The organism is Bradyrhizobium sp. CSA112, assembly GCF_029051645.1.
In the GTDB taxonomy this organism is placed as follows: Bacteria; Pseudomonadota; Alphaproteobacteria; order Rhizobiales; family Xanthobacteraceae; genus Bradyrhizobium.
Genome location: NZ_JAACFS010000033.1, coordinates 1 through 89590 on the forward strand (window position 1 = coordinate 1; position 89590 = coordinate 89590).

At 57.3% G+C, this 89590-nt stretch carries 69 protein-coding genes and 15 pseudogenes; 45 read left to right on the forward strand and 39 right to left on the reverse strand.

Translation table 11 applies throughout. From position 1 onward, the window contains the following. Positions 1-378: 378 nt before the first annotated feature. Positions 379-527 (reverse strand): annotated as a pseudogene (locus GWE18_RS33210) (IS3 family transposase); the annotation flags it as partial. A gap of 341 nt (positions 528-868) precedes the next feature. Between GWE18_RS33210 and GWE18_RS33215 the strand changes: the two are divergent. The 5 genes and pseudogenes from GWE18_RS33215 to GWE18_RS33235 all read left to right on the forward strand — a co-directional run. Further along, entirely contained in the window at positions 869-2746 is a 1878-nt protein-coding gene (locus GWE18_RS33215) for a hypothetical protein (protein WP_275189911.1), read from the forward strand. Next, positions 2743-2840: pseudogene (locus GWE18_RS33220) on the forward strand (glucose-1-phosphate cytidylyltransferase); the annotation flags it as partial. The gene GWE18_RS33215 and the pseudogene GWE18_RS33220, both read left to right, overlap by 4 nt. A gap of 191 nt (positions 2841-3031) precedes the next feature. After that, complete coding sequence (locus GWE18_RS33225) at positions 3032-3178, forward strand: hypothetical protein (protein ID WP_275189912.1); 147 nt, start codon at positions 3032-3034, stop codon at positions 3176-3178. Between the two features lie 1219 nt (positions 3179-4397). Further along, positions 4398-4901: pseudogene (locus GWE18_RS33230) on the forward strand (phosphoenolpyruvate hydrolase family protein); the annotation flags it as partial. 564 nt (positions 4902-5465) lie between these two features. Beyond that, positions 5466-5600, forward strand: a pseudogene (locus GWE18_RS33235) (IS256 family transposase); the annotation flags it as partial. Here the strand turns inward: GWE18_RS33235 and GWE18_RS33240 are convergent. The 6 genes from GWE18_RS33240 to GWE18_RS33265 all read right to left on the reverse strand — a co-directional run bounded on the left by GWE18_RS33240 (position 5594) and on the right by GWE18_RS33265 (position 10745). After that, entirely contained in the window at positions 5594-6193 is a 600-nt protein-coding gene (locus GWE18_RS33240) for a transposase DNA-binding-containing protein (protein WP_275189913.1), read from the reverse strand. The pseudogene GWE18_RS33235 and the gene GWE18_RS33240 overlap by 7 nt on opposite strands. Before the next feature lie 157 nt (positions 6194-6350). Continuing rightward, positions 6351-7421, reverse strand: coding sequence for an NAD(P)-dependent oxidoreductase (locus tag GWE18_RS33245; RefSeq protein WP_275189914.1), 1071 nt, complete (start codon positions 7419-7421; stop codon positions 6351-6353). A gap of 13 nt (positions 7422-7434) precedes the next feature. Further along, positions 7435-8958 carry a GMC family oxidoreductase gene (locus GWE18_RS33250; protein ID WP_275189961.1) on the reverse strand — a complete coding sequence of 508 codons (1524 nt, stop codon included), beginning with the start codon at positions 8956-8958 and terminating at the stop codon, positions 7435-7437. A gap of 2 nt (positions 8959-8960) precedes the next feature. Beyond that, on the reverse strand, positions 8961-9344 hold the full coding sequence (locus GWE18_RS33255) for a hypothetical protein (RefSeq protein ID WP_275189915.1): 384 nt from the start codon (positions 9342-9344) through the stop codon (positions 8961-8963). Position 9345: 1 nt separating this feature from the next. Further along, a complete protein-coding gene (locus GWE18_RS33260) occupies positions 9346-9699 on the reverse strand; it encodes an SMR family transporter (protein WP_275189916.1) in 354 nt (117 codons plus the stop codon). Beyond that, a complete protein-coding gene (locus GWE18_RS33265; RefSeq protein WP_275189917.1) occupies positions 9696-10745 on the reverse strand; it encodes an NAD-dependent epimerase/dehydratase family protein in 1050 nt (349 codons plus the stop codon). Before GWE18_RS33265 ends, GWE18_RS33260 begins: the two co-directional genes overlap by 4 nt. A gap of 587 nt (positions 10746-11332) precedes the next feature. Here GWE18_RS33265 and GWE18_RS33270 point away from each other — a divergent pair. After that, positions 11333-11764: pseudogene (locus GWE18_RS33270) on the forward strand (transposase); the annotation flags it as partial. 202 nt (positions 11765-11966) lie between these two features. On the opposite strand, the gene GWE18_RS33275 reads toward GWE18_RS33270, so the two are convergent. Both GWE18_RS33275 and GWE18_RS33280 read right to left on the reverse strand, forming a co-directional pair. Further along, positions 11967-12191, reverse strand: a complete 225-nt coding sequence (locus GWE18_RS33275) for a hypothetical protein (protein WP_275189918.1) — start codon at positions 12189-12191, stop codon at positions 11967-11969. Continuing rightward, complete coding sequence (locus GWE18_RS33280) at positions 12188-12478, reverse strand: hypothetical protein (RefSeq protein ID WP_275189919.1); 291 nt, start codon at positions 12476-12478, stop codon at positions 12188-12190. The genes GWE18_RS33275 and GWE18_RS33280 overlap by 4 nt, the downstream gene beginning before the upstream one ends. A gap of 198 nt (positions 12479-12676) precedes the next feature. On the opposite strand from GWE18_RS33280, the pseudogene GWE18_RS33285 reads away from it, so the two are divergent. Then, positions 12677-12808, forward strand: a pseudogene (locus GWE18_RS33285) (IS3 family transposase); the annotation flags it as partial. Positions 12809-13319: 511 nt separating this feature from the next. Beyond that, positions 13320-15233, forward strand: coding sequence for a UbiA family prenyltransferase (locus tag GWE18_RS33290; RefSeq protein ID WP_275189920.1), 1914 nt, complete (start codon positions 13320-13322; stop codon positions 15231-15233). Positions 15234-15296: 63 nt separating this feature from the next. Here the strand turns inward: GWE18_RS33290 and GWE18_RS33295 are convergent. Next, a pseudogene (locus GWE18_RS33295) lies at positions 15297-16308 on the reverse strand (transposase). A gap of 133 nt (positions 16309-16441) precedes the next feature. Further along, entirely contained in the window at positions 16442-16576 is a 135-nt protein-coding gene (locus GWE18_RS33300; RefSeq protein ID WP_275189965.1) for a hypothetical protein, read from the reverse strand. A 741-nt stretch (positions 16577-17317) separates the two neighbouring features. On the opposite strand from GWE18_RS33300, the gene GWE18_RS33305 reads away from it, so the two are divergent. Next, complete coding sequence (locus GWE18_RS33305) at positions 17318-17545, forward strand: hypothetical protein (RefSeq protein WP_275189921.1); 228 nt, start codon at positions 17318-17320, stop codon at positions 17543-17545. A 391-nt stretch (positions 17546-17936) separates the two neighbouring features. Here the strand turns inward: GWE18_RS33305 and GWE18_RS33310 are convergent, their stop codons facing one another. After that, positions 17937-18137: a hypothetical protein gene (locus GWE18_RS33310; RefSeq protein WP_275189922.1), complete on the reverse strand. Its 201-nt coding sequence runs from the start codon at positions 18135-18137 to the stop codon at positions 17937-17939. Between the two features lie 14 nt (positions 18138-18151). Beyond that, on the reverse strand, positions 18152-18892 hold the full coding sequence (locus GWE18_RS33315; RefSeq protein ID WP_275189923.1) for a class I SAM-dependent methyltransferase: 741 nt from the start codon (positions 18890-18892) through the stop codon (positions 18152-18154). 1296 nt (positions 18893-20188) lie between these two features. Here GWE18_RS33315 and GWE18_RS33320 point away from each other — a divergent pair. From GWE18_RS33320 to GWE18_RS33335, 4 genes are all read left to right on the forward strand, one after another. Then, complete coding sequence (locus GWE18_RS33320; RefSeq protein WP_275189924.1) at positions 20189-20557, forward strand: hypothetical protein; 369 nt, start codon at positions 20189-20191, stop codon at positions 20555-20557. Positions 20558-20582: 25 nt separating this feature from the next. Then, complete coding sequence (locus GWE18_RS33325; RefSeq protein ID WP_275189925.1) at positions 20583-21368, forward strand: hypothetical protein; 786 nt, start codon at positions 20583-20585, stop codon at positions 21366-21368. Between the two features lie 468 nt (positions 21369-21836). Next, positions 21837-22313 carry a GNAT family N-acetyltransferase gene (locus GWE18_RS33330; RefSeq protein WP_275189926.1) on the forward strand — a complete coding sequence of 159 codons (477 nt, stop codon included), beginning with the start codon at positions 21837-21839 and terminating at the stop codon, positions 22311-22313. A gap of 582 nt (positions 22314-22895) precedes the next feature. Next, complete coding sequence (locus tag GWE18_RS33335) at positions 22896-23684, forward strand: amidohydrolase family protein (protein WP_275189927.1); 789 nt, start codon at positions 22896-22898, stop codon at positions 23682-23684. 912 nt (positions 23685-24596) lie between these two features. Here GWE18_RS33335 and GWE18_RS33340 read toward each other — a convergent pair. Further along, positions 24597-24755 (reverse strand): hypothetical protein, encoded by a 159-nt coding sequence (locus GWE18_RS33340; protein WP_213255477.1) that lies wholly within the window; start codon positions 24753-24755, stop codon positions 24597-24599. Positions 24756-25652: 897 nt separating this feature from the next. Between GWE18_RS33340 and GWE18_RS33345 the strand changes: the two genes are divergently transcribed. Beyond that, the gene (locus GWE18_RS33345) at positions 25653-26381 is read left to right on the forward strand and encodes a LuxR family transcriptional regulator (RefSeq protein ID WP_275189928.1); all 729 of its coding nucleotides are present in this window, start codon (positions 25653-25655) and stop codon (positions 26379-26381) included. Positions 26382-26884: 503 nt separating this feature from the next. On the opposite strand, the gene GWE18_RS33350 is transcribed toward GWE18_RS33345, so the two are convergent. From GWE18_RS33350 to GWE18_RS33365, 4 genes and pseudogenes are all read right to left on the reverse strand, one after another. Beyond that, positions 26885-27793, reverse strand: coding sequence for a LysR family transcriptional regulator (locus tag GWE18_RS33350; protein WP_275189929.1), 909 nt, complete (start codon positions 27791-27793; stop codon positions 26885-26887). Positions 27794-28210: 417 nt separating this feature from the next. Then, positions 28211-29053: an isocitrate lyase/phosphoenolpyruvate mutase family protein gene (locus GWE18_RS33355; protein ID WP_275189930.1), complete on the reverse strand. Its 843-nt coding sequence runs from the start codon at positions 29051-29053 to the stop codon at positions 28211-28213. Between the two features lie 40 nt (positions 29054-29093). Next, a complete protein-coding gene (locus tag GWE18_RS33360; protein ID WP_275189931.1) occupies positions 29094-30293 on the reverse strand; it encodes a pyridoxal phosphate-dependent aminotransferase in 1200 nt (399 codons plus the stop codon). Between the two features lie 1095 nt (positions 30294-31388). Beyond that, positions 31389-31799, reverse strand: a pseudogene (locus tag GWE18_RS33365) (transposase); the annotation flags it as partial. A 1688-nt stretch (positions 31800-33487) separates the two neighbouring features. Here GWE18_RS33365 and GWE18_RS33370 point away from each other — a divergent pair. After that, positions 33488-34252, forward strand: coding sequence for a hypothetical protein (locus GWE18_RS33370; RefSeq protein WP_275189932.1), 765 nt, complete (start codon positions 33488-33490; stop codon positions 34250-34252). A 481-nt stretch (positions 34253-34733) separates the two neighbouring features. On the opposite strand, the pseudogene tnpA reads toward GWE18_RS33370, so the two are convergent. From tnpA to GWE18_RS33390, 4 genes and pseudogenes are all read right to left on the reverse strand, one after another. Further along, positions 34734-35158: pseudogene (gene tnpA, locus GWE18_RS33375) on the reverse strand (IS200/IS605 family transposase). A 158-nt stretch (positions 35159-35316) separates the two neighbouring features. After that, on the reverse strand, positions 35317-36144 hold the full coding sequence (locus tag GWE18_RS33380; RefSeq protein WP_342804314.1) for a LysR family transcriptional regulator: 828 nt from the start codon (positions 36142-36144) through the stop codon (positions 35317-35319). Between the two features lie 354 nt (positions 36145-36498). After that, positions 36499-37398, reverse strand: a complete 900-nt coding sequence (locus tag GWE18_RS33385; RefSeq protein WP_275189933.1) for an isocitrate lyase/phosphoenolpyruvate mutase family protein — start codon at positions 37396-37398, stop codon at positions 36499-36501. Between the two features lie 41 nt (positions 37399-37439). Continuing rightward, positions 37440-38631: pseudogene (locus tag GWE18_RS33390) on the reverse strand (pyridoxal phosphate-dependent aminotransferase). 1184 nt (positions 38632-39815) lie between these two features. Here GWE18_RS33390 and GWE18_RS33395 point away from each other — a divergent pair. From GWE18_RS33395 to GWE18_RS33435, 9 genes are all read left to right on the forward strand, one after another. After that, positions 39816-40994 (forward strand): ABC transporter ATP-binding protein, encoded by a 1179-nt coding sequence (locus GWE18_RS33395; protein WP_275189934.1) that lies wholly within the window; start codon positions 39816-39818, stop codon positions 40992-40994. Beyond that, the gene (locus GWE18_RS33400; RefSeq protein ID WP_275189935.1) at positions 40991-41962 is read left to right on the forward strand and encodes a sugar ABC transporter permease; all 972 of its coding nucleotides are present in this window, start codon (positions 40991-40993) and stop codon (positions 41960-41962) included. The genes GWE18_RS33395 and GWE18_RS33400 overlap by 4 nt, the downstream gene beginning before the upstream one ends. After that, positions 41959-42807, forward strand: coding sequence for a carbohydrate ABC transporter permease (locus tag GWE18_RS33405; protein ID WP_275189936.1), 849 nt, complete (start codon positions 41959-41961; stop codon positions 42805-42807). The genes GWE18_RS33400 and GWE18_RS33405 overlap by 4 nt, the downstream gene beginning before the upstream one ends. A 76-nt stretch (positions 42808-42883) precedes the next feature. Further along, positions 42884-44140 carry an ABC transporter substrate-binding protein gene (locus GWE18_RS33410; RefSeq protein WP_275189937.1) on the forward strand — a complete coding sequence of 419 codons (1257 nt, stop codon included), beginning with the start codon at positions 42884-42886 and terminating at the stop codon, positions 44138-44140. A 146-nt stretch (positions 44141-44286) separates the two neighbouring features. Next, on the forward strand, positions 44287-45384 hold the full coding sequence (locus GWE18_RS33415) for a hypothetical protein (RefSeq protein WP_275189938.1): 1098 nt from the start codon (positions 44287-44289) through the stop codon (positions 45382-45384). A gap of 255 nt (positions 45385-45639) precedes the next feature. Next, the gene (locus GWE18_RS33420) at positions 45640-46794 is read left to right on the forward strand and encodes a PLP-dependent aminotransferase family protein (RefSeq protein ID WP_275189939.1); all 1155 of its coding nucleotides are present in this window, start codon (positions 45640-45642) and stop codon (positions 46792-46794) included. 131 nt (positions 46795-46925) lie between these two features. Beyond that, positions 46926-48410 (forward strand): alkaline phosphatase family protein, encoded by a 1485-nt coding sequence (locus GWE18_RS33425; RefSeq protein WP_275189940.1) that lies wholly within the window; start codon positions 46926-46928, stop codon positions 48408-48410. Positions 48411-48437: 27 nt separating this feature from the next. Beyond that, positions 48438-48632, forward strand: a complete 195-nt coding sequence (locus GWE18_RS33430) for a hypothetical protein (RefSeq protein ID WP_275189941.1) — start codon at positions 48438-48440, stop codon at positions 48630-48632. Position 48633: 1 nt separating this feature from the next. Continuing rightward, positions 48634-49485 (forward strand): phytanoyl-CoA dioxygenase family protein, encoded by an 852-nt coding sequence (locus GWE18_RS33435; RefSeq protein WP_275189962.1) that lies wholly within the window; start codon positions 48634-48636, stop codon positions 49483-49485. A gap of 444 nt (positions 49486-49929) precedes the next feature. Here GWE18_RS33435 and GWE18_RS33440 read toward each other — a convergent pair whose 3' ends face one another. The 9 genes from GWE18_RS33440 to aepX form a co-directional block, all read right to left on the reverse strand. Beyond that, on the reverse strand, positions 49930-50763 hold the full coding sequence (locus GWE18_RS33440; RefSeq protein ID WP_275189942.1) for a class I SAM-dependent methyltransferase: 834 nt from the start codon (positions 50761-50763) through the stop codon (positions 49930-49932). A 236-nt stretch (positions 50764-50999) separates the two neighbouring features. Further along, entirely contained in the window at positions 51000-52037 is a 1038-nt protein-coding gene (locus GWE18_RS33445) for a succinylglutamate desuccinylase/aspartoacylase family protein (RefSeq protein ID WP_275189943.1), read from the reverse strand. A 95-nt stretch (positions 52038-52132) separates the two neighbouring features. Beyond that, the gene (locus tag GWE18_RS33450) at positions 52133-52915 is read right to left on the reverse strand and encodes a class I SAM-dependent methyltransferase (protein ID WP_275189944.1); all 783 of its coding nucleotides are present in this window, start codon (positions 52913-52915) and stop codon (positions 52133-52135) included. Positions 52916-53532: 617 nt separating this feature from the next. Continuing rightward, a complete protein-coding gene (locus tag GWE18_RS33455) occupies positions 53533-54690 on the reverse strand; it encodes a PLP-dependent aminotransferase family protein (RefSeq protein ID WP_275189945.1) in 1158 nt (385 codons plus the stop codon). A 45-nt stretch (positions 54691-54735) separates the two neighbouring features. Next, a complete protein-coding gene (locus GWE18_RS33460; RefSeq protein WP_275189946.1) occupies positions 54736-55347 on the reverse strand; it encodes a CDP-alcohol phosphatidyltransferase family protein in 612 nt (203 codons plus the stop codon). Continuing rightward, positions 55328-55846 carry a hypothetical protein gene (locus tag GWE18_RS33465; RefSeq protein ID WP_275189947.1) on the reverse strand — a complete coding sequence of 173 codons (519 nt, stop codon included), beginning with the start codon at positions 55844-55846 and terminating at the stop codon, positions 55328-55330. The genes GWE18_RS33460 and GWE18_RS33465 overlap by 20 nt, the downstream gene beginning before the upstream one ends. 316 nt (positions 55847-56162) lie before the next feature. Then, the gene (locus tag GWE18_RS33470; RefSeq protein ID WP_275189948.1) at positions 56163-57371 is read right to left on the reverse strand and encodes an aminotransferase class I/II-fold pyridoxal phosphate-dependent enzyme; all 1209 of its coding nucleotides are present in this window, start codon (positions 57369-57371) and stop codon (positions 56163-56165) included. 696 nt (positions 57372-58067) lie between these two features. Further along, positions 58068-58829: a phosphocholine cytidylyltransferase family protein gene (locus tag GWE18_RS33475; protein ID WP_275189949.1), complete on the reverse strand. Its 762-nt coding sequence runs from the start codon at positions 58827-58829 to the stop codon at positions 58068-58070. A 423-nt stretch (positions 58830-59252) separates the two neighbouring features. Continuing rightward, positions 59253-60122 (reverse strand): phosphoenolpyruvate mutase, encoded by an 870-nt coding sequence (aepX, locus tag GWE18_RS33480; RefSeq protein WP_275189963.1) that lies wholly within the window; start codon positions 60120-60122, stop codon positions 59253-59255. 764 nt (positions 60123-60886) lie between these two features. Here aepX and GWE18_RS33485 point away from each other — a divergent pair. The 5 genes and pseudogenes from GWE18_RS33485 to GWE18_RS33505 all read left to right on the forward strand — a co-directional run. Next, positions 60887-61329 (forward strand): annotated as a pseudogene (locus GWE18_RS33485) (nitrogen fixation protein FixA); the annotation flags it as partial. A gap of 31 nt (positions 61330-61360) precedes the next feature. Continuing rightward, positions 61361-61717: pseudogene (locus GWE18_RS33490) on the forward strand (FAD-binding protein); the annotation flags it as partial. 412 nt (positions 61718-62129) lie between these two features. After that, a complete protein-coding gene (locus GWE18_RS33495; RefSeq protein WP_342804315.1) occupies positions 62130-62327 on the forward strand; it encodes a hypothetical protein in 198 nt (65 codons plus the stop codon). 241 nt (positions 62328-62568) lie between these two features. Continuing rightward, positions 62569-63330 (forward strand): LuxR family transcriptional regulator, encoded by a 762-nt coding sequence (locus GWE18_RS33500; protein ID WP_275189950.1) that lies wholly within the window; start codon positions 62569-62571, stop codon positions 63328-63330. Positions 63331-63663: 333 nt separating this feature from the next. Beyond that, the gene (locus GWE18_RS33505; RefSeq protein WP_342804316.1) at positions 63664-64758 is read left to right on the forward strand and encodes a cytochrome-c peroxidase; all 1095 of its coding nucleotides are present in this window, start codon (positions 63664-63666) and stop codon (positions 64756-64758) included. Between the two features lie 832 nt (positions 64759-65590). Here GWE18_RS33505 and GWE18_RS33510 read toward each other — a convergent pair. From GWE18_RS33510 to GWE18_RS33530, 5 genes are all read right to left on the reverse strand, one after another. Beyond that, positions 65591-66283 carry an outer membrane beta-barrel protein gene (locus GWE18_RS33510; RefSeq protein WP_275189951.1) on the reverse strand — a complete coding sequence of 231 codons (693 nt, stop codon included), beginning with the start codon at positions 66281-66283 and terminating at the stop codon, positions 65591-65593. Positions 66284-67170: 887 nt separating this feature from the next. After that, positions 67171-67428, reverse strand: coding sequence for a nucleotidyl transferase AbiEii/AbiGii toxin family protein (locus GWE18_RS33515; protein WP_057903016.1), 258 nt, complete (start codon positions 67426-67428; stop codon positions 67171-67173). Between the two features lie 44 nt (positions 67429-67472). Beyond that, positions 67473-67700 carry a hypothetical protein gene (locus tag GWE18_RS33520; RefSeq protein ID WP_057903017.1) on the reverse strand — a complete coding sequence of 76 codons (228 nt, stop codon included), beginning with the start codon at positions 67698-67700 and terminating at the stop codon, positions 67473-67475. Further along, positions 67697-67945: a nucleotidyl transferase AbiEii/AbiGii toxin family protein gene (locus GWE18_RS33525; protein ID WP_275189952.1), complete on the reverse strand. Its 249-nt coding sequence runs from the start codon at positions 67943-67945 to the stop codon at positions 67697-67699. The genes GWE18_RS33520 and GWE18_RS33525 overlap by 4 nt, the downstream gene beginning before the upstream one ends. Continuing rightward, positions 67935-68360, reverse strand: a complete 426-nt coding sequence (locus GWE18_RS33530) for a hypothetical protein (RefSeq protein WP_275189953.1) — start codon at positions 68358-68360, stop codon at positions 67935-67937. The genes GWE18_RS33525 and GWE18_RS33530 overlap by 11 nt, the downstream gene beginning before the upstream one ends. A gap of 898 nt (positions 68361-69258) precedes the next feature. On the opposite strand from GWE18_RS33530, the gene GWE18_RS33535 reads away from it, so the two are divergent. The 3 genes and pseudogenes from GWE18_RS33535 (at position 69259) to GWE18_RS33545 (ending at position 70297) form a co-directional block, all read left to right on the forward strand. Further along, complete coding sequence (locus GWE18_RS33535; RefSeq protein WP_213257546.1) at positions 69259-69726, forward strand: helix-turn-helix domain-containing protein; 468 nt, start codon at positions 69259-69261, stop codon at positions 69724-69726. Continuing rightward, positions 69698-69964 (forward strand): annotated as a pseudogene (locus GWE18_RS33540) (hypothetical protein); the annotation flags it as partial. The gene GWE18_RS33535 and the pseudogene GWE18_RS33540, both read left to right, overlap by 29 nt. Before the next feature lie 105 nt (positions 69965-70069). After that, complete coding sequence (locus GWE18_RS33545; protein WP_275189966.1) at positions 70070-70297, forward strand: hypothetical protein; 228 nt, start codon at positions 70070-70072, stop codon at positions 70295-70297. Between the two features lie 334 nt (positions 70298-70631). On the opposite strand, the gene GWE18_RS33550 is transcribed toward GWE18_RS33545, so the two are convergent. After that, positions 70632-71147: a MarR family transcriptional regulator gene (locus GWE18_RS33550; protein ID WP_275189964.1), complete on the reverse strand. Its 516-nt coding sequence runs from the start codon at positions 71145-71147 to the stop codon at positions 70632-70634. Positions 71148-71675: 528 nt separating this feature from the next. On the opposite strand from GWE18_RS33550, the gene GWE18_RS33555 reads away from it, so the two are divergent. The 5 genes and pseudogenes from GWE18_RS33555 (at position 71676) to GWE18_RS33580 (ending at position 75844) form a co-directional block, all read left to right on the forward strand. Next, positions 71676-71921 (forward strand): hypothetical protein, encoded by a 246-nt coding sequence (locus tag GWE18_RS33555; RefSeq protein WP_057900968.1) that lies wholly within the window; start codon positions 71676-71678, stop codon positions 71919-71921. 314 nt (positions 71922-72235) lie between these two features. After that, positions 72236-72469, forward strand: coding sequence for a DUF3551 domain-containing protein (locus tag GWE18_RS33560; protein ID WP_213256728.1), 234 nt, complete (start codon positions 72236-72238; stop codon positions 72467-72469). 877 nt (positions 72470-73346) lie between these two features. Then, a pseudogene (locus GWE18_RS33570) lies at positions 73347-73538 on the forward strand (IS5/IS1182 family transposase); the annotation flags it as partial. A gap of 611 nt (positions 73539-74149) precedes the next feature. Continuing rightward, entirely contained in the window at positions 74150-74476 is a 327-nt protein-coding gene (locus GWE18_RS33575) for a PilZ domain-containing protein (RefSeq protein ID WP_082656127.1), read from the forward strand. A gap of 954 nt (positions 74477-75430) precedes the next feature. After that, the gene (locus tag GWE18_RS33580; RefSeq protein ID WP_275189954.1) at positions 75431-75844 is read left to right on the forward strand and encodes a hypothetical protein; all 414 of its coding nucleotides are present in this window, start codon (positions 75431-75433) and stop codon (positions 75842-75844) included. A 579-nt stretch (positions 75845-76423) separates the two neighbouring features. Here the strand turns inward: GWE18_RS33580 and GWE18_RS33585 are convergent. After that, positions 76424-77041 (reverse strand): annotated as a pseudogene (locus tag GWE18_RS33585) (SOS response-associated peptidase family protein). Positions 77042-77215: 174 nt separating this feature from the next. Here GWE18_RS33585 and GWE18_RS33590 point away from each other — a divergent pair. The 8 genes from GWE18_RS33590 to GWE18_RS33630 all read left to right on the forward strand — a co-directional run bounded on the left by GWE18_RS33590 (position 77216) and on the right by GWE18_RS33630 (position 84939). Continuing rightward, entirely contained in the window at positions 77216-79357 is a 2142-nt protein-coding gene (locus GWE18_RS33590; RefSeq protein WP_275189955.1) for a tyrosine-type recombinase/integrase, read from the forward strand. Next, positions 79354-80343 (forward strand): tyrosine-type recombinase/integrase, encoded by a 990-nt coding sequence (locus GWE18_RS33595; protein ID WP_213290882.1) that lies wholly within the window; start codon positions 79354-79356, stop codon positions 80341-80343. The genes GWE18_RS33590 and GWE18_RS33595 overlap by 4 nt, the downstream gene beginning before the upstream one ends. A 316-nt stretch (positions 80344-80659) precedes the next feature. Continuing rightward, entirely contained in the window at positions 80660-80947 is a 288-nt protein-coding gene (locus GWE18_RS33600; protein ID WP_275189956.1) for a hypothetical protein, read from the forward strand. A 1118-nt stretch (positions 80948-82065) separates the two neighbouring features. Beyond that, a complete protein-coding gene (locus GWE18_RS33610; RefSeq protein ID WP_057849677.1) occupies positions 82066-82278 on the forward strand; it encodes a hypothetical protein in 213 nt (70 codons plus the stop codon). Between the two features lie 209 nt (positions 82279-82487). Next, on the forward strand, positions 82488-82952 hold the full coding sequence (locus GWE18_RS33615) for a multiubiquitin domain-containing protein (RefSeq protein ID WP_108522617.1): 465 nt from the start codon (positions 82488-82490) through the stop codon (positions 82950-82952). After that, complete coding sequence (locus GWE18_RS33620) at positions 82912-84108, forward strand: ThiF family adenylyltransferase (RefSeq protein WP_275189957.1); 1197 nt, start codon at positions 82912-82914, stop codon at positions 84106-84108. Before GWE18_RS33615 ends, GWE18_RS33620 begins: the two co-directional genes overlap by 41 nt. Further along, complete coding sequence (locus GWE18_RS33625; RefSeq protein WP_275189958.1) at positions 84105-84533, forward strand: DUF6527 family protein; 429 nt, start codon at positions 84105-84107, stop codon at positions 84531-84533. The genes GWE18_RS33620 and GWE18_RS33625 overlap by 4 nt, the downstream gene beginning before the upstream one ends. 58 nt (positions 84534-84591) lie before the next feature. Further along, entirely contained in the window at positions 84592-84939 is a 348-nt protein-coding gene (locus tag GWE18_RS33630; protein ID WP_275189959.1) for a hypothetical protein, read from the forward strand. 541 nt (positions 84940-85480) lie between these two features. On the opposite strand, the gene GWE18_RS33635 is transcribed toward GWE18_RS33630, so the two are convergent. Next, entirely contained in the window at positions 85481-87043 is a 1563-nt protein-coding gene (locus tag GWE18_RS33635; protein WP_275189960.1) for a Fic family protein, read from the reverse strand. Positions 87044-89590 lie beyond the last annotated feature (2547 nt).

Here is an 89590-nt window from a genome sequence, read left to right on the forward strand (position 1 = left end):
CTCTCTTGGTCTCCCCCGAATCTTCATGCCTGTGCCGGCTTAACTCGATCGAACCGCCGTGGTACGGACCCGTATGCCCGGTGGTGTGGGAGGGGTGGCGTCGCGAGACGTCCCCCTATCCCGATCATTCCCGAAAATGAAATTGCAAGCTTTCGGGCCTTCAGACCCAAAAAGCTTGCAATCTCAAATCTCGCTCTGCTCCAAAAATGGACTCCCGCTCAATGGCTTGGGAGGTTCTTCACGGCCGACTCAATCGCCCCGCCATCGCCCCCGGCCGCCCGTTTCGCAGGGGAGCAAATTACGTGGCGCCACGACCCACTATTCAGGAATATTTCTCGCGAGGCAATGCGCTCTCATCCAGTTTGTTTGTCGCGCTACACCGCCGAGACGACGCACCTGAAGCGCTCCTCGCGGCAAAGCCGACCGAGCTTCTTGTGGTTCATGATAATACCCTGGCATCTGAGCAGGACGTGCAACCGTTGATAGCCCAACCGCCGGCGAATGAACGCCAGCTCGCGCAGCCGAGCATGTGCTGCCGGATAGTCCGATCGATGGCTTCTGACACCGCACCGACGTGCGATTAGCTCACACGCCCGCCGCTCGCTGAGGCCTTCAATGGTAAAATGTCGCGCTGCTGATCCCCTGTTTGCAGCACACATCGGCTGTCTTCCCCCCGGCTTCCTGCTTCCGCAAGTCCCGATGACCTGTTCTTCCGGGAACAGGCTCGGCATCATGTCCATCCCGCTCCAAGGCGATAGCGTCTACCAGTTTTGGGAGGAGATTGCGAGGCCCAAGTCAATTAGAGACTCCTCTAGGCTGATATCTCAATTGGAATGGCCTCATCTAAGAGGCGGGCAGGAAGGGGCCTATGCTAAGAGATGACCACTTTGCGAACGGAAGGACGTCGTCATTCCTGCTGGATCAGATTTTGCTGGTTCTGTCAGCCGTAACCACAGCAATCCTTTTCGCTTGGCTGCTATACTACAGCAGTTACGGTCTCGATCTCAGCTCAGAAGGTTTCTACCTCGCCTTCATCGCGAACCCATTCCCCTACGCTATCAATGTTTCGGCGTCCCTTTTCGGCTTCGTCTATCACTGGCCATATCAGTGGGCGGGCGGCGACATCGCATTGCTTCGCATGGCCAACGTCACGCTTATCATGGCACTGGGCTGGATCCTCAGCTTCCTTGTGATCCGGCGCCTCTGGACAGCGGGCTGGCCGCAGGCGGCGGCGCTATCGGCAGGGATCGCGAGCCTGGCATTATGCCATTTTAGCACTAGTAGCTGGGGGCTCTGGGGACGTACCCCCAGCCACTACGCACTGACCTTTCAATCGCTCTTGACGGTGATGATCGGCTTGCTGCTTGCCGATCGGCCAGGGCGCATCCGCCTGGTCTTGGGGTGGATCCTGGTGGGTGTTGGCAGCTGGTGCTGCTTCATGGCCAGGCCGCCCACCGCTGCGGCCATTGCCCTCGTCGTTATGCTCTATGTCATCGTCTTGCGCCGAAAGTCGCTGCTGCCCATGCTTGGCGCTGCGCTGGTCGCTCTCGTTCTACTGATTATTACCGCCTACTTGATTGACGGCGGCATCACCGGGCTCGTGACCCGTATGGTCAACAACGCTGAGATGGAAAGTCTGAGGGGTGACGGGCACGGGGTATCTCTCATGTTTCGGATCGACTGGCTCGCCACCAGTCGTTCGCAACTCGCTATCGCTGCGTTAGTGGCGATAGTCCTTCTACTCAGCATTCTCATGGGGCCTACGCACAAGTTGCTCTCATCGTTGGCTCTCGCTGCGGTGTTGATCGTAACAATAGCGATTGCGTTGCTGGGGCTTGATGCGATCAGCATCGATCTCTCGACCCTGTTCTTCGTGCCGGCCTTCACATGCCTTGGCGCGATGTTCTATCGTGAGGGATTGGTTCTGCGCACCCAGGGTCCCCCCAGCATCGCTCTAACGCTAACCTTTTTAGTCTTGCCACACTTGTCCGCAGTGGGCTCCAATGTCAATTACTGGATCGTCGGTTCGATGGATGCCTTGTTCTGGATGCTCGCTGTCGTTGCTTTCCTGAGCCCTCTTGCGCAACAGGGACGCAGCGTCGCCATCCTGCTGCCCCTGACGGTGTTGGCACAGCTGCTCACTGCATCAGTCATCAATGCTGGTATCCTCAAGCCGAGCCGTCAGGTGAAAGATCTGCGCGCTTACAACGCTGTCATGCGCATGCCGGGTGGTGGAAAATTGGTGCTTTCGCAATCCTTCCACGACTATCTGGCCACGGCCAGGACCCAGGCCCGTGCGGCCGGCCTTGAAGTCGGTACCCCGGTGGTCTATCTCACCGGCCGCGCGTCCAGCCTGCAGTATGTGCTCGAGACGCGACCGCTCGGTCTACCATATCTGGCCGGAGGATTTCCCGGCAGTAACGCAGCCGCGGTGGAAGCGCTCGGATTTGAGAACTGCGCCGATCTGGCCAAAGCGTGGGTACTGATCGAGCCGGAGGGCTCGTATCATCTTGACCATGCCAGTGTCATGGCATCCTTTGGAGCCGGGCAGGCGAACTACGTCGCCGCCGCTACGTTCGACCCCCCCGTCCTGAACGGGAATTATCCCGATGTCCTTCACCGGGTTTATCCGAATTCTGCGAGGCAGTTTCTGTTGAAGCCCGTACGCCCCGCCGCCCCGGCCGAGCAATCCTGCCGTGAAGCCAGGCGACAAAGGCCGGATCGCCAGAAATGGAGCCAATGGTGAAAGCTGTGATCCTCGTTGGGGCCTTGGAACCCGAATTTCCGAGGAAACCCACCTTCGGCCCAAGCCCGTGATCGAAATCGGCGGCAAGCCGATCTCTGGCACATTGACCTTGCCCCTTGGGCTTAATCCGATTTGAAACCGTTCTGGCCCAGATTAGGACCAGAGGATGAAGCGCAACCGCTTTTTGGAAGAGATGGTGTATTCGGTCCCGATCGCCTGACCTGTTTGCCGCGTAGCGCGTTTTGACTGACGATCATGGACTGATTCGATCCAAGGAGGAAAGTCATGATCTACTTCGGCCTCGATGTTTCGCTGAATTCCATTGCGATATGTACGGTGGACGAGACCGAAAGGCTTACCCAGGAGGGAACGACGTTGGCGGACGCGCCATCGATTGTGCAGTACCTCGAACCATGGGCTGGTCAAATTTGAGAGGGTGGGCCTGGAGGCAGGACCGACCTCAGAATAGCTGACCGCGAAACTAATCGAACTGGGTGAGCCGATGCCAGCCTGGATCTCGACGGGAACGGTCAAGGTAGCGATCGCCGACTGGGCGGTTTGCCTCCGCGCCGCTCACCCGGCTTATATCAGCTGGGGAAGTTCATGGCCAACCAGCTGCGACTGGCAAATAAATAACGTCGTCCGCTTGGGGCAGGGCACGCGAGCGTGCCGCGTACGGGCGGTCTTGTTACAAGGGATTGCGATCTGCGGCCGTTGCGGACGGCGCATGAGGTTGCGTTATTCGGCGCCGAATGGCGACTATCCGGTGTATTGCTGCCGGTCGGATCGGGACCAGGAAGGCAGTGCACTGTGCCAGGAAGTCCGGGCCTTGGCGGTTGATGCTCTGGTCGAGCGGGTGGTTCTCGACGCGTTGATGTCGATCAGATAGCGATCGCACTCGCGGCGGCGGGCGAACTGGAGGAAGAAAGCCGCCAGCTCGAGCGTCAGTGGGCACTTCGCGTGGAGCGCGCCCGCTATGAGGCCGAGTGCTCGGCATATGACGCCGTCGAGCCCGAGAACCGCCGTGTAGCGCGCTCACTTGAGCGGGCCTGGGAAGAGAAGCTGCGTGTCGTCGAGGCGGTCGGTCAGGAGCATGCGCATTGGCGCACGCAAGAGCCTCTTATGATTGGCCCGGCGGAACGCGCCGGGCTGCAAGAGCTCGGCGAGAATCTGCCGCGGATTTGGAACGCGCTACCACGTCCGCGGCCGATCGAAAGCGCATTCTGCGGCTTGTCATTCGCGAAGTCGTCCTTGATCAGAAGCGGACCCGAGGTCGTGTGTGCCTCAAGATCTCTGGCAGACCGGTGCGAGTAGCGAGCATCACGTGCAACGGCGCGTTCACACGTACCGCGACTAGATCGACATTGACCGGTTGTGGCAACGGATTGCCGAGCTAAATGCTGAACATAAAATGGATGGCGAGATCGCCGAAATACTCAATTGGGAAGGCTTTGTCGCGGCCCGAGGCTGCGCCTTCAAAAGAACGTTTGGCTGTTGCTCACCCACTTGGGCATTCCCACCGTCAAAATCAACGGCGTGAGCAAGAATCTGATGCGATCGCCCGACGGCAGTTTCTCGATGCAGGGCGTAACGGCTGAGCTAGGAGGAACTCCTCAAACGGTGTTCGATTATCTCGCGCGCGGATTGCTGGGTTCTTGCTGGAGTCAATGGCACTGATCCATTCGTCGTCATGTCAAGCTTCTTGCGCGAATTGAAGCAGATCGGGTTCGCCGGCGTGCAGAACTTCCCAACCGTCGGCCTGATCGATGGAGTGTTTCGCCAAAACCTCGAAGAGACTGGGATGAGCTATGCGCAGGAAGTCGATATGATTGCCGAGGCCAACAAACTCGATCTGTTGACTACACCATACGTGTTTAGTCCGGAAAATGCGAAAGCAATGGCGGAGGCCGGGGCGGATATCCTCGTGTGCCATATGGGGCTGACCACGGGTGGCGCGATCGGCGCTCGTTCGGTAAAGTCGTTGCAGGATTGCGTGACCCTGATCCACCGGTGCATCGAGGCGTCGCGAGAGATTCGCGACGATATCATCATTCTTTGCCATGGCGGCCCGATTGCCAATCCGGAAGATGTTCGCTTCATTGTCTACGCCTGCCCGCGCTTCCACGGATTCTATTCGCATGCGAGCAGCTGTGATGCGCAATAGTATGGCCCTGCGCGGCGATGCGCCGGACGAGCTCTGCAAATCTGCGGAAGACCTGCCGACGCAAGAACCGTGGCCGCATGCATTCCTGCGCGAGCCCCGCAAGCGGTGCGGCCCGTCATCGAATGTGATGCCGACCTCATGGTCCCTCAGAGAAAGAGATCTAGGAAGCTCTTCAATCCCACGCGGGCGCATAGGCCTTTGTATAGATAGGCAGCCACGTGACGTGCCGAGTGCCTCTTGCCGCAGGCAGTCGGTCCGTTTGTCACGGCGACGCGGCAAGCACCACCGTCGCAACGCCGGCGAGCCGTGAAGCTAAGATGTGGACGCCACATCCTCGCCGCGACGTTGAAAATTATGTTAACCCACGTCGTGTCGCACGTTACGCGATGTTTATAGCTGAGTTGCTACGCATCAACCGGTTTTCACAAGTTAGTCGGATCGAGCGCGCAATAGGTGGTCGTGTCCGAAGCAGCGGTGTCGCTGGGCGGTAGCGAAGCCGCTCACGACGCGCGCCCCCACATAGCGCCGTAGCGAGCGGCTTCGCGGGTGGTCCCGATGATCGACGACATGATGAACCTGCGCGCGCTCGTGGAGAAGATCCCTGATGCCGATCTGTTGCGCGAGATGATTGGCTTGCCGCTCCGACTGATGGAGCTCGAGGTCAAAGGCCTGACCGGGGCAGGTTACGGCAGGTCGGTCGATTGCCGTAAATTCTCCAGCCAGCGGATGCTCTCCTTCTGCTCGATCGGAACCCGTGTCGGATTGATCTTTCGCTTCAGCGCCGTCGTCCCCTTGAACTTCTTGCGCGTCCAGAACTTGATTGCCGCCAGTCCGAGCGGAAGCCCCTCGGTCGTCACGGCGAGACTCGAATGCATCAGGATGCCACACTGCGTGCGCCCTGCCGTCTTGCCCGTAAAGCCAATCAGATCCGGCTTCTCGCGCTTGAAGCTGAATTCTGTCGTGTCATGGAGGACGAGGATCGGTCCCTCCGTCGCCGTTACGCGCCCGCGCGTCGCCTCGAAATGACCGCAAAGAATATCCGCCTCGTTGACCCGTTCGTTGGAGAAGAAGCGATAGGCGGCCTTCGTGTTGGCCCAGTCCTGACAAACCAGCGGGATGCTTTGACCCATGTCGCTCCCGATTTGTGCGAGCAATTTGCAGAACCGGCGGCCAAGCCGCTCATCCTTAAACTCGCATCCCGCAGCTTCCCGATCAACCCACGTCTCGATACCGGTCGTCAATCGCTGAGCACGCGCCGCCGCGCGTTCCTTCACCAAGCCCATCGAGCACCCCACGCCTCCGAATCAGGTGCTCAACAACGAATCACAACAGGTTCAGCCGATTCAAGATTTCGCCCGCGGCGCGTCGTTCAAATCCGATGTCAAATGTGGGTAATTGAAAGCTCAATCGGCCGCTTACGCATTAGAAAGATGAGAAGCCTTAAATCGCCTGCCTGTTCTTTAGGCAGGAGTCGACCGAAAGGCGCATGCCTTCTCGCAAGGCGATGACGGGCGCATAACCGAGCATTTTTCTAGCCTTGGTGATATCGCACGCAATTGTCTTGTTCATTTCAGACAGGACATGGATTTTCTGGTGATAGATGCCGGCATACTGAAGAGTTACATCGACCATCGTTGCGACTACGGCCACAATGCTCGGCAGATGGACCGTGTTAGGCTTGACCGTCATGCCGAAATCTTCGTGCAGGACCTTGCCGACGGTCTCGACAATTTCGTTCATAGTGTACGGCGTCTCGTCCGCAAGCCAGAAAATCTCGCCCGCCGCATTTTTGTGAGCTGCGGCGAGCAGGATGCCCTGCGCCAGATTGTCGGTATAGCCCATCGAGCGGCGGTTCCGTCCAGATCCAACAATGGGAAACTTGCCGTTCTTGATCATCTTGAAAAAGAGGGTTTGCCTTGACGGCTGGTTGGGTCCGTAAAACCAGGGCGCGCGGACGATGACAATTTCTGTCGGGCTGCCAACGGCAATTTCCGCCCGCAGTGCCTTTTCCATCAGCATCTTGGAGCGGCCATATCCCATATATGGGTTATACGGGCTTTCCTCTGTGAATTTGTGATCCGGATGTGGGTTGCAGCCGATCGGCGAATTCGACGACATGACAATCACGCGCCGCACACCGACCTTTTGCGCTGCCGTAAGCAGATTGATCGTGCCTTGCGTGTTGATCGCTTCAAACTGAGCAACGGCTTTGGGATGAATGACCCCCGCCATGTGGATCAATACAGCGCCCTCGGCACCGGCCACGAATGCACGGACAGTTTCCATGTCCCGGACATCGCCTGTCACGATTTCGACGCTCTGTTCACGCAGTTGCGATACGTCTTCTCCCGGAAGCACGAGCGCCCTTACCCGGAAGCCTCCGGTTGCGAGAAGTCGTACTTCCGGCAAACCTCTCGTCAGCGCCGCCGCGATGCGCCCGCCCAGCCAGCCGGCGGCTCCCGTCAGAAGCACGAGGGGGGCATTCAGGGTTACCTGGATTGTCTCTTGCACATTAACCGCCCTCTCAATTTATGTCTCTTGCCGCTGAGCGGGCGCGTTCTTGTGCCGAATGACAGAGTGCTGCTTCCGCAACCCGGAACGCTAGGGCCATGATAGTCATTTGGGGATTGACGCCTGGCGCTTCCGGAATGAGGCTGCCATCGGCTACAAAGAGGTTTTCGACGCTACGCACCCGTCCGTAACTGTCGACGGCGCAAGAATCCTGATGCTCGCCTGGCGGGCAGCTCGAAAACAGGTGTACGGTCATCAGATTCGTTGCCCCTTTGGGCAGAGGCTTGTTCCAGAATTCATATACCTGATCAGGGCTCGTCCACCCTTCATGGCCGGATATGCTCGGGAACACCTTCCGGGCGCCGGCCGCAAACATGGCTCGGCTAAGTCGAGTGAGAACCTGGCTCAGAGCAATCCAGTCCTCAGGGGCGAGCTTGAAACTGACAAGTGGCTCGTTGAAGCCGGGAAGCGGTCTCACTGAGCCCACTCCGCGGGGCCGTATCATGCCGTAATACGAGCCACAAAAACGCCAGTCCCGCATCAGATCGCCGCGATTGGTCCAGTCTTCTGCAAGCGAGAGGCCAAAGACCGCGGGCGTGAATATCGATCCACCAATGCGTTGTTCCGGCATAAATTCGGTAATTGCCGCCAGAGGAAGCCGCGACTGATGTGCATCGACAGGCTCGTTAAACAGCGCCGTTGCCTTGATTGTCGGGTGAAGGCGCAGTGTATCGCCAATGCGTTTACGCGGGCCGGAGTAGCGCAAAAGCGCCGGGGTGTGAATTGCACCTGCGCAAACAAACACCATGCCGGCTTTTACGCGCACTGGCACGGCTTGTCCGCCGGCATCGCGTGACTGGGCGAGCACCTCTGTGACACGGCGTTTTTCAATTCGTATTTTGTCCACACGCGTTTGCGCCAGCAGCCGCATGCCGCAGTCCACCGCCTTTGGCAGAAGGGTCACCGCCATGGACTGCTTGGCGCCGTTCGGGCATACATAAGAACATCGGTTGGCGCCCTTGCAGCCACGTTGTCCCCGTTTCAGCTCCGACACTTTCCAGCCCAGCGCTTCGCCTCCTTGCCGCAGAATGTCAGTCGCACGTCCGAGCGGACCGGGGGTCAGGCTTGCATTTACCGCCGTCTCCGCGCGCTCGTAATATGGCGCCAGTTCATCCGGCGTAAAATTTTCGATCTTGTTGAGCTTGCGCCATTGATCAATGAGATCGCTATCAGTTCGCTGGGTAATAGCGCTGTTGATTTCCGTTCCTCCCCCGACGCAGCGGCCCTCCGCATAGGTAATGGGGGGCCGGCCAATTGCGGCGGTTAGTCCTCCGCTGCGCCAGGCTGCCGAAAATGCCTCTCTCGCGCTAGGAGACGCCGATGATGACGGAATATGCTTACCCTCTTCGAGCATGATCACAGATAAACCGGCAGCTGTCAGCACATCTGCAACGCTGGCACCGCCGCCACCGGAGCCGATAATCACCGCATCCGCTTCCAGTTGCAGTGCGTTGCTCAGATGAAAACTGCCTTTCATGTTCAAGCCTTTTGATTTTGTGTAGTTCGTACGGACAACAGCTTTGCCGCGACGGGCGTCTGCTCATAGAATGCAAGCAGCGTCATCGATCGATAAAGGCGCATGACGGACGTGATGGGACCGGGCGATCTCTGCAGAAGAGTATAAAATCTGTCTGCGCGGAGCGCGCTTGCTAATGGACCGCCCGCGCCGGCTGAAATCAAGAAAATGCAAAGGCTCAGGAAGACCGAAACGCTTCGAACCGCCAAACGAATATGAAACGGGGCGTCTGCAATGGCTCGGCTGACGCTTGCTACGACTTCAGTGACTACGGCCGGTTTTTCTTCCCCGTCGAGCAATGGCCACGTAGGCATCAGTGTTGCGAGGAGCACTCTATCGAATACCATTTTAGTCTCCTCGAGCCAGAAAAATAATGCCGGCCAAGACAAGACCGAGCCCGATCCACTTGTGCAGATGGAACGGTTCTCCAAAAATATAAGATGATGTAACCGCCAGCATTGCAAACCCGGACCCCGCCAAAATCGGATAAGCGACTGACACCTCCATGGAGTCGAGAGCCTTTGCAAATAACACGACGCTGATACCGTAAAATGCCAGTCCGCCTATAAAGCCAATTGAGAGAAACTTATCGGCCAGTCCGGCGTTGGCAGGCAGTGAGGTCCGGCTCCATTTCAGCAATAAATTGCCGATACAGGAATTCAAGCTCGCGGCAAGAACTGGGATCAGAGATTGCGCATTCATCCCGGGATCAGCCGCAAAACGTGGGGAACCAGCGCTAAAACCTGCTGTTTGACAGGCGACTTATGGTGGGACGCTCCGCGTTTGGTTATAGAAGCCTTATTGGCCCGATACCAATCATAGGCATCGATGATCATCTGAGAATTAGAGTACTTCGGCGTATATCCAAGTTCTTTTTGCGCCTTCGAAATATCGAAATACATTGATCGCCCGTACGCCAATGAATGGTAGGGGCCCAAGGGGGAGAGGCCGAGCGCACTTGCCAGATTCGCTGTGATGGTGGTCGGCCACATCGGAATAGATTTGATTCGGCTTTTGGTTCCGGCATGGTCGATTACCGCCTGCAGAAGTTCACGCATTGTGCCAAAGTCGGCGGCACCGATATTGTATTCTGCAAGCCCTTTCATGTCCGATGCTGCAATGCATGCCCATGCCAAATCATCCGGGTGAACGAACTGAAATCTGTTGTTCCCGTCAGCCAAAACTGGAACGTCGAGGCCCCGTTCTATCCAGTCAAACAGGATTTGGAAGATGCCAAGGCGGCCATGTCCGAGAATAGTCCGCGGGCGCACAATCGCCACATCCAGGTTATGGCGTTGCATTGCTTTCTTACAAATGATTTCGCCTGCCAGTTTTGCGCGTCCGTAATCTTCGGCAGGATTGGGTTCTGTCTTCTCTGTGACGGGATTCAATTTCGAGGCGCCATAAACAGCGGTGGAGGAAGTATATATCAGCTTCTCGACTCCTGCCGCAGCCGATTCGTCAGCAATGATCTGTGTGCCGTCCTTGTTGACGGACCAAAACAAGTCTACATCCTTGGCTAAGGGGTTTTGGGCAGCGTTGTGGAATACCTTATTCACGTCGGAGACTGCCTGTTTGACTGCGTTGCGATCCAGAATCGTGCCTTTGAAGAATTTTAAGTTAGGATGACTGAAGCTAGGGAAGTTCAGGTCGAACACACGAACGTGGGTTCCTTGCTCAAGCAACTGTTTGCTGAGCACTTGCCCGAAATATCCCGAGCCGCCGGTAACTAGAGCTGTATTCACCATCTCTGACTACACAAATCTCAAGAAGACTACTGGGAACACGTGTGTTCGCTGAGTCCTTAATTGGACCGCTAAGGGTTAAAGTTATTCGGTTCTAATCCCGGCGACGTGCTGGTGACGTCACTGGGTTATGTGCAGCGGGATCGGGACGTTGTACACGCGATGACATCCTCATCTATGAAATTCCTTTCTTGGTCGCTGGTTACATGATGCTTCGGACTAAGGAGCCAAGAGAGTAGGCGTTCCACGAGCCCGACGCCCTGAGGCGTTCGAAGCGACCGCGGCGGAGACGCGTGTTCTTAAGGCGGAACGGTCGCGATTCGAGCTGACCGGAGTTTCTGCAAGCGACGAGTGAGCGGATCGATCAGGTTTGTTAGTGAGAACTGATAGTGGTTGATGTTGCATGCCGAAATCCCCTCTGGTGATGCTTGGCCAGACCGCGATCATCACCAGTACTTGCCATACGTTTTGCATTTAGATCAATGACTAACCCTGGTAGTTGACCGCGGCGCAAACTCTGTATGTCGTGACCTTCCACTGCGTATTTCCTCGAGATGGAGTTAGAGTCCGGCCCGAAGAAGAACGGACAGATGAAGCGAGCAAGGTTCAGGAAAGAGCAGATTATCGGGATATTGAAGGAGCATGAGGCTGGGGCGAATACGGCCGACCCGGCTCGCAAGCATGGGATCTCCGAAGCGACGACCTACAATTGGAAGGCCAAATTCGCCAGCATGGACGTTTTCGAGGCAAAGCGGCTGAAGGCCTTGGGAGAGGAGAACGCGAAATGAAAAAGCTTTTGGCCGAGCAGATGCTCGAAGCGGCAGCGCTTCGAGAGCTCCTTTCAAAGAATCGTAGGCTCCGCCGTCAAGCGCGCTGCGGTCGCGCATCTGCAGGCCGTCATGCGCCTGTCGGAACGGCGGGCCTGCTCGATCGTGGGCGTGGATCGGCCGATGATCCGCTATCGTCCCAGCCGCCCTCCGGACACAGCTCTGCGCGGCCGGCGGCGAGACCTCGCCAACGAGCGGTCTCCAGGGGAAGGAGAGGGTCGCTCCACCCGCGCGTCCGCGCGCACGCAGCCTTCACTCACTATTGCTAGTCCCAACAGCAACGGTCGTGCCAATGGCATCGGGACGCGCTAAGCGTCTGGCTAAACTCTGAGAAACTCGACAGGGCCGCAAGGCGACAGTGTTTTGAACCTCACGAGCTTTGCGCCGCTGTGAGAAATTAGACACAAAGTTGCGTGCTTCCCACTGCTAGAAGAGCGTGCTTTAGGATCGTGGGTCGCCGAACGAAGCTCACCATTACCTCTCCTCCGTCGGCAAGGTCAGAGGAGAGCGATGATATGGATCGCGCGTCGAAGTAATAAAGGCCGTGGAGCAACAACGCATATTCGTGGTCGCCGACCGTGAAATCGACCAGCGCGAGCCGAGCCTTGGCGTCGCCAATCATGCCGCAGCTCCAGGTAGGCTTGCTACGATGATAAGCGCCAGCGCAATCAGGCCAACGGCGCGATCGGTCAGGATCGAATAGGTCGGCGCGCGGCAGCCTTGGCCGGTGCGGTTGACGAGCCACAGCCGAACCGCGTCGCCCCCGATCGATAACGGTAGCGTCTGGTTGAGAAGAAGCTGCCGATCATGTTGGAATGCCTTGAGGTCGCTTAGGGGCGCATGGCATAGACCAGAAATCTCGCGCCAACGCTGGCCGAGGAAGATCTGGAAGATGGTGAGCGCAATCACAATCCAGAGCGGGTTGGTATGGCACAGCCGCGACTGGATCGCCGCGAAATCACCCGCTCAGCGTGAGGTAAAGCAGCCCGACCGACGACGCCACCCGGGTTATAAAGATCAGAAATCCGCGCATAGCGAACTAGCTCGTGGGAGCCCCAAGAGCGGCGGTTCGCTACCGCCGCCTGTTCGTCCTGCTGCGGCGGGAAGGCGAGCCATCGGCGCGTTGCCCGCGAACTCACGGCAATCATCGAGCGACGCTGCAAGCCGGCAATGATCGTCTCCGACCACGGCACCGAGTTCACCTGCAATGCCACGCTCGCCTGGTGCAAGCATCGATTGGCACGTCATCGCGCCGGCGTTTGCGAAGATCTCAGCGTGATGACCCAGAGCAGTGCCGATTTCGATTAACGTATCGCCGAGCCCACAAAACGCGGGGACATAGCTGTTAACAATGGCACTGCGAGCGCGATGCAAATAGTGTCGCTCATGACCCGGAAGAGTCAATCAACTCTGTCCGAAAACTCGCTGCCGATTTGGCGATGGTCGGATACGCTCGCTTCAATCATTGGAGGCGCCTGCATAGCGCACAGTTGCGCAACAAGGAATAATCCGTATTAGGAAATCGTAAAGGCGGACGCTCCTACCACACCTGAGAGGTGAAGTTTAAAACCCGATGAGTTAACACCGGCGCTCCTTAAGCATTTGCGGTCCGCTATGCGTCTCGGATTTGCGACCTAGAGCTGTCAATCGTCGTGACTTGTTACACGGAGGTAGGGCGTGCCCCCGTTTCTGAGAGAAGATACTTCGCGCACAGGGTGTGCAGCCTTCGGCATCAGCTTTGGAGAGCAACATGGTGCTGCGTGTCGAGTCCCTCGCTCCTCCCATAAAGGTGGAAAGCTGGCTGCGCGGCCAGCCCCTCACGAGCTTCCAACCCGGGAAAGTGTACATCGTCCAGTTTTGGGCAACTTGGTCCCTGCCATGTATGGCGGCGATGCGCCATCTGGTACAGCTCCAAGAGAAATATAAACACAGCGGCCTTGAGATTATCGGAGTTGCAGCTCATGAACGCGCTCGAACGCCGGATGAGGCCCAAACCAAGTTGGATGCGTGGTTGACCAAAAACGTCCCGAATCCGAATTATCGGATCGGGTTCGAGTGCACGGGCGAAATGAACAACCTTTGGATGGAATCTGACTTATCTTGCGGGATTCCTACCTCGTTCGTCGTCAATCGTGACGGCTACATTGTCTTTATCGGTCGTCCGAAGCAACTCGACGACGTCATACCGAAAGTTCTCGACAGCAACTGGCGCACCAGCGATGCTGCTAAAGCTGCCAACGCGGAGTGTCCCAGCGACAAACCGTTGGTAGTAGATCTAGACGGATCTTTGCTGCTGACGGATGTGCTGTACGAGTCCTGTTTAGACGTCTTGCCTCTTGGGTTCCATGCGAATTTTGCGGCGGTCCGGGCTCTGGCCAATGGCAAAGCAGCTGTCAAGCATCATCTTGCCCAGGCTTCTGAACTGGATTATGCGACACTTCCCTACAACCCGCGCGTTATCGATCTAATTCAGGCAGCCAAAGCGCGGGGCAGGAAAGTTTACCTCGCTACCGCAGCCAACGCGAAGCACGCGAAGGCCATCGCAGATTACTTGGGAATCTTCGATGGTTGGTTTGCTTCTGACGCAAAAACGAATTTATCCGGATCTTTGAAGGCCGAGATACTCACAGTTGCCTTCGGTAAGAACGGATTTGACTACGTGGGCAACGGTCCTGCAGATTTTCCGGTGTGGGAGATTGCTGATAAAGCCTACGGTGTCGGTCTTTCCAATGCTGTAAAGAGTCGGCTCGTCGCGCTCAAGGGTAACTACGTCACATTAGATGACGGTAATGTGGGAACGCGACCGTGGTTCAAGGCCCTTCGGGTCCACCAATATGTCAAGAACCTTCTCGTTTTTGTGCCACTGGCGACCTCGCATCAATTTACGTTGGCTAGCATCACCACAGCTGTGATCGCGTTTGTGGCGTTTTGCGGTTGCGCGTCAGCCGTCTACATCCTCAACGATCTACTGGACCTTAGATCTGATCGCGCGCACGCTACCAAGCGTGCTCGCCCCTTTGCGAGTGGCCTTCTCCAACCTCGAACCGGCTTGCTTATGGTTCCGATGTTCCTCCTATTTTCTCTGATGCTGGCAACCACAATTTCACTTGAGTTTGTCTCCGTATTGGCTGGGTATTTTGTGCTAACGAGTGCGTATTCTGTCTATTTGAAGCGCAAGATGCTTTTGGATGTTATTGTGCTGGCAGTGCTGTACACGACGCGCATTATTGCAGGTGGCGTGGCAGCTGAAATTCAAATTTCGCAGTGGCTTTTCATCTTTTCCATGTTCATATTCACATCACTCGCGCTAATCAAACGGTATGTTGAACTGGCGAGGAGGCTCGACCGCGGCCTTCCGGATCGTTCAGATCGTGACTACAGGATCGGCGACCTTGATGTCGTTGCCGCTCTAGTTGCTGCCGCTGGTATGAACGCTGTCACGATCTTTGCACTCTATGTTACATCGTCCGATGTGCAGAGACTTTATCGACATCCGAAGGCACTATGGCTCATCTGTCCCATCCTTATCTATTGGATAGGCAGGGCGCTCATGATGGCGCACCGGGGTCTAATGGACGACGATCCCATTGTCTTTGCGCTGAGAGATCGTATCAGCACAAGTGCCATCGTCTTGATGATTGCCGTGGTTATCATCGCCATTTGACGCTCTCTAGATTTCCCCGGGGGCCGCGTTGCATTGATGCGTTCTGACCCTGCCACTGAACTTTCATCCAGCGGCGGTTAGAGTTTGGGAGTTTTGTACGCCAAGTGGCGCGGGTGGAGCAATGGACGATCGGCGGAGCTGGTCGGAGTTGCGTAGCCGGTCGTCCGTTGCGGAGAGGTGGGCGGCATAGGCCGCGGGGTGTTTCCAGTGACGAGTGGGGGTCGCTGAAGACTGTGGTCGGCGATCCAGGCAGCGATCGTGGCGCGGGCGTCGTCGAGATCGAAGAGCAGGGCTTCGTTGAGCAGCTCATCGCGCATGCTCCACGCGAGCATGGCATTGCAGGTGAACTCGGTGCCGTGGTCGAAGACGATCATTGCCGGCTTGCCGCGTCGTTCGATTGCCGTGAGTTCGCGGGCAACGTGCCGCCCGGAGATCGACGTCTCCGGAATGGCCGCCAGGCACTCTTTGGTCAACGTCGTCGACGATGTTGGGAATGCGGAAGCGCCGGCCGTTGGCAAACTGATCATGGACGAAGTCCAGCGACCAGTGCGCGTTGGGCTTGGCCTCAACCAGAATCGGAGCACGGGTCCCCACAGCCTTGCGGCGGGCTTCGTTGGCGAGGTCTCGCAGCCGGCCGCGCAGAGCCGTGTCCGGAGGGCGGCTGGGACGATAGCGGATCATCGGCCGATCCGCGCCCACGATCGAGCAGGCCCGCCGTTCCGACAGGCGCATGACGGCCTGCAGATGCGCGACCGCAGCGCGCTTGGCGGCGGCCCCTACGATTCTTTGAAAGGAGCTCTCGAAGCGCTGCCGCTTCGAGCATCTGCTCGGCCAAAAGCTTCTTCAGCTTCGCGTTCTCCTCTTCCAACGCCTTCAGGCGCTTTGCCTCGGAACCGTCCATGCCGGCGAATTTGGCCTTCTTGTAGGTCGTCGCTTCGGAGATCCCATGCTTGCGAGCCAGGTCGGCCGTATTCGCCCCAGCCTCATGCTCCTTCAGTATCGCGATAATTTGCTCTTCTGTGAACCTTGCTCGCTTTGTCCGTCCAACGTTCTGCGGGCCGGACTCTAACTCCATCTGGAGGAAATACGCAGTGGCAGGTCAGTTCGGCTCCATAAACTTGCGACAGCGCGCGAGGATAGGAATAGTTGACCGCCAACTAGCAGCTATCGCGTGCCCGTTAAGCGGGATTTGGACTCATCGGCTCGAGCTAGCGAGAAGCGCGCCGCCGGCCAACTTCCTTGTCGGACTGCTCGGCAAATTGCGGCCACAGCACCTTGATGGCGGGCAGCCGCAGCTCGTTGAGCAACACATTGAGAGGACCGGCGTCAACGGTGTTAGCCATGGTTTCTCAGCCATATGCCCAGGAAAAGTGGAGAATTGGCGCAGATACTACAACGAAGAGCGGCCCATGGGACGATCGGCAATCGACCGCCGATTTGCTGCAAAACCACGCCGGCGCAACCAGCCCGCCAGCGTGATAGAAGTGCAAACTCTAGTTCTGGGTGATCCAATTTCGGTCTCGCTGCACGAGGTGATGGACTCTACCAATTGTTGGAGGAGCTTGCGAAGCCCAGATCAGTTAGAAGCTCCTTGAGGCTAATCTCCATTGGAATGGACCTTCTCTACGAGGCTAGCAGGAAGGGGCCTATGCCAAGAGATAACCACTCTGCCAAAGGGAAGGACGTTTGTCAGTCTTCCTGGATCGGACTTTGCTGGTTCTGTCCGCCGTAACCACAGCAATCCTTTTCGCTTGGCTGCTGTATTACAGCAGTTACGGTCTCGCTTCTCAGCGACGAAGGTTTCTACCTCAACTCCATCGCGAACCCATTTCGCTACGCGATCAAATATTTCGGCCTCTCTTTTCGGTTTCGTCTATCACCGGCCATATCAGTGGGCCGGTGGCGACATCGCAGTGCTTCGCATGGCGAACGTCACGCTTACAACGCGCGGGGCTGGATCCTCGACTTCCTTGTAATCCGTGGCCTCTGGACAGTTGGCTGTATGCGGCGGTGCTACCGGCAGGGGATCGCCAGCCTGGCATTATGCAATTTTTACTGGGTGGCTGCTTACCCCCAGCTACTACGTGCTGGCCTTTCAGTCGATTTTGACGGTGATGATCGGCTTGCTGTTAGCCGACAGGCCAGCACGCATCCGCCAGGTCTTCGGGTGGATCCTGGTCGGAGTGGGCGGCTGGTGCTGCTTTATGGCCAAGCCGACCACCGCTGCCGCGATTGCCCTCGTCTATGTCATCGTTTTACGCCGAAAGTCGCTGCTGCCCCACGCTTGGCGCGGCGCTGCGCTCTCGCTTTAACGATCATTACCGCCTATTGATCGACGGCGGCAATCACCGGGCTGCTAACCCCGCATGATCAACAGCACTGAGATGGAAATTGCCGCGTGCCGGCCACGAGCTATCTCTAGTATTTCGGATCGACTGGCTCGAAATCAGTCGCACGCAACTCGCTATCGCTGGGTTAGTGGCGATCGCCCTTCTGCTGAGCATTCTCATGGGATCGACGCACAAGTTGCTCCGATCGCTGGCTCTCGCTGCGGGGTCAATCTTAGCGATGCGCTGCTGGGGACCGATCCGATCAGCACCAAGCCCTCGACCCTGTTCCTGGTGCCGGCCTTCACATGCCTTGGCGCGATGTTCTATCGTGACGGATTTGGTTCTGCGCACGCAGACTCCCACCAGTATAGCTCTAGCGGTAACCGTTTTGGTCCTGCCGCACCTGTTCGCACCGGGCTCCAATCTCAATTACGGATACCTCGGGGCCATGGTGCTGTGCGACCTGATCCTCGATGAACGCGCACACCCCGAGCAGGGCTTCCGGGCGGGCCGATGACGGGCTCGCCAGCACATGGATGATGGCCGCAATCATCGGCAGCGCGACGCGAGTCATCGCCAGCAAATCCGTCAGAGCGCTTTCTTTCTAGCGCTGAGATAGTACTGAGCCCCGAAAGGCAGATTACCCAGTAGCGAATCCATTCTGGTCAGGAATCTGCCAGCGGGCGGGACTGAGAAAATAGTTCGCGTGAAGACATCAGTGAATCCGGCGGCAGTGAACATGCGACGCAACTTCGCGGGCCGCAACAGGACGGCATCCTTGTCAACGTCGCATGTTTTGACGAAGTACTGCATCAGCGGATTGTAGGGATTGTTCTCAAAGACGAGCATTAGTCCACCGGGCGCGGTAACACGATACGCCTCGGCAACGAAGCTCTCCCATTGAAGCGGAGGGACATGGTGCATCACGCCGGTCGTGAAAACCATCGAAAACTGTCCATCGCCGTAGGGCAGTCGGCTGCCGTCGTACGTCGAATAGCGCACAAAAGAGTGCCGCGTCGCCGCCAATTTGACGCTTCGGGCAGACACGTCCACGCCGTGGAGTTCACGAAACCTGCCTTCAAGCCCGGGATGAAACGCACCGACTCCACAGCCCAGATCCAGCACATTCAGGCTTTCGAGATCAGCGAAATACCGCTGAGCCAGACGAAGGATATGTTCGCGCTTCACGTCGATGTAAAACGCGTGCTTTCGCCCTGCGAAGGTGAGGGCTTGATTGACCATCTCCTCGTACGAGTCGGCCCAGCCATCGAAATCTTCCGCAACTTGCCCCTGCGTCACATGGCCGGGCTTCGCAATCTCTCTGTCCATGGTCTACCAAGTCTTCCAGGGGGCTTGACCAGAGTTCCACATCGTTTCCAGCTCCCTCTGATCGTGCAGAGTGTTCATTGGCTTCCAAGAAGCCCCGATGCCGATAGGCGAATGGGTTCGCGATGGAGTTGAGGTAGAAACCTTCGTCGCTAAGATTGAGACCGCAACTGCTGTGGTATAGCAGCCACGCGAAAGGATTGCCGTGATTACGGCGGACCTAGCCACCAAAGTCGATCCAGCAAGACTGACAACGTCCTTCCGTTGGCAAAGTGGTGTCTCTTGACATAAGGTCCTTCCTGCCAGCTTCGTAGAGGAGGGCCCATTCCAATGGATATCAGCCCCAAGGAGCTTCTAGCTGACCTCAGCCTCGCAATCTCCTCCAAGAATTTGTAGAGTCCATCACCTCAGTAATCTCAGGCCGACAAACTGGATCATATTTGGTTAGAGTTTTGTGCTCCGAATCCTCTAGGCTGGGAGGAGCGGGAGAGGATGAGGGCTTCAAAATTCTCGAACGCCCAAGCAGCGCACGATTGCGGACATCTGCGGAAGGCCGGGATCAGACAGGCGAGTTATCTCAACCGGAAAATAGTACGACGGATTGCTGCCGATTGAGAAGCAGCGATAGAAGCAGCTCGAGGAGGAGAACAGCAAGCTGAAGAACTGATGGCTGACCTGTCGCCCGACAGACGCCTAACCAGTATCTCATAGAATGTGACCAGTCGGAAGGTGACGCAAGTTGCCGAACCGTGATGATCGCGAGGCTACCCCATCCCCACACCGACGAGGCCAAGAGCTAGCCAAACATCAACCACTTCAGCGGCTGGTTGAACCACGAACTACATTCTGGCAAATCCAATCAGCAAGACCGCGCCAGGCCCTTTACTCACCGTTTCCTTTAGGACGAGCATCGTAAGCTTCCGACGATGGGATACGCGGTAGCGAAGCAGTTCGGCGGAGGCAGCAGCTCGGGTCGCCGACCTCTTCGGAGGCTGTTGCCAAAGGGCGTCGTTGGTGAGGAGGCGATCGCGCGAGCGGGAGTTGATTCAAGCATTCTTGACATGGTCAATTGCTGGAGGCCCACATCTCCGCGATTAATTCAGGCAGCTAGCAAGAGAGCCGTGCACCGACTGCGGTGAGACGATTGCGTCTCCGTCGGACATAGGGATGCTGCTGGAGGTGTAGTTCTCCGACTTGCGCTGGCGTGCCGCCCGTCTGACCACTCTCACGCGGGAACAGGAGGTGTCCACAGACTCTAGTGGATCAAATCTGACATTTGGTTTCCCAGAAGGATTCCCGATGAACCGATTGCATGCGAATCTGGCGCATGCGAACGGGTATTTCCATCATTGTTACTCCGTCCGACCGCTTCCGTTGGGGGCGCTCGTGCGGGATCGCAAACTGCCGCAGAAGCAGGTCTGGCCGGCCGAGATCGTCTTGTTGAGCGCGAACGGGCTCGGCACCAATGAGAACATCCACCGGACCCGGCAAGTCCAAGACCTGCGTCTGGCGTTGGTAGGGCGCTTCATGCAAGAGGGCTTGGAGGGTCTGCTGCGCGACAAGACACGCCCCTCGCGTATCCCGCCGCTCGGAGCGGACGTTGCGGCACGCGCGGTGGCTCTCACTCAGGCCGATCCGCCAGGAGATCCTCGCGCAAACATTCTGTGATGCTCGGATATTGCGAAAGAGTGCAATGCGTATCGAGGGAGAACGCGCGTTTGCGCAGTTCCGCATCGTGGAGAATCGGATGATCACGCCAGTTCGACGGAAATGGAGCCCGTCAGAATTGTTTGATGATCTGACGCCGGTGATGTTCACCGCCGATCCATCAGTTCTGCGCGCACGTTGGAACAAGTTGTGGCCAGAATTGTATACCGAATATGAGGCGAGGCATCTGAAAAAGGAGTTGTCCATCCGTAACTTGATCGCTACCGAGGAAGCTGCGGCATTCTTTGATGCCTGGGCCGCGGACGAGGAGCGTCACACCGATGGCTTCATCCAAATTATGGAGCTCATTGCTGATGGATCCGAAAAGGATCTTTGGGAGAGATTGGACACTCGACCACATAATTTTAGCGTAATCAATGAATACCTGAAAGAGGAATTCTCTGTCATGGTTATGATCGCCTTTGATGAAATGTGTACCTGCCACGCCTATGCTGCGGATATGGGTTTTTATGCCGGACTTGGGAGCAATCGATTCGTTCGTTGGCTAAGGGAGGTGATTGCCGACGAGGCAGTTCACTCGATGAACGCGGTTAACGTTATCCGCGCCCGCTACTCCGATCGCATCCGCGAAGTCGGCGCAATCCTCGACGGCCTAACCAGCGGTGTCGCCGATGAGTCGGACTATGGCGGCACTTTCGTTCTGGATTACTTCGGCGAGAAGTACACGAAGGAGATGCTAGCCAACTGCCGCGCCACGATCCTGAGAAATGTCGCCAGGCCGCTCAAGAGCGCAGAGAGCGAGAGCGACTGAACCGACGGCGCAGCCGCAGCGGAATTTTCCGGCGGCCGAAGCGCGCAGCCTGCTCCTTCGGCTCCTCATGACAGGCGCCCGCGTAGGGAAACAACAAGCGTCAAATGAATGCGATCGCGCCAGGCGTCGATGCATTGATTGTTTGCCGTTTCGGCGTCCCAGATCTGTTTAGACACACAATTCCGCCAGATGGTCGGATCGGCAATGAGCCTGCCATTGGCCTCCAGCGCATGCCGCAGCTGGCTTTGCTTTATGCCTACACCCCTGAGCTCGTGCGATGCATGCTGAGGATCGGGATGCTGGCCCCCGGATATTGGCCGACATGGTGCCGATTGACCGGGATCTGCTGACTGTAGAGGAGGAGGCGATCAAGGGGACCCGGGTCATGTGGACAATGTTTGGTGGACGGTTTCTGTATTGCGATGGCGACAGCGCACTTGATCTTTCCGGTCCAGACGGGGAGAGCGGATGAAGGCGTGGGTCACCTACCTCGAGATGACGGACCCGTCGACGGTAACGAGGGTTCCGCCGCCTGAGCCATCGCTCTCGATCGCCAGAGGGCGACTCGCGGTGAAAGATTACCTGCAGCTGTTCCGTTTGGTCGGAGACCGCCTTCAATGGGATCTCCGGGCGCAGCTCATCGGCGGGCCGGACCTGATCATCCTCGTGTTGTGCGTCGGCGGCGTTGCCTGTGGTCTATGTGAGTTCCGCCAGCAATCCAACCGCGAACTGGAGCTCCTGCATTTCGGGATCGATGCCCAGCTTGAGGGACGAGGGCTTGGGCGATATTTTCTGTCGGAGTGCCTAAGAACTGCATGGGCTGACCGGCCAGGCCGGATTTGGCTTCACACAGACGAGTTTGACAGCCCGAAGGCGCTGCCCTTGTACCTGTCCGCTGGGTTCTCGCTATTCGCGAAGCGATATGAGGACGTCACGGATTACTGAGCGGAGCTTACAGTGGCGCGTGCGCGTCTGCGCGGGCTGCACCTTGTCGATGATTGACAGCAAAGGGGGAGGAGAGGCCACCGCCAAGCATCTTTCCAGCGGTCTTCCCGTTGCGTCAAATCGCTCAGCGTAAGCGGATTCGTTGCCATAGAAATCGAGTACCGCGTCGGGCGGTTTGTTGCTGGTTTTTCGTCGAGTTCGGTGTCGTCGAGCTCAAAGTGCGCGAGACGATATGGACGTCTTCTTCCGGAGCTGATCAGATCCGAGTAACCAGCGGTCATTCGGCGCCATCGGCACCACCATCGGCGCCCGGGTCACCTCGGCGGGGATTGTCATATCGAACTTGTCGGCTCCATCTGTTTGGAATCCTGCGTAATGGCGCCAAAAAACGCTGAATTTGTGCGACATTTGGTGCCTGCCTGCAGGATTGCAGGAAAACAACGATTAGAATGGGTCGTCCCAGTAAGGAGATGCTGATGAAGGTCGGTGTTCCCAATGCGCCGCGGTCGAGGATCTGCTTGTGCAGGTGAGCTGCGGCCTGGCGGGCGCTCTGCCGGCTGCGCTCTACGGCGAGGGCGCTCCATGAGGATCGACTGCGAGGTCCACGCCTTCCGCCGAGAGAGCCGGCGGCCCGCGCCCGTCATCGACGGCTCCTTGGAACAGCTGGAAGGCGCCGCACGCGACTGCGCGATCACGGGGCTGGTCCTGGTCCAGCCCGCCTTCCTGAACAGCGACCCGACGGAGCTCTTCGCCCAGGCGAGGCAGGCCCGAATGCCGGTGAGGCTGATTCCGCCCCTCGTGCAACCGCTGGCGCCTGAGGTCCTGGAGGAGTGGGGCCGATCAGGCGCCGTGGGTTTGGCGTTAACTTTCGACGATCCCGATCCACTGGCCGAGTCCCTCGAGGCTGCCCTTCAGCTGGGCCTGCACTTGGAGGTGTCCGGCGGCGTCGAAGGACGTGAGCGCCTGGCAGAGCTGCTCCTGGCTGACGGCCATCGCCTGGTGTTCCGAGGCTTCGGACTTGCGGACAGCACCCGCGATCCCGCCTGGGATCCGCGCCTGGAGCGGCTCCTCGCTCTCGCTAAAGGCGCGGAGGCGTGGGTGAAGCTGTCGGGGATCGGACGCGTCCCCGATGGCTGGGCCCAGGCAGCGGCGGGTAGGATGCTGGAGGAGATCGGGCCGGAACAGTTGCTCTGGGGGTCGGAGTGGCCGCACGTGACGGCCGACCACGCCTATGCGCCATCCTATTCGGAGACCTTGGAGTGGCTTAAGGAGCTCGTCCCAGATGAGGACGCCCGAGGGCGGATCCTCGGCGAGACGTCTGCTGCCCTCTACGGCTTTCGGCAACTCGGACCTGTAGACCTGCGGAAATAACGAAATGAGTATCTCCACGGCGGGCCCGTGTTCAGGGCTCCGGTGGCGCCGAAAAACTTCGCTTGAGGAGAGTCGGCTGATCGAGGCGGTCCATCAAGGCTTTCTTAGAACCTACATGGCAGTGCGCGTAGAACCAGTAGAGCGCAACAGGCAGGCCGGCACCGGAGTAGGTTGTGCTATGGATGCAGGAATGCAGACGACGGGTGGAGGTTAGGGGCTGGATGCCATGTCTGATCGATTTCCAGTCTTCGAGGTTTTCTTAAAACAGCGCGGGCGAACGTGGTTATGGTCGGTCTGCACGAGCGAAGGCACGCTGGTAATGACGGGTTCAAGAAGCAGCCGATCCGCTGCCAGCTATGAAGCCAACCGGGCGCTTTTTCTATTGCTGCTGAGCGCGCCGTATCGTTCGCGCCTTTCGGCTCGATCGATCCAAGCTAACCAAGAGGCTCGCCCTCGGCGCTCGCTTCCGCCCAAACTTTAGAGGTACGTGACTTTCGAGAAACGGCCCGCTCATAAGCCGTTCCCGTCCGGAGGCGCTAGATTTAGGAGACCGGCTAGCGTTCGGCACTTGCTAAAGGCTTCCTTCATGACGCTCGGTTTGTTCTCGGTCGAAGCGACGCAGAACCTAACCACAGGAGAGACGATCGGCACGATCGCCTGCGCGCCGAAAAAACACTTCGCTTGAGGGGGAGCCGGCAGATCGAGGCGTGCCCATCAAGGCTTTCTCAGAACCACACGGCAATGCCCGTAGAACCAGTAGCCGCTGGCGGAGATTCACAGTGAGAGGCTCCTGGGAGGACATGCACACCCTTTACCTTAACTGCATTGTGTCTCGACTCGGAGTTAACGCGACCAAGACAGCGCGCCATTTCTGGGGATTGCGTTTTGGTCCTCAGAAATCCGGAACGACTTTCAAGCGAGCTTCTGTAGGCGATGCCCGAGTGCAGTGAGCCTGCTAGCGAACTCGGTCAGTTCGCGAACACCGAATTCACCAAAAACGAACTCATCGAGTGCTTCCTGTTGTGCTGCCAGGCTCGCGAGATGCTTGTAAGTCTTGTCCGTCAGCGACATCTGTACGCGAGCATCGCTTGTGGAGGGCTTGGCCTTTTTTCTCTACCAGCTTTGATTGGTCCGTGACGAATGAAGAGGTCGACGTGCATCAATAGATTAACTTGAACACCGTTTCCTGTCCAAGTCCGCCAAAGGCCATCAGGATCGTCCACTGTCGCCCAGTGATGCCAAGTACATTGGTCCGGAATTGGCGAAGTTCCTCCAGACCACATTGATGGATCTGATCTCCCACGGATTCGCCTGACCACCTTCCGACTCTCAGCAGAGCTACTACACCGACCGCTCTTGCTAGGTTAGGCAAATCCGGCGGAATCGTATGTCAGCGTTTCCATCCTTGGCTTGTTTCCCCTTAGCGCAGATTAAGAATAGGGACAATGCCGCCGGAGGAAGCAGATCAAATCGTTCGTACGTTTCGGACAAGAGTGAAGCGTCACGAATACAGCGACGGAATAAAGACGCCTTCCGTACGTTGTGTACAGACATATTCCTTCGACTTCGGGCTCGGCCGATATCGAATCGGGGCGCTACGATTTCGCGCGTCTTCATCAGGTAACGGCCACTACGTGGCACTCAACGACCTGCAGAGCCGTTCGCACAAATCCATCGCTAAATCAGAACGGTCCATCGCATTAGTTGATCTCTGTCACCGGCTTATTGCTTCCCAACGATACTGGGGCGGCACAAACGAGTTCCGCCTAGGATCAGGGGCATGGCATTTCGAACTAAGTGCGTTGGCGGAGGGTCTTCCTGTGCTCCTCCAGCTCGGCTGCGCGCCCTCGTGGGCGTGTCTTTATCTGCGGGAGCTCGTGTGACCTACGAGGCCGGATGGATCCTTCGCCAAATGCGCGGTGAGGTCATTGGGAAGTACGGCGATTATGTTCAAATGGTAGAGCCGGAATGAGCTCGGTCGAAAGCATCTTCCAGGAATTCATCGATGCGATCCAAACCGCAACCAACGCGGATGAATTCGAGCGTGTCGCAACGCGGCTGACACAGAGGCTGGGCTTTCAGCGATTTGCCTATCTGCGCCTGACCGGCGAGACGCCGATGTTGATCTCGTCCTATCCAAAATCCTGGACCAGCCGGTACTTCCAGCTTGGGTATCAGCAGCTCGATCCTGTGGTGCGCCGCGCGCGTGCCGAGCACGCGCTGTTCAGCTGGGGAGGCGAGGCGTCAGCCCTAGCCGGAAACCGCGAGCAGCGCCGGTTCTTTGATGAAGCGACGACCTTCGGGATTAGATCAGGCATCACTGTGCCGATCAGGGGCGGATTTGGGCGGATGGCCGCATTTACGCTGGCGACGGGCGACCGCGACGTTCACCCGGAGCGGCTCGTGGCCGACTGGAAGGATCTCGTACAACTCGTCGGGTTGTATTTTCATAGTCAGGTCGGCGCCAAACTTGACATACCCTCTACCGGTAAACTCGCGGCAAGTGAACTCACTCAGCGCGAGCACCAATGCCTTGCATGGACCGCGCAGGGAAAAACTGTCGCGGATATCGCGGTGCTGGTCCAGATTGCGCCGCGCACTGTAGTGTTTCATCTTGAGAACGCTCGCCGCAAGCTCGGTGCAGCATCTATTGCCCAATGCGTCGCCGAGGCCTTGCGACGCGGTTTGTTGTCCTAATCATCCACACCCTCTGATTTCGCGCGAGATGCGCAAGAGACCTGGCGCTCGTCGCGCCAACCTGATCTACAGCCCTGTTCGATCTGGATGCTGAGTATCTACATGGATCGCGCACGCTCGTGGTTCCCGACGCGAACGGGGTTGTCGGTGGAACAGCTGACCGTATTCACGGCATGGTCCTTGTTCGCTTGTAGCCACCATGATGCTTGAACATCACCCCTGAACGCTCTCTTACGAGAGAGCGTCGTTAATAGGAATAAGCAAGGGAATGGTCGGGCCTCGAAAAGGCTTGAAGGAGACCAAAATGGTTCCTTGTCATTGAAACGGGTATCGAACGAAAACTTCTCTTCGTTACAGCCAGCTAGGATTTAACAAACCGCTTGATGCGGCTACCGCAATACACCGTGTGAGTAGCGGTGTTCCTTCGCAAAATCTCAAGACCTCTCTTTCAAAACTGGCCCGTGCAATGTCGTTTTAGAGGTGCCGCGATAGTCTCATGCGCGTTAAGCGGCTTCCGGAAGGGCTGCCTTTTTACAAAGGCGGACTAGCCACCGGCAAAAGGCACGAGCGATTTCGGGATTGTCACTGCGGTCGACCGAATAGGCCCGATATTGCATGCCGCTGGGAGTACGTGACCCTGGTATCACCTGTAGAACGCCCCCGCGCACCAGATCGCCGACAATAATTTCGGGCGCTATCAGAAGGCATTTTCCCGTCATGACCGCCGGCAGAGCAAGGTAATTGTGATCATATCGCGCCCCTGACCTTATGTCTTTGGAGGTCAGGTTCATCGCCCGCAACCATGTGGGCAGTATGTCGGGCCTGGATGTGATGTTCAGAACTGGCATTGAGCGAACGACTGAGAGGCTTTTGTTGTGCAGGTGATTTGGAGAGCCCACACAGACGAGTTGCTCGTTGTAGATCTCCCAATCGTCAGCCGGTTCGATGACGGAAAGATCGCGCGTAATCAGGATGTCGAAATCGTCGGAAGATGTCGGTGGAGACAGTGAACTAATCACATCCACAATTACGCCACCCATTTCAGCGGAAAATGCCTGGAGATTAGGAATCAGAAAGGAGTAAGCGAAGGTCGAGAGCGACGTGCGGACAACAAGCCGATTGGCGTCCGGACGGTTCCGCCGGCACATTCTTTTAGCGGTGAAACACACTGTATCTAGCGGTTCGGTGACCGTGTTCGCAAAAAGCCTTCCGAATTCCGTCAATTCGCTTCGCCTACCGCGTCGTTCCATGAGGTCCGTGCCCAGATAGTGTTGCAGCACGGCTAGGTAGCGGCTGACCGAGCTCTGTGTCGTTCCCAATGCGCTAGCCGCGCGCGTTACGCTTCCTTCTCGCGCGATCGTCACGAACACCCGGATCGCGTTGAGTGGCACTTCATTGTCTTCGATGGCCATCTTCTATTCCGGCAACTTCTGGAATGTCCGCCAGTTTTCACGGCAGCCCATCGCCAAAAATGAATGTTCCATCACATTATTCCACGTTGATAGCCGGATTACTGCTTATCAACGGTATATCGCGCGCAAAAACCACGTCCGGCCGAAGCCGATACGGTCGGCGCGATCGCCTTTATAGTTGAGTTGATCTCGGTCGCGTTTTCCTTAGGCGTATCTTAAGCGAGCCGTGGCAGTGGTTGCCACGATCGCTCGATCGCTCTTCTCGCAGTCGGACACCACGCGACTTTCCGGAGGAGAAAAACCCGTTAACTCGAGTGTTCCGATCGACAGCGCGCCAGGCATAGCGCCTGAGCGGAGCTCAGGCCCTGCCTATCGTGTTGAAATCCCGACAATCACGGCGGGGACGGAATGGTGCGTTCAGCAAAGGAAGCGAGCTTCAGCTGCTTTAACCTCGTCCATCTTCTGAAGTCTGAAAATCTCCTCCACCGGAAGAATGTCCTTGTGGACGTTCTGGACGCCACCGTCTGCGATGATCCGGCGGAAGGTCTCTTGGATAGCACTTGCAGCAGCGCGGATGCCGTAGTTGCCGTAGATCATCATGCGGATGTTGCAAAGCGCCTTGACCCGTTCGGCGTCGAGATCCGGGTACGCGTTCGGGACTATCACCAGCGGCACCGATCCGGTCCAGGCGCGCGAAAAGTCTTCAATCTCCAAGGGGTCCTTTTTTTTCGAATGGATCAGGATCATGTCGGCGCCAGCCTCCACATAGGCTTGCGCCCGACGCAGGGCTTCCGCTTCGCCGAGGCCTGCGATCAGGGCCTCGGTGCGGGCGATGACGAGAAAATCGGGGTTCCGTTTTGTCGCACCGGCGGCTTCGATCTTGCCCTGAAACTCCTCAATGCGCAGCAGCTCCTGGCGTCCGCCCGCAACAAGGCTCGTTACCTTAGGAAAGGTCTTATCCTCGATGACGACGGCGCTCGCGCCGGCTCGCTCGTATTCTCTGACGGCATGGATCACATTGATCGCATTGCCGTAGCCCGTATCGATATCGGCAACGATCGGCAGCGTCGTGCGTCCGGCGATCGCCCGCAGCATATCGAGATGCTGTGTCATCGAGATCAGGCTCATGTCCGCAAGGCCGTAAAGCGCCGAGAGCTCAAATCCTGAGGCCCACAGGCCATCGAATCCCGCTTCTTCTGCGAGGATCGCCGAAAGCGGGCTATGGGTGGCCATGATGTGGACGAGGCCGGTCTCGGCCATGCGGGCGCGGAGGCGTTTGGCAGCGGACATCGGAGACCTTTCAGGACAGGGCGGCGCAGGCCGCTATGATGCGGTCGCAGGCGCGGGTGAGGTCCTCGAGCGACGAGGCATAGGAAATGCGGATATAGGGCGCGGCCATGAAGCCGCTGCCGGGCACGACGGCCACGGCGAAATCGTCGAGCAGATACATCGCAAAATCGGTGTCGGTTTCGATGACTTTGCCATCCGGCGTGTGCTTGCCGATAACACCCGCGCAGGAGGGGAAAACGTAGAAGGCGCCGTCTGGCATCCGGCACGTAAGTCCCTCGGCCTTGTTCAGCTTGGCGACAACGAAATCGCGGCGCTGCAGAAAGACGCTCGCGAATTCCTTGATATGGTTCCGGCCGCCGGTTAGCGCCTCGATGGCGGCATATTGCGAAATCGAGCTCGTGTGCGAGGAGGTCTGGCCTTGAATGAGGTTCATGGCCTTGATTAGCGCCAGAGGGCCCGCGCCATAACCGACGCGCCAGCCGGTCATTGCGTCCGCCTTGGACACGCCGTTGACCGTCAGCGTGCGCTCGAAGAGATCCGGCGCGACCGCGGCCATGGTGGCGAAGTCAACATCGTAGGTGAGCTTTTCATAGATGTCGTCGGATAGCACATGGACATGGGCATGGCTGCGCAGCACGGCGGCGAGCGCCAGCAACTCGCCTCGGCTGTAGACCGCGCCAGTCGGATTGGACGGCGAGTTCAGCATCAGCCACTTGGTGCGCGGCGTGATCGCCGCCTCCAGCGCCTCGGGGCGGAGCTTGAATCCATGGAATTCATCGCAGGCAACGAGAACAGGCTTGCCGCCGGCGAGCGCCACCATATCGGGATAAGAGACCCAGCACGGTATCGGGATCACCACCTCGTCGCCCGGATCGAGGCTGGCGAAGAGCGCGTTGAAGACGACCTGCTTTGCGCCGCAGCCCACCGTGATCTGCTCGATACCGTAATCGAGCGCGTGATCGCGACGGAAGCTCTCGCGGATCGCCTCGCGCAGCGGCTTGAGCCCTGCGACCGCTGTGTATTTCGTTCGCCCTTCCCGGATCGCCCGGATGCCGGCTTCGCAGACAGCGGGCGGCGTGTCGAAATCTGGTTCGCCCTGGCTGAGCGTAATCACATCGACGCCGGAATCGCGAAGTTCGGAGGCACGCGCCGTCATGGCCTTGGTTTCAGAGGGTCGGACGACCTTGAGCCGTTCTGCAACAAGAGACAAGATAGAATGCCTGCGAAGTTCGAAGAAAATCTTTGACGGCTTCTAGTCCCTCTCAAACGGGCTAACCAATCCGGCTATCGCTTTTTTGAATGAAATGATCGAAAGTTACGATACCTTACGGTTGCATCGCCGGGCACGGCCTTCTTGCAGACGTGCGTCATCCAACGGCAGAAGGCACGAGCAAGATCCGAAGTACGGCTACGATCGACTGCATAGGCGCGGTACTGCATGCCGCTTGGGACCCGCGTGCGTCCGGCAGCACGGCAAGATAAGGCCCCGGGAATAGGTCTGAGATAAGGACTTGCAGGCAGCCAGCAGGGATTAGCCGGTCGTCACCACCGGACGGGCGAGGTCGTGATGGTCATAGTGCTGGCCGAGCACGCCATCGCCGCTCTTCATGTTCTTGATGTTCTCTTGGTCGCAGCCAAGTGGGAAGCTCGTCCGGTCAGGAGATAACCGTCAGCAGCGGGATAGAAGAAGCGCGGCAAGTCCACGTCCGGCGAGGGATTGCGGGGCACCCACGCGAGACCAGTTGCTCATTCATAGAATCCCAAGGGACCGAAGGATCCGACAGCTCAAGCTCGCGCGTGATCAGCACGTCGAAGCTATCCGCGGTCGAGGGCATGAACCGTGAGCTGCTGACGCACCGCCCACGAATCTCGGATGAGAATGCCTGTAAGTTGGGAACAAACAACGTGCAGCCAAAGATTGTGAGCGAGATGCGCACACGATGCGGTTCACCTTCGTCTCGTCGCCTCCGCCTTAGACGGTGAGCAGGATCGTCCACAGCGGCCCGGCGCATTGATGAAAAAAACGATTGGGCGGTCAATTCGCTGTTGCGACCGCGCTGCTCGATCAGCTTCGAGCCGAGATGGGTGTTCTAGGCCAGCGAAATGCGGCTGACCGAACTTTGGGTCATGCCGAGGCTCTTCGCAGCGCGCGGCACGTTCTGTTCCCGAGCGATCTCCACGAAGGCGCGCACCGCTTTGAGCGACAGCCCTAATAAGCCTCGGTCAGTGTTTTGGTTAGGGGTCTTGGCCGTGTAAAAACGCCGTCCCAGGCAAGTCGGTGAGAAGCCAAGGCGCCCGTTCGGTCTCAGGCCACGATTGCAGCCATCAGCGGCTTGGTCCCGATGATGTTCATGACCCGTGTCAGATTACAGGCCAGGACCGAGAGAGCCATCTCGGCGGCTCTTTTGGAAGCGTCTTGGTAAGGAAGTGTGTCGCCGCCATCCGAGCCTTCATCGTGCCGAACGGATGCTCGACCGTCTCGCGACGCTGGCGCATGGCTTGTTGGTCTGCGTCAAGGCGCTGCTGCACAGCCTCGAGCAGATGCTCATTCTCCGATCGCGTGATGCGCCGCTCTGGCCCGGTCGTACATTGCGATTTGAGCAAACAATTTTAACAGGCCGAGGTCCAGTAGCGCCGCAGCATCTTGCCGTCTTCTTCGTTTGTGTAGCGATACGGCAGTCGCTCCCCCAGCTGGACAGCGATAGGCGTCTTCCTCAATGACTTCCAAGGAAGGTGCGCGCTCCGTTGAAGTGAACGGATGCGCGCGCCAGCGTTTGAGCAATCGCGATCACAGGGGCCTTGCGCGTCACCGCTAGGGCTCTATTAGATAGAGAAGCGCTCTATCAATCCGGCGCGTCATAAGCTCCACGAAGCTTTTCCTGCACGTTGCGCAGCGATCCGGCGCACCATCCGCCTGTTGGCGCTCGTTCCAGCTGGTGGGACGGCCTTGCACCGATGACTCGCGATTGGTAGCGCGATCAGCTCTTCAGCCAAGAAGTCGGATTGGATGGCGGCGCGTTCTCACGCTAATCCATCGCCAAATCAGAACGGTCCATCACATTAGTTGATCTCTGTCACCGGCCTATTGCTTCCCAACGCTACTGCGTCGGCAGAAATGAGTTCGGCAAGGAGAGGGCATGGCATTCCCAACTAAGTGCGTTGACTTATATCGTTACGGCTTTGCGCAGCCTGAATTGACGGCCAGTGTTATTCGTCCTCATCGAATTGCGAGCGCACTGATCGATCGCTTGTGCGAGCCGACCGTGTAGAAGGCCGACGGCGCGCGCCTCATGTCGTTGATGGGCGAACGAAGCACGTCGGCATGAGGCCTCAAGATGCGCATCTCCTCGCGCGCGAGGTCGACTGGTTGCGACGGCAGCCAGGAACAGGCGCCGCGTCGGTCACGCCGATCCGGGAGTTGGCTTGATGGGAACGTGTCTCTCCCTCGTTAGCTGAGCACGACGCGTTACGGACTAACACAGACATCTACGCTTTCTCTTTCCTACGTGAAAAACATAGGGGTCTATGTTTGCGTACTTTGTGGGGACTTCAGTGCTAAAAAAATCGGTTCGATCAATGTCTATCCGAGAAAGCTCTAAACTTGCGCGGCCACAGCCATCCGGTAGGTTGATGGCATCGCGATGGATCGTGACTAGCGCCCTGGTTGGTTGCGTAATTTCGTATTCACCTTCTGTGGCTCGGGCCGATTCCTCTGACGATCTGAGGCAAGAGCTGAAACGTTTGCAGGCTCGCGTTCAATCACTTGAAGCGACTGAGCAAACTGGCTCGCGAAGCGATCGTGCAGCGGCTAAGGCGGCGAGACAGGCACAAAAGGAGGCAGAGGAGGCTCGGGCACGCGCGGAGGAGGCGCGACTGGCGGCTGAAGCTGCTCGTGCGAAGGCGCAAGCAGCGCAGAGTGGAGCAGATCCACTGCAAGGAAGCTTCCCCGGGAGCATGCGAATCCCGGGTACAGGGACATCCTTTAAGATTTCCGGCTATGCAAAGGTTCATGCCTACGGAGATCTCGGACCACGCAACAGATCCGACAACATTGCAGTCGCGTCCATTCCGCTATCGAGGGGGGCGCTCGGCGCTCAAACGCCAGGCGACGTCTCTGTCGGAGCTCGATGGTCTCGAGTGGGTCTTGATGTAAGAACGCCGATTAGCGAAAGCTTTGGAGCTGCTCGTACCTTCTTCGAGGTTGATTTCGCGGGGCAGTCCGACCCTACGAGTCAGACAACTGCATCGAGCTTCAGTACAAGACTTAGGCTAGCGTTTGGAGAATTCGGCCAAACTGATGGTTGGGGTTCCGTAGTTGCAGGGCAAACCTACTCGGTATTCTGCGACGCAACACTTAACCCGCTACGTAGCGTCTCTGATTGGACGACGCCCGGAACGAGCGCCGTGCGCCAAGCAGCCATTCAATACAGCAAGAGCTATGGATCGACGACGTTTAGTGTGGGGTTGGAGAACACGTACAGTGACGTCACAAGTACAACTGGAACGACCTATCCCGATTCTAGTGGTGGCGCGGGCTTTGGCTTGAGTGGGACTCCAGATGGTGCCGCGAGAGTCCTCTGGCGTGGAGAGAGCGCGTTTTTCGCCCTGCGAGGCATGGTTCGGAATATCGAGATCAACAATGAGGCTGCTATTCCTGGTCAACGCTATCGCGCGTCGACTTTGGGCTATGGTATTGGCGCGACCGGTGGGCTGAACCTTTTGGACGGTCGTCTGGCGCTATTTGCGACGGCCAACTATGGACCTGGTATCGGTCGTTATCTCATCACGGTCAGTCAAGGATTTGGTGCCGTAACCAACTTCGGCTTGCCCGGCGTAACTGCTCAGAGGGCTCAAATCGATACCGTAACGGCGACCGCTGGCCTTGTTGGGCTGCAGTACAAGTTCCTTCCAAATCTCCAGGCTAATGCCCTCGTTTCAGTCACTAGCCTGAACTACCCCAGCTATGTGACCCAATTCACGACAACCTCGAGTGCGATCAACACGAACTTGTGGGCCACGAGTGTCAACCTGATCTACAGCCCTGTGCCATTGGTCGACCTGGGTATTGAGTATTTGCATGGATCGCGCGCACTGGTGGTTCCCGACGCGAACGGGGTTGTCGGTGGAACAGCTGACCGTGTTCACGGCATGGTCCTCGTTCGCTTCTAGCCACCATAGTGCTTGAGCATTGCTGGCTGAGCGCAACACAAACGCTCTCTTACGAGAGGGCGCCATTAGCAGGAACAAGCAAGGGATGATGAGGCCTGGAGAGCTTGCGGAGGAGACCAAGAATGGTTTCTCGTCGTCGAAATAAGGGACACAAAACGAAAACTTCTGTTCGTTGCAGCAACTAATGTTCCCGCAGCTTGATGCAGCTACCGCAATACACTCTGTGCGCGAGGAGTAGCGGTCTTCTTATGGCGTCGACTTTCAAGACCTCCGTCACAAAACACGCCGCGTGCAATGCCACTTAGAGGTGCTGCGATGGTCTCATGCGATATTAAGCCGCTTCCGGAAGAGCGGCCTTTTTACAAAGGCGGAGGTAAGTATCCCCCGGCAGAGCCGGGGGCTTTAGGTATTGGGCCGCTCGAAGCGGCAGTCTGGGTCGCTAACGCGACCCTACATTTGTTGGCCACCTGAAGGTGGCCGATCAACGCCACAAATTCATTTGCTCCAAGCGGCTGTCCTCTTGCTCCTGGTTTCTGATGTACTCCCGTATCACCGCTTCGTCCCGACCTACGGTCGAGACGAAGTACCCTCTCGCCCAAAAATGCTGGCCTACAAAATTGCGTTTCTTCTCTCCGTATACACGGGCCAAATGGATCGCACTTTTACCCTTGATAAACCCGACCACCTGCGAGACTGCGGCGGAATCGAAATCATCATGTGAACGTGATCCGGCATCAGATGACCTTCTTCGATCCGGCTTTCCTTTTGTTGTGCCAGCTTGCGAAACACATCCCCGAGGTGCCGCCTCAACTCTCCGTAAAGCGTCTTCCTGCGGCACTTGGGAATGAACACAATATGATATTTGCACTCCCACTTGCTGTGGCTTAGGCTCTCGTACTCGTCCATCGTCAAACTTCCTTTCGTGTGCGTGGTGGCTCACGATCAGAAGTTTCGGCGATGGGCGACTGCCGTAAATGTCAAACTTATGCTGCCTCCCCGGCAGAGCCGGGGGGTCTCCCGGTTATGCTAGCCACCGGCAAAAAGCACGAGCGATTTCGGGATTGTCACTCCGCGACCGCATACGCCCGATATTGCATGCCGCTGGGAGTCCGTGATCCCGGTATCACGTGCAGAAGGCCTCGGCGCACCAGATCGCTGACAATAATTTCGGGCGCGACCAGAAGGCATTTTCCGGTCATGATCGCCGGAAGAGCAAGGTAATTGTGATCATACCGCGCCCCCGACTTTATGTCTTTAGAGGTCAGGTTGATTGCCCTCAGCCAGGTGGGCAGTATGTCGGGCCGGGACGTGATGTTCAGAATCGGCATTGAGCGAACAACTGAGAGGCTCTTGCCACCTGCGTGATTTGGAGAGCCGACGCAGACGAGTTGCTCGTTGTAGAGTTCCCAATCGTCGGCCGGTTCGATGACGGAAAGGTCGCGTGTAATCAAGATGTCGAAATCGTCGGAGGATGTCGGCATAGACAGCGAACTAATCACATCCACGATTACGCCGCCCATTTCAGCAGAGAATGCTTGGAGATTCGGAATCAGAAAGGAGTAGGCGAAGGTCGAGAGAGACGTACGGACCACAAGCCGATTGGCGTCCAGACGATTCCGCCGGCGCATGCTTTTAGCGGTGAAGCACACTGTATCTAGCGGTTCGGCAACTGTGTTCGCAAAAAGCCTTCCGAATTCCGTCAATTCGCATCGCCTGCCGCGTCGCTCCGTGAGGTCCGCGCCGAGATAGTCTTGCAGCACGGCCAGATAGCGGCTGACCGAGCTCTGGGTCGTTCCCAATGCGCTAGCAGCGCGCGTCACGCTTCGTTCTCGCGCGATAGTCACGAACGCCCGGATCGCATTGAGGGGCACTTCATTGTCTTCGCTAGCCATCTTCTATTCCGGCAACTTCGGGAATGTCCGCCAGTTTTCACGGCAGGCCATTGCCAAAGATGAATGTCCCATCACACTATTCCATGTTTTTAGCCGGATTGCTGCTTATCAACGGTATCTCGCGCGCAAAAACAACCTCTGGCCTAGGCCGATACGGTCGGCGCGATCGCCTTAATAGTTAAATTGATTTCGGGCGCGTTCTCCAGAGGCCCATCTTAAGAGCGCCCTGGGAATGGTCGCCACCAATCGCTCGAACGCTCTTCTCGCAGTCGACAACACGCAATTTTCGGGAGGAGAAAGCGTCAAATCAAGTTTTCCGATTAACAGCGCGCGAGGATAGCGCCTGAGCGGAGCTCAGGCGCTATCTATCGTGTTGAAATCCTGATAGTCCCGGCGGTGAAGCGTACGTTCAACAAGGAAGCGAGCTTCAGCTGCTTTAACCTCGTTCATCTTCTGGAGTCTGAAGATCTCCTCCACCGGCAGAATGTCCTTGTGGACGTTCTGGGCGCCGCCGTTGGCGATTATCCGGCGGAAGGTCTCCTGCATGGCAGTTGCAGCAGCGCGGATGCCGTAATTGCCATAGATCATCATTCGGATGTTGCAAGGTGCCTTGACCCGTTCGGCATCGAGATCCGGGTAGGCGTTCGGGACTATCACCAGCGGCACTGATCCGGTCCAAGCGCGCGAAAAGCTTTCAATCTCCAAGGGATCCTTCTTTTTCGAATGGATCAGGATCATGTCGGCGCCAGCCTCCACATAGGCTTGCGCGCGATGCAGGGCTTCCGCTTCGCCGAGGTCTGCGATGAGGGCTTCCGTGCGGGCGATGACCAGAAAATCCGGGTCGCGTCTTGTCGCAACGGCGGCCTCGATCTTACCCCGAAACTCCTCAATGCGCAGCAGTTCCTGGCGGCTGCCGGCCACAACAAGGCTCGTCACTTTCGGAAAGATCTTGTCCTCGATAACAACGGCGCTGGCGCCGGCCCGCTCGTACTCGCCGATGGCATAGATGACATTGATCGCATTGCCATAACCTGTATCGATGTCGGCGATAATCGGCAGCGTCGTGCGTCCGGCGATCGCCCGTAGCATGTCGAGATGCTGTGTCATCGAGATCAGGCTCATATCCGGCAGGCCGTAAAGCGCCGACAGCTCGAAGCCGGAGGCCCACAGGCCGTCGAATCCGGCTTCTTCTGCGAGGATCGCCGACAGCGGGCTATGGGCGGCCATGATGTGGACAAGCTTGGTCTCGGCCATGCGGGCGCGGAGGCGTTTGTCAGGGGACATCGGGAGGTCTTTCAGGACAAGGCCGCGCAGGCGGCGATAATGCGGTCGCAGGCGCGGGTGAGGTCCTCAAGCGAGGAGGCATAGGAAATGCGGATATAGGGCGAGGCCATGAAGCCGCTGCCAGGCACGACGGCCACGGCGAAATCGTCGAGCAGATACATGGCGAAATCAGTATCGGTTTCGATCAGCTTGCCGTCCGGCGTGCGCTTGCCGATAACACCGGCGCAGGAGGGGAAAACGTAGAAGGCACCGTCCGGCACGCGGCACGAAAGCCCCTCGGCTTGGTTCAACTTGGTGACGACGAGGTCCCGGCGCTGCAGAAAAGCGCTCGCGAATTCCTCGATATGGTCCCGACCGCCGGACAGCGCCTCGATGGCGGCGTATTGCGAAATCGAGCTGGTGTGCGAGGAGGTCTGGCCTTGGATTAGGTTCATGGCCTTGATCAGCGCCAGAGGCCCCGCGCCATAACCGACGCGCCATCCGGTCATTGCGTCGGCCTTGGACACACCGTTGACTGTCAGCGTGCGCTGGTAGAGGTCTGGCGCGACCGCGGCCATGGTAGCGAAGTCACTGTTATAGGTGAGCTTTTCATAGATGTCATCGGACAGCACATGGACATGGGCATGGCGGCGCAGCACCACGGCGAGCGCGAGCAACTCGCCTCGGCTGTAGACCGCACCGGTCGGATTGGACGGCGAGTTCAGCATCAGCCACTTGGTGCGCGGCGTGATCGCCGCCTCCAGCCCTTCGGGGCGCAGCTTGAAGCCATGGAATTCATCGCAGGCGACGAGAACCGGTTTGCCGCCGGCGAGCGCCACCATATCGGGATAGGAGACCCAGCACGGCGTGGGGATCACCACCTCCTCCCCCGGATCGAGGCTGGCGAAGAGCGCGTTGAAGACGACCTGCTGTGGCGCCACAGCACCGTGATCTGCTCGATACCGTAATCGAGCCCGTGATCGCGGCCGAAGCTCTTGCGGATTGCCTCGCGCAGCGGCTTGATCCCGGCGATCGCCGTGTATTTCGTCCGCCCCTCGCCCGGATGCCGGCCTCGCGGACAGCGGACGGCGTATCGAAATCCGGTTCGCGCTGGCTGAGGGTGATCACATCGACGCCCTGATCGCGCAGCTCGGCGGCACGCGCCGTCATGGCCTTGGTTTCTGAGGGGCGGACGACGTTGAGGCGTTCTGCAACGAGAGACAAAATAGAATGCCTAGCGAAGCTAGAGGGAAGATTTTCGATGGCTTCTACTTGCTCGCAAAACAGTCTAACCAATCGGGCCATCGCGTTTTTGAACGAAATGATCGAAAGATGCGATATTTGCGATGCATCGCCGGACACGGCCTCCGCAGACTTGCGTCATCCAGCGGCAGAAGCCGCAGGGCTAGAGAGTATTGCGGCTGCGATCGACCTCATAGGCGCGTTACCGCATGCCGCTTGGGACCTCGTGTCCGGGGGTGCGGCGAGGGGCCTCCGGGGAGCGGGTCGGAGACGAAATTATTCAGACGACCAGCAGGCATTTCCGGTCGTCACCACCGGAAGCGTGAGATAGTGATGGTCCTAGCGGGCGCGCCGAGCACTATATCTGCTCTTCATGCTCATGCCGCGTCGCCATTGAGGAGCGCGTCCGGCCAGGAAGTAATGGTCAGCAGCGGGAGAGAGCGTTGCGCGATAAGTCCACGTCCGATGACTTATTGCGGCGCCGCCACGAAGATGAGAATTATTCATCATGGATGTCACAAAAGTCCAAAGGACCCGACAGCACAAGCTCGCGCGTGATCAGCACATCGAAACTGTCCGGGGTCGAGGACAAACCTAGGGAGCTGATGACGTTCTACGCCTCCTCCCATCTCGGACGAGAATGCCCTGAAGGTTTGGAACAGCAACGTGTAGGCAAGGGTTGTGAGAGACATGCGCACGACCAAATCGTTCGCCTCCGACTCGTCGCGCCTCGCATGCGCTGGGCAGTGAACAGGATCGCCTGCAGGCTCGGCAACGCGTCGACGAAGAGCCGACGGAAGTCGGTCAGTTCGCTGTTTCAGACGCGCTACTCGATCAGCTTCGAGCCAAGATAGCTTTCCAGGACAGCGAGATGCGGCTGACCGAACCCTCGGTAATGCGAGGCTCTTCGCCGCACGCGTCACGCTCTGTTCGCAAGCGATCTCCACGAAAACGCGCGCATAGCATTCAGCGATAGCTCTTTTCCGGAGCGCCATGCATCATTCATCGCATATTGCGCGGTTTGCATCGAACTATTCGATGAATGTCATCCGGCTGTAGCGATTCGGGTTTTGAAGTTCTCGCACATCAGCGAACGCGTCCAAGCGAGATATGCGATCTCGTTGCCGTGCTCCGCAAGCTTTCCGGACAATGTGGAAGAAACGGCTATGGCATCCGTATTAATTGACAGCATCGATAAGAATTACGGGCCAACGTCTGTTTTGCGCGGTCTTTCGCTGCCGATAGCGGATGGTGAATTCCTGACGCTGTTGGGCCCATCGGGGTGTGGGAAGTCGACGCTGCTGCGTATCCTGGCAGGGCTCGAAGTGCAGGATGCAGGTTCGGTCTTGATCGGTGAGCGGGCGGTGGACGGCCTCAAGCCGAAGCAGCGGGACGTGGCGATGGTGTTCCAGTCCTATGCGCTCTATCCCCATATGACGGTCGCCTCCAATATGGCGCTGCCGCTCCGAATGCGCCGGCTCTCGGCCTTCCAGAGGCTTCCTCTTCTCGGCCGCTTCATGCCAGCAACGCCGCGGATCGCTGCCGAGATCGATGTGGAAGTCACCCGTACGGCCAAGTCCCTCGGCATTGGCCATCTACTGGCCCGCAAACCGGGGCAGCTTTCCGGCGGCCAACGCCAGCGCGTGGCGGTCGGCCGGGCGATGGTGCGCCATCCGGCTGTTTTCCTGATGGACGAGCCGCTGTCCAACCTCGACGCCAAACTGCGTGTGCAGATGCGCGCCGAGATCAAGGAACTGCACCGGCGGCTCGGGGTCACCTTCGTCTATGTCACTCATGACCAAGCCGAGGCCATGACGCTGTCGGACCGGGTGGCGGTGATGCTCGACGGCGAGTTGTTGCAGGTCGCTCCGCCGAAGGACATCTATGCCGATCCCGACGACCGGCGCGTCGCCGAATTCATCGGTTCGCCCAAGATCAATATGCTCGACGGCGTGGTGCGAGAACGCGGCCTGATCGATGTGGCCGGATCGACGCTCGCGATCGAAGCCGATGCGCGTGCCGGCGAGCATCTCACCCTCGGTATTCGCCCGGAGGTTTTTCATCTCGCCGATCACGGCGGGCAGGGCGCACTGACCGGTTCCGTGCGCATGATCGAGCATATGGGGTCCGACCTCTTCGTCCACCTCGATCTGGCGGGCCTCGATCATCCGTTGATCGCGCGGCTGCTGGCCGAACGGGCGCCTCTTATCTCCCCTGGTCAGACCTTGCATGTTGGTGCCAAGCCGGAGCGCGTACTTCTCTTTGGCCGTGATGGGCGCCGTCTGCGCCGACAAGTGGGATCCGGCCGGGCATCGGTCACACCGATCCGGGAGATCACCCGATGAGCGAGCCTCTGGCTCTTTCCAGCGCCTCCGGCGAGCCGTCCGCGACAGGTAGCGTTCGAACGTTGCCATCCCCCGCGTCACCGACCCGCAGGCGAGCCTTTACGGAAGCGCTGGCGGCCTGGACGCTGGCCGGGCCGGCAGTCTTCTTTCTGCTCGTCCTGTTCTTCCTACCGGTGATCGGGATCTTCGTCATCGCGCTCAGCGACTGGCAGTTCGGGGTGCGTTCCTTTTCCTTCGTCGGCCTCGCCAACTTCCGCGAAGTCTTCGCTGACCCGGGCTTCAGGACGTCGCTTCTCAATACCGTCGCCTACGTTCTGATCGTCGTGCCGGGCACTGTCGTCCTCGGTCTTCTGATCGCGCTGCTGATCGAAAGCGGAAAGTCTTGCCGCTCCTTTTACCGCGCCATCCATTTTCTGCCTTTCATGGCGACGCTCACGGCCATGGCAATCGCTTGGGAGGCGCTGTTGCATCCCACCATCGGCCTCGTCAACCAGACGCTCGCCGCCATCGGCCTGCCGACCGCCAACTGGCTGCGCGACGAGAATACGGCCCTCCCGGTGCTGGCCGCCATCGGCATCTGGCAGAACCTCGGCTATGCCATGGTGCTGTTCCTGGCTGGCATGAAGAGCATCCCGCAGGATCTCTACGATGCTGCCGATGTCGATGGTGCGGACCTTTGGCTTGACCGGATGCGCACCGTCACGCTGCCGATGCTAGGGCCGGTCTCGATGTTCGTCGTTATCGTCTTGGCGGTGAGGGCGTTCGAGTGTTTCGACACCGTGAAAGTCCTTACCCGAGGCGGCCCCGGCCACGCCTCCGAAGTGCTGCTCTACACGCTATATCGGGAGAGCTTCGAGTATCTGCGCACCGGATATGGCGCAGCCGTTGCCGTCGTCTTTCTCGCCATCGTCGTGACACTCACGCTTGTCCAGGCCGGTGTCCTGGATAGAAAGGTGCACTATCAATGAGCGCCAACACGCGCAGCAACCGTCTGTTGCAGCCGTCCGCCACCGTCCGCCATGCGATTCTGCTCGCCACCGGTGCACTCATCCTCGTGCCCTTTGTCTGGATGGTATCGTTGTCGATCAAACCGCCGGGGGAGATTTTTGGGACTAGCTTCTCCTTCTGGCCCGCCCAGTTCTACGGAATCGAGAACTACACCAAGGCGCTGACTGAAGCGCCGCTGCCGCGCTACATGGGCAACGGCATCATCGTCTGCGCGACGATCCTGGCGCTCCAGATTCTTTTCTGCGCGCCTTGCGCCTACGCGCTCGCCAAGCTTCGCTTTCTCGGCCGCGACCTGCTCTTCGGCATGGTGCTCATCGGCCTGCTGCTGCCACACCAGGTGCTCTCGCTGCCACTCTTTATCCTCGGCTACCAGCTCGGCATCCTCAACACCTATGCTGCGCTTATCTTCCCCTATGTCGTCTCGCCGTTCGGCATCTTCTTGTTTCGGCAGTTCTTCAAGACTATCCCCGACGATGTGGTACACGCCGCCCGCCTCGACGGTCTCTCTGAACTTGCCATCGTCTGGAGGATCATGGTGCCGATGGCACTGCCAGCCGTCATCGCCTTCTCGATCTTCTCGGTGGTCGGCCACTGGAACGATCTTTTCTGGCCACTGATCGTGGTCCGCGACCAGTCACTGATGCCGCCGCCGCTCGGCATCATGGTCTTCAAGAACGAGGAGGCCGGCAACGACTACGGCCCCCTCATGGCCGCATCCACTCTCGTCGTGCTGCCCCTCGTCATCGCGTTTCTTGCCGCTCAGAAATGGTTTGTCGAAGGAATGACCGGAGGAGCCGTGAAATAGGTGACTAGGCCGATAGTGAACAAGTCAGACTATCAACGCCGACAGATGTCAGCGCACTTTAGAACGGAAAGTTCCTATGAAAATCAAAACCTGTCTATATGCAATGATCGGAGCCTGGATATTCGCCGGCTCCCCGGCTTATTCGGCCGACAAAGTCACTATTCATGTTTCTTACGTGAACTCCTACATGAAGCCGATACATGAGGAAATCGCGCGGCGCTTCAGTCAGCTGCACCCGGACATTGCCGTCGTTCTATCTTCCCCCGTAGAAGCTTGGGGGGATCAGGTGCAGCGAACCATTCTTGACAGTGCCACGGGTAATCGACCGGACATTGCCGAACATGCGTTCAATCTTTTCGGCCAGATCGCAGATCGTGGTTTGGCGCAGCCTTTGGATTCGCTGATCAAGCAGGAAAAAGACTGGGCGTCGATGGGCTATAGCCCGGCGCTTACGAGTCTAGGAACATACCAGGGTAAGATCTGGGGCCTGCCATTCCGCATCTCAACGCCAATCATATTTTACAATGCCGATCTCCTCCGTTCGGTCGCCGAAAACCCGCCCGAATTTCCTTCCGATTGGCAAGGCATATTGCAAGTGGCGAAGAGGATCAGCGCGCTTGGCGACCAGAGGGTTGGAATGTTTTTCGACTACCAAGCTGATGGCAACTGGACTTTCCAGGCATTGCTCAACCTTCGAGGTGGACAACTCGTGACCTCAGAAGGAAAGATTGGCTTCAACAACGCGGAAGGGTTGAGCGCCCTTACGACTCTGAATGAGATTGGTCAATCCGGCATGATCGACATGCCTCGTGAACAGGCGAGGCAATCGTTTGCTGCGGGGATTCTTGGTATGTACGTGGGCTCCAGTTCGCAGTTGGGCAATCTCCTGAAAGCCTCAGGGAACAAATTCTCCATCGGAACCGCTTCCCTGCCACGCTCAGCAAGCAACGCAAGGATACCTGTGGGCGGTGGGATCTATATGCTGACAACCAAAGATCCTAAGAAGCAAGCGGCAGCCTGGGAGTACATTAAGTTTGCTACGGGACCGGTCGCACAAACCTCGGTGGTCGAACAAACAGGCATGATGCCGAGCAACGACCTTCCTGCACACGATCCGAACCTACTAGGAAAATTCTACAGCGAGAATCCACTTTACTTGGCGAGTTTGGAGCAGCTTCCGATTGTCACGACTTGGACCGCTTTCCCAGGACCAAACTCCGTCAAGATCAGCGACACGATTCGCGAGCATCTGCGGGCCGTGGTTACACTCAAAGCGAAGCCCGATATTGCCCTTGCGGCTATGACGAAGGATGTCGAGGCGCTTCTAAGGTAAGCCTCAAAACCCAGTTTACCCGTTGTCTACTAATCGTATCTCGCAAGACGTGCACCACGCTGCGCGGCAAAAGAAACTGTGCTGGTGCACAACTCATAACCGAATGGCGCACCGGACTCTACTGGTGTTATGCAAAGGATCGGGAAATGCTCCACCCACTTACAACCCAGCTTGTTGGAAGCTACACAAAGCCTGAATGGCTGATCAAGCACAATGAAATCTATCGTCTTGGCGGTCGGGCTTGGCGGATCGAGCCTGATGTCTTGGAAAGCGCACAAGGAGACGTTGCGCGGCTATCAATCTACGATCAAGAAAGAGCTGGCATGGATCTCTTGACCGATGGCGAGCCTTGGCGCTCAGCCTGGGACAGGCACTTCATTTCCAAACTCGGCGGGCTGGATACTGCTCGGCTGGCTAATATCGTTGTCCCTCCGTCGGAAATCGGGACAGTCACGTTCAAGAAAAAAGGCGAATGGTCGCGAGAGGATGATGATGGTCTTCCTCGAGTGGTCGGTCCCATCGAATGGCTTGGGCCGATGACAGTGAAAGAGCTCGAATTTGCGAAGCGTCACACCAACCGACCGCTCAAGACACAAATTGTCGGCCCATTTACGATGGTCGACCGATTGGCTGACGAATATTACCGCGACGAGTTCGAGATTGCGATGGCCGTCGCGGCTGCTCTGAACAAAGAACTACTTGCTCTCGAGGAAGCCGGCGCCGCGGTCCTGCACATTGATGATCCCGTCATGCATTCTCGTTTCAGCCGATCGAAGCGACTTGGCATCGCTCCAATCGAACAGATGATTGAAGGCCTGACCAAGCCGACAACTGTTCATGTTTGCTACGGTTACGCGTATTCAAAAGAAAGCAAGGCGCCAAGCTCGACCTATCCTGAACTGTTAGAACTACTTGCAAGCTGCAGATCCCTGACCGCAATGAGCATCGAATATGAGCAGCCGGGTCATAAACCGGATCTGTTGCGCCATTGTGGTGACAAACATGTCGTTTTGGGACTGCTTGACCTCGGGACAACGAATATTGAAACGCCCGAACATATCGCTTCGAGGATCCGGCAAGCATTGGAGGTGATACCGCCGGATAGGCTTCATCCGAGTTCTGATTGCGGAATGTGGCATTTACCGCGCGAAGTAGCTTTCGGGAAGATCCAGTCGCTCGTCAAAGGCACCGACATTGTTCGTCGCGAACTCGGGCTTCCAACAAGCTGGCCCATGACGGGCTGATAAGAGGATGCTCAATAGCGTTTGATGAAGAACTAAAAGAATGTCCCAAGATGCTTCTGTGGAATCCGCGGCAATTGCACCGAACAATCGGTCGGTTGGGTTTCAGCGAGCGGAAACTCGCGAGGCGTTTGTTCAAGACGAAGGGACATTGGCTCATGCTGTCAGCGAGAAGCTGACACTACTGTCACATGCCCAGAGGATAGTTGCTAATGCGCGTCAAGTAGTTGCACGCCGAAACAGTGGGAAGAGAGAGGCATGAACGACGCAAAAACCACGCACGAAGTCCTTCGCCAGACCGATCCAACATTACCCGATGGCTCGCTTAACCTCAGTGGCAATCTACCGCCGATCGTCGCCGATGTTTTCGAAGAGCGATACAGGCGCGCCCTTTCCAAGCTCATGAGACAAGAGCAGCTTAGCTCCCTGGTTGGTTCCCATCGATTCACGGGGACCGAGAATGACCGCAGGGCGGGTTCGGTGTTTGTTTCGCTGCGACTTGGCTTGGCTCCAGACGTCAAGAGGGTTGTTGTTACGAATGGGACGCAGAGCGCAATTGACCGGTTGTTCGATAGCATTGCCGGTCGAGGCGGTGTAATAGCTGCCGAGGAACTGACCTATCCAGCAATCAAACCGATAGCCACAAGACTTGGCATCAGGCTTTGCCCTGTGCGTATCGACGGCGACGGGATAATGCCCGACAGCTTTTCCGATGTCTGTCAGCGAGAGAGGCCGAGTGCATTTTATACTTTGCCGACGTTACATAATCCAACGACCGCGACAACAACGCTTGTTCGACGGAGAGCGATCGTCGACATCGCACGATTGCACAACGTTCAGTTCATTGAAGACGATATCTACAGCATTCTTCCCCTGGACGCGCCACCTCCGTTTGCGACACTCGCTCCGGAAATCTCTTGGTATATTCTTGGAACGGCGAAGTCATTGTCGCCAGGGTTGAAAGTGGCTTATGTCGTAGCGCCCGACGGCGTGGCCGCAGGCCGCGTATTCTGGCCTGGTGTGAAGTCAACATACTGGATGCCCGCACCTTTGAATGCGGAAACCACAGCTAACCTTGTTCTCTCGGGCGACGTCAAGGCAATCATCGGTGCTGTCCGTCTCGAGATGAGTTACCGGCATGAGCTCGCGCGAGAAATCCTCGACGGAATCCCTGTTACGACCCGTCCTGGTGCACTGAATCTCTGGGTCAGAATGCCGACGCCCGGGGCGCGCCTTGAAATAGCGAAGCTGACGCAAAGCAGAAATGTTATTGTTGGTACGGGCGATGCGTTCGTCGTTGGGGATTGCCTTCCTCCAGAGGCGCTCAGAATTGGGTTGGGCACCGTTCTAACACGTGATCAACTTTCGCGGGGCTTAGAGGTTCTGCGGGAGGCTTATCGAAGTGTTTTTTAAGCAAAGTATGTCTTCGAGATCGAGCGTCTTGTAGTGCGGGAACAACATTTCTTATGACGAGAATATTCTGAAGAACAACGGAACTACCGCACTCACTGAGCGAAATGGTTGGGAGAGAGCAGGGGCGGCCGATGCATCAACAAAGGCGACATTTTCTGGTTGTGAGTTTCGACGGACTCCGTCCAGATCTTGTCAGTTCAGAGCTAACGCCGAACCTGACGCGTTTGGCAAACGCGGGCACGACACTCGGAAATCACCGAACAGTGTATCCAAGTGAGACGCGTTCGGCATTTCCTAGCCTCGTTACGGGCGCTGTCACGAGCCGTCACGGCATGGTAGGCAACAGGTATGTGGACCGTGACGTAGTACCGCCGCGCTACATCGATACAGCCGACGCCGTACTCCTTCGCAATCTCGACCTGGCAAGCGGTGGCAGGCTCTATTCGGTTCCCTCGCTGGGCGAGATATTGGCCGCTCACGGGTGCAGCCTCGCCGTGCTCGCCACCAACACGCCAGGCACGACGCGGTTATTCCACCACAAGGCCGAAGAGTTCGGCCACGTGCGCCTGTCCGGTCACTTCCGTGAGACCTGTACGCCAGACGATGTCCTCGCCGAGATTGAAGCACGTATTAGTCCGTTGACACCGGCCCCGCCCAAGACGGAGCCAGACCGTTTCGGGCAAGACTGGATCACCTCAGCCTTCCTCGACTTCGTCTGGCCGAAATACCGGCCCGATGTCACGATCCTTTCCTATGGCGAGCCGGACGTCACCTCACACTTTCACGGCATAGGAGCTGAGGCAACTCGGTCCATCATTACCCATTGCGACCGCCAGTTTGGTCGCGTGCTCGACTGGTGGGAGGCGGAGGGGAGGCAGGCCGGAGTGCAGATCATCGCGATCTCGGACCACGGCCACATCACCGGCCATACGCGCATCTCGGTGGCCGGCAGCTTGCGTGCGGCCGGCTTCAGCCCCGGCGTCGCACCTGCTGCCGATATTGATGTGGTAGTGGTGCCGGGCCAAGTCGGCGCTCTGTATCTTGCCGATCCGGATGAGGCGAAGATTGCCCGGTTGATTGCGACCATTACGTCCGAGCCATGGTGCGGGCCAGTGTTCACCTACGCGAAGGACGAGGTCAACGGCATCGCCCCCGGGAGCCTCTCAAACCGCCTCGTCTTCGCGGATCATATCCGTGCGCCGGACGTCGCCTTTTCCTTCCGCGCCGACGATACCATCGATCCCTTCGGCCTCGTCGGCGGCACCTTCTATGACAATGATCGCCGGGCCGGCCTCGGCCTCCACGGCGGGCTGCATCCGAAGGAACTCGCAGCATTGGGCATTGTCGCGGGATCAGCTTTTTCTGGGGCAGGTTGCATATCGACGGTGCCGACCGGCATCTGCGACGTGGCCCCGACGATCCTCCAGCTGCTCGGTGTGGCTGTGCCGCAGAGTATGACTGGACGAGTGCTCGCCGAGGTGACCGCGTCATCACCCAAGGATGGTCCTTCAATTCGCGAGGACGTCTTTGACGCGCACCTTGGTGCCTACGCGCAGATGCTTCGCCGCGTGCATGTGGACGGCGCCTGCTACATCTCGGGTGGCTGGGTCAGCTGATCTGCGCCCTCGTATGTGGAGGCCGAAATGTTCGCGCTCCTGCTATGGACTAAAGCTATCGGTCAGCCGCAATATTCCGGTGACATCGGAGCTCAAGCAACGGACGATGAGGTTTCATTGGTGGCCGGCACGGTCTTGCCATCGCCGATTACCTTGCCAAGCGCTGCTTCTTTTAGGTCAAAACATTCGATGCTGGAATCAAGGAGAGAAAAAGGTGCCTAAAATGTTGAATCAAGCCCAGGTTGAACAATATCGTTCAGAAGGCTTCGTTTGCCCAATTGACGCTCTTTCAGTGGAAGAGGCTGCTGAATTTCTCGCGCGCATGGAAGATCTCGAAAATCGGGAGCCGGACCTATGGGCACGATCGAAAATAAAGCCGCATCTGCTGATGATGTGGCTCAATGATCTTATGAGGAATTCAAGTATTTTGGATGCGGTTGAGGACGTGCTCGGGCCAGACATTATGGCCTGGGCAACCGGCCATTTCGATAAGAAGCCTCACGATCCCAGCTTTGTAACGTGGCATCAGGATGGGACGTATTGGGGTCTTTCCGAACCGAGCGTTGTCACCGCATGGGTGGCGTTGACGCCCAGCAATCGCGAGAACGGATGCATGAGAGTGATCCCCGGCAGCCATCACCAGGGTCAATTGCCGCATAGAAACACCGACGATAAAAACAATCTATTGAGCCGAGGGCAGGATGTCGAGGTCGATGTCGATGAAGCTCAGGCTGTCGATCTGGAGCTTCGACCCGGCCAGATATCTCTTCATCACACCATGCTCATTCATGGCTCGAAGCCGAATTTCTCCGATACGCGCCGCCTGGGGATCACCATCAGATACGTCGCTGCGCACGTCCGCCAGACCAGCGGGTTTAGGGATAGCGCATCCCTAGTTCGCGGAACCGATAAGTATCGGAATTTTATCGTCGAGCCACGTCCGCGCCGGGATTTCGATCCAGAAGCTGTTAAATTCTACAACGAGATAGTTGCCGAAAGCCGCAGACGTAAGGATGCAATCGCGGCTGACCACCAGAACAAGCAAGAGCTGCCCAAAGCAACAACTATGCTCTGAACCTCACCGCCACAGTCGGCTTAAGGTGAAGACACCAAATCGGATAGCGACGTGTGCAAGGCAAGGAGCTCGTCGTATCACTTGGCGTGCTCGAAAACTACTTAGACGGAGAACTAACAATCACATTGCCGAAATTTACTCGGTGTAACAACCTTCAGGCTCGTTATAGCTTCTACGATACTCGCCGCTCGGTCCGCCAGCTCAGGGACGCCTTCGCGCGTCAGATTAAACAAGCCTGGTGCTCAATTGCCTTACTGGGGACGCCTTGCAGCCCAATTCGGAGTCGACCGGGACCCGGAAAAAATTCAACGGGAGGCGCCTAAAAGAAGATCAATTCCACCCGGATTCTCAGAGAAGAAACGAAAAACGCCCGGGTGGTTGGAATTCTCAAGACGTCTGGGACGATAAGACGATGTATCCCTACAAGTAATCGCCAGACTCACGTTACGAGCTCTTGCCGGACACAATTGCGCAAGTTACCTCGGTTACGTACGGTTGTTTCAATGAGCCGTCGATGGAGTAACGGCGAAAAAGATCGCGTAGAAACTCGACCACCTTATTGCACCCGACCACCTCAGCGGAGCGCTGAACGATGCTTGTTGAAATCCCCGTTATGATGAAGTGCTCTAAGTTGGTCTCAAAATCCCATTCCCACGACCGTACTTCTACATCCGAGAAACGGGAATCTTCCAACAGCTCGGATCGAAAATCCATGTTGGAGTAGCCCCCATTCTTGTTGGTAAAGGTACCGCGGCGATATCCCGGGACACAACTTTCTATAAAACTGTGAAACTCAGTTAGCGCGTCACTATCCCAGTATCGATGTCGATTGTGCACGAGCGCTAACATACCGCCGGGCTGAACGGTTCGCGCGACCTCTCCGAAGAACTTCTTTCGATCGAATCTATGCGCGGCCGTAGCAAATACTAACGCTGAAAGCGAGGCCTGCTGGAAAGGCAATTGTTCCGCGGGGGCACTTTGAAAGCTCACCTGCAGATCAGGTGGCATGGCGTCCATCGCCACTTGGATCATGTCTTGATTAGGTTCAACCCCAATGATCGGAATAATGCCATCGATCTCCCTCGCTAGAACCCGCGTGAAAATGCCAGTTCCGCTGCCGACATCCGCGATACCCCCTACGAGCCCGGCGCGTTGAATGTGCTGTGATACCAGTTTTGCTACATCCGATGGATAGCTGGGTTGGTAGCGGTCATAGTTCCGGCCCTGACCTGTAAACTCGGCCCACGACGCGTCGAATGTTCCTGGACGTTTACACACTTTCCCCCCAGCTGACGGCGCAGTTTCTAGTGGGACAGGACACTGCCGAGAGCGACCGAAGATTGAAAGAGTGTCGACAATCAGTTGATCCTCTCGAGTATATATGACCTGAGCCCGGCAATCTCCTCCTAAAATAAATAGCGTCGATCACCTCGTGCAGCGAGGGCCGAACTGTGGACCACCCGGAACTAGAGTTTGCGCCTCTGATCACGCCGGCGGGTTGGCGACGCCGGATATCATATGCGCGAATCCCGGTGAAGGTTCGGACTGAACGCAATCCGATAGAGACAGTCGCCGCGCTCAACTTGCGTGATAAACCGCGCGGCGGTGACGATGCCGTCGTCGTCGAAACGATATTCGGTCGACGGGCGGCCGGGACTATCGACGAAATGTATCGTTCCAGCCAAATCTCCGCGTCGAATTTCACTGCCCACGGTTGCGGCAGGCTCGAACAGGCCTGTTTCCATCGCCCAAATCATGGTGTCTGGGCGGTCAGACGAGAGAATTCGTGTCGTCATTGGCGGCGGAGCGTCAGTGATGTCGGTTAGAACCCCGATCTTGTGCAGAACCCGCGCCAGCGCCTGCTCCGTGAAGGAGAGGGACGCAGAAGTCACCGATCCGGCGCCGCCAAGCTCAGCACCTATCGCTATCGCATTCTGGCGTGCGCTTGCGGTCAGGGCAATTTCGCTAAAATGAGGTTGAGATCCCGAAGCATAAACGATCGTGTATGGCGCCCCAAAAGCCTGGGCCAAGGCCATTTGCTGCTGATGGCGAAGAGCGTCTCCTTCCGCAACCACGATGGCGGCAGCTACGTGCATCATCGACGAACCACCGGCGTGAAGATCGATGACGAAATCAGAAATGGCCATCAATGCGTGTTCGATATAGGCGGCGATTTGTTGAGTGACGCTGCCGCTTGCCTCTCCTGGAAAAAGTCTGTTCAAATTTCCGTCATCGATCGGTGAAGTTCTTGTGCCTGCCTTTGCCGCTGGAAAATTCGCCATTGGAAGAATAAGGACACGCCCGGCAACCCCAACCGGCTGAAGATCCGCAGCAAGCTTGGACAGCGCGATCTGACCTTCATATTCGTCGCCGTGAATTCCTGAGATGAGGAGCACGGTTGGACCAGAACGATTCTTTATGCATGTGATCGGCACCGGTAACCAATAATAGCATGAGCGGGTGATGGAATGCTGAATTCCAATGTAACCGTGGGTCTTCCCTTCGCGCTCGAAGTCAATTCCAATTAACCTTACCCTTGGTATGTCCGTCATGGCTTTGCTTCCACCGAGCACTCAGTTATTTCGCCTTCCAAGATGGCGCTCCAGCTGAATATGAGCGTCCAGCTGAAACGCCAAAACAATAGCGGTTAGTGGAGCGTTTCTTGCCCAAAAACCCAAGCGTAAGTACGCAATTTCAAAACAACCTCTTCTTCGACCAGCAGCTCCTCGACCTTTTTTATAACAATCTCCCACTCCCGTGGATTCAATGCACTTTGAAGATCGTTCCTTGATCGCCACATATTCAGATATCGTTCTTTAGACATAACTTCCGAGTGATGAGAATCCAGAAAAACGCGATGATCTGAGAAGTCACTCATGCCTGTGCTGAGGCTATTGATGAAGTGTAGAACAACGTCCGAATGGCGCGAGAAAGAGGGAATCGCGTCGGCTAAAAGTCGATCAACTGACTGCAACGTCGCGTCACGATCGGTGTCGAGCATCACCCAAATCGGCGTAAAAAATCCGCCAGGTCTTAATACACGCCGAAATTCTCGGAGAGCATTCTCTATGTCTGTCCAATGGAACGCATTCCCCATCAGCAGCCAATCTGCACTTTGGCCGGCGAGACCGGTTGCCTCACCACTACCTTTGAGCCAACGAAAGGGAAAATTGAGGTCAGAGTGCCTAATTCCTTCCTCGCGCATCACATCATTGGGCTCGATTGCTGTGCCAGCGAACCCCCGCGCCGCGAGCTCACGCGTTAGGAGACCTGTGCCTGCCCCAACATCGGCGACAGCCGGACCCGGGAAACGTTCTCGGATCAGCAACGATAACATATCCAGGACTCTTGGATCGTATCGCGGTCGATCGTCGTAGTAAGAGGCAGAGTTCGTGAAGTTTCCGAGAGTCGAAAGAGCCGAGAGTGTCATGAATACCTCCATGCTTATCAGATTGAGCGCAAGACCGATGCCGCCGGATGAGCTCGATGATGCCTATGGTTCTCGTTCGATGCGGTAATGGGGCTGAACTCCGGGCTTAATTCGCTCCTGACCGATGCAGACAAACCCGTGTCTTAGATAGAATCCAATTGCCGTGCTGCGTCCGTTGGCCCACAGAAGTGACGCTTGTCGACGCCGAAGGAGCCTGACTCCATGTTCAAGAATGGCGGTCGCATACCCGCAGTTGCGATGCTGAGGATGAGTTGCCATCCCTCTTAGGCGCCATGAAAACCCGTTTGCGGAATAGGCACCGCCTTCCGACTGATCCTCGAGTAAGAAAGTTGCCACCGAGACAAACTCGAACCCGACGATTGCGGCCAAATGGAACTGCTCTCGCGCATACGCATACGCAGGCACAGGCCTTGCCTCGGCCGGTTGAAGCCCGATCTTTCGCAGCTCGAAACAATCGGCCTCTTCGACGCATCCGATGTGAAGCGCTTGATCGGCGAACAAAAAGGCGGGTGCCCTACGATATTGTCCGGCGGTTTGCGCACAATCCGCGGCGCAGTTGACTTGGGAGTTCGCCATCACGCCCTCCTTACTTTTCTCTAACTCGATGCAATTTGGTCGCGGGCGTTGTTCAGAATATCCAATCCGTCACGTAGCGTCTGATGATCAGAGGGCACGCCGATTCCAATTCGGAACCGGGCGGCAAATCCGCCGGGTATTGCTGAGAAGGAGTCACCCGGTGCGATGACTACACCTTGCCTTCGGACAGCTTGTTCGAACTCCGTCGGGGACCAAGCTGGAGGCAATTCAAGCCAGATATGGTAACAAAAGGGAGGTACTCTTATCGCCCAAGAAGGAAGAGACTTCCGAACGATTTCCTGGCGAACATTTGTTTCCGTGCGAACCGAGCTCAAGATTGAGTCGGCGGCACCCTGCTCAATCCAGCGAGTCGCAACCTCGGCAATCAGCGGCGCGACCATCCAATTGGTCGTTTTGACGCCGGGCCAGAACACCTGGCGTGCCATTGTCTCACTCGGCGCGACAGTATACGCAACGCGCAATTGTGCAGCTAACGATTTGCTAAGCCCAAGGATGTACCACGTGCGTTCGGGCGCGAATGTATACAGCGGTGGCGGTGCAGTCTCAGGCAGAAATCCGTAAATGTCGTCCTCGAAGATCCAGAGGTTGTGCCGTCTAGCTACTTCAGCGACTTCGGCGCGTCGCTCAATCGACATGGTTGCCGCGGTAGGATTGTGTAACGTCGGCATGCAGTAAAGGGCTCGAAGCGCGCTGCCGAGTTTAATGCAGGCGCTGTCGAGCGCGTCGGGAATGATACCTTCATCATCCATCTTGATTGGAAAGAGCTTTATCCCGAACAGAGAGACGATAGGCTTGATTGCCGCGTACGTTAGCTCCTCGGTCAACAGGACGTTGCCCGGCTGAACGAGCGAGGCCAAGAGCATAACCAGAATGCTCTGTGATCCGTTCGACAGAACGATTGTTTCAGGATCAGGAGCGATCCCCAAGCGTCTTGCAACCCAACCGGCTGCCGCTGCTCGATCTCGTGCTGTTCCGACAAAGCGCGGAAACCGAATAGCTGCAGCAGTATCAGTGCCCTCCAGCTCGTCGAAAGCAAGAACAAGACTGTCCCCGATAAGTGGGCTTGGTGGAGGAAAATTTCTCGCGAAATCTATAGAAGTCGCAGAGATGACAGAGGCTGCTGCGCCGCGGTTTGCAGCATTTGAGAGCTCAATCATTGTATCCTCCGGTTACGCGGGCTTGGAATAGTTGCCAAAAACGACTTATCTCCGAATCATTATCAGTGCGATCGAGCCGGCGATTGCAAAGCCAGTCGCAATCGGCACCGCAGCTCCGCGAATAGCGGGAACGCGGATTGCTGTTGTCACATGCAACAGCGCTAGGATGATGAAGGCTGCCGACAAGATCGTCGGAAGGATGTTATCCGGTAACAAACGGCGAGCGAGCAGCAGGACAGCCAGTAGTGGCGTGCCGTACGAAACCGGAATGCCGATGAAGCGGGCGTCGTCGGTCAACCCAACATTCTCGAAGTAGCTGAGCCTGATCGCACCTGCCAAAACCAGGAACAAGCTCGCTACGAGCGACAGGGCCGAACCTTGACCAACAAGGATGATAATCGCGGCGGGAAAGACCACCCCATGAATGAAGTCGGCAAATCCATCAAAGCTCTTTCCGAACTCCGCCATGCCTGGACGACGATGATGGCTTGTCTTGCGTGCAACGTGGCCGTCCCAATGATCGAGGAACCAAGTCCAGAGCATCGCTGCAACACCGAGCTCAATCTTGCCGTTGAAGGCAAGGAAAAGCCCGATGACCGCAAACAGGTAGGCGAGGGCTGTGATGGCGTTAGCATAATCACGAAGATACCCGATCATCGTCTTGCTCCTGCTGCCAGCGAGATCGAACTTGCCGCGGGAAGTATAAGGTCGCCCTGCGGCGCGAATATCGTTCCCGCCAGGCGAAGGTCATGTTCGAACCAGCGTGTATCGGTGTAATCGGTCGTCGAAAGCTGGGGCTCTCGGCTTTCCACAAGGACGCCAGGATCTGTTCGACATAGGCCGTCCGATGCCCACTCTCCACCGCCACCTGGAGCGCCGGCGCCAGCTGTTCGCGCAGTCCAGTGCCGCAGAAGCGCGTCGGATCGATCGCCTTGAAGAGGCCTCTGGCTTGCGCTTCAACGGGCGTCTGGTGCATGAAGAAGGTTGCGAGGGAATCATCTTCAGCCAGCTCGACGACCGAGCCACCCATGGATGCATTGAAAGATGCGACAGCCACGGTCTGCCCGGTGGCCAACATGGTTTGACGCGTTCTTTCGAGGACTTCGCGTTCGGAGAACACATCGCCTTCGAGAAAGACGGTGTCGCCGGCAAGCATTGTATTCGCGCTAACCATGGACAATAGGCGGCGCCGGTCCGATCGAACATGGGATTGTGGACATATTCGATGACGACATTCTCGAAATGGTGGCAACAGGACTGCTCGAGGGCTTCCTTGCGATAACCCACGACGATGGTTGCTTCACGAGTCCCGAGTTCGGAGAGCTGATGCCGCGCGTTGTCCAGCATCGCGTTTCCGTTCACGTCCACCAATGGTCTTGGGACGGGCTCCGTGTCGGGGCGCAGCCTTGAGGCGAGTCCTGCGGCAAGAATCACGGCCCGTGTACCATTGAGCATTCAACATTTCCTCCTGGTCAGGCCGCTGCGTGTTTGGTCTTCAGGCTGTTCAGGGTGTCGACCACGCGTCTTAGCCCCGACTCCAGCAGGTCTGGTGGAGCGCCGAAGGAGAGACGTAGGCCGTTCACGTCGCCAAAGGTGCCACCGGCAACGGATGCCACATCGGTTTCCTCCAGGAGCAGTCGTGCAATATCGTCTGTCGATTGAATGGGGCCTCCAGCCGGCAGAGCGGAGACAAGTCTACTCAAATCAAGATAGAAGAAGAATGAGCCTTGTGCTCTCGGCGTGGCCACGTCGCGCAGACCGGACAGAATGTGAAGACCAGTGTTACGAGACTGTAACAGGCGCTGATGCATCTCCTGTTCAAAGCTGCCATCGCTGACTTGAAGGTGGTGCAGGATCGCGTACTGCGCGATGACATTGGCATTCGAGGTCGTATGGCTCTGCAGCTTCTTGGCCGCAGAAACGATCTCCGGGGGTGCCGCGAAATAACCCAGGCGCCAGCCCGTGATCGCCAACTCCTTGGAGAAGGCGTTGACCAGGATCGTCCGTGAACGTACGCCCGGATGCGCCATCACGATCGACTCATGGCGCGAACCGGTGAATACGAAGCTGGAGTAGCATTCGTCGGAAACGATCCAGAACTGGTAGTTGATTGCTAGATCGCCGATAGCTTGAAGAGTCGTTCGATCATAGACTGCGCCGGTAGGATTGTTTGGCGAGTTGATGATAATGGCTTTGGTGTGCGGCGTGACGGCGGCGCGGATTGCGCCGATATCGGGAATATATGTCGGGGGGCCAGCATCAACGAACACGGGCGTTGCGCCGGCGAGAAGAACCTGAGACGGGAATGTCGGCCAGCAGGGGCGAATAATGATGACCTCGTCACCTGGATCGAGTACGGCCAAGGCAGCGTCGAGCAGTCCTTGCTTTGCACCCGCAGTGATTACGATGTCATCCGTATTCCAACGGATTCCTGTTTCCGCCGACAGCTTTTCGGCGACTGCCGTGCGAAGCGGCGTTAGGCCGATGGAATCGGTGTATCGGTTCGTCCCCGCATTGATGGCGGCAATCGCTCCTTCGCGCACGGATGATGGTGGCTCCTTGATGACTTCGCCGGCCGCCAAGTCGATGATCTGATGGCCGGCCGCGGAAGCTCTCTTGGCTGCCTCACGGGCGGCGGCAGTGCCCGAACTTGAAACCAAAGAAATCCGGTGCGCCAACATGTGCGCTCCTCCTGAGTTGATTGTCGATTTTGTGGAGGTGATCCGCGCCGCGTGGCCGTCGGTATGCGATCTGCTTTCGGCAGATACCGCTCTTCCGCCTGGGCAAGCCCATCGCAGCCGAGGAGGTGAAGAGTTCATCGAGACCGGAGACTCCCTTCTCAATACCGGCAAAGCCTTCTTCCGATTGAATGCGGGCCGCATTCGAGATCGATGCCGCAGGAGAGTCGGACCCCGGCTGCTCGCAGTTTGCCGGAGAATTCACTGATCTTGGCGAGGGGATGCCGATCGCCAACAAACGAATTCATCTTCGGAGAACTCATGCCGAACTCCTTGCAGGTGCGGTTGACCAGCCCGGCGTTCATCAACCGATAGGTGGCATGCTTCTATCACCTAGATCAATTACCAACGTTGGTAGTTGGCCGGGCGCCAACTGCATGTCGCTATAGAATTGAGGCGGCAGTGCTGCTAGGCGCCAGTAGGAGATGGTTTGACCGTTGCTGTCACGAATGCAGAAGAACGCACGCGTTCGCCTAGTCAATGCGCCTATATGCAGTTTTCATTGCAACGAAATTCATCGTGCGAGCAATCCCGTCGAGGGATCGAATAGGACAGCCCAAAGGGCCGCCGCTGCGGCCAGCCCAGGTCCCTGGAAGAAGGAATACGTGCGAAAGAAGAATGATGGCCCGCCGAAGGCATTCATCTTGCCAAAATGCGCTCTGCGATGCGCAGATCTTCGGGGCTGTCGATCTCGTACCACCTGAGAGCGTCGCAACGCGCCGCTGCGAGCTTTAGGCCGCGCCTTTCCACCAGATATGCAAGAAGCTCCTCGGTGTAGGCCTGAGTAGCTCCGGAGCCGATGATATCGTCCAGCCCTGGAACAATCGTTGCCCTGAGAGTCCGCGCCGAAAATCGTAGCAGGTTCATCGTCTTGAATAGTCTAGGACCATCCCCAACAAGGCTTGCTGCGGTTTGCTTCATGCGGAAACCTGAGATCAACCCGCTATCCGACAACAGAACTGCCGACCCTTCCATCCATTCATTGAAGGGAGCTACTGCAGCCACATCGGTCGCCTCTCCGATCATCAGGTAGCGCAACACGTTCTCCTCGAAAAAGACGTCGCCCTCGAGAAGAAAGCAGTCTCCGGAAAGAAGCGCGTCGCGCGCCAGCCACAGGGAATAGGCGCTGCCGGTACGGTCGAACACGGTCGACTCGACATACTTGATCTCGAGCTGGCCAAAGCGGCTGCCGCAGGCATATTGAATTGCGTCCTTCCGGTAACCGACGACGATCGTCACCTCTTCCACGCCGACGGCTTCCAGATTGCGCAGAGCGTTGTGAAGGATCGGAGTTCCGGTGACTTCGACCAGCGGCTTCGGGCGCAGATCGGTTAGCGGACGCAGGCGGGAGCCCAAGCCGGCCGCGAGAATGACGGCTTTCTTGGGAGCATCGGTAGTCATTTCATTCCCTTCCATCGTCGCGGGATTCCTGCCAAGTCATTCCAGGCGCTGACGAGTCGATGAGCAACTTCAGGCCGTCTCTTATGGTTGCTGCGGTGGCGTGAAGGCTGCCGCAGTCCTTGGAAATGCGAGCCTACGGTTCAAAGGACATAAATCATGGTGTTCGTCGGTCGTTCTGAGAAAGAAATGAGCTCGTGGCTGTTCTTCGGTGCCTGGTCATCGGGATAGATGAACAGATCGAGCCAAGAAAGGGCAGGATTACACAGTGCGGCCGCGTAAGGTCTGTTACGCCATTTGACGACATTCCAATAGTTGCGAGGCAAAAAATTCCTCGATAGATTGCAGGTGGAGCGTGACGATAGGGCAGGCGGTTGCATCACAGCAGTCCTTCGCGAATGAGTATGTTGTTGTGTGGATGACAAGCTATTGCCTTGGGTCAGGGGCGTGGAGATAGCGCGCTTCCGCATTGGCCAATTCGTCGTACCTCAACAAATCGAACACCTCGTCGAGCGTCGCGATATCTGGCTCAATGCCGGCAATGCCGTCCTCGGCGATAATTCGGCCGCAGACGTGCCGCATTGCCGCTATTGCAGCTCGCATGGAGTGGTTGGCCCAAATCACTGTGGAGATGCCGGCATCACGATATGCAGAGACCGGTGTTCGATAATATTTCGTTGGAACGATTACGACAGGCAGGCAGTTCTGCCAGGTACTCGCGAACGAGAGGATTTCGTCCGCGGTGCTCTTACGCGAGTGAATGAGGATCGCGTCGGCTCCCGCGGCTGCGTAAGCGCTAGCGCGTAAAATTGCCTCGTCCATTCCATGGCCGGCGATCAGCGCTTCGATCCGTGCCACGAGAACCAAGTCGTCCGCGACTGTATCTCTCACTGCCCGCAGCCTGCCGGAAAATTCATCGATATCGGCAAGCGGATGCCGATCGCCAACGAACGAGTTCATCTTCGGAAAACAGCTGTCCTCCAGCGCAACCCCGGCAGCGCCACGCTGACGGAGTTTGCGCGCCAAGAGGCGCGCATTGTTGAAATTCCCGAAGCCGCCATCGCCGTCAACGAGCACGGGCAGCTCCGTCGAGTCCACGATGCGTTCGACCACGTCGACGAGTTGGTTCCAGGACGCTTCGTTGGCATCGCGGTAGCCGAGAGAGCAGGCAATTGACAGGCCCGACGCCCACAGACCTTTAAAGCCTGCCCGCTTGGCGATCGCGCCGGAGAGCGCATCATGAGCTTCCATGAGGAAGGAGAGCTCGCGGTTGGAGCAAATCTCAACGCGCAGCATTTCTGCAAGTGAGGAGTCAGCGCATCGACCAGGGCCGTTCGCGAGAAAAGATTGTGATTGATCTTGCATGCCACTCCTTGCAGGTGCGTTCGACCGGCCGGACGTTCAGGGCGTGCTTCGTCCAGTTCTTGATCGAGGCAAGCCGCTCGGGCAATCCCGCAGCCCAACCGTAGGTGACATCCTTCTGTCATCTCGATCAATTACTAGCGTTGGTAGTTGACTGGGTCGCAACGTGTTGCAAGTCGCAATAGGATGCCGCGGGAGTCCGGGGCTAAGCCCTAACAATCACAAGATGTTCGATCGTTGGTGGCGGAAATTCAAAGCGTATCCTTTCGACAATGGGGAAACCTCATCAGCTCAGCACTTCTTGCTCTGCTCGACCTCGAGTACGATCCGAAATCTCGTCCTGCTCCTGGCGATGCGAAGCGTTGTCCAAGGCGAAAGGGCGTTTGGTTTTTCGTCCTCGTGAACGCTGTGGGCGCTCACCTTGTGTGTTACGCGCCCCCGCTCTCACCGCAGATGAGGGGAGAACATATCCCGTCTTACGCTGCGCTCTTCTTGATCTACATCAACTAATGTCGCGGCTGCTGCAAACGGCGATGTCGGATTTCTGACCATGTCGCAATTTCGTCGATCGCCTCTCGTGCCCAATCGATCGCCAACTCTCTCAAACATTTGTCTTAACGCCTGATTCTCGCGAGCGCCGCAACTGGTACGAGCCTTGCTGTTCTCATCCCAGGTTCTCGGAACTTGTGGAGTACCGCATGCACGGTATCGTCTGCATCAAGCAGGTTTTCAATTTCGCTCAGATCCGCGTGCGCCCCGTGGCCAACAACTCCATGCGCCACCGGGATGCCGACGCCGACCATTATCAACAGCTACGATCTGTTCGCGCTGCGAGCTGTGCCGGAGCTAAGCGACGAGTGCGGCGGCAAGATAACCGTGCTCATCGATGGCCGCCGAGCCCTACGCAAGGCACTGACCTTCGGCGTCGACCACATCGTGCGGTCATTGATTGCGTATTCGCCAGGACGGCACACTGGCGAGCAGCTATGCGTTGGCGACCGCAATCCGCAAGACTGGGAGGGAGTATTGCCCGGCTGATGTCATCTTCACTGGCAAGCAGACGATCGACGGCGACACCGCTAAGGTCGAGCCCGGCATTGCCAAGCGGCCCGGCCTGCTGCAGCTCACCTACGTCGCCAAGACGGGGGCCCCGGATCCGGGGCAGGACTCCATTCGTGCCGGACTGCGATTCCGCAAACGTCAATCTCGCGTATGCCGATGTCGTGGTCGCCGAGGGTCTTGAGTTCCGATCGGCTGAAAGTTTTCAAATTCTGCGCCAGCTCGCCGCTGTCCTCAGCGCCAAATATGGCTGCTCTGATCCGCTGGCGCAGAAGGGCTGGGTCACCTCCGCCCGGCAGAGCGGTCACACCGGCATCCGGCCAAAGCTCTTTATAGCGACCGGCATTTCCGGCGCGATCCTGCATCGGGTCGGCGTCAACGGCGCCGACCTGATCGTCGCCATTAGCATCGAGAAGAACGCGGCGATCTTCGAATTCGCCCATATTGGCAGCGACGCGAACCGGCTGCTGGCAGTGCCGATGGCCGCCTTGCTGCGCGTCTGCGGCCCGCATTCGTGCGTCCAGATGGCGAGCTAGAGGAGGCTGCCACGATCGAGGTAAGGTTCAACGGCATCGTGGTGGGCGCCGGGATAGCCGGCATGCCTCCGCGCTACCTATGGCCAAGTTCGACATGAAGGCGCCGCGGCGCGGCGAATATTCGCCGGCGCCCTGTGCCGCTGCACGATCCTGAAAAGTGGCCACCGGTTTTCGAAGGAGATCATGCATAAACAAGAGAGACTGAAGCCTTGCGCTCTAATCGTGGATACCAACTGCGGAGACTGAAACATGAATGTCGAGCCCTCAGTGTGCCTCGAAGAGAAGCTGTTCTACAACCGCAATCACATCGATCTCGGTCGTTCCCATATAGGGGTGCGCGCGCACAATGCCGTTGCCGCAGCTTCTTTCGCTCGTCAAAGCCGGTCCCGCGCTTTGCTTCGAGCCGAAAGCCAAGTGCGACGTGGAGATCGCCCTCGACGGCTTCATCGAATGCGATACCCACCGCTTCGTTGGCGAGTCCCCTGGCGACATAACGTGGAGCTACCAGTACCACGGTTATGGTGTGCTGTTCGAGCTTAAGTGAGAGAGGCGCTCCACCCCCGCTGCTTGATTGGCGTGCCCACGGTTTCGATTGACCTGTCCCTTCTGGGCGCCTGCTGGGAGAGGTCAACGAATTTGGGAATAGCATTTGCCGCAGAGCGCGAGTGTTCAGGCTGGATGAAGAGCGGAGCAAGGGCTTCGCTGAGCGGAATAAAACTAGACTCCGCTTAAAACACTCAATCGAACGGCGCAATAGCGGCCTCTCTGCCCTCGTGAGTCGCCACATGGACTTATTCAGCTTCATCGAATGCGCGAAGCAAACGCGCTCTACTAAAGCGCTGTTCGATCTTCTTGTGAGCTGTGCGAGCGAGGAGGGCTTCAGTGAAGTCGCTTATGGAGCACTCACCTTCGCGGAACCGCCTCGTCTACCGGAGTATCTACCGCCCTCGGTGACCGTGAACTTCCCGCCTGACTGGTGCCACCGTTATTTTGAACGTAACTACCGTGTCATCGACCCGGTGGTCCGGCGGACACCAATGCTTCCGGGGCCGTTTCTCTGGGACGAACTCGCCAAGCAATATCAACTGCAATCCGGCGAGCAGCGCGTACTGGACGAGGCCAGAGAGGCAGGTCTGAAGCACGGTATGAGCGTGCCATTGTTTGGGGCATTTGGCCGAGTATCTGTGGTATCCTTTGCATCTCCGTTGGACGACGCCGATCCTCAGTATCGTATGAGTCACCTCAACACACTGGCCTGGCACTTTCATATCGCGTTTGCGGAGATCGCGCGGCCCTCGGATAGCAGCTGCGACAGGAAACTTACCCTGTCTAAGCGCGAAAAAGACTGCCTGCGCTGGGTGGCAGAGGGAAAATCGTCTTGGGAAATTGGGAAGATCCTGAAGGTCAGCGATAATACAGTCAATTTTCATCTTAAGAACGTGATGCGCAAGTTGGGTACGACGAACCGCACCCAGGCCGTCGTAAAAGCGATTCGCCTCAATCTCATTGAATTCTCGACGGCACCAGCGCTGGCAACTGGTAACTGACCTGAGCGTGTGGCGTCCGCTCGCAGGATTCTCATGGCATGACGATCTAATCTCGTTGGGAATAGCAGCGAGTTGGATGCTGCATCGGTATAATCACAAAAGGCCTGCGCCGGTCGCCCACGAATCGGCCGCCGCTAGTTCGTGGCTTTCGCGTTTCTGACACCGCACGGCTTCTGTCAGCTTCAGACACCTAACATTCTCCGCGGGATCGCAGTTGCTTTGAAGGCTAAATCAGCAGCTTAGCTCTTGCGAGCGCCACTGGCACGGCGGTTGCTATGCAGCCATCACTGGGACAAGCGTGAGTGCGTGACATAAACAGGGACGATGCCCTCCTTGTTTGGTGCCGATGAGAGGTATTGTGAAGAAGTCAGCGATATGGGAGCTTCACCTCGTACGCAAGCTATCCGTTGCGGCCGTTGCGATGTTGGCCTCACACAGACTAGCGCCGATGATGATTTGATGAGAGCTGCTAGGCAGATTTTCAAACCGATCCCCTCGATCATGCCTGCAGTGAAGGACAATCCGGTCACCCATGAGAAGGTCGAACTCGGCAAGATGCTGTACTTCGATCCGCGGCTGTCAGCCAGCGAGATTATCAGCTGCAATAGCTGCCATAATCTTGGTACCGGCGGAGTCGATGCCGGTCCGACCTCGGTCGGGCACGGCTGGCAGCAGGGTCCACGTCGGGCGCCAACCGTCTATAACGCGGTATTCAATGTGGCGCAGTTCTGGGATGGACGTGCCGCAGACCTCGAGGCACAAGCTAAGGGCCCCGTGCAGGCGCGTGTCGAAATGAACGCGACCCCAGATCATGTGCTCAATACGTTGAATTCGATGAGTGACTACGTGGTCATGTTCAAGAAGGCGTTCCCGAACGAGGCGTCGCCGGTCACCTTTGACAACTTCGCGAAGGCGATCGAGGCCTTTGAAGCGACTCTGATTACACCCGCTGCTCCATTCGATCAGTACGTTGAAGGCGATACGACTGCTCTCAATGATCAGCAGAAGGCAGGATTGAAGCTCTTCATGCAAACGGGGTGCTCCTCTTGTCACAACGGAATCAACGTCGGTGGACAAGGTTACTTCCCGTTCGGCGTGATCAAAGGGCTGGGCGCAACCCTGCTTCCGGCCTCCGACAAGGGCCGATACGCGGTCACCAAGGCTGCCAGCGACGAATACGTTTTCCGCGCCGCGCCGTTGCGCAATGTCGCGTTGCGGGCTCCATACTTCCATTCAGGCCAGGTTTGGAGCCTTAAGCAAGCGGTTGGCGTGATGGGTGAAATCCAGCTCGGCATCGAGCTTAGCGATAAGGAAAAGAACGATATTGTTGCGTTTCTGAATTCGCTGACTGGGCAGCTGCCTAAGATTGAGGATCCGAAATTGCCCACGCGTACCGACGCGACGCCGCCGCCCTCTTTAGGCAGATAGTGTGGTTCTTCCACCGTAGTGGGCATTGTGCGTTCTTTGAATGTAAAGGAACGCGGCGCAGGCATTCGGGCGTCTGCGATGCATGAAGTCGCAAAGGCGGAGCAGGATGGGAGCGGGACACGAAAGCAAGTGCCCGATCAGCTGCCCGATGAAAGCGCAGCTATGACAAAGCGTCTGCTAGCACCAAGTCCAGAAGGCTATAAAGACTGACGCATATGACAGGGCTGTTGATGTAGGCAAACAGTGGCTCGGGTTGGGCCTGAATCGTCAGCAGACACAAACGGGTTTCTCTTGCCGTGTATCCGCGCGTTGAGCCCAAGGTCAAGGGGGATGACAATTTAACCAAGCGTTCTGCACAAAAGGGCGGCCGCAGAATACCCAGACGTCGAGCACAAGCAGTACCATACTCGTAGCAATCTAATCGTGTGAGCGGGCTGAAAGCCGATCCGGCGCTTCCAAACGTGAGATGCGTAAGCTGAACAGTGCGTTGCGGACCGGAGAATGGAAGTAGGCCTCGGGTTGAATATCCGCGGAAGCATGGGAGGCGCTCTTGAACCGGGCAAACTGTCCGGCCGTCTGCGTGCTCATCCCCTAACCATGCATCACCATTGTGCCGGGCCGTGTCAGGTTCGCGATTGCCATTTAGCCATTCGAGTTTGGTGGTGATCACATTGAACATACTCAACCCAAACGATTTGCAGGCAGAATGTCCTTGCATATTCCCGGAAAATACAGAACGCGGTTAGGTGACCGTTCCGCGGCAGATGAATAGCTCGAAAAAAGCCCCGGCCCGAGGGCCGGGGCTTTCGATCCGCCGTTTGACGCGAGGAGATCAGTATTTGAGAACCGGCGGGCTAAACTTGTAATTGAGCCGCAGGGTCAGGAGATCGAAATCCTGGCGGATGCGATCGGTCGCGACCACACCAGCGGCCGTGGTGAAGTTCACGTTGGCGTCCGGCATGAACAGGTGGTCGTACTCGACGCCGACCGACCAATTCGGCGCAAAGCCGACTTCCACACCCGCGCCGACAGCTGCGCCCAAACGCGTATTGTCGGTGCTCGCCAGCTGCGCGCCGGTCAGGGTTGAGGTGACCTGATGGGTGTTGCTCGTCACCGCAGCACCGCCCTTGGCGTAAAGCAGAACGTTGTTGGAGGTGTAGCCGATCAGGCCGGTGATCAGGCCGAACGCGTCGGTCGTGCTGCGGTTAGTATTGAGGGGGAAGGTGGTGCTGACATTGGAGCCGCTGAAATCAGCCCAGTTGCCCTGACCTTCGATACCAAACACCGCCTGGCCCATCTGCTGGCGATAGCCGATCTGGCCACCCACGGTGCTACCAGTTGCATCGCTCAAGCCCCAACCGCCGTTGATACCGATGTACAAACCGCTCCAGTCGTAGATCGCGGCCGCGACCTGCGGCGGTGGCGGCGCCATATAGACGGGCTGCGCAGCGAGATCCGCGCCGAATGCGGGTGCGGCCGCGCTAAGCGCGACGATGCTGCAAGTCACAAGCAACAAGTTCTTCATTTCCAGTTTCTTTCCTTTAGATGGCCCCCGGGCCGCGCGCGTCTTAGCAACGTCATCGGGAATTGCTGTAACGACAGCGCAACACTCACTCGAAAGAAAGAGCTTGAAACTCACGCTGCGTCAGGTTGTAGGCTTGGAAATCATGACCAAATGTGCACAGCCCAAAGCGTTGATCGCGTATGGGAGAGATGCGCGTCAATGCCAACATTGGAGTGAAGGGTGTTCGAATCGAAGCTCGCTGATAAAGGGGCGCGCGTGGGCGAGAGCCGCGACGAACTGTATCGGATCGTCTGGCTGAGTGTTGTTCCCCAGAAGGGCGCTTCCCCTCGGAGCCTCGCTTGATTAAACAGCAGAGGCAACGCCGACCATCGACTTCATTCAGGCACGCCTATGGGCCCTGAAGCAGGTGTCACTTACGACTGCGCCGAAGCGACCGCTGGACCAGCTACATCTCGCTGATTTGATCAATCGTGCGGTCTCAAATCGTGTGATCGACGCCGGAACCGAGCACCAAGCGGGCCTTGCGATGGATGCGCGGAACCTCATTCATCCCGGTAGAGCACTGCGCTCGGGCGAAGCATGTAGTAAAGCTACAGCATTAGCTGCACTGGCTTCGGTCTATCGCCTCATTGAACAGTTGAAAAAGCTGGCACCGTAAATCAATTCTCGCCTTGAGTTCATGCGACAAGCCGAACCGTCTCTTTTGATTGATTTCCCGCCTAAAGCTTATCGATCCACTCCTGGATCTCAGTCTTTATTTCTTCGAAACTGGGTGGGTCATCATAGTAGAGAGCGCGACTGCGGTCATAGGCGTTCGCATACAGGGCCGTCGTTTCGGCGTCGCTCAGAAGAAAAGCTTTGTTCCCAGCGATGTTCTGGTTGTCGCCCTAACGAAATCGCTTTTGTTTGTGCTGCTTGTATCCTTCCGTGCCGATGAATTCCTGAACCTCCGGACGTTGGAGCAGTTCGTAGACATCATAGTAGTGCCGCATGAACCCGACCGGATCGCCGACATCGGATTGCTGATTGCGAAACTTGGTCGAGATCGTCTGCAGCTTTTCTACGAATGTGTAGCTAGGATCATAGCAAGGCACCGCCTTGGCGGTTATCGATGATGTCGACGTTGCTGGCGACGGCCCGGTCATAAAGCCAGGAACTGATATCCTCGGGTGTGTTTGGCGCGACCTTGTCAAAGCCGGCCTCGAGCAGGACGCCGTCCCTCAGCCCTTCCCGGTTCAGCGATGCTCGTGTAAATCAGACGGATTCCTGCGTTCCGATAATCGGGCACATCATCAAACGCGGTATCGCGCTCCACCTTCGTGATGCCGTCGATCTTGATCATTTGGGCCAGCCAGTCGAAGAAGTCCTTTCTGGATCGGATATGCGGCGGCTTGTTGTGGTTCTTGCCGGTCTTCACATCCCGGTCGGAGGTTCGATGAGAATATCGATGTCCTCCGAAAACCGATTGATGATCTGATGTCCTTTCGAAAGGGAAGTTCCACCCTTCAGCCGGAATGTGAAGCCGAGCTGCTGCAGCCCGTAGAGGCAATGCATGATCCAGTAGTCCTTTTCGACGAGCGGTGGATCAATGCCCTTTACTTTCGCCACAATCCGGATCAGGTCAGCAAACTGAGGATGATTGTGGAGGAAATCACGCGGCATGCAATTCGCTCGCCCTTAGCGCACGCTCGAAGAATTTCTTTGTTCGCTCGTTCCCATACTCGCGGACGGCGCGACGCAAGCGCCGCCGGTCGGACGACGCGGCGCGTTGCACTACCCGCTTGAGAACCTCGTCCTTGGCTTCCGCGAGCTGATCAACGTTGTTGACGAGGTCAATAAGGAGAAATTCCTTTGTAAGCGACTTTGGAAAGCGCGGCTTCACGCGAAACGCAAACTTGCGGCTGCCTAGCTGAAAGTCCCCGTGGCGCTTGTGGTTGTAGACGACGGTCTTGTCATAAAGCTGCGTCGTGCCCACTCCCAGACTGTTGTAGGCATTCGGCGAAGCCAGGAGAAATGTATCGTCCTTGAGAAAAGCGCTAACGACTTCCTTGTCAGCAGCGGGAGCCGGACCAAACACCGTTTCCTTTGGATAGGCGTAGAGCCCGCCCGAAAGCTTCTTGAGGGTACCGCTCTCAACCAGCTGCTTGAGATGCCGATCGACAGAGGTCGACCAGCGCGCCAGATCCGCGCGCCGATAGGCTTGGCCGGGCTACAAGTGCCTTTTGAGGGTATCGAACTTCGTCATGGTCTGGAGTATAAGTCAAAACTGACTGTTTCGGGTTTCTCATTGAAAATCCATGCAATGTATGGTCATAGAAGATGCCTAAAAGCGATCGGATCCGAAGCAAGGGCGCAACGCATTCGTGAGATTAGGTCGTCCATTTCGTATCTGGTTGACGGATCTTGTGTCTCGTCCTCGAACATCTGGTCGGTTTCGTCTTCCCTCAGAGCTTCGCGACGATCTTCCTGGCGCCACTGGCTCGCGATGCTGCGCATCACCTGTGAAAGGAATGCTGGAAGCTGGACTTCGCTGGGCCACAGCCGCCGCCCCAACAAGATGCGGTCGAGCGCCTCGTAGAGAAGATCATCCGTATCATGGTAGCGTAGGCCGCTGCCCAGGCGCGGGCTAACAACGACAGGCGCACGAGGTCGGGCCCGCGCAAGCGGCCGATGATGCGGCGAACCTCGCCGAGGGAAATATGCGTCGCCTCATCGTCCATTGATTGCCGACCAGGCCTCCAATGAGTGTTGCGCTGCAGGTGGCCTTTCCGGGAAGGCTTTGCGAAAATTTTTCGGAAAGTTACCGACGGCGACCGATCGACGCGAGTCTCGCCGGGCACCAAAAGAGGCTTGGTGATCGATGCACAACGCCTTCTGATAATCTAAGTCTATGTTATTACTGGGATAATTATAACTGTCTTGAAATGTCATCTGACAATCATTACACTTATTACAGTTGCGCGGAGGTATGGGCCATGACTGACGTGGTCACCAAGCTCAAGATCGATGACCGTGATCGGGAAGAGGCAAAGAAGGGCGCGGGCCTGCTTGGCGGGCTTGCAGCGCCTGGCGGCCTGTTCTTCACAGATCCCTCCGGGAAGCCGATCCTGACAGAGATGCCTGCATCGCTCTTGCGAGCGGTGCACGATTTTCTCGACGCCATCTCGCAGCCGGGCGAAACCTTGGTCTTCAAGGCGGAGCATGAGGTTTCCCCAGAGACGGCAGCCGAGATGTTGGGCATCTCTCGTCCCGTCGTGTACAAGCGCATGGATGCGGGGAAACTGCCGTTCCGGCAGGTAGGCACCCATAGACGAATCCGTGTCGCAGATGTCGCGCGCCTGAAGCAGCATGAGGAGCAGCGCCGGAAGGCTGCGGCTGAAATAGCTGCCGATACCGAGGATCTCGAGGCGAACTATGCCGAGACCGGTAACCGGGCTCCTTGATGCAAACGTTCTATACTCGAACGCACTTCGCAATCTCCTGCTTCAGCTTGCGTTGAATGACGCGTTCGAGGCCCGGTGGACGGATCGCATCGAAGATGAGTGGCTCCGCAATCTCGAGGATCGGACGAGAGATCGGGTTTCGCAGCGAACCCTGCCGCTCATTCGCAAGCACTTTCCGGATGCGATCATTTGCGATTTCGACGCCGACCAAGCTATCAGAAGTACGGATCCCAAAGACCGCCACGTAGCCGGTGCAGCCGTCGCGGTGCAACCCTGTGCACTGATCACAAACAATCTCAATGATTTCGATGCAAGCGAGCTCGCAAAGCTCGGCGTCCGAGTGTTGTCGCCGGACGATTTTCTCGTTGAGCTATTCGACGAAGCACCGGGCTTTATCGAAGCCGCAACACGAGAGGCGGCGGCCAACCTTACGAAGAGCTTGCCTTCCTGGGACGAATATATTGCCGACCTCGAGCTCAGAGCGGGGTTGACAAAATTCGCCGCGCGATTGCGTTCGTTCGACCACCAGACAAGTGGTTCCGATCTTGCGGCAACAAAGGAGCCCGAGTGAGAGGATCGCTCAGGTTTTGAGGAGCGTCTGCAGGTTTGCGCGAAAATTCGCTCATACCCGAGGGTGGGCCCCTTGATTAGCTTGGATCGCTCGACCCGAAAGTCGCAAATGATACGGCGCGCTCAGCAGCAATAGAAAAAGTGCCCTATTGGCTTCATAGCTGGCAGCGGATCGGTTGCTTCCTGAACCCGTCATGACCAGCGCGCCTTCGATCGTGTAGAGCGACCACAACCACCTTCGCCCGTGCCGCTTCAAGAAAACATTGAAGGTTGGAATTCGATCAGACATGATCAAGTCAGGGCGTCAATTCAAGACGATTGTGCGTTTTTGGTCTTCAGAACTCTAGAGCGACTTTCAAGCGAGCTTTCTCTAGGCGATGCCTGAGTGCAGTGAGCCTGTTAGCCAGCTCGGTCAATTCGTGAACACCGGAATCACCAAAAACAAATTCATCGAGCGCTTCCTGTTGTGCGGCGACGCTCGCGAGATGCTTGTAAGTCTTGTCCGTCAGCGACATCTGCACGACCCTGGCATCGCTAGTGGAGGGCTTGCGCCGCAGGAAGCCCTTCTTCTCCAACAGCTTTGATTGGGTCGTGACGAACGAAGGGTCGACGTGCATCAACTGCGACACCACATTGACCGGAACACCGCTTTCTCTGTCCAACTCCATCAAGGCCATCAAGATCATCCACTGTGGACCGGTGATGCCAAGTACATTGGCCTGGAATTGGCGAAGTCCCTCCAGACACAAATTGATGGATCTGATTTCCCACACGAATCGCCGGATCACCTCCTGAATCTCAGGGGGACTCCTGCCGACCTCTCTTGTTGGGCTGGGCAAATCCGGCAGCATCGATGTCTGGAGTTCCATCCTTGAGTTTGCTTCCCTTAGCGACGAGCTGGGCACCCCGCTCGGCCGGCTGATCGTCTGCCGCAAGATCCGGGGGCACTCTTCGAAGATGTCTTCCGGAAAGCGCTTGCACCGGCCTCGCAGACCTAAATACTTCCGCAATTATCGGACAATTGATGTGGTGAAATCCGTCGAAAGAGGCGCTCGAACGCGGAATTTAAGCGTCAACGCAGGACACGTTGCATTTATCAATATCGACATGTCGTTACTGTACAGGATCGAACGTAACTCTGTTGCACGAGCCGACTGTTGGAGCCGGCAAAGACAATGACGCCGTGCGGCTCGAGAGCGAAATAGTGCGGTCCCCGGAACGTCAACGTTCCGTGGAATGGTAATTCTCCGTCCATAGCGAGCCAAGCCAACTTTTTGGCGTGTGGTCCAATTGGCGGTGCTCGGTGCCTCATGCCCAGCCTGGTAGGCCTCTGCGAAAACCCACTCACCAAATAGGTTTCTGTTCAATCGGAGTTCGCCTTGGGACGCTTCTACTTTCACCTAAGTGCCGGCAACGAAATAACGCTCGATGAGGAAGGAACAGAGCTACCAGATTTATCTGCGGCTGAGAATGAGGCTGTACTAGCCACACGCGAGCTTTTAGCCGAAGCGATCAAGAGCGGTATGCCAGACGTTCCAGAGGTTTTGGTCATCGCGGATGAAGCTGGGCGACCGCTCGCCAGCATACCGTTCGCAACCGTTCTGCCGAGGTCCCTAAAGAAGTAGGGCGCTTCAGTTGGCGGTCTCATCATCATCCTGACAGTATTGCCGGTCGCGAAGATCCTTATTGCAGATTTATCAGGGAGCAGATCTTCCTTTTAAGGTCGGCACGATGAGGATTGGTATCTTGTCTGCCGTCATGCTGAGCATCGCGATCCTGCTATTCTAACCTATTCCGGACTACCACCTGCGTATTTGTGATCGAGAACGTGAATTGACTTGGATCAATATTGCCTGCTGCCTAAGCGCACTAGCGTTGTGGTGCCGACTTCGAGGAGGATCCAATGCGCACTTTGGCTTTGACAATTCTGACCCTGGGTATGGCTTTGGCAGCATGGCAAGCCCGGGCTCAGACCTATGATTTTTCGCCCGCGCCTGCTGGGCCGGATAGCTACTGCTTGCAAGGGCGCATATGGGGCTATCCCGGCAATTGCCAATTCTCCAGCTACGCCCAATGCATGGCCACGGCGAGCGGTACTAACGCCTATTGCGGGATCAATCCCCAGTACGCGTTCGCGCGCCAGCGGCGCGGCGCCTATCGGGACCGATACTGAGCGGTAGTGAAGCAATATCGCAGCAAGTAGCGGTGTGATGAGATCACAGCGCGAGTTAATCGAGAACGCGACGGGGCGGCCAGTGAGAAAGGTCGTGTCCCCCGTGATGGTGTAGCTCGGTCGAGCAAAGTCATGAGCGCCGCCAGCAGGCAGTCGCCAGGGCCCAAGCGGCATCGAGCAGGGCAGGCGGGAGCACGACAGGAGGGGTCGCCGAAATCGAAGCCCAGTGCGCCACACTCGAAAAGCGGCACAAGCCGAAGAGACCCGTTGGGAGAAGCAGAAGGAGAAGCTGGAGACCGCTCTGCGCCGGGCGGGGCAATAGCAGCGGCGAGCGGTGCCGACCGGTAGCCCTTGAAATTTTCTGGCGCGCTTTAACCTTCGTGAATCCTGGAACACGCGGCGTTAGTTATCCTCGGTCTGGACGACTGAGGGGCAATCTCCGATGTTCGACGCCCAGACCACCGCGCTACTGCGCGGTCCTCGACGATGCCTGTCAAGGCGTGTCGCGGTACGAAACCGGCACCCGAACGCAGGTGGCCGCGAAAATCCTTGAAGCGGCAAGGCGGGGCGGGACCACGGCCGACAGCCTGAAGCGGGTCGGCCGCAAGGGGCGCTCAGCGAGGCGCCCACGATGTGGCGGTGAGAAGCCTCGGAACGATCGCCGACCGTCGCGGACGGCCGCCTTCCGGCCTCGGTGACCCGATACTCAATCTCGTCCAAGGCGAGCGGCTCCGCCTTGACGAGCCCCAGTTCGATCAGCCGTGGTCGAAAAACGGCGTGCTGGTCCAGGGCGCGGACGCGAGTCGGTTCATGAATTCCAGCTCCAGATCGGTCAGCGTCATCATCGGTTTCGATTACTCCCAGGGAGCGCCCGCCTATAATGGACGCATTTGCCGCTGCCCGCGACACGGCTGTCCAGATGAACGACACCTTCATTGTCCGCGTGTATCAGCATGGCGCGTGCATCACACGGAACCGGAGGCCGTCGATGGGACGGTCTCGGGGCGGATTGACCAGCAAGATTCATGCACTCGCGGATACCAGCGGCCTGCCGTTTCGGCTGGCGCTGACGTGTGCCCCGACATTGGTGTAAATGTCTCGGCCTCTAGCAACCTCGCTTGTTAGGCCTGGAAACGCCGAAGAGCTGGTCTCTTTCACGGCCGGAATTCGCAAACGTGGATATTCTTTGTCGTCGCCGTAAGACGGCGAACCGTCCGCCGATCACGCTGGAAAAATGCGTTCTTTCGTAGCAGCAGCAGGAATAGTGCAGTGAATTCGAGTTATGTTTTATGTATTGAACGTCGAACGAAGGCAGCAAGTGGCGCTCTCCTTGCGCTGCACTCGAGGATGTTTCATGCGCAATCATGATCTTGTCTCCGGCAGCCTGCTGGCACTGACCGCGGCGGGCCTTGCGCTGCTCTGCTCGAGCCTGCTCGCTTTTGCTTTCATTTAAAGCCGATGCCTTGGTCAAGTTTCGCGCCGCGTGGACGCGCGCTTTGAAATAGAGGATGGCCTGTGTCTCTGGCGTATCGCGGCTAATAGCGTGCTGACGGGATAGCATCCTGACTGATTACCAACTGCCTGTCGGGAGGAGGCGGAAGCGAGGCGCCACCCGGAGGAGTAATTCGTGTCTCGGCTTTCTAGATCGCTCTTGAAGGTGCTACTGAACGGCGTGAATGTATGAACCGAGATAAGCGAAAAGCGAAGCGCATTCAATTTGAACATGAGTACCGAGCCACTCTCTTGGGCGCTGATGGCACCTGGCGGCGTGATTGCGTACTCGTTGATGTTTCTGAGACGGGCGCGTGTCTTCGAATAGATGGATCGACAGATGTCCTGAGATCACGTCAGTTTTTCCTATTGCTTTCAAAGACAGGATTGGCCTTCCGGCGGTGCGAGTTGGTCCGGTTAAACGGCCAGGAGGTCGGCGTACAATTTGTGACAAGCCGGACTATTCGCACGCGCCCGACACTCCGGGCGATGTATCCAACCTCAGCCTCAGACTAGCGCTACTTTGGCAGGCTTGGCGATTGATTGGTGAAACTGGTTTCCCGAATGGCGGCTCTCTTCAGCTTCCGTTTCTCCCAGTGGGTATCTTTGCGCTTAGAATTGAACACCCACTCGACATAACGGTTCACTGGGACGATCTGGCCGGGATAGGTTCGCGTCGGGGAAGCGTATCTTTACGCGCATGCGGTATGGTTTATTGTCAACGACGGCGAGACCTATGAACTCACTGCTTGAAATTCGACCAAACCACTCTCGCTAACATGACGGCGGCGCTTGAATATGCTTGTCGGAAGCTTCCGCCGGACCGGGACCATGAGTCCATTCGAAAATTTATTGCCGAACAGATCATCGCGGCGGCTGAGACCTCCGTTGGCGATCTGACGAGTACTGGTCTCAAGGTCGTAAACGGCTATCTTTTCCCGCCGGGGCACTCTTGGCTGAAGGCTCTCAGAGGGTAGCTGAGGCCTTCTTCGGGCAGATTTGCACCGGCGCCCTTTTTGCTTCCAGGCCCTTATCAGTCAGGCGGTAGGCTAATTCACCTGCGGTACCGCGGCTCTCGATCCAGCCTTTCGCAAGCAAGTTTTGGATTGTCTTGGGTGAGTTCGCTAGGGTGAAAGCCTTGATCCAGGCACCGCCACGGAGGCGTTGCATGACCTGTCGCTCTCGATGACTCGGAAGGTTCATTTCGCGTTCCCGACGCCCAACCACCGCGAAGAATCGTAGCATGCTACTTTCGCGGCGGACGCCGTGAATTTTTTCGCCGCTGTCCTCTTTGCGCCGCGCTTGATGCGCTTATCTTTGCATAAAACGAAATATCCCTTGGCACAATGCCGAAGCGCGGCTTAAAATGTCATTTTCGGCAACATTTTAGGCGATCCATGAACTATTCCCAAATGAAGGACGAACGCCTATTGGCGTTTTACGAGAACGTCCGTGAGCAAGTCGTCTTAGATGCTGGAAGCCGCTACCGCTTTGCTGGTGATGGGGTCCGCGCCTACGCGGACGAGCTTCGCGAAGAAATGGAAAGACGGAGGCTTCGGTTCACGCCAATTGATTGGCACCACCGATGATGGAAACCAAGATAGAGGTGCCGCACCACTACGCGAACTCGGCGCAATCGGAATTGATAATGCCGAAAGCGCGCTGGCGCTGTTCTTCGATGCAGTGAGTAAATTGGGCGCGCCGACCTCTGCGCAATCGCTCGCCCTGCTAGAGCGAATTGTTGCAGTGCGGATGGATTACGCCCGAAAGGTTGCGCGCGCCATAGATCGTTCGGAAGCTACGGCATTACAGCTCGCGTTTTGCCGGTCGCAAATCGACATCACGACTGAACTTATTCGTGTCGTTTCGGGCTCGGTTGACTAGTGCCAGCAAGATCATCAATCAAACGTGAGAATAGCCGGATAGCTACCGGCGCGAAGATCATCGTCGTATTTTGTTGCGCGAACTGCAACGCAGGTTACAAAGCAACGCAATATCGTCAGGTGTTGCAGGACGTTGGCACGTTCAGATGCCAGGTGTGCGGTGTCGAGGTCTATTCGTGGTCCGGCGACTATGACTACATTGACTGGACCGCCATCAAAGCAAAGCTGAAGCGGCGCAAGAAAAGGTAATGATTAAAAATGGACTCTATTCGTTGAGCGCTACAGCACACGACGGCACAGCCGCTGAAGTCGGCGGCGTCCTGATACTGCGCGATGACCAGATACACGGCGGCGACGCCTTTGCGTTCTACATGGGGAGCTATGAGTGTTCCGCTGGAAGGCGGCAGGGTAAAATGACTAGTCAAGAACAGACCCCGACCGAGCGACCGATGGCGGCCCGGGTCCAATACATCGGATTCCTTGGGACCTAGAATGATGCCAGTGCCAAGGCGGATGCAATGGCCCTCGTTGGCGAGCAAAGCGTTCGATACGATGCAAAGTTACGCTTGTTGGTAGAGGCTTAGAAATCTGGCCGTTGTAATAGGGCCCGAACAGCGTCTTCCTTATCCGCACCCCGCTTTACGATCATAAGTCCATTCGACAGCGGTCTTTGTAGCGCCTTCCCGTCACCCCACGGCGCGCGCATCCGCACGTCGCGGTGTTCGCCCGCAGTCGAGATCACCGGCATAGCCTTTGGGAGTATCGGCTCCGCGACTGCGTTCGCCGATGTCGTCAGGAAACCGTAGACGAGGTGAGGGCCTATGAACTCGGTCCAGATGCCAGCAAATGCGAATAGCGGGCGGCCATCATTCAGGGTAAACCAGACGACGTCCTCTTTCTTGGTCTCGGGGTTGGGCTCTGAGAGTATTCGGCAAAGCTGTTCACGGGCACCAAGCAGCGGCTGTCCGGCTTCAGCCAGCCGCGCCAGTGCGGCGGCGAGGTGTTCCGGATGTTCGTGACCGGAGGGACGGCAATCCTCGGTGGCGGCCGCATACCCCAGCGCATCATCGTTAGCTCAGTGCCGTTGTCGGTGCTGCGGATAGTCGGGGAAGACCCCCGGCATTGGGGCGAGGTTTCCAACGTAGCGATTGATCACGCGGAACAGCCGGATGATCGCTTCCTGATTTGTTGTTGTGATCGAATAGAGGTTATGCCGACGTCGGCATAATCTCTACTATGCCGACCTCTGGATTATGCCGACCATTGGCCCAGAACTGTCTCTGGCTGCGGTGATCGCGGCGTCGGAGTCGGCATAATCCGATTGATCTCACGGGCGTGTAGTCTCCCTCTTGCCAATTGAAGGGAGGCTTTCATGTTGATTGATCTGTCACGAGTTAGGGTTTCGGGTCCGCTTTCGGCATTCGCGATCGGGTTTGCCGACCACATGACAAGACAAGGCTATAGCCAACAGCAGGCCCGCATTCAGTTATTGCTGCTAAACCGCCTGAGCAATTGGCTTGTGAGCAAGGGGCTCGATGTAGGGGAACTACGAGCAAAGGAAGTAGAGCAGTTTCAGCTCAGCCGTCATGAAGCGGGTGACAAAACTCTTCGCTCTATCAGAGCGATGCAGCCGATCCTCGGTTACCTGCGCGGTCTTGGGATCGCACCGGCGGCTTCGTCGCCTCCGGTCAGCGGAGTGCTTGAAGCGGCCCTGGCGCGATACCGAGGTTACTTGCTACTTGAACGTGGCATCAGGAATGTGTCAGCGTCCCGGTATATTGAACTGATGCGCCCCTTCCTTCAAACCAAGGTCTTGCCGGACGGCCTTACTCTAGACCTTCGAAGCCTGACGGCGGCTGACGTCATTTCTTTTGTGGTGACAAACTGCCCTCGCCTGAGCCCAGGGACGGCCGGGCTGACGGTGTCGGCCCTTCGATCACTACTCGGTTTTCTTTACGTCGACGGCGCTATCGATCGGTCACTGGTGTCTGCGGTACCGACCGTTCCCGGTCGGCGATTAACCGGATTGCCGAAGGGATTGGCCGCTGACCAAGTGCAGCGGCTTCTGGCGTCCTGCGACACCAGCACCCGAAGTGGCTGTCGTGACTTCGCGGTCCTGACCATGCTTGTTCGCCTGGGCTTGCGGGCAGGCGAAGTCGCCAAACTGCAACTTGAGCACATCGATTGGCGAGGCGGCGAGATCGTGATTGCCCACAGCAAAGGCAATCACTCCGAACGACTGCCATTACCTGCAGACGTCGGCGAAGCAATCGCGGCTTACTTGCATCACGGCCGTCCCGCAAGCGCGCAAGGCCGAATGGTGTTTGCACGGATCACAGCTCCGCATCACGCTCTCACCACTGGCGCGGTAACGCAGATTGTTCGCCACGCTGGCGAACGGTGCGGCTTTGAACGGATCCATGCTCACAGGCTGCGTCACACCGCTGCGACTCTGATGCTACGCGGCGGTGCATCGCTGCCCGAGATCGGACAACTCCTGCGCCACCGCAACGCCATTACGACATCGATCTATGCCAAGGTCGATCGCGATGCTCTGCGGTCGATCGCTCGCCCCTGGCGGTGTCGTCGCATGAACGCTCTCCGCAAGGCTCTCGCAGACTACTTTGTGGTTCGCCGCGCCCTCGGCTTTAAGCTCTATCGAGCCGAGAAGCTCCTCAGTCAGTTTCTCACCTTCGTCGAGGATCGCGGCGAAGATCATCTGACAACCGAGGCGGCGCTCGCTTGGGCGACACTCCCTAAGCGCGGTCGAACCTGGGCGTTTGCCCGGCTTTCCGTTGTTCGCCGCTTCGCTAAACACCTGCGCGGGATCGACCCCGCGACCGAGGTGCCCCCGACACACTTGCTGGTGCAGCAAAAAGGCCGAGCCACCCCCTACCTATATTCGGAGTCGGATATCGCGGCCCTCATCGCCGCAGCCGGGACGCTGCGGACACCGCACCGAGTGGCGACATTTCGAACATTGATCGCTTTGCTTGCAGTGACCGGAATGCGGGTTGGGGAAGCGATCGGCCTCGACCGCGACGATTTTGACTCCGTCATTGGACTACTCACCATTCGGAACGCAAAGTTCGGCAAGTCTCGCCAATTGCCGCTGCATCCGAGCACCGTGGCTGCACTGGTTGATTATCTGCGTCGAGACGACCGTCCGAAAAACTCGTCGAATACGCCGGCACTGCTGGTCACTACGGTTGGCACCAGGTTCCGCTACATGGGCGTCCAGCCCGTCTTTCGTCAAATTGTGGATGTCGCCGGCCTCAAGCCGCGCTCTGCCTCATGCCGTCCGAGGCTGCATGACCTGCGGCATGGATTTGCCGTCAATACCATCCTTGACGGATATCGAGATGGCAGGGAGCCGGGGAACCGGATCGCGTTGCTGTCGACCTACCTCGGCCACGTCGATCCTGTCAGCACATACTGGTATCTCTCAGCTGCGCCGGAGTTGCTGACGCTGGTTGGTGATCGTTTGGAGCGGCACCTCGGAGGTGCCGCATGACCGCGCTTGCCCCAACCCTGCAAGCGTTCTTCACGGAACGCCTCATCCGCCAGCGCCAAGCTAGTCCCCATACACTTGCGGCCTACCGGGACACGCTGCGACTGCTGCTGGTCTTCGCGTCTGCGAGGAAAGACGTCGAACCTTCGAAGCTAGACATCGACGATCTTGATGCGCCGCTCATCGGCGCCTTCCTCGACCATCTTGAGAAGCAGCGGGAGAATAGTGCGCGTACTCGCAACGCTCGACTTGCCGCCGTCCGTTCGCTGTTCCGGTACGCAGCGCTTCGACATCCCGAGCATGCCGCCATAATCGAACGCGTGCTTGCCATTCCACGCAAGCGTTTCGACCGGAGGCTCGTCACTTTCCTGATCGAACCGGAACTCGATGCGCTTTTCCGCGCACCCGACCGCTCGACCTGGACCGGGCGGCGCGACCATACCTTGCTTACGCTCGCGGCCCAAACGGGCCTGCGTGCGTCAGAATTGATCGGCCTTCGCATCAGCGATGTTCATCTCGGCACTGGCGCCCATGTCAGTTGCACGGGGAAAGGACGGAAGTTGCGGATCACACCGATTACCTCGGGTATGGTCGCCCTCCTGCGTGTTTGGCTCGCCGAGCGCGCGGGTCAGCCGACGGAGCCACTTTTCGTCACCCAGTCGGGGACGTCACTCAGCCGTGACGCCGTCGAACATCGGCTCGCCAAATACGTTCAGATCGCCACCCGCGCCTGTCCGTCGTTGGGACAGAAAACCATCAGCATGCATGTGTTGCGTCATAGCGCCGCGATGCGACTGCTGCGGGCAGGAATTGAAACCTCGGTGATCGCACTTTGGCTCGGCCATGAGCAGGTCGAAACCACCCACATCTACCTACACGCTGATATGGGAATCAAGGAACGCGCACTGGCCGCGACAGCTCCAACGGTAGCCACTCCCGGTCGTTTTCGACCGAACGACAAGCTTCTCGCATTTTTGGAGGCACTGTGATTATGCCGACTCCAACGCAGCGATCGCCGCCGCCAGAGCCCGTTTTGAGCCAATGGTCGGCATAATCCAGAAGTCGGCATAGTAGAGATTGCACATCATCAGTCTAGGTCGCCCGGCCAACAGGCTGAAGCAGGGTTATGATTTCGGGATGGTGCGTCAGACCGAAGCGATTGACCCACAACGGACTCTGGCCACCAGCGCGAGAAACTACGCGGGTATGGGCGCTCTGCGGTCCGGAGCAGTCTAGGACGCGCCTATGTAGAGTGCCGTCCAGCGTTTTCATGTATCGTCCGATTTAACCGGCGGAGATAAGAACATGCGATATGCTTTGGTCATCGCGATGCTGCTTGGGTCGACGCTGCTTGTGCAGGCGGAGCCTATCGATCGTGACAAGTGGATCGCGCAGACTGGAAGAGCGAGCAAATCCTGCCTCGCTAAATTTCGGCAGAAATTCGGGGAAGACAAGGGCCACAATTACTCAGGCTGTGTGACAAATCAAACTAACAAAGCGATCGATGACTGCGTTGGCGGTAGTGAGTTTTCTAACTGTGTTTTAGAAAAATCGTTGAGGGTATTGGAAGCCTGCGACCTATCGAGTTGCTGAAAATACACGTCTCAGGTTGCCTTACCTAGTGCCGTGAAGGAGCCTCTCGCAACCAACGGCGGTCGCCTAAACCTCTTCGGTGTACCGCCCGTGCTCGTAGATGGCGAGAACTACCACGGGCTGCGCGAGCCCAATCCTCACGAGGCCTTCGGCAACGGCCCGCATCATTGCGCGGGCGCGCACTTGTCGCGGCGAACCGTTGGCGTCATCCCGCTGCCCATGCCGTCCGAGCGTTTCCCCAACATGACCTTGCCTGATCCCGCAAATACTTCCCTTTTAGGACAACTATTTCGGATTGTGGTCAGCGTACACAATCAATCGCAATCGGATCGATCCCTGCGCCGGCATATGCGTATTGATCGATCTGATCTCCCACATGAATCGGCGGCCCACCTCCTGAGTCTCAGGAGACCTATCGCCGACCTGTCTTGCTGGGCTGGGCAAATCCGGCGGCATCGTATGTCAGGAGTTCCATCCTTCGTTGATTCCCTTAGCGCAGACCAAAAATATTGACAATGCTGTCCGCGCGAACCAATTCACAGCGCGCTCAGATCGTCCGGCACTTCGGCGAACTTCCGGATCACCTTGGCGTCAGTGAAATCGCCGATGGCTGGGTTGCCGCAGCGGCTAAAAGCGAGGCGACGAAGCCTGGCTTGCGCGAGAGCGCCTGGCTCGCATCACGGCGGCGTTCTGCAAAAAGCACCCGACGGCTTCACCGACCATTCCGTCGTCGGAATACGCGTGCGCCATGGCCGAAAACCTTTATCCGCCAGGTGCTGCGCGCGGCCTAGAAGCCTGGACAACCGCCGCCGTCACGAGCTGCGCTTCCTGACCACCCCGCTCGGCCGACTGATCCGTGACATCCGCCGCCGGCCATTCAAAGATGCCTTCCAGACGCGCCAGCCTCGCAGATCCAAATCGGTGTGGTGAAATCCGTCGAAAAAGACACTCGAACGCGGAATTTAGGCATCAACCCGGGACCCCTTGCATTTATCAATATCGACATGTCGTTACTGTACAGAGTTAAACGTAACCCTCTTTCACGAGCCGACTGTTGGGGGTCGGCAAGGTCAATAATGATGCGATCTCAGTTCGGCGAAACAGCATAAGAGCAGGACATGGCTGGGCATTTCTACCGACTCCGCATGGGCATCTATGCGGAGACGTTGTTTCGGCGCAGCAACCGCGTGAAGCGGGAAAGGATCTGGCTGCAGTACAACGTGATGCGGCTGGGAAGCGAACTAAGGCGGTCCGAGCACTGGTCCAGTGCGGCTGGCCAGCCAGGCCGGCATCGAAACGATGCAGCCGAAACCGTCGCCACGCTGACGTAACCCTTGTGCTGGCAAGAATGGTCCGCCTCTCCATCCGATCCAATCTTGGGGCGACTTCAGCGCTGACTCCGGAAGCAAGCCTAAGCCCCATCGATCTTTCCCTGACGAATCCCATTTAGAGATCAAAGTCAGTGTCGCCTCCAGAGAAGCAATCCAGTTTCACCTCCAAAAGCGAAAATCTGCACTATCGCTAGACCAACGAGGCCATCATGTCGGACGACAAGCCGGACGTGCGTATCCATATCGATCAGAAACCGCTTCACTCGCCGAACCCGACGACAGGCGTTGGCCTTTATGAACTCGGGCAGGTTCCCGAAGGTCAGGTGCTGTACAAGGGGGGCGAGGGTAACCAAGAAGACAGGTTAGTGCGAATCGACAGTCCAAAGATCGATCTCACACAAGACCAGCACTTCCATCGTGGTGAAGCCCCCGAAAAGCATTACGTCATTATCGTCAACACCGACCCCGTCGTCGTCGATCATGATGTCTTGACGTTCGATGAACTCGTGAAAATCGCCTTTCCGGTTCCGCCGACCGGGCAAGACCCGGAATTCACGGTGAGCTTCGAACACGCAAAGAGTGTCCCGCATCACGGTGACCTTCCTCCAAACGGCACGGTTACCGTGAGAAAACATGGCACCATTTTCGATGTCGATCATACCAATCGATCGTAGCTCCGATTTAGAACTGTTGCGCAGGGAGGGATATAACGTCCAGGTAACGGGCGCCGGCTACCTGGTCGTTCACGACGTCCCCTATGTCAACAGCAAGCGTGAAATCGCGGTCGGTGCGCTGGCATCGAACCTCGATCTTGCTGGCGACGTTACGGCTCAGCCGCAAGATCACACGGCCAAATTTATCGGCGAATATCCTTGCGACAGTAACGGTAAGCCGCTCGAAGTTCTGAAGCATCAGAGCGGATCGTACGATGTTGGCCACGGGTTCGTCGCCCAACATTCCTTTTCCCGAAAGCCGGCGCGCGGGCACTATGAAAATTACCATGAAAAGATGACGGCCTATGTCGCGCTCCTCGGTAAGCACGTTGCTGCCATAGACCCTTTGGTCACAGCGAAAACTCACAAGGTCATTGAGCCTGAGGACGACAACTTACCATTCAATTACCTCGATACTGCGTCCGCAAGAGCGGAAATCAACACAATTACCGCGAGGCTTGCGGAGGATGCGATCGCAATCGTCGGGGTTGGCGGAACCGGATCGTACGTGCTCGATATGGTCGCCAAGACTCCCGTCGAGCAGATCCATATTTTTGATGCCGACCGCTTCTTGACACACAATGCTTTCCGGGCGCCAGGCGCACCCGAAATCGAAGATTTGCGAGCGCAGCCGCTCAAGGTGGAATACTTCGCGTCGATTTACGCCCGTATGCATCGTGGAATTATTCCACATCCCATCCATATCGATGCGACCAACGCGGATAAGCTAGGCAGCATGTCCTTTGTCTTCCTTTGCATGGAAGGAGGAGCTGCGAAGCGCGCGGTCGTGGACAAGCTGGAAGCGCTCGGGACGCCGTTCGCGGACGTCGGAATAGGCTTGTATGCCAAGCGAAATTCAATTGGCGGTATGCTCCGCAGCATCCTTAGCTTACCCGACGCCCGAGAACGCGCGCGGTCTCGCATATCGTTCGCCACGGACGACGCAAATAATGAGTACGACAAGAATATCCAAGTTGCCGATCTCAATGCACTTAACGCGTGTTTGGCTGTAATCGCTTGGAAGAAGCTGCGTGGCTTTTATTTCAACTTGGGTAAGGAGCGTTTTGTCTCTTATACAATTGCAAATAGCCTTCTCGCGAAGGGTGATTCCATATGAACAGGATCGATGCCATCCGGCCCGAGCTCGTCGAGCGCATACCCAAAGTTCTCGACAACGGAGTTATTTACATCTCCCTCAAGTTCCGCACGGCGGCGCATAACTGCTGTTGCGGATGTGGCACTAAGATCGTGACACCGCTCAGGCCCGGCCGGTGGCGGCTAGAAACTGAGGACGGGGCCGTAAGCCTAACTCCGTCCATCGGCAATTGGAGCGCGGGCTGCCAGTCGCACTATTGGATCAGGGACAATCGCATAGAATGGGCGCCCGCGTTTACCCCGAAGCAGATCGCGGCCAACCGGGCCAGCGACCAGCGCGCGCGCCAGCAGGCTCATACCGAACGCTACAGGAGAGAACGAGGCTTCTGGGGACGTCTTTGGGACGCAATCAAAGGTCTGTGGCAAGCGTTTATGAACTGGTTCTGATGTCATTCGACGAGTACGCTCCGCGTGCACGCGCGAACAACATCATGTTGTCACTCAGGTGAATTTCCAGGTCACAGTCCTGAAGATCCTGCTGAGCTATCCGGAAGGCTTCGCAAGGATGGCGGAGCTTAAGCGCGACATGGCCATTTTAGCGACGAGCGGTCGGGACTGGGCCGAGCGCACCAAGAGCTTGGCCGCCCGTGTGCCGAACCTCGACATCTTTTCGCAAGAACTCGTTGAGCGCATGAACGGTGGCTGGCGCATCACCGAAAAGGGACGTGCCTTCCTCAATTTCATGGAAACGCGCCCGATGGCTGCGGAGGTGCCGGTAGAGACGGAGGTGGCCGCTCCCGAGCAACCGAAGCCGATGAAGCGCAATTGCCTCCCGTCGAAGCAGGCCGGCTGACGGCATGAACGTCAGCACCTACCTCGTGCGGCCGGCAAGCGAAGACGCGCAACCAGGTCTTGCCCTGCGCTCTTCGCTCGCAGTTTCGGATGGACGCGCCCCACCTCGGCCTTTGGCTCGCAGGTGAGGGAACGCGAAGATGTCCCCGCTAGGTCGAAGGGCCGAACTACCCATCTTCGCTGTCTACACGGCTTGCCGCACGCGAGCGGTTTCTTCATCATTCCCACCCTGAAAGGGATCGAACTCACCTCTGTCTACCTCGCCGGCCTGGGGTCGATGCGGTCAGCCGTAGATCGCCTCCCTGCTGTTCGGCGCGCATGCGCCAATCTTCGAGGACAAGGCGCGCGGTCGTGAGACCGCTGGGCATGACAGAGTGAGAGGAGCGCCCAACTTCGCCGTCACGGGTTCATAGTCGCGAGAGAGGCTCGCGACAGCCGTCGCGGAGAATCGCCTTCACTTGTCGGTTTCTGCTGTCCCGATTTTTTTGTTCAATCGGCTGCACAAGCTTGATCAGTGACATAAGGGATTTTGTCGCGAAAGCTTACGGGGCGTGATTTTGCTCGTTTGAGCGATCTTCAAATCCTTCGAATGCATCCCGGACAACGGCCTCGATGCTGGCATCGTCCGTTAGCTTCTCGAATTCGCGCTCCCTTCTTTTCTTGGAAAGCACGCCCTTGTTCTGCCGGATGAACAGAAGCAGGTCGTCTGCAAGGCGATCCGGCATTTCAACCGTGTCCATGATTTTGCGGCGGGCTTCGTCGTGACGGCGCAGATAATCGATTTCGTGCGGCAGATCGTGCTCCACCGTTCTCTTGACGCACTGATACAAAAATTCCGCTTCGTCGGTGCAATCGAAATAGCAGTAGAGGTCGGCGGTATCGTTCAGCACTTCGACATTCCTGTCCGATGTCGGTTTCCAGTCGATAAACTCCATCAAGGGCCCGGAATGGGACTGCAGGGTAGTGCGGTAGTCATCAATCCGGTCGAGCATGACGGACGACACCGGAAACACCATGCCTGGCGGCGTGAATTTCCGCTCCGCCAGAACATGGTGGATGAGGCAGCGATGCAGGCGTCCGTTGCCGTCCTGAAGCGGATGGACATAGACGAACCCGAAAGCTGTGCTTGCCGCTTGTAGAACGGCATCAATCCCGTCATCGCGCATACGCGCGTTAGCGTCGATCAGGCCTTTCATGAGGCTGGTCAGGTCGTCGGGTCTGGCGCCGATGAACTCAGGCAGCGGATTGTTCTCATGGTCTTGCTCACCCAGAAAAACGCCATCTGGCCGAAGGCCTGGATGAATGAGCCGGGTGTCTTCGATGAGGACGCTATGTAGCCGCACGATCTCTTCAAGGGTCAGAGCATGCTTGCCTGCCTGCACGACAGCGCGTCCCCACCGCTCCAGCCGGTTCCTGGGCGGGCGTTCGCCTTCGATCTCGAAGCTTGCGCGGCTATCGGCGAGCAACAGAAAACTCGCGGCGCGGGAGACCACATGGCCGCCGGTACGCCCGACGGTCTCGCGGGCCTTTTCCGCAAGACCACTCTCTGTGAGAGCAACGAGCGCGGAAGTCCTTCGGATGACTGGGCTGAAATCTTTCGTTCCGAGCAGATTGTTGCGAACGCGGTGCCGTTTTGACAGCTTGGGCTTGCCTGTGAAATAAGCCTTCGGGTCGAACAAATCGACAGCTGCGACGTTCGGGGTATCCGGAATGTCGAGCGTCTCGCCAGTTAGCATTTCGTAGAGGAACCAGACCCGGCGCGCGGGCACACCGGTTGGTGCCGCTGTGACGAAGTCACGGATTTCTGCCTTCGGGACCGCCTTGAACACGCGCTTGAGCACGAGGAGATCGAGGTCTTCGTGGCGCAGGGCAAAGGTGAGGTGATCTGCAAAATTGTCGCCGGGCCAATATCTCTTGTCGAACAGCCGCCAGTCGTCTTCATCCCGGTGGCTGCCACGGATATGCTTTTCCGACACGGCGCTAGGCCGACGGACGGGTGCCGCAACCGATAGTATCTGGACCAATGCTGACAGCCCGACGAGTTGGGTCTCGGTAGGCAGCGCCTTGCCTTGGAAAGCCTTTGTCTCCGCAAAGTTCAGCCGCATGGTCGAAAATCCATATGGAACGTCGAATTTTGCCGCTAAAATAGTAACATTGTCGAAAACAACTTACCGGCTCTCGGGTCGAAAATAAACCCAATTTGTCATTTTCCGGCTCAAAGTGATCCGAAATGTCGAAAATCGGGCTAATTGGCAATAATTTGCCAAAAAGAGGCTTCGTGAGCGAGGGCTGGATATCCCTGCTTTCACTCCCGGCTAGCAATGGATCCGCCTCGAACTTGGCCCTTCTTGCTAAGCCTCTCTGAGCAAAAAAGGCGGCCATCCTCAAACTGGCTGCACACCCCTAACATCGATGCAACAATTCACGGCCAGCCAAATACCGGCCATGAGCCCTCGGCCTCGTTCTCGACGGTGAAGTGAAAATCCCTCAGGCGGCTCGTTTCAAGCATCCTCAGCGTGTCCGAAAACTCGCCGCGCGTGAGGGCTGAGAGACGGAAGATGCTCCCTCTTAAAGAGATGGCCCGCGTCCGGAAATTCCGTCACGGCAAACCAATCCGATCGCTTACTTGGCGGCTACGTTTCGAGTCCAACGAAACTCGCTTCCGCAAACGCACTTCTCTGTGCCGGTATCTGTTCGGTGCTTCCAACAGTCGCCAAAACTTGATCGTACAAAACGGACACACAATCTCATCACGGCCATATGTGTTCGGGTAGTCGTCTGAGAGGTCGTACTGCTCTTTCCCTATCGGTTGTTCGAGGTCATACGGTCTTGGTGCGAGCTTTTCTTTACGAGTTCCTCAATCCACTCTGCGCCAAGTTCTCGGAACTCTGCTTCGGCGAATGACGAAATCAGTATCATCTCGTCTTGACCTACGACGCGGACGTAGTTCGGCCCCATCGGGCATCCATTGTGGCCCAGTAATCCCAAGTACATTGGCCTGGAATTGGCGAAGTTCCTCCAGACCCAAATTGATCGATCTGATTTCTCATTACGAATCGTCGGATCACCTCCTGAATCTCAGCAGCGCCACTGCCGACCTGTCTTGCTGCGCTGGGCAAATCCGGCGGCATCGATGTCAGGAGTTCCATCCTTGGTTCGTTTTCCCCTTAGCGCAGATTAAAAATGGGGACAATGCGGGTCACCCGAACGCAATGAGCGCGCGGACCGTTGGGCACTTCGCCAAACTCGCGATCACCTTGACGTCGGTGAAACCGATCGCTGGGTCGAAGCCAACACAAGTGCATAATCGGCGTGGTGAAATCCGTCGAAAATGACGCTCGAAAGCGGAATCTAAGCGTCGATGGGGCACGCGTTGCATTAAACAATATCGACAGATCGTTACTATCGAGCGTTTAGCATGGCCCTCTTCACGACCGGGTTAAGCCCATCTCAATTCGGTGAAACAGTACAGGAGCCGTACATGGCTAGCCATTTCTACCAAGTTTGCATGGGTGCGTATGGGGAGACGTTGTTTCGGTCCAGCAAGCGCGACGCGCGGCAAGCGATCTGGTTACAGTACAACCTGATGCGGCTTGGGAGCGAAGCGTGCGGTCCAAGCACAGTTTCCACTGGGAGCGCACGCCGGCCTACTGGGCCGCTTCTGCCATTAATTTGAAGCCGTAGAGCCGACCACCGGTTATCGCCGACGCTCAAAGCGTCTCCATTCTCGCTTCGTCCCCAACGGGGATTGAATTGATCGCACCCAAGGAACATCTGCGCAACCCAATCGGCGCACATAGCGCCTGGATGCCTGAGTGCGGGAAAGAAGCAGCCCAGCCCAAGGGTGGCGTGGCTCAGAGCCAAAGAGTTTGCGCGAGTGCAATTTCTGGTTTAGGAGCCCGCTTGATTACCTGGATGAAGAGTAATTGTCTGTGCGTTCTGGACTTATATTTTTGATCTTTGTGGTGGGGCTAATAGCACTGCTGTATTTGCCCGAGCCTGAGAACGACGACACTGTTTTAGTTTGTTCCGTCGCGTGTCCCAATTAGGACAATGCCACAATTTCAGATGCCGGCCCGTCCATCGCACATTCCCAGCTACTCTTGGGAACGTTACCTACGTAAAAGTCGATGCTCCCGTCCTTAAGCCGCGCCTGGACGGTCTGATACGTGAGGCCTTCGACAATATGCAGATTGACACCAGGGTATCGTTTGCGGAAAGCACTGAGCATGCGCGGCAGCATCGCGACGTGAGGCTCCGTGGAAAGACAGGCCACGACGCTTCCATCGACGCCCCCCGGTGCTGCTGGATTTCCTCGCGGGCGCGGCCCAATTCACTTGCGGCGATGCGGGCGGCGCAGGAAGATCTTGCCCATAGGCGTAAGTACTGTGCCGCGCTTGCGTCGCTCGAAAAGGGCGGCGCCGAGTTCGTGCTCATGGTTCGTGTGAGCATCCGCCAACTAGTCTTACTGCGTCATAAATTTCGATAGCTGCTTTGACTTGAGATTGCCCTGATGCAACAAGGGCATCGAGATAGTGTAGACACGAGAGCAGCGTTCAGTCTTCTCCGAACGGTCGCAATCGAATTTGGAACGTGTCGTTCAGGCCGCAATGGCGGATCCCCTCGGCCGATAAGTTTCGGGAATTGCAGCT

What these genes read in the sequence shown, in the direction of transcription:
- GWE18_RS33300 (WP_275189965.1), bottom strand. Translation starts at nt 16,576, where the DNA reads ATGGCTAACACCGTTGACGCCGGTCCTCTCAATGTGTTGCTCAACGAG.
- GWE18_RS33635 (WP_275189960.1), bottom strand. Translation starts at nt 87,043, where the DNA reads ATGCGGCTGAACTTTGCGGAGACAAAGGCTTTCCAAGGCAAGGCGCTG.
- GWE18_RS33550 (WP_275189964.1), bottom strand. Translation starts at nt 71,147, where the DNA reads ATGCTGCCGGATTTGCCCAGCCCAACAAGAGAGGTCGGCAGGAGTCCC.
- GWE18_RS33415 (WP_275189938.1), top strand. Translation starts at nt 44,287, where the DNA reads ATGCTCCACCCACTTACAACCCAGCTTGTTGGAAGCTACACAAAGCCT.
- GWE18_RS33455 (WP_275189945.1), bottom strand. Translation starts at nt 54,690, where the DNA reads ATGATTGAGCTCTCAAATGCTGCAAACCGCGGCGCAGCAGCCTCTGTC.
- GWE18_RS33255 (WP_275189915.1), bottom strand. Translation starts at nt 9,344, where the DNA reads ATGGTATTCGATAGAGTGCTCCTCGCAACACTGATGCCTACGTGGCCA.
- GWE18_RS33410 (WP_275189937.1), top strand. Translation starts at nt 42,884, where the DNA reads ATGAAAATCAAAACCTGTCTATATGCAATGATCGGAGCCTGGATATTC.
- GWE18_RS33495 (WP_342804315.1), top strand. Translation starts at nt 62,130, where the DNA reads ATGCCGTTGCCGCAGCTTCTTTCGCTCGTCAAAGCCGGTCCCGCGCTT.
- GWE18_RS33445 (WP_275189943.1), bottom strand. Translation starts at nt 52,037, where the DNA reads ATGACGGACATACCAAGGGTAAGGTTAATTGGAATTGACTTCGAGCGC.
- GWE18_RS33290 (WP_275189920.1), top strand. Translation starts at nt 13,320, where the DNA reads ATGGTGCTGCGTGTCGAGTCCCTCGCTCCTCCCATAAAGGTGGAAAGC.
- GWE18_RS33460 (WP_275189946.1), bottom strand. Translation starts at nt 55,347, where the DNA reads ATGATCGGGTATCTTCGTGATTATGCTAACGCCATCACAGCCCTCGCC.
- GWE18_RS33580 (WP_275189954.1), top strand. Translation starts at nt 75,431, where the DNA reads ATGCTGGAAGCCGCTACCGCTTTGCTGGTGATGGGGTCCGCGCCTACG.
- GWE18_RS33425 (WP_275189940.1), top strand. Translation starts at nt 46,926, where the DNA reads ATGCATCAACAAAGGCGACATTTTCTGGTTGTGAGTTTCGACGGACTC.
- GWE18_RS33595 (WP_213290882.1), top strand. Translation starts at nt 79,354, where the DNA reads ATGACCGCGCTTGCCCCAACCCTGCAAGCGTTCTTCACGGAACGCCTC.
- GWE18_RS33475 (WP_275189949.1), bottom strand. Translation starts at nt 58,829, where the DNA reads ATGACTACCGATGCTCCCAAGAAAGCCGTCATTCTCGCGGCCGGCTTG.
- GWE18_RS33265 (WP_275189917.1), bottom strand. Translation starts at nt 10,745, where the DNA reads ATGGTGAATACAGCTCTAGTTACCGGCGGCTCGGGATATTTCGGGCAA.
- GWE18_RS33400 (WP_275189935.1), top strand. Translation starts at nt 40,991, where the DNA reads ATGAGCGAGCCTCTGGCTCTTTCCAGCGCCTCCGGCGAGCCGTCCGCG.
- GWE18_RS33325 (WP_275189925.1), top strand. Translation starts at nt 20,583, where the DNA reads ATGCGTATCGAGGGAGAACGCGCGTTTGCGCAGTTCCGCATCGTGGAG.
- GWE18_RS33380 (WP_342804314.1), bottom strand. Translation starts at nt 36,144, where the DNA reads ATGGCTAGCGAAGACAATGAAGTGCCCCTCAATGCGATCCGGGCGTTC.
- GWE18_RS33560 (WP_213256728.1), top strand. Translation starts at nt 72,236, where the DNA reads ATGGCTTTGGCAGCATGGCAAGCCCGGGCTCAGACCTATGATTTTTCG.
- GWE18_RS33215 (WP_275189911.1), top strand. Translation starts at nt 869, where the DNA reads ATGCTAAGAGATGACCACTTTGCGAACGGAAGGACGTCGTCATTCCTG.
- GWE18_RS33240 (WP_275189913.1), bottom strand. Translation starts at nt 6,193, where the DNA reads ATGGGCTTGGTGAAGGAACGCGCGGCGGCGCGTGCTCAGCGATTGACG.
- aepX (WP_275189963.1), bottom strand. Translation starts at nt 60,122, where the DNA reads ATGCTGCGCGTTGAGATTTGCTCCAACCGCGAGCTCTCCTTCCTCATG.
- GWE18_RS33430 (WP_275189941.1), top strand. Translation starts at nt 48,438, where the DNA reads ATGTTCGCGCTCCTGCTATGGACTAAAGCTATCGGTCAGCCGCAATAT.
- GWE18_RS33515 (WP_057903016.1), bottom strand. Translation starts at nt 67,428, where the DNA reads ATGACCGGGCCGTCGCCAGCAACGTCGACATCATCGATAACCGCCAAG.
- GWE18_RS33620 (WP_275189957.1), top strand. Translation starts at nt 82,912, where the DNA reads ATGGCACCATTTTCGATGTCGATCATACCAATCGATCGTAGCTCCGAT.
- GWE18_RS33225 (WP_275189912.1), top strand. Translation starts at nt 3,032, where the DNA reads ATGATCTACTTCGGCCTCGATGTTTCGCTGAATTCCATTGCGATATGT.
- GWE18_RS33260 (WP_275189916.1), bottom strand. Translation starts at nt 9,699, where the DNA reads ATGAATGCGCAATCTCTGATCCCAGTTCTTGCCGCGAGCTTGAATTCC.
- GWE18_RS33600 (WP_275189956.1), top strand. Translation starts at nt 80,660, where the DNA reads ATGCGATATGCTTTGGTCATCGCGATGCTGCTTGGGTCGACGCTGCTT.
- GWE18_RS33625 (WP_275189958.1), top strand. Translation starts at nt 84,105, where the DNA reads ATGAACAGGATCGATGCCATCCGGCCCGAGCTCGTCGAGCGCATACCC.
- GWE18_RS33250 (WP_275189961.1), bottom strand. Translation starts at nt 8,958, where the DNA reads ATGAAAGGCAGTTTTCATCTGAGCAACGCACTGCAACTGGAAGCGGAT.
- GWE18_RS33395 (WP_275189934.1), top strand. Translation starts at nt 39,816, where the DNA reads ATGGCATCCGTATTAATTGACAGCATCGATAAGAATTACGGGCCAACG.
- GWE18_RS33590 (WP_275189955.1), top strand. Translation starts at nt 77,216, where the DNA reads ATGTTGATTGATCTGTCACGAGTTAGGGTTTCGGGTCCGCTTTCGGCA.
- GWE18_RS33500 (WP_275189950.1), top strand. Translation starts at nt 62,569, where the DNA reads ATGGACTTATTCAGCTTCATCGAATGCGCGAAGCAAACGCGCTCTACT.
- GWE18_RS33435 (WP_275189962.1), top strand. Translation starts at nt 48,634, where the DNA reads ATGTTGAATCAAGCCCAGGTTGAACAATATCGTTCAGAAGGCTTCGTT.
- GWE18_RS33525 (WP_275189952.1), bottom strand. Translation starts at nt 67,945, where the DNA reads ATGCCGCGTGATTTCCTCCACAATCATCCTCAGTTTGCTGACCTGATC.
- GWE18_RS33315 (WP_275189923.1), bottom strand. Translation starts at nt 18,892, where the DNA reads ATGGACAGAGAGATTGCGAAGCCCGGCCATGTGACGCAGGGGCAAGTT.
- GWE18_RS33450 (WP_275189944.1), bottom strand. Translation starts at nt 52,915, where the DNA reads ATGACACTCTCGGCTCTTTCGACTCTCGGAAACTTCACGAACTCTGCC.
- GWE18_RS33535 (WP_213257546.1), top strand. Translation starts at nt 69,259, where the DNA reads ATGACTGACGTGGTCACCAAGCTCAAGATCGATGACCGTGATCGGGAA.
- GWE18_RS33615 (WP_108522617.1), top strand. Translation starts at nt 82,488, where the DNA reads ATGTCGGACGACAAGCCGGACGTGCGTATCCATATCGATCAGAAACCG.
- GWE18_RS33320 (WP_275189924.1), top strand. Translation starts at nt 20,189, where the DNA reads ATGAACCGATTGCATGCGAATCTGGCGCATGCGAACGGGTATTTCCAT.
- GWE18_RS33310 (WP_275189922.1), bottom strand. Translation starts at nt 18,137, where the DNA reads ATGACTCGCGTCGCGCTGCCGATGATTGCGGCCATCATCCATGTGCTG.
- GWE18_RS33405 (WP_275189936.1), top strand. Translation starts at nt 41,959, where the DNA reads ATGAGCGCCAACACGCGCAGCAACCGTCTGTTGCAGCCGTCCGCCACC.
- GWE18_RS33275 (WP_275189918.1), bottom strand. Translation starts at nt 12,191, where the DNA reads ATGATTGGCGACGCCAAGGCTCGGCTCGCGCTGGTCGATTTCACGGTC.
- GWE18_RS33340 (WP_213255477.1), bottom strand. Translation starts at nt 24,755, where the DNA reads ATGTCGCTGACGGACAAGACTTACAAGCATCTCGCGAGCCTGGCAGCA.
- GWE18_RS33420 (WP_275189939.1), top strand. Translation starts at nt 45,640, where the DNA reads ATGAACGACGCAAAAACCACGCACGAAGTCCTTCGCCAGACCGATCCA.
- GWE18_RS33350 (WP_275189929.1), bottom strand. Translation starts at nt 27,793, where the DNA reads ATGGCCATCGAAGACAATGAAGTGCCACTCAACGCGATCCGGGTGTTC.
- GWE18_RS33330 (WP_275189926.1), top strand. Translation starts at nt 21,837, where the DNA reads ATGAAGGCGTGGGTCACCTACCTCGAGATGACGGACCCGTCGACGGTA.
- GWE18_RS33470 (WP_275189948.1), bottom strand. Translation starts at nt 57,371, where the DNA reads ATGTTGGCGCACCGGATTTCTTTGGTTTCAAGTTCGGGCACTGCCGCC.
- GWE18_RS33510 (WP_275189951.1), bottom strand. Translation starts at nt 66,283, where the DNA reads ATGAAGAACTTGTTGCTTGTGACTTGCAGCATCGTCGCGCTTAGCGCG.
- GWE18_RS33385 (WP_275189933.1), bottom strand. Translation starts at nt 37,398, where the DNA reads ATGGCCGAGACCAAGCTTGTCCACATCATGGCCGCCCATAGCCCGCTG.
- GWE18_RS33335 (WP_275189927.1), top strand. Translation starts at nt 22,896, where the DNA reads ATGAGGATCGACTGCGAGGTCCACGCCTTCCGCCGAGAGAGCCGGCGG.
- GWE18_RS33355 (WP_275189930.1), bottom strand. Translation starts at nt 29,053, where the DNA reads ATGGCCGAGACCGGCCTCGTCCACATCATGGCCACCCATAGCCCGCTT.
- GWE18_RS33345 (WP_275189928.1), top strand. Translation starts at nt 25,653, where the DNA reads ATGAGCTCGGTCGAAAGCATCTTCCAGGAATTCATCGATGCGATCCAA.
- GWE18_RS33575 (WP_082656127.1), top strand. Translation starts at nt 74,150, where the DNA reads ATGAACCGAGATAAGCGAAAAGCGAAGCGCATTCAATTTGAACATGAG.
- GWE18_RS33465 (WP_275189947.1), bottom strand. Translation starts at nt 55,846, where the DNA reads ATGCTTGCCGGCGACACCGTCTTTCTCGAAGGCGATGTGTTCTCCGAA.
- GWE18_RS33610 (WP_057849677.1), top strand. Translation starts at nt 82,066, where the DNA reads ATGGCTGGGCATTTCTACCGACTCCGCATGGGCATCTATGCGGAGACG.